We start from the raw sequence: 115343 nt of genomic DNA on the forward strand, positions 1-115343 counted from the left end.
CCATTCAAGCTGCTGCATTTGGCTTAGTAAGTTGCGAGCGTGTCGTGGACTGGTAAACAGCAGCTCGGCCACCATAGGCAATGCAGTTTTGATCTCAACGCCGACTCCCATAGGAACGAGTCGGGTGTAATAGCGGATAAGATTTAAGTCAGACACGGAAACTCTCAACAAACCAAGCAAAGTTGACACTTAGTTTGTTCCTATTTTGGCTGAGTTTCTACACCGGTATGTCTAAATTCGCCAACAATTGACAATAAGAGGAATGGAATGAATTTATTTGGCCAGTTTTTCTGTTCCGTATTAAGCGAGACAATAACTGCAACTAAGGAGGCGAAGATGCAAAAAGAAGTAATGATACGTTACTACCAAGCGCGACTCGCTAACTCTTCAAGTAAGTTGGAGAAATTGGCGCTGTTGAGCCTATTAGAACTACTGACTTAACCGTCACTGGTAGTGAATCAAGCCAAGCGGCATCAAACAAAACTTGCTCCTGACCCCCACGAAACAGTTTATTGATGCCGCTTTTTTGATTAAAGAGGTTTGTATAACGTTATCCACGTCCCTCTATCTAGACCACTGATGTTTACTCCGGTCACGTTACTGGCTTGAGTTACACCTGTTGGTAACCAATTGACGTTGATGGAATCAAACTTATTGGCAACGGATGCTTCAATACCGGTTTCTTCAAGTAAAAAGCCCATATTAGTTGCTTTCCAGTGTGCGGAAGGCGTTGCAGCCCATTTGTCTTTAATACGGTTGGTAATGAGCTGCGCAGCGACTTTCAGCTTAGGACCAGAAATTTTAGCAAACTGGAAATATTCGATCGAATTACCGACAACGGCCACCGCTTTGTCATTAAGCACTCTTAGGTCTTTTACCGCACTGCCTTGAATAGGGAACTGCTCGATGACTTGGTATTTGCTGTTATCCAACAAGTAGAGTGAGCTATCGGTTACCACTGCTGATTGTTTGCCATTAGGGGATGACTTTACAAAATGGATAGCAGCATCCAATTCAAACTTATTTAACTCTGTTGCGAATTGACTCTTCTCTACCCAAGTAACGTTGTTATCTTTAAGGCCAAAAATCAGTTTATCGTTAATCGTGAATGCCGCTGCTTTCGCATTGTTGATACCGATGGTTGATTTCGCTGCTAATGTTGTCGAGTCAATCAATACCGCATCATCGCTGCCGCCAGCACCACTATCGACAATCAAGAGCTCAGACTCATCAAGTGAAGCTACAACAAAATCTTGTGTCGCTGATAGAGTGTAACTTTCAGAGCCCATCACCAGTTTGTCAGCGCTTAACCAGCGCAATTTATCTTTTGCGTAAATGCCATCGTCTAGTTCTGCAATGATCGATTTCTTCTTGTAGAGCGGCATCATCCAGTTGAAATTATCATTGAAGCAGCGCTGTGCAGATAGATCCGCATCAGGGTTTACTGGAGTTGGTTTGGGGATTGGAATGGGTACGCTACCGGAAGCACCACCGTATGCATCAATGGTGACTTTTGATTGTTTGGCAATTTGAGTGGATTTATCGTGCAAGCTGGTCAGGAAAATACCACTGGTTCCTGCTGAGCCACACTGTTCACTGGCTTGAGCGACTAGTTTAGGCTGATAAAGCTTGTAAGACTGAATACTATTCAGTGCAGGCTCAATTTGAACAAGCTTATGTTCGCCCTGCTGCCATCCAAGTAAGTCGTCGATGCTGCCTCCGTGATGGTGATCATCGTCGTCGTCATCATCATCGTCATAGCGATTGATTGTCTTAAGTTGAGCCATTTGTTGTACAGAAGCACTGACCGCATTATTTCTGTTGCCAATATCAATTTGCTTCACATTGTCAGACGCATCTAAGAAGACAATCTTTTGATTGGCAGGATTATACGTAATCGATTTCGCCCCGACGAGCGATGAGTCGACCTGCGAGCCCTGCACGGTAAGTAGGCCATCAAAAGAAACATGTCTACTTGGTTGTGACTTTAGATTAATGCTCGATAAATCAATAGTTTGATTGGCAATCATAAGATCGAGCGCATGGGCAATATTGAGCATGGGATCGAACTGCCCTTGGCTCTGAGCTTGACGTAAAGTTTTTAGTAAAACTTCGGTCTGTTGTTTGGGGCCGTGGGTCGTGTCGACATGTAAAAAATTAACCCCGACTTTATCACCAAGCGCTTTTTGCAGATAGGTGATAGCGCTCTCTTCATCGCCTTTTAATGCTGGGTTAAACAGCATCTCACTATGCACTAAAGTGGTGAATGGTGACACCATCTCTGAGCCTGCATGAGCAGTCAGAATCGCCCCGTTATCATTGATCATTTTTGAATAGGTGCTGGTGTCAGAAATCTCTTGTTCGTAGGTACTACATACTCCATCCAGATCTGTATCCGCACACTCTTTAAGAGAAGAGTATGAGTATGCATCAACACTACTTGTCGATGAGGTCGAGTCATCCGAGCCTCCTCCACAAGCACTGAGAAGTAGTACACCTGAAATAGAAAGTGCCAATTTGCACATTGGATAATTTTTAAGCATAGTCAACCGATAATTTTATTGAATTCCATCTTGTACAGTATTAATCGCTGCTATTTAATCATCTTATAAAATAAAAGATCAAATGATATTGATAATAAATATCATTTAAATTAATATCGCCGCTCAATTTTGTTGTTGGTTTTATAAATCATGGAGTCTGGACGGTGGGACTACTGGTCAAAAAACTTGGGGCTGGCGCGATAACAATTGCGCTTGTTGGCTGTGGCGGAGGAAGCGAATCTGATGCGAAGATTTCCTCGCCAGAAAGTAAGGTATCTGCCAAGAGTTTGTCTGGTGTCGTGATGGATGGCTACTTAAAAAACGCCAATGTCTGCTTGGATAAGAACAGTAATTCTGTTTGTGATAGTGCAGATGGTGCGATAGTTCTGACCGATGAAAGTGGTCATTACGAGCTGCCGTTCGAGGGCGATGTTTCTAGTTACAATCTGCTTGTCGAAGCGCTTTCTGGCGTCACTGAAGATATGGATAATCCAGGTCAAGTTTTACTTAGTGATTTTACTCTAGAGGCGCCAGCGACTCGACCTGAAATCATTAGCCCTTTGACCTCTATGGTATCGAGCATAGCACAAACGACGGGTGTCAGTTTCGACGACGTGGCTAAGAGTTTGGCTAGTGATCTGAATGTTTCAGAACAGACGATTACTTCTGACTATGTCGGCAGTTCGAACAATGAAAGTCAGCAGATTCATATGCTGGCACGTGGGATCACCAAGGTACTTCAGTCCGCTCAAGAAAGCTCAGTTAGCGGCGGTGTCACTGAAGAACACGCAAGAAAAGGCTCAATGCAGCGACTGGCGAATCTTGATGTCGCCGCGTTAAAGCAGCGTACAGACAATCTCTCTCACGGAGCGAAAAATACCGATCAAGCGCTAGCTCAAATTGCGGGTGACTATAAAAACGATTTAAAGATTACCCCTGATGATATCAAGGGAGATAAGGTTTTATCTCGACCAAACGCACCAAAAAATCCAGCAGTCAATGATGCAGCCGATACTTTTGATTGGCATTGGGCTAAACCCTTCAACGCTATCTCAGATTACGAATTCTCATTAGACGGTGGTATGAACTGGCAAAGTGTCACTCAAAAGCCGATCAATGTAGGTTCTGGAGCAATCCCTCAAGGAAACGTGCAAGTCCGTGTTGCTGCCAAGCCTGAAAGGTCGATCGCTACGGGTTCGGTCTTAGTTTCTGATAAAGCCTACACAGATACGCTTGTTGCTCCTGCGCCAACGGCACTAAACCTCAATGATGCGAACAATGAGTTAGATTGGACATGGGCTACTGGTTTTTCATCGTTTCAAGACTATGAATACTCAGTAGATAGTGGCAACCATTGGAAACCAGTAACAGTAAAGCCACAGTACGTAGGTGATATCGCAGTAGCGGCTGGTGAGTTAAAGCTAAGAGTTAAAGCGGATGGTGCCCAAGGACGCCCTGCGGGTCTAATGGCGAAATCGACTCAACCTTTAACGGTGACGCCACCTAAGCCAACCGCTCCGGTAGTGCTTCGAGCTGATGATGCCACCGATATATTAGAAATCACTCTAGTTCAAGGATTCCCTAACCTTAGCGATTATGAAATTAATCTAGGGTCAGGTTGGAACGAGCTGGCAACAAACCCGGTACAGATCGGCAATGTGGATATTGCTTCTAACACGATCCAAGTACGTGTAAAAGCGAATGCTACTAATGGTCGCCCTGCAGGTAGCGCACTTGTGGTTACACAACCATTTACTAGAGCTACCAATAAGCCTTCTAGCCCGACACTTCCTGTTGTCGATAATGCGAATAACCAGTTTGGTTGGACCAATGTGTCTGGGTTCGCAGACGTATCTGACTACGAGCTTTCGACCGATGGTGGTAAGTCGTTTAGCGATGTAAGCAATAACCCTCACGATTTATCTGATAGTAATTTTTCTATTGGTGATGTTTGTGTGCGAGTAAAACAGACGGCCAGCAATGCTACCGGCAGCTTACTGTGTAATGACAAACCTTACTCTGTGACGCCAGTAAAACCGCCAGCACCGAATCATGGTGTGGTTGATGATGCGCTAAATACCTTTGATTGGAATTGGGTTTCTGGCTTTGAAACGATTCAAGATTACGAAGTGAGAATTGAGGCTGGCGAGTGGCAACCGGTTCAAGCCAAACCTGTGCAACTTGAAGATCGTGCCTATGCTATTGGTACGATTGAAGTTCGAGTAAAGCATAATCCAGTCGATGGTCGTGACGCGGGTGAGGTTTTGTCTAACACTGACGAGCTTACCAAGCAACCTGACGCGCCCGTGGCGCCTACATCTCTTGTCGTTGATGACACTGCAAATACCTTAGATTGGGTGAATGTTGCAGGCTTTACCGCTGTTGCTGATTACGAGTGGTCAGCCAATAGTGGCTCAACATGGACACAAGCCGTGGCGAAGCCAATCGTGGTGGGTGATATTGCAAAACGGGCAGGTGAAGTACAAATTCGCGTCCGTGCCAATGGACAAAATGGTCGCCTGGCAGGTGCTGCGGCGCTAACGGCACAAGCGTATACCCAAACGCCGACACTGCCTGCGCCAAGCAATGGTGCAATCAAGGTAGCAAATAACGGCGTAGTGCCAAATATGATCAGTTGGGATTACGTCAATAGTGGCGAGTATTATGACCGAGCTGAGTACTATGAGTTTACCGTAGATAAAGGTACTACTTGGCACGCTGTTACAAACAATCCTCAGTTTGTTGGCCCTAAAGCCTATGACAAAAGCGATGTGGGTATCCGAGTTAAACAGAATGCGATTGCGGGCAAAGAGAATGGTGTGGGTTCGATCCTGTGGGCTTCGGCTTTGACAGGGCAATTTGGTGCGTTTGAATATGTTCCAATGGAAACATGGAATCAGTCATCAGGGTTCAGTTTATACCATGGCTGGAATGGCTACGATACAAAGTGTATTGCCCAATACAATAGCAATGGAGAAGGCGAACCAACATTCTGGGCAGTGACTTCAGTATCAAGGTCTGAGGACGTATTTACGAGAGTCTCTGAGTTAACGACTTGTGGCATTAATCATTGGCAATTACCTAAAGCAGCAGAAGCGCTCACACTAACAACCCGTAGTATAGATACACTGCCGAGTTACGCGAAGTATTACCTAATTTCAAATGACTCAATTGCTTGGTTAGATGAAGCTGGGACAGCGATAGCTTACATAAATGGAGTGAAGACGGACGCACCTTCCTACTCAAATGTTGTCGTGAAATGGCAGCTTGCGAGTGGTACTGAACTTGTTGCGGACATTAATAGCAAACTACCGACGCTAGATAGCTTCTTATATCAGCAGTCTACTGAGTTGACTCAAGCGACATCGTTTTTAACGACGTGGTTAGCAACAAATCAAGCCAAGCAAAAGAGCTACACTGCGTTAAGTAGCGAAGCTAACGTGAAGCTAAGCGCTCTTAATGGGCTAACGGCGAGTTGGGAAGCGCAAAAAGCTCAGCAGCAAGAGCTTGTGAGTAAATTAGCTTTTGAAGCGAAAATTGCTCAGTCTCGTACGGATAGCGAGAGTGCAGCTTTCATTGTTAAAGTGGCAGAGTTTGAGAACAAGTTTGAACAGCTAAGCAAAAACAATGTCGCGCTTGTAGGAGCGATCGAAGCCACCGAATTCGCGGAGAAGCTCGCAAATATTCAATCACACTCTCAGTCAATGACATCTGCGCAAGCGACGTTGCTCGCGGCAAACTCTGGTAGCGCTATCCACCAAGCGACCTTGGCGTTTTACGCGGCATTATTTGATATTGAAAGTGACTATGACACCACTGATGCGCTAAAAGCCGCTCTAAACAATGCATTGAATGGCATCGATAACCAATTCGTAGCGCTGATTTCTGCAATGACAGATTTGGTTACTGAGTTAGATTCAACGATTGCCGTTCATAATGCCGATACATTACATACTACAGCAGAAGATGGATTAAACCGTGCTCACTCTGCGGGGTTTGTAGTAGCGCAATCTGATGCTCTAATTGATGGTCAATTTGCAAAGTTAGACTCATTAGGTCGTTACTTGCCTAAAGCGACATCCTATCAACAGGGCTGGCGTTGTGTGCTCGATACCAATGTTTTGGGGACTAAACGAGTTTGGACACTATTGAGTAGTGGCCTACCTGGCAGCAAAGATGAAGTCGTCTACAATGCAGCGGGGGCTGATTTACCAAGTGTCGTCGGGGCTGGAGGCGTCTTAGAGACAGCGAACAATGACAATCTATGTGGCTTCAATGACTGGAAGATGCCTCATCCAAATCAAATAAAGTCATTGGAAACAGCAACTGTCGCAGGACTTAATAGCGCAAGCAAGACGATTGATGTCAATGTATTCCCGAATCACAAAGGCTTGGTTCCAGAATACGATAAGTCTTACTACAGTGGGGGAACACGTTTCTACTATTGGACGAGTGCCGCTTCGAGTTCTTCAAAGCAATACGCTTATGTGTTTGCTAATACCAGTGAGAGACCTGGCCTACGCGCGTTTGACCTTGATGGCGATAGCTATGACCAGTACGTCACTATGGCACGACTAATGCGCGAAGACTCTGCTGCTTGGGACTATATCGCTAGTGACGGCTCAATCGTCGCGGATCGTGCCTCTGCACAGTGCGCTAAGCATCCAACAACAGGGGAAGTTTGGCAGCTTTTCCACAATGCAACACCAAGTGAGCGTTATAAGACGTTTAACAACATCCAAACGGAGCTCGCTAACTATCAAGGTGGTATGTGTGGCAAGTCAAATTGGGGCTTACCATCTGTGGATGATGTGCGCAGTCTGATCCCTACAGATGCTGCGGTATTCCCATACGCAGCGCCAACAAGTAGCGATTATTCCGACTATGACTACTACGTCACGAATGGTACGACAGGAACAAGTCTTGAATACGTTGAAATAGAACTTGGTGAATCAAACACTCGCTATAACGGCAGCACGAGCCAAAGTAAGTTCCTATATCGCTTCGTCGCTAAATAACCCAAATCTTTAAAAAATAATAATTAATCCAGCCTCCATTGGAGGCTGACTCTCACTTTTTAGGAGTCTATTCATGCTGAATAAGAAAAAACAACGCGGAGCTGCCGCAATTGAATACGCAATTTTGGCCGCAGCGATGTCGGTCGTATTGCTCACCTTAGTCGGCGGCAGTGACGGGCGATTAACGCAAGCGATCACTCAGGCTTATGACACCGTTATCACCTCATTAGAACAGTCTGCAGATTCAGGCGAATAGTTTCGTTAAGTTAAGGAAAAATCATGACAGCGAAACGACTAATGTTGCTTTCTTTGATTTTGTCAGCAGTGGGGATCGCTATCCTATTGCTCAATCCAAGCAAGCCTCAATCCGATCAACCGCAAGCGGCTGCAGAAGTGTTCAAGCGCGTCCTTGTAGCTAAGCAGGGAGTAGTGGTGGGTCAGCCGTATACACTCAATATGTTCCAATGGAAAAGTGTATCGGAGCAAGAACTTAATAACTACCTCGACTTTATCTCGGAGGAAGAGTTTTCTCGTTTAGACCTAAAGCCGGGTATCGCGCATACGGCGATTCAGTCTGGTCAAGTGATGTCTGCGGATGACTTTGAAGCGCCAGCTGGTGGCATCTCGATGGCATTTAAAGTGCAAAGTGGCCATCGCGCAATATCAGTTCCGGTTGATGCGGTAACCGCCAATTCTGGATTTGTTCAGCCCGGCGACAAGGTCGATATCTTGCTGTTGGGTTCTCAAGTCGAAGAACTCAAGAAGTATGACAATCAAGTCGCGGGTCTTTACGTGACGACCATTGCTATTGACGTGAGAGTGTTGGCATTTAATCAATATGTTGACCCACAAGATTTTCAGAAGAATCGCACTGCTTACGGCGCAGATATTCCTGATAACAGCTCGGTCTCTTTGGAAGTTACGCCTGAACAAGCGACCCAAATCGTACTAGCGAATCAAATTGGTAAGCTGACATTGTCACTGCGCGGAGCGGGTGAAATGATTCCTGATGTCGGTGAGAAATACACCGTCACCTCAACACTGCTCAACCCTGATAGTAAGCAGGTCGCGCCAGACTTAGGTTTGATTCAGCTTCGACCAACGAAAGATAAAAACTAGTCGTGATAGGAAAGGACACTATGAATAAAGCATTCCGCTGGTGGAGCTTGTTATTGCTTCCTGGTCTGTTTTTCTCATTTGCTTCATGGGCAGCGCCACTAGAAGTAAATATTAATGAAGCGAAGATGATCAACTTGCCGCAAGATGCGAAATCGATCTTCATCTCTAATACACATATTGCGGACTACCAGCCGATGACCAACACCAAGATTATGGTGTTTGGTATGCAGGCAGGCACCGCGACCATTACCATCTTAAATGCCCAAGAGCGCGTCATTTACAACAACAAGATTCGTGTTGTTCATGATACTAAGGAATTGGATTCGTTGATCGCAGCGCAGTTTCCAGAAGCATCGGTTCACTCTGAGTCGTTAGGCGGAAAATTGTGGTTAAAAGGTAATGTACCAACACCCGTTATGGCGCATAGCATTGTGAGCGTAGCAAAAGGGTATTTGTCGCCGGTGATTGCTCCTCAGCAATCAGAAAACGGTTCGACTTCATCTGACAGTTCAACTCAGAACAATGGCAGTGAAAACGGTGATGAACTCGTCAATCAACTGGTGGTAACCATGCCAACCCAAGTGAACATTCGCGTTCGCATTGCGGAAGTATCCCGTAACGTATCCAACAAATTGGGTATTAAGTGGGGCTCACTTGAAGCGGGTATGGGGAGTTTTTTGTACACCAAAGCTTGGGATGTAAGCAGCTGGGGAAAACCAACATTAGGTGCGCTGGTTGATGCCCTGGCGTCTGACGGCACGATGTCGATTCTTGCTGAGCCAAACTTAACCGCCATGTCAGGTGAAGATGCTAGCTTCTTGGTTGGTGGAGAGATCCCGTTGCCATTGATTAATGGTGATACGGCAACCGTCGAGTACAAGCCGTTTGGCGTTAACTTGAACTTTACACCGGTTGTGCTTGGTCCTGATCGTATTAGCCTGCGAGTTTCACCTGAAGTGAGTAGCGTGTCGGTCGACAATCAAACGACATTGAATGGTAATACTTACCCATCATTCACTTCTCGCCGTGCTACCACCACCATTGAATTGGCAAGCGGACAAAGCTTTGCACTTGGTGGCCTGCTTCAAAGCAGTGAAATTGATCAACTGCAGAAGCTACCAGGCGCTGGTGATATTCCAATCTTAGGTGGCTTATTCCGTTCAAGTGAGTACCAACGTAAAGAAACCGAACTGATCATTATTGCCACTGCTTATCTTGTTGAGCCAGTGCGTAATGACGCGTTACCTCTTCCTACCGATAACTTACTGCCACTTAGCGATCTGGAGCGCTTGCTCGCGATTCCTCGATCCCGCAGTAAGCAGGTGAAAGGCAAAGACACTTACACGGACAATCGAGCGCCACGTTTGCTCGGTGATAACGGTTTCTACTACTAAGGTAATTACGTCATGATCAAATACATTTTACCTGCCTTGGTATTACTTGGCGGATGCAGTTCATCTCCGATTGAGCGATCGCCGGCGCTGGATGTGGTTTCGGTGACCAATAAGCTGACATTAGCCATGCAAAGTTCCTCTTTAACCGCAAAGCAAAGTGAAGCGGTTGAGCAGTTTGTGCAACGTAAAGGCTCCCCATATGGTTTGAACGTCAAGCTGGTGAGTTTAAGCGAAAGCGGTCAACGTGGCTTAAATCAAATTGAAGCGTTACTTATCGAGCAAGGCATTGCGGCTAAAAATATTCATCGTGAGCATCTAACGGAGAAGGGTAAGGGTGACGTTCAGATCCTGATTGAGTCATTTAAAGCCAAAGTGCCTAAGTGCCAAGCGCAGAAGTACAGTAACAACTTCATCAACCGTTACAAAGAGCATCCATCGTTTGGCTGCGCTACATCCGTTGCATTAGCTCAGATGGTCGCGAACCCGAAAGACTTAGTTGTTGGCGAACAGTTAGGCGCAACCAATGGAGCTAAAGCGGTCGCTACGATCGACGGTTACATCGCACCTACAATGGACTCTGGCAGCCAAACCAGTAGCGAAGGAAACACATCGACAGAGTTTGGAGGTAATTGATATGAAAACGCATACCTTGTCTGTGTTGGTGGCCGCATCAGAGCGTCTCGATATTTATAGTCTGACTCAAGCATTCGCTGAAAAGGGCATTAGCAACCTTGTTCAAACAACATTGGAAGAAGAGCAAATCATCAAACAAGTGGTGAAACATGGCCACGAGATTGTGGTGCTGGATGTCTCTCAGTTGTCGATTGAACAAGCGAAAACCATGCTACATACCATCAAGCTGAGAACAGGAGCTCAGGTTGTCACAGTCGGCGACAATCGAGAAATCGCCTTTTATCGCGCGATGGTTTCTGCAGGTGCGAGTGAGTATCTACTCAACCCAGTTGAAATCAGCGCCTTCAACGCGACAGAGTTCCAAGTAAACAAAGCAGACACAACGACAGGTAAAGTGATTGCTGTTGTTGGGGCAAAAGGGGGCGTTGGCGCATCAACCATTGCGGTGAACTTAGCGCGTGAATTGGCGGAGCGAGGAGAAGTACTCACTGTTGCCGATATGGATTTTGCGACTGGTGACTTAGACCTGCAATACGATGTGCAAGGCAACACCGCATTAGTGGAGATGCTGCAGTACCCTGAACGCCTTGAGCCTGTGGTGTATGAGCGAAGTGGTATTAAAGTCTCGGACCGCGTGACCTTGTTTACTGGGTATTTACCACTGGATTCTACGCCGTTTTGGCCAGAGAAAAGCGCCTTAGACCACTTTAGAAAGTTATCGCTTCAGCACTCAGATACCTTGGTACTGGATTTACCTTCGTTTTCGATGCGTGATCAGATCGGATTTAGCTCATTGGCTCAAGCGGATGTCAGGGTTTTAGTGGTAGAACCGACTTTATCGTCGATTCGCAACACAGGGCAGATTCTGGCGCTATTGGATTCAACGGCAAATGGTCAGTCAGATAAGATCAATCTGATTGTGGTTAACCATACTAAATCAGATAAAGCGTCGTTGATCAGCTGTCATGATGTTCAACGTGCGTTAGGTTGTGCGGTCGATGTTGTATTGCCTTATGCGCCTAACCATTTCTTAGCCAAAGAGTCACTGGGTCGTTCATTGTTAAACGGTAACCGTAAAGTGTCGAGAGCGTTTGATCTACTGGCGAGCAAAGCTGTGGGTGGAGAGACGACAACCAAACGCCGCCGTTGGTTAAGAGGTGCCTAATGTTTACCACCTCTAGAAAAACGGTTGAGCCGCGCAGTAACCCCACGACTCCGGTAACGAATGCTCACTCTGATCCGGTTAGGGAGCATTACCAAGTCATTCACGCCAAAGTGATTAAGGCGATTGAACCTAGTGTGGTGGTTAAACTGAGCCCAGCGGAGCTTGAAGGGCGTATCCATCATCTGGTGTCCGATATTGTTTCCGCTGACCAGCTTCCTCTCGGCCACCGTGAGGTGTTCACTGTTGTGAAACAGCTGGTTGATGAGATGTGTGGCTTAGGGCCATTACAACCACTGATCAATGATCCGGTCATCACAGATATCATGGTCAACGGCTATAAAGAAGTCTATGTCGAGAAGCTGGGTAAACTTCAGAAAACGGACGTTGTGTTTCGCAGTGAAGAGCAACTGCTTAACTTAGCGAGACGTATCGTCAGCAAAATTGGCCGACGTATTGATGAAACATCGCCCCTTGTGGATGCGCGTTTAGAAGATGGTAGCCGTGTTAATGTGATGATTCCTCCGCTGGCACTGGACGGAACTTACATTTCGATTCGTAAGTTCACCCAAGATAAGCTCTCTTTGAATCAACTCGCGACCAATGGTTCGATGTCGAGCAATATGGTTCAGTTACTCGATGTCATTGTCCGTTCTAGGCTCAACGTATTAGTGGCTGGTGGAACAGGCGCAGGTAAGACAACACTACTCAATGCTATGTCGTTTAGCATCTCGCCAACTGAGCGCATCGTTACAATTGAAGACGCGGCTGAGCTTAAGCTCCAGCAACCCCATGTGGTTAGAGCTGAAACGCGCCCTGCTAATGCAGAGGGATTACCTGCAATTGGTCAGCGAGAGCTGGTGAAAAACGCACTACGTATGCGCCCTGATCGCATCATTCTTGGTGAGGTTCGTGGTGAAGAAGCGTTTGAAATGATGCAGGCAATGAATACTGGTCACGATGGCTCGCTCTCGACATTGCATGCCAATTCGCCAACGGATGCACTGGTTCGTTTAGAAAACATGTTAATGATGGCTCAGTCTAACTTGCCTTTGTTTGCGCTTAGACGTCAGGTAGCCGATACGATTGATGTGGTGGTTCAGGTCGAGCGCATGCGTGATGGCAAGCGTCGAGTGGTTGCCATCACTGAGATCATCGGCTTGGAGGGCGAGCAGTATGTCACCCAAGACTTATACCGATATGTCATGAGTGGCGAAGATGTGCAAGGGAACCTGCAAGGCACCTATCAGTCGAGCCGAACCTTACCTCTGTTCGTGACCAAGGCGGCTTATTATCAGTTAGAGCCACTGCTTCGCCGCGCGATGGAGCTAGAGATATGATTTACCTCTCAGCTGTTTTGTTTCTGTTGGTGTTGGCTCTTTATGCGCTATGGCGACGCTCACTCAAAACGAGAGTGACGCATCGTTTAAACGGGTTAAATTCACAGGCTCGTCAAGATAGTACGCCTTCTATCTTGCGTAAAGCGACGCCTTCAAGCGGTGTATCACGACTGTTTGTGCGCCTAGATGCGTTGTTTTCTACTAAAGACAAAACGTTACTTATGGCGGCACTTATCGTGCTACCCGTAGTGAACTACATGATGCTCGGCATGATCGACGCTCAGTGGAGAATTGCATTGGGGCTTGCCGCGACCGTTGTGTTGGCTCTGATGCTATTTGTCATGCGTAAGAAACAGCAAATTGAAGAGTTCGAACAGAGCATTGTCCAAGTTTTGGGGCTGATTAGCCGAGCGGTTTCGGCTGGACTATCTGTGCCTCAGGCAATTTCTCAGGTGGCTGAGTCGCAAGGTGGGCTATTGGGCCGTGAGTTTTCTCGTATTGAAGATCAGCTCGCGCTGGGCCACGGGATGCGCTATACCCTAAACGAAGCTTGTATTCGCCTACCTTATAAAGCCTTTCGCTACTTCACTATTGCGCTGGTATTAAACCAAAGCAATGGTGGTCAACTGCGCGAAATTCTACACAGTTTAAGTCGTACTTTGCATGACAATCGCACCATGCAAAAAAAGGTGAAGAGCTTGACCTCTGAGCCTCGCATGGCGGCGCGTTTTCTTTCACTGCTACCACTTGGCCTGTTGGCGGTAGTCGCTTGGATTAACCCTTCTTTATTTGTTCTGCTGATTGAAACCGAAACGGGTCAATCAGTGTTGATCTACTGCGCAGTGAGCATTTTGTTGGGGGCTATCACTCTACAGATGATGACCAAAAATAGGAGGTTCACATGATCCTCTCAATTGGTATCGCATGTCTTGTGTTAGGAGCTGTGGGTGTTATTGCTGGTTTCCTTAATGCTACCCAGTACGACATCGTTAAGTCTCGTCTTGATCGCGTTGCAAGGTTTGGCGCTGTGCAAGCTTCTAGAGGCGGTGTTTTACGTTGGGCGAGAAACCCAAAGCGCACTCAAAAGCTCGCCATGCTTGGATATGTTTCATCCCAGGCTGAATCAATTTTCATGACCGCGCGTGCCAGCGCAATGACTGTTGCTGGAGTGGTTTGGTTTTACTCTCAGCAGCTTTCGATTGATGTTGGTGGCTTTGCTCAAGGCGTCGTGATTGCATTGATCGCAGGTATCGCCATTGATAGAGCTTTAGATTGGCGAGTCAATGTTGTACGCCAAGAGATTGCTAAAAACATCCCAGACGCACTTGATTTGATGGTGGTGTGTGTTTCCTCAGGGCAAAGCCTTGAAGCGACCTTTAGTACGGTCGGCCAAGAGATGAAAAGTATCTCGCCATCGCTTTCAAGAGAGTGGCTGGTGACGGCCACGGAAATGGCGGTGTTGGATTCTCCTCAAGTAGCATTGATCAACTTGGATACTAGATTAGCCCTGCCTGAAGTGAACAACATGATAGTCACTATGTCGCAAGCGCTGAAGTTCGGTACGCCAATGGCGGAAGCGCTCAAACTGATTGCTTCAGATAACCGCCAATACCATATGTTAGAGCTCGAAGAGTGGGTCGGTAAAATTCCAGCGAAAATGTCATTTCCTTTGGTCGTGTTCATCATGCTGCCTGTGGTTGTCATCATTGTTGCGCCAATGGTGCTCAGCCTCTTCCAAACCTTAGGTCAATTATGAAAAAGTCAATTATCGCCCTTGTCTTGGGGCTTACCTTAATGGGTTGTCAAAGTGCGCCACAGCAACAAACCGATGACCTAAAACTGGCTAATACCGCGCTGCTAAACGGTCACGCGGATAATGCGTTACTGATCTACAAGCAAAGGTTGGAGTCGACTCCGGATGATGCAGAACTGCTGTTTCTGGCAGGTTCAGCTTGTAACCAGTCGGGTCGGTATGACGAAGCATTACACTATCTAAAGAAAGGGCAGAAGATTTCTCCTTCGCATCAGTTCGAGCGTGAAATCGGCCGCTCTCACCTTGCTTTAGGTCATTTAGAGCAAGCGAAATCAGCGCTAGTCAAAGCAGTAAATGACGCGCCGTCAGACGATGTGGCCTTAAATAGCTTAGGCGTTACACATTCATTACTTCAGGAATATCAAGACGCGAGAGAGGTGTTTACCCAAGCGATTGCTCTAACACCAGACAGTGTTGAATACCGAAATAACTTAGCGCTCACGTGGATGTTGGATGGAATGCCTCATCAAAGTATCCGCATCTTATATCCTATTTATCAGCGTGGAGAGGCAAGCAGTAAAGTACGGCTTAACTTAGCGTTGTCATATGCGATGAGTGGTGATGTTGAGGCCGCTAAACAAGTTGCGGCTCAAGACTTGTCGCAAGCTGAGCTTGAGCGCAATGGCCAGTATTACTCAAATCTAGCCAATCAGTTTGACGGAGAAGTACGATGAAACGTCAACGAGGTAGCCAATCCTTAGAGTTCGCGATGATCGCGCTGCCTTTTGTATTGCTGCTGTTGGTGATATTCGAACTGACGCGCTTTCTTTGGATCAATATGGTCTTTGATTCAGCCGTCAATCAAGCTATGCGCGTTGCGCGTGTCATGCCGCCAACGTACGCCGCCAATCAAAGCGTCAAAGCCAAGATTGCCTCTTATCCATTGCTGGAAGAGGAAAAGGTCGAGCTTTCTGTTCCCCGCTATGCAGGTTCAGTCAGTGATTTAGCTCACTATCGTATGACGTCTGCCACACAAGCCAAGCTAGGCCAATATACAGTGAATTATCATTTCTCATTCCTGTTGATCCCTAAGTTAAGCGCAGTGTGGAAAGAGTCGATGACGTTGCAGCGCGTGATGGTGGTGGCGTATGACCATTAAAACTGCATCAAAGCAACGCGGTGTGGCTTCGATTGAGTTTCCATTTGTTGTTGTTGGCATCATGGTGATTGTCTTTGGTTTGGTCTCCATTTATCGCCTGATGTATACCCAGACACGACTCGACAGTACGGCATTTATGCTCGCCGATATTGTTGCGCGAACCTTTGATGATAAGGGATCTACTGCGGGGCTGACGCTAGATGAACTGATCGACGAGCAGTTTGTGGGCACAGAGCTACTTACGATTGCTCAACGTATGTTGCCAACGGGAATCACGTCAGAGAACGTTGGTTTGAAATTAGAGATTCGACGCCAAAATCCAGCCTCTGGTGATATCAAGTCCACTCAACGGACTGCCGGAGCAAATTGTACTGCGGCATCTTCTATTGAAAGCCTGTCTGGCTTAGCGCCGAAAAGTGAGCGAGATGAAAGAGCCCTTAAAGGTCGAACAGCAACCTTAGTTCAGGCCACTTTATGCGTTGAAAAACCATTTAGTCTCGATTCGCAGTTTGAATTGACCGGCTTTGTGTTACCGAATCGTTTGACGAGCAAAGCAGTGATGATTGGAGGGCGCTATGCACTTTAATCAATCGATATCAAAGCAAAATGGGTCTGTAGCAATCAGTTATCTAGCCATGCTGATTCCAATGATCATTGCAGCGGCATCAACCATTGTGATTGGTTACCAAGTGCAGCTTTCCAATCGAGCAATGCAAGCAGCAGATGCGGCGAGTTTTGCGTGTGAGTTTAGTGGTGAATATGACCAAACCGTGACCCAAGGTTATCTTGATTACTACCGACCAAAAATTGACAAAGTGAGCGGTCAAATTGGGACTCACAGTGGCTGCAATGTGTCGCTGAGTTACAGCTTATCGACCATATTTACTTCGCTGACTTTGTCGGATGCTTCTTACGTTGCGAGTTCAACGGCAAATGAAAAAGCCTATGTGACTGAAGATGTCGCGAGTGAGCCACTTGAGCTGATCATGGTGCTCGATATTTCAGGTTCAATGGCCGGCGATCTTGATGACTTAAAAGACATTTTAAAGCGCGGCTTAGCTTCACTAAAAGAGCAGCAGAACAACGCCCTTAGTAAAGATCATATCAAGGTATCCATAGTGCCTTTTTCTGATGGTGTTTCAGTCAATAACGCTCCTTGGCTCAATGACACCGGAACCTATTGTGTCGAAGGTATCACTGAATCTGGTGGCAAGTTTTCTGCGGCTCACACGGTGGCAAATTTGGATGTTACCCATGACCAAACCCCAGTTAAAACTTCTCAACCGGATAAGTGGCTGATGGATTGTAGCGCGACGTCGGTCACCTTGCCGCTTACTGCCGATTTAGACCAAGTGACGAATGCCGTTGATTCGCTTAGAACCGAAGGCGGTACGGCTTCTTATCAAGGCTTGATTTGGGGGCTAAGACAGCTCACACCAAATTGGCAAAAGGCTTGGGAGGTTGGGCCTAATCGCAACTTCGACAAGGTTGAACGCAAGTTAGTGCTAATGACCGATGGTGCCGATTACGGTAGCCATTTCGATGAGCTAATCAATGCAGGTTTGTGCGATAGGGCTAAAGACTATGGGGTTGCGTTGAATTTTGTTGGCTTCGGTGTGTACGGCGCTCGACTTGAACAATTTACTCGCTGCGCAGGGGACGCTAACGGCGTTTTCTCGGCCTCCAATACTCAAGAGCTCGACAGCTATTTCTCGCAGCTACTGAGCGTTCAATACGACACCAGATTGAATTTTGGCAATAACTAAGTCTACCCAGACTCACAATTAAAACAAAAACTTAAGGAGAAATAATGTTTAAGAAATGGGTTGTCATTCTCGCTTTATTAACGTCACTACCGTCGTTGGCTTTTAAAGAAGGGGACACGCTGACGGATGCGGCATCTGCAGGGTTATCTCTTGATCCTAATAAATTGACGATTGTGGATTTCTTCGCTGAGTGGTGCGTGTCATGTCGCCATGAACTGCCGGAAGTGAATTCTCTCTATCAAACCCTTGATGGTACGGGTGTCACCGTAGTGGGTGTTGATGAAGAAGTCGAAGTGGGACTGGCGTTTCAAAAAGAGCTTGGTCTGGAGTTTCCAGTGGTTAATGACCCTCAGCAATCGCTGGTCAACGAATTTAAGCCTGTCGGCATGCCTGCGCTCTATTACATCTACCAAGGACAAATACTCAAAGTCCGTTTTGGGGCGATAAACAACATCAGCCAGGTAATTACTGAAGACCTAGCTGAAATGGGAGTGGAGCTATGAAGTTTGTTACTCGTGCGACTTATGTGGCGTTAGCGATGCTGTTTCCTTCTCTGGCACTTAGTGCACCCAAAATAGATTTGAGTGGGCTGGGTAAAGCGAAGCCAACGCAGACCCAAGTCATAGATGATTCGGGCATTTTCGAAGAGGAAGTCATTTCAAGCAAAGTGTACAGCAGCGATGGCGCAAAGCCTTCGGCGAGGCGCAAAGTTGAAATGGTTAAGCCCAGTACCGCTCAATTAAAACTTAACAAGCCGAAAAAAGAGAACAAATCCTCATGGGAATTTGTCGACAAGGCATTGGGCATTAAGCCTGTTAAACCGTGGGAGAAAGGCACTCTGGCAAAAAAAGAGATGAAGCCAGGTGGTCCAGTCCCAGAGTTTGATTTGTTCTCAGAAAAGGTGTTTGCCTACAAGCAAGGATCGGTTGGTGGTAGTGGCGTCGGTGGCGGCGGCTGTGGTTGTAACTAAATAAATAAAAACACAATGAAAAAAATACCCTTAACGCTGCTCGGTGCAGCAGCAGTGGCCAATAATGTAATGGCTGAAGATCATATTTCTGTTCATTACCTAAGTTACCAAGAATATGACGATAAAGTTGAAGCGGGCGATCGCGTCGTTTCATTTGAGAAAAGCATCGGTTTGGATTGGACGATCAATCTAGAAGTCGGCTATGACACGGTATCTGGCGCTTCGCCAGCTTGGGGGGCGACAACACCACCTTCTGGGCCAGACGATGCGATAAACCGTGCGCAGATGACGGAAAAGGCTCAGGCAAAAACAGATCAAGTTATTCGTTCCGGTTACGATCCACATGCAAGCGGCTACGAGATTCAGAAAGTGCCCTTAGAAGATAAGCGTAAATCGTTCAGTGCGAGTGCAACTTATCGAGATGAAGATCGCAATGAATGGACCTTTGGGCATAACTTTTCTGTTGAAGAGGACTACGAAAGTGTTGGCATTAACGGCAAGGGGCTTATCTATGCTGACTCGCAAAAGAACCGCTCATACAGCTTAGGTGTAGCCGCTCTGTTTGATAAAACGTTGGCGTTCCAAAAATATGAGAACTACGGCAACAGCCAAGAGTGGGAGGACATTTTTACTGGCAGTGTTGAAGCCGGGCTTTCTCAAGTATTCACGCCAAACCTATATGCGGTCTTTACGGGGTATGGGGGCTACCGTTCAGGGTATTTGAGCAACCATTATCTAACGGTATTGCGTGAAATAGATATCGATGAAGATGGCCAAATTGGCACTGATGAGGTGTTCTTAGCTCAAGATTCAAGACCGGATACCCGCCTGTCTGGTGGCGTTAACCTGCAAGCCTTTTGGTCGATCACTGACTCTTTGGTCGTTCGTCCAAGATACAAGTGGTTCCAAGATGATTGGGGAGTCATGTCGCACCAAGTCGGAGGTAAGCTCTCTTGGGCGGTGACCGATTGGTTGACGTTAGGTCCTGGGTATTTTTGGTATACCCAAGACGCTGCTGATTTCTACCGTGACCCTTACGGCTCGGATAAGACGTTTGCTTCTACTGGTTATGCGACGTCAGATCTTCGTTTAGGCGACTATACCGCTAATGCCTATGAGCTAGGAGCGAGCGTCAAGGTATACAAAGGTGTGAGCATTAACCTTCTTGGTGCTTATTATGAGCAATCCAATGGTTTTGAAGCGCAATGGTGGGCCGTTGGAGCGACCTATGCATTCTAATAGGCCATTTGTTCATCGCTTTAAAGCAATGACGGTGCCGTGTGAAGTGCAACTTTTTGGCTCGCTTAAGGCGAGCCAAATTGCTGAGATGATTGAACAAAACACTCGTCGACTAGAGCAAAAATATAACTTCTACTCTAAGCAATCTTGGCTGACACGTGAATTAAATCAACGTAGCGGTCAGTCAGTATTGCTTGACGATGAATCCCTCGTCGTTTTTCAAACGCTGAAAAATCTGGTGAAGGGAACGGCTGGAGTCTTTGACCCTACAGTAGGTTCACTCAAGTGGTTGTTAGCCAAGAACGCAAGCCTAAGTCGTGCGCAGGTTTATCAAATGGCTCAACCTATGATGGGTGAAGAGGCCTGGCACCTTGAGGGTAGTCAGCTGTGTATCAGCCATCAAGAAACGCGGTTTGACCTTGGTGGAGTGATCAAAGAGTTTGCTATTGATCAAGCGTTCAATCTTGCTCAAAGCTTGGGCGTAACAGCGGCGCTGATTAACTTTGGTGGCGACATCCGTGTGCTGGGTTCTAAACCAAACCAAGAGGCGTTTAATGTGGCGGTGGTTAACCCTAATGACCCGACACAAGCTTTTTTTTCGTTGCCATTGGCTAATTCAGCTTTGACGACTTCTGCACACTATGAGCGCAAAACGCAATTTTCTGACGAGCAAACCTCTCACATTTTGTCTGACAAAGGGACCCATCCGAAAGTGTTATCGGTGACCGTTGTTGCCCCCAGTGCTTTAGAAGCTGGGGCGATAAGTACCGCGCTCACTATTGACCCATTACTTCCAGTCCCTGACGAAGTGGGCGTCATCTTTATCGATGATCAGCTCAAAATACATCAAGATACGGAGTTTCTAACGCAATGAAACAGTTCATTGTCACCTTAATGGTGTTTCTTTCCTTTGCCACATGGGCTCAAGACGACGATTTTCTGCCTGTAGAGCAAGCATTCCCATATCAGTGGTCTGTGAGTGAGGCGGGCTTGCAAGTGCACTTTGCTGTTCATCCTGATTACTACTTATACAAATCACGCTTTAAATTTAGCTCTGACGAATCAGTCAAGCTTGGGGAAGCCGACTTTTCTTGGGCAGGTAAGTCTAAAACGGACAAGTACTTTGGTCAGGTTGAGGTATTCGATAAACCCGTGACATTGACACTGCCGTACGGCGGCGTAGGGGATATCAAAGTCCGTTATCAAGGCTGTGCCAATAAAGGGCTATGCTACTTACCTCAGACGATCACTTTGTCGGTTCCAGAGCATATCAACTCGACGCCGAATGAGAGCTCTATTTGGCAGGATATTTCAAACTTAGCTGATGATACTGATGGCCTGTCAAAGTTTTTAGGCAGTGCGTCAAAAGCTCAGGCTGTTCTGGTGTTCTTTTTACTTGGGTTAGGGTTATCTCTGACGCCTTGCGTGCTACCAATGGTGCCAATTTTATCGAGCATAATAGGCGGTGACGCTAAGATGACAGGGCGTAAAGGGCTTATTCTATCGAGCTCTTACGTTCTAGGCATGGCAACGAGTTATGCGATGACAGGGATCTTAGTCACGACAATTGCAAAAGGCGTTAACTTGCAAGCTGCGATGCAGCAACCTTGGTTGCTTAGCCTTTTTGCCATTGTATTTGTTGCTTTAGCATTAGCAATGTTCGGTTTTTATGAGTTGCAATTGCCTTCCTCAATCCAAAATAAGCTTAACAGCCGCTCTGACAAACTTGGTGGTGGTCGAGTAGTCAGTGTGTTTGGTATGGGAGCGGTGTCCGCTTTGGTTGTTTCCCCTTGTGTCAGTGCACCTTTAGCTGGCGCTTTACTGTATGTATCGACCACACAAGATTGGGTATTTGGCGGTATTACGCTGTTTATTATGGCGCTGGGGATGGGAATTCCTTTGATTCTTATCGGTGTCAGCGGTGGTAAGTTACTGCCTAAGAGTGGTGCGTGGATGATTGCAGTAAAGCAGCTGTTTGTCGTGTTATTACTTGCGGTCGCGATTGTACTTGTCAGTCGCTTCGTTCCTGCATGGTTGACCATGTTGCTATGGGCAATGCTCACAATAGGTACCGGGGTTCACTTCGGGGCGCTAGAAGGCGCTCAGCCAGGTTGGGCTAGAATGCGTAAATTGGCGGCCTTTATGTCGTTGTTTTATGGTTTGGTCTTGTTTGTCGGGTTTCTTACTGGTGGTGCTGACCCGCTGAATCCATTGCAAGCACAGACTGCGCCTCAGCAGCCTATTTCGAGCTCAGCGTCGTTTACTAAACTTGCCAGCATTGCGGCATTAGAAAGTGCGCTAATGCAGGCGCAAAATGAACAACAGCCTGTGTTGGTCGACCTTTATGCTGATTGGTGTGTCTCATGTAAAGTGATAGAAAAAGAGATCTTCAGTAATGCAACGATCGCAGAAAAACTGGCCGAGTGGAAAACGATTAAGCTAGACGTAACAGAGAGTACACCGGAACAAATGGCTTGGCTTTCTCAGCGTAATGTCTTTGGTCCTCCGGCGATATTTTTCTATTCCCCGAGTGGAGAAGAAATCAAAACCAGTCGGCTTGCTGGGGCAGTAAGCTTAGATAAGTTCCAAGCTCAATTTCCTCAACTGTAGTGACGAATCAAGCAGCGAATATGCTGCTTGATTTAATTCTGTAGCGTAAAAGTCATCAGGGAGAAGATTTTGGCGAGGATAGTAGCTAATATTAACGGAGAATAATTAATGGTTGGCTACTAAAATGGAAAAAGTTGTAGACATTAACAAATGGCACAAGGAACACGTTAAGAGTGAACAAGATCTTCAAAACTTGTTTACTGAGATCAACACTCACTATCACTCTGACCCCTCGTCAACTCTTGAGCAAAGGCTAGATAAGCTCAAGCAGCTAAAGTTGAATTTACTTGACCACCAATCTCAACTCGTCGAAGCGTTGAACTCAGACTATGGCCATCGTAGTGAATTTGACAGCCTCATCTGTGATGTACTGCCAGCCGTTAGTCACATTAATTACACCATTAAGCACCTTAAAAGATGGATGAAACCCAGTAAGCGCCATACGGGGTTGCTGTTAATGCCTTCAAAAGTGAGAGTCGAGTATCAGCCGTTAGGGGTTGTTGGGGTGATTGCTCCTTGGAACTTTCCTATTGTTCTTAGCATCGCACCGATTGTCACTGCCCTTGCGGCGGGAAATCGCGTAATGGTCAAGTTAAGCGAGCATACGCCAGCCACAAACGCCGTACTGAGCCAAATTTGTTCGGTGCTGGATCAAGATGTCTATATCGTCGAAGGGCAAGCAGACATCGCTCAATATTTCTCTTCTCTACCTTTCCATCACCTCATTTTTACTGGCTCTACCAAGGTCGGTAAGCTGGTGGCGAAAGCGGCGGCCAGCAACTTGACTCCGGTAACTCTTGAGCTTGGAGGAAAGTCTCCGGTACTTATTGCTGATGATGCCGATATCAAACGAGCAGTGGATGCGATTATGCTAGGCAAGTCGATCAATGCGGGTCAAATTTGTGTTGCACCTGATTATGTACTGCTTCCACAAGGAAAAGAGCTGCAATTTATAGAGTGTTATTTGGAACGCTTTTTTCAACTCTATGTCGAAGATGGAGAATTGAAAGAGGCGACACATATCGTCAATGAGGCGCAACACAAGCGTTTGCTCTCTTACCTTAAAGACGCCAAAGATCGAGGTGCGACGATTCATACCATTGATTATGTCGACCATGAACAAGGCCAGATGCTGCCCCAACTGATCACTGGGCTCACGGAACAAATGCTAGTGATGAAAGAAGAGATCTTTGGTCCGATTCTTCCGGTTATTGGTTACCGGCATTTGAATGAGGCGCTTACGTTCATTAATTCAAAGCCAAGACCGCTGGCACTTTACTTAATGTCTGATGACAAGTTGCTTCAGCAGCAAGTGATTGAGCAAACCCACAGTGGTGGAGTGGCATTTAACGATACGCTTTTGCATGTTGCCGCAGATGATGCCCCCTTTGGTGGTATCGGAGAATCCGGTATGGGCCATTATCATGGTGAGGAAGGGTTTAGAACGTTTTCAAAAGCGAAGACGGTATTATCTACCCCGGTCTGGATTCCGCGTAGTGGTTTACTGCTTGAATACCGAGCTTGGCTACAAAAGATCATAGGCCTTTTGTTCTTGCGTTAATCGGATTGATTGTTGCAGTGTAGCAACAGTGTTTCAACCTAATTGATATATATCAACAGCGAGAGTTCTTCTAATATACCTCCATCGCAGCAACACAGGCTGCAAACGAATTTCAACAGAGGAAATATTAACATGAAAAAACTAATCGTAATCACAGGTGCTAGTTCAGGTATTGGTGAAGCTATTGCTCGTCGTTTGAGCAATGAAGGTCATCCTCTACTTCTTTTAGCTCGTCGTATTGACCGTCTTGAAGCGCTTAACCTACCAAACTCTTTATCAGTAAAAGTAGACGTAACAGACAAAGCCTCTTTTGAAGCTGCTATTGCTCAGGGCGAAGCAAAATTCGGCCCTGTAGATGCTATCGTAAACAACGCTGGTGCAATGCTTCTTGGTCAAATAGACACTCAAGATGCACAAGAATGGAAAACCATGTTTGATGTTAACGTTCTTGGTCTTCTAAATGGTATGCAAGCGGTCCTTGCGCCAATGATGGAGCGTAACAGCGGTACGATTATCAACATTAGTTCAATTGCGGGTAAGAAAACCTTCCCAAATCATGCGGCATATTGTGGTACTAAATTCGCAGTACACGCTATCTCTGAAAACGTACGTGAAGAAGTGGCAGCATCAAATGTTCGTGTTACAACAATTGCACCAGGTGCCGTTGAAACAGAACTGCTTTCTCATACCACATCACAAGATATCAAAGATGGCTACGATTCATGGAAAGAAGACATGGGTGGTGTTCTAGCGGCTGATGATATTGCTCGCGCAGTAGAGTTTGCTTACAGCCAACCACAGAATGTGTGTATCCGTGAAATTGCTCTAGCGCCAACGAAGCAACAGCCATAATCGAGTGAAAAGCACGATATTAGATAGCCAGCGACGAATGTTGCTGGCTTTTTTGTTTCTTCAAATTGAGAATTTATTTGAGAATAGAGCGGATGCTTGAGAATTAGTCGAGATTAATAGTTGTTTGAAACCATATGCTTAGATTTATTTTTGGTTGTTTGGCATAGGGGTTGCTTTGATATTGAGTGACAGAGAAGTTATTCGCATTTTCGAGAAAACCGAATAATGATGTCGTTATTATCAGATTTATAGTTACAAGTGTTGACTATACTTAGAGTATGACTATCACCGAGAGGAGATGCTTATGGCAGTTGTTCCAAAACATACCGACTCTAGCACTCGTTACGATCCTAGTCAGGAGTTAACGGCAGATCAGCTACATCGATTTGGTCGAGTTGCACAGAAAGCGCAGCAACGTCGTGATGAGAGAATAGAACGAGGAGTTACACCTCAAACAGAGCGTGCAGCAAGAAGAGCCGCGCTGAAAGATGCCGCTTTTAGACCGATCGTTGCACCTAAACGCGACAAACCTAATACTGTCCGCTACGCAGTATGGATGCTTGTTATTATGGTTTTCTCACTTTGGTTAATGTATATGACTCGTTAACCTATTTAATCGAAGTTACATTCGCGAGATTTTTTTCCTGCTCAGAAAGAGCGCGAGGTATTTTGTTGTCGCTGTAGAAGCGGTATTGGTTTTTACCACTATGCTTCGCAGCATACATTGCTTTGTCTGCGCATCGGGTGAGCTCTGAGAGCGTGCTCGCGTCATCCGGATAGAGCGAAACACCCACACTGACTGTTAGTGTATTTATCCGTTCAGACGATTGATAGCTTTCAGTAAACAGGTGGCTTATGCGGTTTAGTATACTCTCCAAATCGTCTATTTTTTTCACATCGTAAAGCAGCAAGACGAACTCATCACCAGCGAAGCGCGCAATCGAGTAGTCGTGTTTATCGGTTTTTCGATCTTTGTTGCGGACATTATTTCTTAAGCGTTTGGCGAAATACTGTAAAACCCGATCACCCACATCGTGTCCATAGGTGTCATTGATTGATTTAAAGTTGTCGATATCAATAAATACCATGGCAGTGATCTTAGGACTGTTTTCTTTCTCCACCAGTTTGCCTGCTGCCCAGTTTTCGAAGCTCCAACGATTAGCAAGCCCGGTGAGCTGATCCAAATAGGCAAGATCTTCGATGCCTTCTAAATACAGCGAGTGGATGTAGTTCATCACTTTGGCGTAGTAATACGCCGATATGTTGCATAGTAGACAGAGCGAGAACAGACTGAGTAAGAAGCGGCTTTTAGAGCCACTTTCAGAAAAATGCACTGCTTGAGGGAATTGAATGGCGATTAAGGTGAGAACGCAAAACCCGACACTCATTAACGCACCGACCTTGAAGTCGTTAACGAAAATGAGTACTGCAATAATAGGGTAAAGCCAAAGAAGCCGATCGTTGATGTGTTCACCATAGAGCAGCAGAACAACACCGTGGAAGAGAAGAACGCCGCTAAGAACTAAGCCACTATGATTGAAAACTTGGTGTTTATAAAGGTAGAGGGTATTGAGCAGCAGTAACAAAGACGAAAAGAAGTTGATGGCACAAAGAAAGTAGTCACTGCTTAGGTAACGAACTACCCCGTAACTCGTTAGGATGACAATTGATATCAACGAGCAGAGCAAAACGATATTCGATTTTCGTGTTGCTCGAATATCCGCCATCTCTTCTATTTGCCTTCCTGCAAGCTGTGGCATATTAAAGAAATTCCTCACGTATAGCCCCTCAAGCTAAGTCTAGGAGAAATATAAATGTCTGAACGAAAACCGAATTATAGTGTTTTTACCAATATGATTATTTAATATGCATCTTGATTTATAGTGTCGTGTGATTTAACCAAGCAACAGAATTTTGACTCATACATAATCCGTTGTATGACGGCTTGATAATAACCGTAGTGGTGAAGTTTTGACGTTTACAGGTTTTCAGAGCTTATATAAGAACCTGATTTTATATGCTGTGCTTATGACTAAATGATCTATCGACTATTCAGGGCCGAGCGCAAATTCACGACGTATCCAGTTCCGAATCAAGAATACATTTTCGTTTTTGAGCTTACTTGGCTGACAAGCGAAATAGAATTTTTGCTTGGAGTTGAGAACCGGTTCACCCACTTCGACTAAGTACCCTTGGTTCACTTCTTCCCTGACAAATATGCGGTGGGTAACAAATACCCCCAAATGACGAGTTGCTGCTTGTACTGCCTGAATAGAAGCGCCAAATTTAAGGTTATTGACCGGATCAGGCATAGAATGCTGGTACTTGTCGCACCAAATCCCCCAGTCATGTTTCCGGCGGTCATTTGTCACTATGATTGCTGGGTGGCTCTCCAGCAGTGTAATTGGGTCTGTTTGCCCATTGGCGAGTTCAGGACTGGCGACCATGACGAGTTCATCATCAGCCAGTTTCTCACAATAGTAGTCTTGCCAATCATCAGTGTGACCATGAATAACGGCAATATCGACGCCTTCATTTTCCATCACAAACTGCCCCACAAGGTTCGATATACGAATATCTAGATTAGGAGCGTATTGATTAAACTTATGAACTCTTGGGATCCACCAGTGCATCGCTAAGGAGTTGACCATGTTCAATGTGAGCCGATGTGAGAGGTTGTTTTCGACTAGCTGCTGAGTGGCGCGAGTGATCTGTTCTAGCGGGGGAGCGACTCGTTTGTAATAACTGCGCCCAAGTGCGTTGAGGGTAATATTTCTGCCAGTTCGGTTGAACAGAGTTTGCCCAAGATAAGATTCTAACGATTTGATTGATTGGCTTATCGCGGAGTGACTGACGTGCAGTTGATCTGCCGCCTTAGTCATGCTTTGCGTTTCCGCAACAGCGACAAAAGCATATAAGGATTTAAGTGGCGCAGAAGTTATTTTTTTCATCTGTAAGTTTTTCTTACCAATACTGTCAATTTAACTCAGTTTTTATTTCTCCCCCTTGTTTCTAAACTAGTCGGTGTAAGGGGGATGTATGTCAATTCAGTTGTACCCGTTTTTATTTATGTTAGCGTCAACGTTCAGTCTGTCATTAACTGGACTGCTTTCCAAATTTTTGAGTCAATATGTTGATCTGGCAACTCTTGGATTTCTAAGGTTTGTTATACCTGCAGCGATCATTTTCGTGATTACTCGACAATCGATGATGATGCCAAGAGGTAGGCTCGCTCGCACGATCTGGCTGAGAGCGATATGTATTGCCGGCTGTCAGCTTTGCTTTATCTATTCACTTTTACACTTAAGCTTAGTGGAAAGTATTGTTCTGTTTGGCACAGGACCACTATTTATCCCTGTGTTAGAAAGGCTTATATATAAAACGCCGCTACAATGGTTATCAATAGCCTCGTTGGTGGCAACGTTTTACGGGGTAACGTTACTTGCAGGTGATGTATCGGATATATCGGTACGCCCTGAGTTACTGGTAGGCTTGGCGTCAGGTTTATTGAATGCGGGATCGCAACTTAGCTTATATAGAATCAGTAAATCGAGCTTATCGGCATTAGAGATTAACTACTGGACATTTCTATTTGCAGGCTTGGTTCTATTGCCGTTTATTGGCCATAGCTATGTCAGTTTAGATAGTCTTGTTGATGCAAGTGTTGTTCGGTGGGAAGGGCTGGTGGCACTGTTAATTATTATCTCAGTGCTGATTATTAACACCCAGGTATTTCGCGCCAAGGCCTATCGTTTAGCGAATTCGGGCACTCAGTTAGCGCCGCTAGTATTTACCAATGTGCTATTTACCGCGTTATGGCAGCAGATATACTTCGATGTAAGTTACAATGTCACGCAGTCGGTGGGGTTGCTATTAATTCTGACCGCTAACATGTTTGTTGTTCTGTTTCCGATTTGCCGCCGTCGTTATAACGCCAAAGCTGCTTAAAAATAGTAAGCCCCACAAGGGTGTAGGGCTTTACTGTCGAATAGCTTATTGAGCGATGAGCCCATAAGGGAGATTGGAGAAGACTTTTGGGTTAGCTTTAATCGTCGGCGCTTCATTTACGCTCTGCCAATCAAGCAGCATTATTGCCAATACATTTCGATGTTCACCATAGGCAACATCAAAGTCACCGGTCACAGATGGGATCATCCCTTTATCTTTGTCGATCGACTTTTGAATCGCTTGGCGTGTCTTTTCTACAACAGGGTCATTTTCAAGCCCTGCCAGTAAAAAGCTAATCCCAACTTCAGCGACAACATCTTCTTTTGCTCTAAGTAAGATGGTGTCAATGTTGCTACGGAAATAGTCATAGATCCATTGGTACTCTTTCTCATCGACACGATGCTGGTAGTACTCAGAGTCAGCAAAGATAATGTGTGTTAGGCCGTAAATCTTATTGCCGTATTGCTGCTTAGAGAGCTTTTTGTCTTGGCTATCAGGATAAGCTTTACGGAAGGCATTGATAAATGGAGTCACTACATCCTGTTCGTTGAGTTGGCGTAACCAAAATACCTGATTAGCAAGTTGCGCTGCCCAAGCTCGAATCATTTCGGGGTCGGTCGCATACTTCTCAAAATCATAACGGCGGATGACCTGGCGCAGCTTCTCATCTTCTTTGTGTTTAAGGCCATACTCGTTGGCTCTGGCCATAGAACCGAGTAGGTCAACACCTAGATAAAGGTATTCAGGCATATGTTTCGTTACGGTATAGCGCCTGACACTGCGCTCGTCGGTATCATCGCTGTAACTAGAAACACGTTTCTCTGAATAGAGTAGGATTTGCTCTGGAGTGTGAACTTCTTCAGCGAATTTATTGAGTCTGCTGGCGACGCGTGCCATATCACTCCAAACGGCCGCTGAATACTTAGGGTCGAGTGTTTGTCGATACATTCTTAGGCCATAGTGACCTTCTTTGAATGCAGGAAGCGTGTAGAGCTGAGATTCGTATGTGTCACGAATAATATCAGCAGAAGCAGTAAAACTCTCAGGTGTAGTTGATGCAAAGGTTGTTTGGCTGATCGCTAAGCCTAAGCATAGTGCGACAAACTTTCCACGCATGGGGTCATCCTCATAGGTCAATTTACCAATCTATCCATTAACACTATCAGAAATTTCTGATTTGATTGTGAGCAATGAGTTAGGACTTACCAATAACTGACAGTTTTAGGTTAGTGGCAAAGGTTGGCTAGCTCTTGTGCAAGTGGCCTAGGTTTAGCAATGCCATAGCCTTGTCCGTAATGAATATTAAGCGACGTTAATATTTCTGCATGCGCTTCGGTTTCAACGAATTCTGCGACGGTTTTCAGTCCCATGCTTTGTGCGATATGGCTGATATTGCTCACGATGGCCTTGTCTGTTTCGTCTGTATCGATATGTGCGACGAAAGAGCCATCGATCTTGAGTATATCAACCGGGATTCGGCGCAGGTAATCAAACGATGCGTAGCCAGTACCGAAGTCATCGAGCGCAATTTTACAACCTTGTGCTTGAAGAGAGGCGATATTGATGGATGCCTGAAGTTCATCGTCAAGGGGTTTGCTTTCAGTAATCTCAAAACAGATCTTGTTGAGAGGAACTCGATAGTAGTTGGCCTTCTCAACAATTTGCCTATCTAAACCTGCGTGGGTAAGGGCTTGAGCGGTCAAATTGATGCAGCAGCTTTCAATGCTATTCCAGTCGTTAACACGCTCACTGAGCGTTTTAAAGGTGTTGCGGATTACCCATTTATCGAGTTCGACTTCTAAACCAAATTCATGGATGAGCGGAAAAAACTCAGCAGGGGCTAGAACATCACCTGATTTGCTCGGGAGGCGGATTAACACCTCAAATGATGCCGCATCATCTAGCGCTTGTAAGTTTCGATATGGCTGGCAGTAGAGCTCAAATGCATCGTTGTCGAATGCGGCTTGGATTTGGCTTAGCTTCGATATATCACTAGACCTTGCATCAGACAGGTTGACTTCAATCACTGCTAGGAAAGGCGGACTATTCTCTGCATGGGAACATAGGTCAGACACAGCGGAACCAACCTCTTGTCCTTGAGGAGTGCTTCCATGAACAATCTTAGGGTTTAAGATCTTAATTGAACGCTCTTGCCACTTAAATGCGAAGTTGACCACCAGTTGATGCAACTGATGAAGTGCGCGGCTATTTGCTTGCGGATGACTGGAAAGATAAATCAAGCTAGTCGTAAAGGGAGCGGTATAAGCGTTTTGGCATAGAGAACTGTGTTGAGATAAGTGCGTTGACAGTTGCTGAACTAGCTCGCCTTTGCCTGCTAATCCTAAGGTCTTTAAACGTCGAGTGATCTCAGAAAGATCGATCAAAATTAAACTTGGTTGGTGAATCGCTTGTACGTCATCACGAAGCTGCGCCATTGAAAATAGCTTGGTATATGGGTCTCTTCGTTCGCTTAAAATCACTTTTTTGAGTGTCAGGTGGTTTTTGATGGCCTGAGCGATCATTAAAAAGATGACACTGGTGATGGTAAATAGGATGGCAATAAGGCTATAGAAGGTCTCAATCGTAATCTGTTGCTGGTCAAAAGCATTTACGGAACTGTAGGTACTAATGAGGCTCAGAAAGAGAGTGAGCAAAGCTGGTTGTAGGTAGCCAAAGGCCCCAAGTCCTAATCCGATTACAGGCACCAAAATGATGCTCAGTGCATTAAGCGTTAACAGATCGTCAGCAATGAATGCAGCTAACAAGACCAATGAACTGATTGCAATCCACGGCTTATAAAGTTCTTGGTGCTCACCACGATCACGCATTTCGTAATCTAATCCAATAAGAATTGAGCGCTGCGCCTTGTCAACACAGCCGAGTAGGACAAGAAACATTGGTGTGAGTAGTACTTGCGTCAGAGCGCTGCTTAATATCGCGTACCCATAGTAATGAATATCGTCCATATAAGGGTAGTTGAATGCGTTAGTGATGATGATTATCGCGATTGTCATGGCAATCGGATATAGCACGACCATGAAGCACAAGTAACAAATCGCCTTAATTGTGAAGTTGTTGCTTGTAACTCTTTGGTTGAGCTCTAAAAACAACCGAGTAAAGAGATAGATCACCCCTGGTAGCAACAGTGAAAATGCAATCGCGACGGCGGGTTCTCTTTGAGAGATAAATAAATAGTGAAGCAGCAAGCCCAAAGAGGCGGCTGGAATCGCTTTAGCTCGCTCTCGAAGAAGGACTGCCGCAATGAAGCTGGCGGTAAAAGAAAGAATATGAACCCGCTCAGTATGGAGCTCGAACAGTAACGATATTTGGAAAGTGGCGAGAATGCCTAATACGATCCCAACGTGAAGCATCGCTTTGGTTAACATTGTTCTAGAAAACGAAGTGATGGTCATTGAGAATAAGGGCACTGTCTAGGTTAAGGTTTGAACGGTGCACTATAAAGCAAAGTAGCAATATTGTACCGTCTTATCAATAAATTTATCCATTATCGGTGAAAAGTACGACAAATTAATGTACGTTTTATATAACTGATAAAAATAACAATCATCGTCATTTTTGCGTAATAGACCAAATAATGGTTTGAATTTGTATTAATAGCGCGACCGTTTCTGGGGGATAAATGACTTATCATCGAGACAGGCATTATCATATTAGTGCTTTGTTTTTGACCATTTTTGTCTTTTCTATAGGACTCATTGAGTTTCTAGATCGCAGTCAGAAATCCTTTCTGAGAGATAGCCTTTTGGCGCGCGCAAAAGAAGAGCTTTCTATCGTTCGCTCTGAGCTTGAAGCCGCGATTGTTGCTGATATTTACGTGTCTAATAGCCTCACGACTTTAGTAGCCGCTAACCCTGAATTTGAGTTCTCTGGTTGGGATCTGATCGCTTCCAGTATTCTACGCAAAAGTAGGCATGTCCAAATAATAGGCCTTGCTCCCGATGATATCGTCCAATTTATCTACCCTTTAGAAGGGAATGAAAAAGTCGTTGGGCTGGACTATCGCACCATTCCAAACCAGTGGCGAAGCATTAAAAAAGCGCAAGAAGTACAAGATATTTTCATCTCTGGCCCTGTTAATCTTGTGCAAGGAGGAAAGGGCTTAATTGCCCGAGTGCCGATTTTTACTGACCCGCCTTACAACACAAGATATTGGGGTGTGTGTAGCGTTGTTATTTCTCTCGATTCACTGTTTTTAGATGTGGGTATTTCATCATTTGAACACAGATATGTACTTGCGATGCGCGGGATGAACAGTACTGGGATCAATGGCGAAGTGTTCTATGGCTTACAACATACTTTCGATAATGCCTTTGCTGTAGAAGTGGTCCATTTTCCTTATGGGAGTTGGGCGATAGCGGCGTCAACGAAAGGGGACTTGTTATCCAACAGCGAATGGTACCGGGTGCATGCGGTTAGACTGTTGGGCTATCCGATGATGGTTATTCTAATCTTCGCGTTTGCGATTACTTTCCGTTTATATTCGCAAGCCACCAATCGATCCTTACATGATGAACTGACACGCTTACCCAATCGACGTTACTTTATGTATACCTTAAGCGAGCATTTTGATGCGGCGGTAAAGAATCCCCATAAGGATAAGTTTGCGATTCTTAATATTGACCTCGATAAGTTCAAACGTATTAATGATACCTACGGGCACGCCGCTGGTGACAAAGTCCTTATCGCAACTGCCGAACGACTTAAGAGCGTACTTAGGGCTTCAGACCTTGTTGCTCGCATTGGCGGAGATGAATTCTTGATCTTGCTACCAAGAATCGATCGTGTGGAAGATGTTGATATCATAAACATTGAATTGCAAAAAGCGGTGTGTCACACCCCTGTTATTTTCGAGCAGAGCCTTATCAACATTCAGGTTAGTGTTGGCTACGCCTTGTACAAACCTGAACTCAAGGATGTCGATGAACTCCTTAAGCTTGCCGATATTCGCATGTATGAAGAGAAGCGGCGCCAAAGTTTAAAAGAACACACAAATTAACGTACTCAAACGGCAAGTTAATCTAACCCGTGCTATAGAAATAGTAGTGATGGTTATAAAAGTGCGTGCGTATGAAAGATCTAACTCAGTGGCTTTGTGAATATGGAGAAAGTCATCAAAACCCCATCAACCAGAAAATCCACAAGGTGGCTGTGCCGGGGATCTTCTTATCTGTTGTGGGATTGATTTGGTCGATTCCTTCGATTGAGTTATTTGGGCTCTCCTTAAACTGGGTTTGGATCGCTGCGCTACCAGTGATGGTGTTTTACTTTCGACTCTCATTAAGTGTTTTTCTGATGATGCTGGGATTTACCCTCGCGTGTATCGCATTAGTTTGGTCTATCGAACTGATGCAGATATCTATCTTTCTCTTCTCTCTCACGCTTTTCGCTATCTTGTGGCTGTTCCAGTTTATTGGCCACAAAATAGAAGGCAAAAAGCCCTCATTTTTTGAAGATCTCCAATTCTTGCTTATTGGACCTATTTGGGTGTTCCGCAAACAGTAAGACTCGATATGTACTCGTTTTATCGTTTGCGTTGAATCCCGTGCTCTAAATCACACTTCCTTATAAGTTTGTTAATTCCTTAGTGGTAGTAAATAACAAATGTGACAATTGTCATAGTAAATTACATGTTGTTACCGGTAACATTGCGCCTAACGTTACCGGTAACATAACAACTACAACCGGTAGGTAACCAAAAGTCATTCCGGCTAGATTGGATAACTGAAACGAATAAAGGAAACCCCTACTATGAAAGCAATGACGAAAACTCTACTTGCTGCTTCAATGATTAGTCTATTCTCGATGTCTGCACTTGCTGCCGACTTCACGCTGAAAATTCAATCGTCTGATCCATCGGGCGATCTTAACTTTAAGGTTCAGCAAAACTGGGCAGAACGTGTAGAAACAATGTCTAACGGTCGTATCGATATCGACCTTCTACCAGTAGGTGCGGTGGTTAAGCACACTGAAACACTGGGTGCGATCAAAATGGGTATTCTTGATGGCCAGGTGACGGCGACAGGTTACTTCTCTGGTAAAGATCCAGCGTTTGGTCTAATCGGTAACATGGTTGGTGCATGGTCAGACACCACTCAACTTCTGCAATACATGAACTACGGCGGTGGTAACGAGCTAATGACTGAACTTTACGCACCTTACGGTGTGAAGTTCGTTGGTGCATAGACGACTGGTGTTGAGTCATTTATTTCTAAAAAGCCAATTGACGGCGTTGATGATCTAAAAGGTCTTAAATTGCGCGCACCAGAAGGTCTAGTTCAGCAAGTCTTCGCTGCGGCAGGTGCTACGCCGGTTAACCTACCAGGTTCAGAAGTGTTTACTGGTCTAAGTAAAGGCGTTATTGATGCCGCGGACTACACAGTATTTTCGACTAACCAAAAAGCGGGCATGAACGACATCGCTACTCACCCAGTTCAACCTGGTTTCCACTCGCTGCCTTTGATTGATATTTCAATCTCTCAGAAGAAGTGGGACAAAATGCCAGCGGATCTACAAACGATTCTGCAAACGTCAGTGCGTGATTTCTCTTACGACATGACAACTCAGCTAAAAATGGCTGACCAAGCCGCAGTAAAAGAAGCGCAAGCTAACCCAGAAATCACAATTCACGACTGGTCTCAAGAAGAGCGTAAGAAATTCCGTGAGATTGCTAAAGGTCAGTGGAAGGTATTTGCGGAGCGCTCTCCTAACGCACAAAAAGTGTATGACTCTGTAACAACATTCCTAGAGACCAATGGTCTTCTTTAAGCTACTCACGTTTGTTTAGCTTCTCTGTGGAGGGCGAAAGCCCTCCTGTTTTTTCCAGGATTGCCCAATTATGACTGATAACACTTCACATACTCCGCCTGAGCAGGAAGAGCAACCACGTAACATTCTTGATAGAGCCATTATTAAAATCAGTAATCTATTAAGTTGGTTGTTTATCGTTACTGTACTCATTTCATTTTACGAAGTTGTCATGCGTTATGCCTTCGATGCACCAACGACGTGGGTACACGAAACGGCCTCTTTTGTTGGTGGTTCTCTCTTTATTGTTGGCGGTATCTACGCCTTTGCGGCGAACAAACATGTTCGAGTTGTTCTTATCTATGATTCGGTTTCTGCTCAAACACGAAAATATCTCAACCTCGTTCATCATATTGTGGGTTTAGCGTTCGCGGGTATGTTGGCGTACGCATCTTATTCAATGGTTCAAGAGTCTTGGTTTACACCTTGGGGTGACCTTCGCCTTGAAACCTCTGGCTCGGTTCTCAATGCACCGTATCCAGCTCTATTGAAAGGCATCATCTTTGTTTGTCTTTGTGTTCTTGTTGTCCAGTTTGTATTGCACCTCATCCAAGAGATTGTAGGTCTAGGGAAGAAAGACGATGTTTGATTTATCTTCTATTGGCATCGCATGGGGCAGTATCCTCATGCTAGTTATGATGATTGGCTTGCTACTCACTGGTATGCAGCTGGCATTCGTAACGGGTTTCGTTGCGATCTTTTTCACGCTGTTCTGGTTTGGTCCAGATGCGCTTCCTCTCATTGCGAGTCGTACTTACAGTTTTGCATCGGGTTACGTTTTCCTTGCCGTTCCAATGTTTGTATTGATGGCTGCTCTGCTTGACCGTTCTGGTATCGCTAAAGACTTGTTTGACGCGATGAAGTCGGTTGGTCGTCGAGTGCGTGGTGGCGTTGCCGTCCAGACATTGCTTGTTGCAGTGCTATTGGCATCCATGTCGGGTGTTATCGGTGGGGAAACGGTCCTTCTTGGTATCTTGGCTCTGCCACAGATGCTGCGTCTTGGTTATGACCGCAAGCTAGCGATTGGTACCACCTGTGCTGGTGGCGCGCTAGGTACTATGCTTCCACCTTCGATCGTTTTGATCATCTACGGCATGACGGCGAGCGTATCCATTGGTGACCTGTTTAAAGCATCATTCCTACCGGCATTTATCCTTGCGGGCTGTTATATCTGTTACGTACTAATTCGTTGTAAGTTGAACCCTTCTCTTGCGCCGCTACCTAGCGATGAAGAAATGGCTGAAGATATGGCTAACCAGCCAAGCTATTTCAAAGCGCTGTTCTTCCCTCTGCTTTCTGTCGCAACCGTTTTAGGCAGTATTTACACGGGTGTTGCTTCAGTAACAGAAGCGTCCGCACTGGGTGTGGTCGGCATCATGATCTCTGCTGCGATTCGTGGTGAACTTAACTTCAATATGCTTAAAGAGAGTGCTGTCGCAACGATGCGTACCTGCGGCATGATCATGTGGATTGGTATCGGCGCAAGTGCTTTGGTTGGTATCTACAACCTGATGGGCGGTATCGACTTTGTAGAAGAAGTGATTCTTGGATTAAGTGGTGGCAGTGCACTGGCAACGCTCTTAATCATGATGGCGATCTTACTGGTTCTCGGCATGTTCCTTGACTGGGTAGGTGTTGCGCTTTTAACAATGCCAATCTTTGTACCAATCATCATTAGTCTTGGCTACGACCCAGTTTGGTTCGGTGTTGTTTTCTGTCTTAACATGCAGGTGTCGTTCTTATCACCTCCATTTGGTCCAGCGGCATTCTACTTGAAGTCGGTTGCACCAAAAGACATTACGCTAGGTGAAATCTTTACATCACTACTGCCATTTATCGGACTTCAAGTTTTGGTTCTCGGCCTTGTGATTGCCTTCCCTGAACTAGCGATGTGGTGGAAATAACCCACCGCTTTAGATAACTCGAAATAACCAAAGAATATAGTGACAGCCTCCAGTGATAGTTGGAGGCTAAGGATAGTATTGTCCAATGAAAGCGAAAAAAATCTTAGTAATGGGCGTATCAGGTTGCGGCAAAAGCTTGATTGGCAGTGAGATTGCGAACGCTCTAAATCTTCCATTCCACGATGGTGATGACTACCACCCACAAACAAACGTGGAAAAAATGGCTCAAGGCATTCCACTGACCGATGAAGATCGTATCGGTTGGCTGGAAACGTTGAATAAAGTGTATGTTGAAAACGACAGCGCCGTGATTGCTTGTTCGGCCCTGAAGCCGACATATCGAGATATTCTAAGACACAACAACGAAGAGCTTGTGATTGTTTATCTCCAAGGTGACTTTGATACGATTTGGAATCGCCACAAAGCGCGTGAGAATCATTACTTCAATGGTTCAGCAATGCTAAAAAGCCAGTTTGAAGCCCTTGTTGAACCCGAGCAAGGTGAAGCACTATTTATCGATATCTCACAAGATGCACAAGCAGTCATTGCAGAGACATTACGCTCAATCCGTCAGCTTGAGGAACAGAAATCATGACTCGCTCTAACATAGCAATGATCGGTCTTGGCGTGATGGGTAAAAGCCTAGCGCTGAACTTACTTGACCAAGGCTTTAATGTGACAGGTTTTGATATCAGTGAAGCGCATCGTGAACGCGCTGAAACTGAAGCGAAACAACTTGCTCAGCAAGTGGGCAAGGGCGGCTTTGTTAAGGCAACGGATTTAAACCAAGTGTTAGATTCATTGGTGAAACCACGAGTGATAGCACTCTCTGTTCCGGCGGGTAACATTGTTGAATCTGTCATTGATGATTTGCTTGAAGCAGGTCTCGAGCAAGATGAAATCGTGATAGATACAGGTAATAGCCTTTGGACAGATACAGAAGATCGCGAGCAAAAATACCAAGGAAAACTGCGTTTCTTCTCTACGGCGGTTTCTGGTGGTGAAGTCGGCGCTCGAACAGGCCCTGCATTAATGGCCAGTGGAGACAGGCAAGCTTGGAATTACGTGCAACCTATGTGGGAAGCGATTGCTGCAAAAGTGGATAGCAAAGGATTACCGGTTGGTCAGTTCGAACAAGGTGAACCGTGCGCAGCCTATTTAGGGCCTGCTGGTGCCGGACATTATGTGAAGATGGTACACAACGGGATTGAGTATGCTGACATGCAGCTCATTTGTGAGGTTTACCACTTTATGTCTGAGGTGCTGGACATGCCAGCCCTAGAGATTGGCCGAGTGTTTGATACATGGAATCAAGGGGTTCTGAATAGCTACTTGATGGAGATCAGCGCCGAAATTTTGCAAACGTCTGATCCAATTACATCCAAGCCGTTTGTTGAAGTGGTTCTCGATAAGGCAGGCCAAAAGGGCACAGGCTTATGGACTGCGGTGAACAGCTTACAACAAGGAGCACCTGCACCAACCATTGCGCAAGCAGTGTTTGCACGAGCGCAAAGCAGCCAGAAAAGCACTCGTGTTTTGGGGGCTTCGCGACTCAAAATGCATGTTCAACCTAGCAGTGGCATGAACAAAGAAGAGGCGCTTGGTGAACTGCATGAAGCACTGTATTGCGCCAAGTTGTCTGTTTATGCGCAAGGTTTTGATTTGATGAAAACCATGTCGGTCAAAGAAGAGTGGGATCTGGATTTTGCGCATATCGCCAAAATTTGGCGCGCTGGTTGTATTATACGCGCCGTCTTCTTGCAAGATATTACGTCGGCTTATCAAGCTGACCCTCAGCTCGAAAACTTGCTGTTTGCTCAACGTTTTGTTGAAGAAGTGCATAATCGCTCATTTGGTTGGCGAGCGACAGTGGCAAACTCGGCGCTTACTGGTGTTCCGATGCCAGCGATCAGCTCTGCCCTGAGTTATTTCGATTCTCTCCGATGTGAGGTGCTACCAGCGAATTTGCTGCAAGCCCAGCGAGATTATTTCGGTGCACATAGCTATTCTCGCATTGATGAGGAAGAGGTCAATAAGTACCACTTAACCTGGAGCGCTGACGAAAGAATTCAAGTCAGCGTATAGAAATAAAGCGTTCACAGTAATGTGAGCGCTTTTTTTGTTATCTATGACAATAAAAAACATTTCATTCATAGGTATCATGTTACCAGTAACATCAGTAAGAAGTTTATAGACTCTGTCATGGCCAATAAGAAAAAAAGACCCACACTACAAGACATCGCTGACCGAGTAGGCGTAACAAAAATGACCGTAAGCCGTTGCTTACGTGACCCCTCTCAAGTCTCTGAATCACTGAAAGATAAAATCAACCAAGCGGTTGAAGATCTGGGTTATATCCCTAACCGAGCACCAGACATACTGTCTAACGCAAAATCCAATGCGATTGGCGTGCTTGTTCCCTCGTTAACCAACCAAGTTTTCGCTGAAGTCATTCGAGGTATTGAGTCAGTGACAACACCCGCAGGCTATCAGACCATGATTGCGCACTATGGCTACAGCGCGGAATTGGAAGAGAAAAGTATTGCTTCACTGCTTTCTTACAATGTTGATGCAATCATCTTGTCGGAAAATGTTCATACCGAGAAAGCTCGCAAAATGCTGCAAACCGCCTCAATTCCTGTCATTGAGATCATGGATACTTTCTCGGACAAAATTGAACAAGCGGTTGGGTTTGATAACGCTAAAGCATCAAAAGCAATGACGGAAGCGCTCCTTGCTAAAGGACGTAATAACATCGCTTATTTTGCCGCTCGTATGGATGAGCGTACTCGTTTGAAGATGGAAGGTTATCAGCAAGCGATGGAGGCCGCCGGCAATCGAGTGGTAAGTTTGCAAACGGAAGACGCTTCCTCTTTTACGTTAGGTGCTCGCCTCTTAGGACAGTTAGTTGAGCAACATCCGGACGTGAATGGAATTGTTTGTACCAATGATGATTTGGCGATAGGAGCAGTATTCGAATGCCAACGTAGGGGAATTCAAGTTCCTGAGCAGATGGCTATTGCGGGTTTTCACGGACACGATATCAGCCAGACCATGATTCCCAAGTTGGCAACAGTCATTACACCACGTGAAGAGATTGGTCGAATTGCTGCTGAGCAACTCATTCAGCGTTTAAGAGGTGAAACCGATTGGCTAGAAACGATCGATCTCGGCTATAAGATCGAAATCGGCGAGAGTATATAATTGCATTTTGCAACTAATGGAATTTGTAAATTGCTGCAATTTGCAAAATGAAAATTTGTTATGCGCATTGTTTTTATGAAATGGATTAAAAAACCACCAAAAATAAAGCCGTTAGCGGGTTTTGAAAGTTGGCACGTATCCTGCTTTATGTAGGTTGACCCTTATTAAGCCGAGGGTCACCTAGCCAACTGACGTTGTTAGTGAACCTAATTTGTTCACACTTATATATAGCCAGTCACCTACTTTGTGATTGGCTTTTTTTCTTTTTGGCGTCTGGAATGTGGTTAGCTGAGAATAATCGGGCTTGTCTCGTCTTCACAACCATTGTAACAACTTGGCTTTCTTGGACACACGGCGCCTCTAGAGCAGATAACTCTCGCGTCTGTCTGAATACCCCGCTCAATCCAGTTAATATTGAGGATCTTTGCGATAGTAGTGAATTCTTTCTGAATATGACGAGGGATCGCAGCGCTGCCTCCATTACCAACACAGAGTGATTTCAGCTCTTCAGCTAGCTCTAACGAATTCCCTCCCTGAGCATCAATGGCTGGATTCAAATCAATACCTGCACATAACACTCGATTATTACCTGCAGGATCGGTCATATTGACGGATTCACAGCAATAGATTCTTGGTTCATCACCTACATTTAGAATGGATATCTGCGCTGAGCTACCTTGCTGAGGCTCTGACAAGCGACGGAACACTGCCCAGTGTTGGCATGGATCGTTAACCTTGCGCATGTTTCCCCACGGAAGCGGGATACCGTTGCCTCGGTACACCGCTTTTAGCTTGTTTTGTCCATAGGCATCAAAGTAATGCCAATGTGGATATGGGGATACCACAGTCATACGACGCATTGCGACGGAAGGGGAAACACCAGCTTTCAGGTGGACATCAATTTCATAGCCACTTCGGTCGAGGAGCTGCCTGAAAGGAACCTTAGGGCATAGTAGTGCACCAGCGAAAAAGCTCGACTCAAAGTCTCGCCATGCTTGCAAAATATCTTGAGAGTTGAGCTCTGAACTTGGTGAGACTTGTCCTTGCTCTTCCCAACTATTGGCATGGCCGACCGAAAGGACGCTCTTTAAGCCTTCTTTGCTGTGCAGGACACAATGGCCAATGTACACCGCAAGGTCGTACTTTAATCGAGTTGGGTACTGCTTGAGGATTTCATTCAAATAGATGCTGCCAGGAGGCTCAAAGAACGACGTCACCACTTGTTTCGCGCTGACGCCAAGCTCATCGACAACGTCTTTTGGCGGGCGAGATATCCAACGAATCGTTAAACCAAGGCTACGAGCGATATCCATCAAATCTTCAGCCGATAGGTTGAGGCGTTTTAGTCCGACTTCTTCAGCAGCGCGTTCAAGATCAGGAAAGTGGTTCTGGTTACTTTCTTGGTGAGCGCGAATTAGAAGATGAGCAAATTGCCTGCCTGTAATCCCAGTTTGAGAGAGCATTTCCGGAATGGCAATTTGTAGAATGTCATTTGAGAACAGGAAACTTGGCTCAAGTGCCATACCACTGATCCCGCCACGGTTGCCTTTGTCTGGCGTGATATCTGCCTGCTCGGGTTCATCGTCTAGGAACCAAGCTGGGTCTTTTTGAAATACTTCGGCGATGACTTCCAGCATATCGATACTTGGAACTCGTTTACCGCGTTCAATCATAGATAGGTAAGAAACCGACGGTGCGTACTCTGGGTTGACTCTAATGCAGCGTGCAGAAAGGTCTTCCATAGTTAAGTGATTGCGCTTCCTAAGGTTTCTAATCTTTGTCCCTAAAAAATGGGATTGTCTAATTAAGCTTTTTGACACTGGCATTTTGTAAAATTCACACTGTAAAATTTTTGTTGTGAAATTGTAGTAAAAAATTCACTAGTATAGAAAGTAAGCAAAGTCACAAAACTTAAAACAACCTAACTCAAGTTTGAAATCTTTGCTCTAGGACATAAAGATGTGCCATTACTTTGAAATAACAGTCCGCGAGGGAAACACTATGAACATGCTTACTATCGATAAAACAGAAATCCAAAAACAAGACAAACCATTTATCGCTGAAGCAGTCTTCGCGGTTGAAAAAACGAACTCGAAGCAATCTTCAGAAAAACAAACTAAAGCGAAGCAGCTACTTGACCGTATGTTCCCGCTAGAGAATGGTTCTCATCAGGAAGTGACTGCATACATGGTAGATTATCGTCACCTTGTTGCTTACTTCAAAGATGGCACGCACAGCGGCTTGAAGAGTAACAAACAATTTGTTGCTTACAGCGGTGAGAAAGAGGAACCTACGTCTATTCTGTTCCGAGATGGTACAGGCAGCCACGTAGAACTAACGTTTGGTCGCAACAAAGGTACTGGTTGTGTTGAGCTGATTGAAATCGACGATATTCAGCTAGAAACATGCACTATGTTTCCTCAAGAGAGCTCTGAGATCTCTGCAATGCGTCACTGGATTAGCGTGGTAAGAGGGGACGAAAAAGGCAAACCAAAAGCGTGTACAGAAACGAAAGCGTACACAGCGAAGAGTGGTGAAGATTACGACTTAGAGTGTTGTTATACAATGAATAAATAGCCACAAAAAACAAAAAGGCCTAGTAGAAATACTAGGCCTTTTACTTTGGAATCTAAGCGGCAGTTATTTAGCCGCTTTTTTCTGTTGCGCTTTACATACCGCAGCAGTGAACACAACGTCTGTTGAGCTGTTTAGTGCTGTTTCTGCAGAGTCTTGAACCACACCAATGATGAAACCTACCGCAACCACCTGCATTGCGATCTCATTTGGAATACCAAACAAGCCACACGCAAGAGGGATCAGCAGTAGTGAACCACCTGCAACGCCAGACGCGCCACAAGCTGATACCGCTGCTACCACACTTAATAGAAGCGCAGTCAGTAGATCGACTTCAATACCCATAGTGTGCACAGCAGCAAGCGTCAGTGTAGTGATAGTGATCGCTGCACCTGCCATGTTGATCGTTGCACCTAGAGGGATAGATACTGAGTAAGTATCTTCATCTAGCTTTAACTTCTCACAAAGAGCCATGTTAACTGGGATATTCGCTGCACTTGAGCGAGTGAAGAAAGCCGTGACACCACTTTCGCGAATACACTGAAGAACCAATGGGTAAGGGTTTTCACCGGTTTTAACGAAAACGATAATTGGGTTAACGACTAGAGCAATAATCGCCATTGCGCTAAGCAGTACTGCTAGAAGCTGAGCGTAGCCCGCAAGTGCCTCGAAGCCTGTCGTCGCTAGCGTCGCAGAAACTAAGCCAAAGATACCAAATGGTGCTAAACGAATAATAAAGCGTACGATCTGAGAGACACCGTGGCTCAAGTCTTCAAAAACGGCTTTCGTTGTACCTGAAGCGTGGTGCAGAGCAAGACCAAGACCGATAGCCCAAGCAAGGATACCGATGTAGTTCGCACTCATAAGAGCGTTAACTGGGTTATCGACAAGCTTAAACAGTAAGGTGTTTAGTACTTCAGCAATGCCTTGAGGAGGTGTTGCGCCTTCTGCACCAGATACCAGTGTCAATGTCGTCGGGAAAAGAAAGCTAAGTACTACCGCGGTCAAAGCAGCGGCGAGCGTACCAAAAAGGTAAAGTACGACGATAGGGCGCATATAGGTATGCTGGTTCTTTTTCTGGTTAGCGATCGATGCAGCTACCAAAATAAAGACGAGAATCGGTGCGACGGCTTTAAGCGCGCCTACAAAGAGGCTTCCAAGTAAACCCACACTTTGAGCGTGTTCTGGTGAGACAATCGCTAGACCAACACCTAATAAGATGCCTGCTAGGATTTGCAAAACCAGATTGCCACGAGCAAAGCGTGCAATAAGTGAGTTGTGTTGCATAGTTATCCCTACAATGAATTGTTTTATAGATTTGTAGTCATTTCAGTTATTGAAAACTGAAGGGGGTATACTATCGCCCTGAAATTATGTGTCTAGAATTATTTGAAATTTAGCATTAAAGGTTGCTGCATAACGCCTATTGTTGTTTTTATGTTGTAATTATGTTTTCTGGTGGTTGTTCTTGATGTAAATAAAAAGGGGCATAACGCCCCTTTTTAATGATGCAGAATATGATTAATATTCTTTGCCCTTCTTATGAGAACGGCTTTCTTCTTGCACTCTTTTGTAAAACTTAGTCAGTTGTTTATAAGAGGCTCGTTGCTCGGCAAGTGTCGCTGTGTTGCGCTGCTGTTCACGTTGCAGCTTAAGGTAGTTGGTCAGGCGGCGTTCTTCGAGTTCGCCCGATTCGATCGCTTCACGTACACGGCACTTCGGCTCATCTTGATGTTGGCAGTCCGAAAAACGGCATTGTGCAGCAAATGCTTCAACATCGGAGAAGGTTTCTGCCACACCATCCGTACAATCAATGAGCTGTAACTCTCTCATTCCAGGAGTGTCAATCAGTACACCACCACTAGGCAAGAAGTGCAGTGAGCGACTTGTCGTAGTATGTCTACCTTTGCTGTCATCTTCACGTATGCCGCCAGTCATTTGAGCATCTTGATCTAACAAGCTATTGACTAAGGTTGATTTACCGACGCCGGATGAGCCCATAAAGGCGACTGTTTTACCGGCGCTACACCATGCTGCGAGTCTTTGACACTCGTTTTGGTCCAATGCGTTTAGACTTTCTACCATTAGCAATGGGTCAAGTGCCTGAACTTGAGCGCGAAGTTCACTTTCATTGTCGGTTAAGTCCGCTTTAGTTAAGACGATAACGGGCTCTACTTCTGCTTCATGTGCGATAGCAAGGTAGCGCTCAATTCGACTTAGGTTAAAGTCATCATTCAACGAACAAACGATAAATAACGTCGTCACATTAGCGGCAATCAGTTGCTCGTGAACTTTGCTGCCAGCGGCTTTGCGATGAAAGAGTGATTGCCTTTCAAGTAGACGGCCAAAGCGTTGATTGGAGTCGAGAATTAGCCAGTCGCCAACGGTCATCGAGGGTAAAGACTTGTGAATATCAAGCTGAATTTCACCTTGCTCACTCATAAGCTTATAAATGCTTCGGTGATGTTCAGTTACTCTCGCGATCGTATGATCGTTTTCTAGGTCGTCTAATGTGAGTTGTTGTTGGAATAGGTTATTCCAGCCAAGTGTCGCTAATGACATAGGCATTTCTGTATTTGTATTCATGGTTGCCCCAAGTTTGCAGTTAACCTGCAGAAATTCTTTTAGGGTCTTTTGACCCCGGTCTAGTTACATCGGGCAAATAGGAAGGAAGGTTAGGAAAGCGATAAGTAATCGTTAGCTCTAACGTTGCTTCACCATGTATGCCGGGTGGGTTTTTAATACAATCATCATATTCTCCTAAGCTATTGGAATTAGTTTGCGTAGCAATAATAGCAAAAGAGGTGAGCGTTTGCCCACCTCCTTGTATTGTTTAGTGATGATGCTTCATTCCGCTCATCACTTTCTTGATTGGTGCGGTAAAGGTCTGCTTCTGACCATTAGCAAAAGTGATTTGTACATCGATTTCTTCGCCTTCAACCAGTGGCTTTTTCAGGTCAAATAGCATGATGTGCAGGCTACCAGGTTTGAGCTCGACGCTACCTTTTGCTGGGATTTCGATACGTTCAACTTGGCGCATTTTCATCACATCGCCTTCTTTAAGCACATCATGCAGCTCGACTTTGCCAGCGGCATCTGTTGATGCAGACACGATGTAACGAGCATTTTCACTGCGGTTCATGATCTCAGCAAAAACAGCGCTCGTTGCTGCATTAGGTGGGGTAGCACGGGCATAGGCATGGTGCGTCATGATATCCATCTTCGCTTGTGCAAGTGGGCTTAATGCTAGCGTGGCTAAAATTAGGGCTTTAAGTTTCATTGTAACTAACCTTTGGAAGTAATAGTTTTAAAGGCTTCAACCAATGGGGCTGGAGTCAAAGTATGTGGCACTTTAGTGATTAACGTGCCATCTGGTTTTAGGAAGTAGAAATACGAACTATGGTCGAGCGTGTATTTTAGTTCCGAGTTTTCTAATTCGGTTTTGCGAAAGATAACTCCGTATTTGTGCGCCAGCGGAGTTGTAACATCCAGCGGTGCAGACAAGCCTTCGATCATAGGGTGAAAGTACTGCGCATATTTATAGGAGTCCGCAGCGGCATCACGCTCAGGATCGAGCGAAATGAAAATAGGGCGAAACTTATCTTTGGTCGGTTGATCGACTTGGTTGAGTGCGCCTGCTAGCATCGCTAAAGAGGTTGGACAAACATCGGGGCAGCGAGTAAAGCCGAAGTAAACAACGCGAATACGTTCGTCACTAGGATCAAACAGCGATACAGCCTGGTTATTTTCACCAAAAAGAGTCACGGAAGAGTCTTCGGTCGTCGAAGTGGTTTCGTCTTGAAGGTCTAGGTAGCTTTTCAGTCCGAACCCTAGAACAAAGGCTGCGATTAAGATAAGAGTCCAGTTTTTACTCATCTTTCCATCCTTATCGATGTTTTAAGTGTCTCTGCACCATCAGTGATTGTGCCGTACCAAGTCATGGCTTCAGTTGTGCATACAGGAAGAATGACCTGTCCAGAGAATTTACCATTGGCGTTTTTATCGAGCTTGAAGACAACTTTACCCATCTCCATTTCGTAACCTTGCAAGGAAATCAACAATTGCTCACTCGAACTTTCAGGCCAGTCGACTTCAACGACGGTAGGAACCAGTGGTTGACTTGTGTCTTTGTCCGCCTGCACTGTCTTATGATCTTGCGTGCAAGATTTCGTGGTAATCAGACAATATTCATCGAGAGAAATCTTGGCGTTTTTGGTACTGAACCAGTGCAGGATATCACTGGCAAAAAAGCCGCCACCGAGCGCGATAACGAGTAAAAGCAGTTTAGCTACAGAAGGCATGTTATTCGTTCCATGATTGTATCCGGCGCAATGCTAGCATAACGCTATGGGAAGCAAGGGGTTAGGGAATAAAAACTGTGCTGGTCATCAACTAGAACGCGTCACTTGTAGGGCTTTTCTTGATGCCATAGATGGCATGGTCGAGAATTCGTTCGCCAATTTTTTCTTGGTTGGTCAGTATGCCTTCTAACGTCATGCCTACTCGCTCAGCCACACGGCGGCTCGGTTGGTTATCTACGGCGGCTGAGAGTTGCACCTTCACCATATCGAGCTCATTAAAGGCTTTATTGATTAAGTGATTGACGATACGGGTAACGATACCTTTACCTTGGTGACGTTGAGAGAGCCAATAGCCGACTTCGGCACTGAGTGTATCGTAGTTAATGGTATTAAAGCTGCAGTTTCCGACAATCTCTCCACGATAGACGATTGCGCAGGTCATTGACTTTCCTTCGGCGTATTCGTGTAGTACGCGCTGAATAAAGTGACGGAAGTCTTGTTCATTTTGACAGTGGGTAGGCCAAGCGAGCCATTGCGACAAATAGTCAACTTGATCGCACACCAGTGAAGCATATTGATGAGCGAATGATTCTTGGACTAACGCGAGCGAAAGTTCGTCGTCTATTTTTTCAGTGAACATATGGCTTCCCCTACAGTTTTAAACACTAAACGTAACAAACTCTAACAGTGATGGCCATAACGTATTGTTGTATAAATGCTTTATTTCTGGCACGAAAAAAATGTCTCACGCTGCATAAGTCACAATTCTGTTAATAACCATTAATAATTTATGGTCTATGGAGGCCTCTTTCGTATACCCTTAAATGCATAATAATTATTTATATAACAACAAAAACGTGAGTATGGAATTTCCCAAGGAAGATGTATGTGTCGATATGCATCGCGTGCTGTTTGAAATCGCTTATGCTCTGGATGCCGTCGGTTACGATGAAATCTATCATGGCCATCGAGTCGCTTACATAGCCTATAGCTGTGCTATGCGAATGGGGTGGAGCGAAGAGAAAGCGCATAAAGCGTTTGCATTAGGTTTAATCCACGATTGCGGCGTATCAGAAAATAGTGAGCTCGATGTTTTACTCACCTCATTTATCCCACAAGAGACTCAGCGCCACTGCATTAAAGGCTATGAACTGCTTCAGGCGTGTGAACCTTTAAATCATTTCGCTATCCCTATTCTTTATCATCATACTGATTGGCGGCAGCTTTCAGAGATTCCAGATATTAGCGATGATGATAAGCAACTCTCAGCGCTGATCTTTTTAGCCGATCGAGTTGATTACCTACAGTGCTCTCGTCCTTATGATTCGTATGGCAATGTGACTTCAGAAAGCAAAAGATATATTGCTGCTGAGTTGTCTGCGAATGCTGGCACTATATTCAATCCGTCCATCGTTGAATCGATGAATGAGCTCCTGACTTGTGATGATTTTTGGTTTTCTATGGAGCTACGGCACATAGAAAATTTATCGTCTCAATTTGTTCATGCGTTCGCTAATCGATCGCAAACTGGGCTGGAGGAATCGATTTGTGTCGCCGAGTTGTTTGCTCAAATCGTTGATGCAAAAAGCTCATTTACTTATCAGCACTCGAATCACGTGGCGCGTTTGGCAGAGTATTTAGCGGGTAAGCTTGGTTATTCTCCTCAAACTTGTCGGATGCTCTATCTCGCTGGACTTATTCACGATATTGGCAAACTAAAGACACCAAGTAGCATTCTACACAAGCCTGATCAGTTAACCGACGACGAGTATTGCTGTATTAAGCGTCATGCCACGGATTCTCGTCATGCGTTAGAGAACATGTTTAAAGATTCTTTAGTGATTGACTGGGCTGCAAATCATCATGAGCGTCTTGATGGTTCGGGTTATCCATTAGGCTTGACGGCAAAGCAGCTTGACGGTCCGAGTCGTTTGGTTGCGGTGACTGACGTGTTCCAAGCATTAACTCAGTCGAGGCCGTATCGAGCAGGGCTATCTCTTGAGAAGACCTTACGTATTCTTGAAGAATTAGTCGACGATGGAAAGTTAGATAGGCAGGTATTTGACTGTATCTCGGCCAATCGAGAAGTTTGCTATCGAATCTCAACTGGCTGCGAGTACTTAGCAGAGCCAGCGTAGCGAATACGCTGGCCCTTTATAGTCATTACTTACTGTTGATATAAGCTTTGAACTTCGCTTGTGTCTCAGCGTCCGCTTTGTCATACCAAAAATGCAGCATTTCTTCAGCTGTCGTGTTTGCTGCTTTGCCATCTGCTGGCAGAGTAGCAGGTAAGGTCACAGGAACAACCGCTGCTGTTGAAACGGCAGCAATACCACCTTTGCGGTTGTATTCTGCAAGCTCAATTTGGTGATTACGTCCAATTTGCATTCCATCTTTGACTAACTTGTCCTGTTTAACGGAGATGGATTGGCCGCTTTTATCCTTCAGATTCCACTCTAAGTTACGAATCTTCTTCGAACCATCGTGCTCATTACGGTAGGTAGGAAGTTCAAATTCCAACTCGCTGTTTGTCGCGGTAAACGTGCCGATGATTGGGTCGCTCTCTAGGATGATGCGATCTTTACCCTGATCAAAGTAAGGGTTGTAGGTGAACAGAATTTGGTTTTTACCATCTGGTAAGGTAAGCGTCTTTGTCGCAGAGAAAAAGCCGCCAGAAAGTTCTGGTTGTGCATCGTTGGCAACTAACACTTCAACAGTGTCAGGGATTTCAATAGTAACAGCAGCAGTCGTAAAGCCACTAAAGCCTAGCGCAGCCATAGCAAGTAGTGTTGTTTTAATTCTCATTTTGAGTTTCCTAATAAACAGGCACTTAACCCAGAGAGAGTGCCTAGCTTGAGGAGTCTTTGCAATATTCAAATGTAAGAAGTTGGAAAAATTCATCAATTTTTCATAACTGCTCTTATTGTTCACGAAGGTGATTTAGTGGATTTAGCAAGGTTTCGCCTAATTCGAAGCAGTGATCAACTAAAGTTAAAGGGAGTCAATCAATAAGGAGATGAGTGATGAAACGTATTCCAGAACCCTTTCGAATCAAAATGGTTGAACCGATTAAAATGACAACTTGGGACGACCGAGTGGAAGCACTCAATCAAGCAGGGCTGAACCCATTTTTACTGCGCAGTGATGATGTCTACATTGACCTTCTTACTGACTCAGGCACGGGGGCCATGAGCGATAATCAGTGGGCGGGCTTGATGATGGGCGATGAGTCCTACGCAGGGAGTCGCAACTACTACAATTTGTGCGCGGCAGTGGAACATTTCTTTGGCTATAAGTTAACTGTGCCGGCTCACCAAGGCCGAGGCGCGGAACAGATCCTTTTCCCTGCGCTTATCGAACGTATGCAAACAGTCCGGGGTGGTAAAGATCCAATATTTATCTCCAATTATCATTTCGATACAACGGCTGGTCATATTGAACTCAATGGCGGTAAGGCAATTAACGTCGTAGATAAGCATGCTTTTGATACGACAACGCCTTATGACTGGAAGGGTAACTTTGACTTAGAGCTGCTAGAATCTACGATTGCCAAGTATGGGGCAGAAAACATCTGCGCGATTATCACTACTGTCACTTGTAACAGCTCAGGAGGCCAGCCTGTCTCAATGGCCAATATGCGCGCTGCGTATGAAATCGCGAGTAAAAACGATATTCCGGTCGTGATTGATTCCGCTCGTTATTGTGAGAATGCTTACTTTATCAAGCAGCGCGAAGCGGGGTATCAAAATAAATCCATTTTGGAGATCATCCGCGAAATGTACCAATATGGTGACATGCTAACTATGTCCGCGAAGAAAGATCCATTGGTTAATATCGGTGGGCTATGTTGTATTCGCGATCACGAGGAGCTGTTTCAAGCGGTACGTATTCGATGCGTACCAATGGAAGGCTTTGTCACCTATGGCGGTATGGCGGGCCGCGATATGGAGGCCTTGGCCCGTGGTCTCTATGAGGGGGCTGATGAAGACTACCTTCATTATCGAATTAGCCAAGTGGCGTATTTGGGTGAACGCTTGCGAGAGGGAGGGGTTCCAATCCAGTACCCAACCGGTGGTCACGCCGTTTTTGTCGATGCAGCGAAAGTTCTGCCTCATATTCCTGCTCAAGAGTTTCCGGGGCAAGTGCTATGTAACGCGCTCTACCTTGAAGCGGGCATTAGAGCAGTAGAAATTGGTTCACTACTGTTAGGTCGTGATCCTGAAACAGGAGAGCAAAAGGAATCAGAGCTTGAATTGATGCGCTTAACCATTCCGCGCCGCGTTTATACCAATGATCATATGGACTATATTGCTGATGCGATTATTGCGCTTAAACAACGTGCTCATGCACTAAAAGGCTTAACTTTTGACTATGAGCCTCCCGTTCTGCGCCACTTTACCGCTCGTTTCAAATCTAAGTAGTGCCGCTAGCAACACTGTTACGGCGGCGGTTGTAACAGTGTTCTATTTTGTTAACTCCATTCCAAATAGCCAGACCATCTGCCTAAGTGACAGATTTATCTAAATTATTCTACCAATGTCAGGATTTATAAATTTTGACTCAACATTCAAGTTGCAATGTAACATTTTGATAACCTCCAACTGTTTTTTGACCTTGCCTCGTAATTAGTTTTTATTTTTTTCATCTAAAAAAAAGTCTCTTAAATACTGAAAGGGATGTTTTCGCGCGTCGAAAGCAGACTTAGCCCCAACGTTAGGGCAAACATTCAAGGAATGAGAGAAATAGGTATGAATCGTATGAATTTATGCGCTGCCAGTATTGCACTTGCAGTATCAAGCGCAGCGATAGCCGCTCCGACAGCACCGAGTGTTGATGTATATGGATCGAACAATCTGCAGTTTTCTAAGATTGAACTCGCCATGGAAACAACCTCTGGTTACAACCAAATGGTTAAGTATCACGAAGAAGCTGATATCACCATCAAGTTCAACCAATGGAGTGGTACGACAGGCGACACTTACAAAATCTACTTTGATGGTACACAAGTGGCAACCGGCCCAATCAGTGGTAGTCAAACGGATGCGACATTCAAGTATGGCAAAGGTGGTCTGTACCAAATGACCATCGAAGCGTGTGATGCGACGGGTTGTAGCACCAGTGCTCCGGTTGAAGTGACAGTAGCGGATACTGACGGGTCACATTTAAAACCACTGACGATGAACATCGACCCGAACAACAAATCTTACAACACAGATCCTAATACCGTTGTAGGTACATATTTCGTTGAGTGGGGTATCTATGGCCGTGAGTACACGGTAGACAACCTACCAGCCGACAACCTAACTCATATTCTATATGGCTTCATTCCAATCTGTGGTCCTAACGAATCGGTTAAGTCTGTTGGTGGCAATAGCTACAACGCATTGATGACAGCCTGTCAGGGCGTGCCAGATTACGAAGTTGTTATCCATGACCCGTGGGCTGCTTACCAGAAGAGCTTCCCTCAAGCTGGGCATGAATATAGCTCTCCAATCAAAGGTAACTACGCGATGCTTATGGCACTTAAGCAGCGTAACCCTGACCTAAAAATTATCCCTTCAATTGGTGGCTGGACACTTTCTGACCCCTTCTTTGATTTCACTACCAAAGCGAACCGAGATACTTTTGTTGCGTCAGTTAAGCGATTCCTAACGACGTGGAAGTTCTACGATGGTGTGGATGTTGACTGGGAATTCCCTGGTGGCGGCGGCGCGGCGGCTAATCTAGGTGATCCGGTAAACGATGGCCCTGCGTACATTGCGCTGATGCAAGAGTTAAGAGCGATGCTTGATGACTTAGAAGCGTCAACAGGTCGTACTTATGAGCTAACGTCTGCAATTGGCGTTGGTCACGATAAGATCGAAGATGTTGATTACGCTGATGCAGTTCAGTACATGGATTACATCTTTGCCATGACATACGATTTTTATGGTGGTTGGAACAATGTAGTGGGTCACCAAACAGCGTTGTACTGTGGCAGCTTTATGCGTCCAGGTCAGTGTGACGGTACTGGTGTAGATGAAAATGGTGAAGCGTACAAAGGACCTGCCTACACATCTGACAACGGTATCCAATTACTGCTAGCACAAGGTGTTCCTGCAAGTAAGCTTGTTCTTGGTGCTGCCATGTATGGCCGTGGTTGGGAAGGCGTGATGCCAGAAACACTATCAGATCCAGCTGATCCTATGACTGGTGTTGGTAACGGTAAGCTGAAAGGTTCTACTGCACAAGGTGTGTGGGAGGACGGTGTTATTGATTACAAAGGCATTAAGTCATTCATGTTGGGTGACAACAGCCAAGGTATCAATGGTTTCCAATACGGCTATGACGCGCAAGCTGAGGCTCCTTGGGTATGGAACCCGACTACAGGTCAGCTAATTACGTTTGATGATGACCGCTCAGTGAAAGCAAAGGGCGCGTATGTACGTAACCTAGGTTTAGCGGGTCTATTCTCATGGGAAATTGATGCTGATAACGGTGACATCCTAAATTCGATGCATGAAGGTCTAGCTGGTGGTCCACCACTAAACCGTGATCCAGTAGCGAATGCGGGTGCTGATGTGACAGTTGTTGGTCCGGCGAGCGTTAGCCTTGATGGTAGTGCTTCAAGTGACGCTGATGGCACAATTGCAAGCTATCAATGGGCGCAAGTTTCTGGAACTCCAGTAACACTAAGTTCAGCAAGCAGCGCTGTGGCAAGCTTTGATGTAGCAGAAGTCGCTCAAGTTGAAACGCTAAGCTTTAAGCTGACTGTAACTGACAACGAAGGCGCGACATCAACTGACACTGTGGTTGTTACGGTTAACCCTAAAGACCTACCACCAGTAAATGAAGCGCCAGTTGCTTCAGTGACTGCACCAGCTAACGTAAATGCAGGTGATGTGGTTGTTGTTGATGCTTCTGCTTCAACTGATGCTGATAACGATGTCCTAACTTACACATGGAACCTTCCTGCAGGTCTTACTGCTACGGTTGATGGTGCAACAGTAAGTTTTGTTGCTGCTGAATATACTCAAGATACTTCGCTAGCCTTCACTGTAACTGTAAGTGATGGACAAGCTGAATCTTCTGCATCGACTACGGTGGTTGTCGCGAAGACATCTACTGGCGGTGAGCTGTGTGACAACTTGTGGCAATCAGGTTCGGTGTATAACGGTGGTGCACAAGTTTCTTGGGCTGGAAAAGTTTGGGAAGCGAAGTGGTGGACACAAGGTGATGATCCAGCGCAATCAGGTGAATGGGGCGTTTGGAAAGAAGTTGGCGTAGCGAACTGCGCGACTAACTAATAACCTTATATTCCTAACTAAATAGAAAAAGCCATTCGAGGTAACTCGAATGGCTTTATTTTTTGAAGTAGGAAATCGCAGATTAGTTTACCGCTCTCACTTTACCTTGTTTAAGGTTGTTGAGAACATCGGCTTTAGGGCCATCTGCAATAACGCAACCTTTCTCCATAACGATGACTCTGTCTACCACATCCAGCATTGATGTTTTGTGGGTAATTAGAATCAAAGTTTCGCTCTGCTTTAGTTGAGCCAGTTGCTGTTTAATGTGCATTTCTGAACGGTTATCCATCGCACTCGTCGGCTCATCCATTAACAGGACAGGTGGGCGGCCTAAAAGAGCACGAGCAATGGTTACTGCTTGACGTTGACCACCAGAAAGCAACATACCGCCTTCACCGACTTGGCGCTCTAAGCCTGCAGGATCTTGCTGGGTAAATACTGTCACACCAGCACGGTTTGCGGCATCAAGTACGTCGCGGTCATCCGTTAGTGGACGCCCGAGAGTGATGTTGTCACGGATGCTGCCATAGAACAGTTGGCTGTCTTGCGGTACACAGCCAATGTTACGGCGAATATCGATATGATGGAGTTGGTCGATGTCAGTATCGTCGATCCTAACATGGCCTTCTGTTGGCTTATAAAGACCCATAATCAGGCGTTCAAGTGTGGTTTTACCCGAACCAATACGACCAATGATAGCGACTTTTTCTCCAGGGTTAATCGTAATGCTTAAATCGCGAACAGATGCAATTGGCGAGTCAGGGTAGTGGAAAGTCACCTTCTCTAACTCAATTTTGCCGTGAATAATTGGTCGGTGAATATAGCGTTTGCCTTCTTCTTGCTCATCAGGCATTTGCATCACTTGCTCAATAATAGTCATCGATGACTTGGCTTGATTGTATCGTGTCGAAAGCAATGAAAGTTGGACCATTGGGCCGATAGCACGGCCGCTAAGCATGGTAGCCGCGATGAGCCCTCCCATGGTGAGGTCACCTTCTGAAATCAAATATACGCCAAGAATAATCATGCCCACATTTGATGCTTGTTGAACAAAGCCTGCAGTATTTTGAATACCGTCGGTGATGCGGCGGCTCTTGATATTCCAGTTTGCCATGTGCGCTACTGCTTCTTCCCAGCGGAATTGGAACTGGCTTTGAGCACCAAACAACTTAACGGTTTCTAGCCCAGAAAGGCTTTCGATTAAGTTAGCGTACTTTTGTGAAGCAAGGCGAGAGCCCTCTTCAATGGTATGACGTAATGGCCCTTGTATTAGCAGTGAGTAGATGATCAGAATCACTACACCTACGATTGGCACGATCACTAGGTTACCGGCCATCAACCAGATCAGGACGAGGAACAGAATCGCAAACGGAAGGTCAATCAATGAGCCAATCGTTGCAGAGGTGAAGAATTCACGAATCGACTCAAATTCCTGAAGGTGGCGAGCGAAAGCACCAACCGATGCAGGTCTAGCCTCCATTCGAATGCCTAGTACCTTACTAAAGAGTTTGGATGATATTAGGATATCGGACTTTTTACCTGCGACATCAATAAAGTAACTGCGCATCAGCTTGAGTGTTAGGTCAAACAAGAAGATCACGAAGATACCACTGGCGAGTACCCAGAGAGTCTCAAACGCTAAGTTTGGTACAACCTTATCGTAAACCAAGCGCGTAAACATCGGCGCTGCGACGGCGAACAAGTTGATAAGAATCGAAGCGATGAGCACATCACGATAAATGCGTTTTGATTGCCAAATAGTGCCCCAAAACCAGTGACCCTCACGAGTTTTGAGCACTTCTGGTGAGCGCTCATCATAACGAAATTGTTTTTTTACGAGAAAGTAGCGTCCGATATAGAGTTGGTTTAACTCTTCAATACTGAGTGAAATCGGAACAAGTCCAGACTCTCCAGTGACGATCTCTGCTTCGGTCTTCTCTTCGTTGATGCTGTTTAGTACACATGCTTCACCGTTTTTCAGGATAAGAACAACGGGTAGTACTAACTGAGAGATCTCTAGTAATGATGAGCGATTTTCTTTTGCCACCAAGCCGGCGCGTTCTGCCGCGCGCGGAAATAGAAACGGGGTTAGCTTGCCATCTGAGAGTGGCAAGCCATTAATAAGCGCTTCTGGTGAATTCGCTAAACCATAGTATCGACTAACGTAGATAAGAGAGTTTAATAGCGGGTCCTGCATGCTATACCTATATAGTTGTTATTTATCTACGATGAAGCCTTGGAAGACGTCAATGAAATGCTCAGACAAGAAATCAAGCTGAGTTTGAGTTTCAACACGAGATGCAATAGTTTTAATCCCTAAGTTATGCGCAGTACGAGAAATAGACGTTAACGTGAATTTCTGTTTCTCATCATCAAGATGGTGAGTGTACAAGTAGTCTAACTTAACATAAGCAGGGCGGAACTCGTTGATGTAGTCAAGAGACTGGAAGTTGCGACCATAGTTATCGACACCAAAATCTGCACCTGCATTTCTTACTGCATTACAGAACAGAGCCGTGTGGTGAGGCGAGTTAATAAAGCAGTTTTCTGGGATCTCGAAATGGAGTAACGAGGCCACAGAACTGTGTTTATTAAGTAGTTGCGTCACCCAACGAATAAAGCTTGGTTGAGAAATACTGCTTTGAGCAATGTTAATCGCAATTGGCTCGTTAAACTCACCTGATTCTAAGCGTTTAACGATTGATCCAATAACGTACTCATCAAATAGGTGGCTGGCATTGAGTTGCTCTAGAGCGAACAGGTATTGGTTTGCACTGTAGCGCTCACCATCTTTTTCAATCGCAGAGAACACTTCGCGGTGGTATGGCTGACCCCAGCTATTATTCGCTGATTGGAAACGGAAACTGAACCAGTCATTACTGATTGCCTCTTCCACCAAGTTTTTCCATTGCTGTTTGCCCATTAGACTATCGCTGCTTTCGCCTGTCACGTAGCCGTATGTCATTTCAGGGTTAGATTTTGCTGTGGCTAGCGCATTATCCAACATGGTTAGCAATGAGGTAGAGTTGGTTGAGGCTTTACTGTAAACCACACCAAGCGCCAAGTTTGATGTCGCCATGCCAGTTGGATCGGCATTGATATCTTGTACATAGGTGACGATGCTTTCTGCAACTAGCTTAAGCTCTGAATCTTCCATGTTAGGCAGAATAAAGCCAAACTCTTCAGTAGAAATACGCGCTAACGTTACATTCGGAGAAGTCAGCGACACTTTCAGGTGATCAGCTAATTCGCGAACCATGCCGTCACCAGCCTCGTAGCCTTTATCATCATACAGCTCTCGGATAAAGCTAGCTTCGAGAATCGCAACGCCACCAATACCACCTTCACCAATCCACGAGTTTAGTTGGCTCATGTAGTAAGCGCGGTTACCAAGTTGAGATACAGGGTCGATGTAGGCGCGCTCACGTAATTGCTGGGCTTCTTTAGCTTGGGCTTTGAAGGACTTTTCTAACTGAGCTGACATACTGTTGATGCCATCAACCACGTAGATAAGGTCTTGAGTTGCCGGGCGAGGTAACGGATCGCCAAATTGGTTACGAGCCACTTGTTCCATCTTATCAACAATGAGCTGTAGTGGACGCAGAGCACGTTTAAGAATGAATGAGATAGAAAACAAACCAATCAGCATGATTAAACAAAACGCAATGACGAGACGTTCAAATGCAAGCCATAACTGGGTGTAGGCATCCCCAGGGTGACTGACGATTTCAACTTCGGCAAGTTGCATCCATCCACTAGTTACAACGCGTCGATCGTGGATTTTTTCGAATAAATTTAGCCGAGTAAACCACTTCGGTACGTTATTAGGCTTGATAGGGTAGGAGCGCAAAATTTCGTCCCCAGTATCTAGGAAAATTAAACGAACAATCGAGTAGCTACTACCATCAAACAGCGCGTTGATTACCGACTCAACGGCGACTTGGTCCTTATTTTCAAGGTAAGGCGCAAGCGCTAAACCAACGGTGTTAATGGTGTTGTTCACTTCAGAGCGTTGCTGTTGAATGAGGTTGCTTCTAGTGGTATTGAACTCAATGATAAACACTGAGATCAATAGCATCAAAATAACCGCAATCATTCCCGCGACAAGTTGTTTATATAGAGTCATATTGCCTACTCATCATAATTAATTTTTGGTTTGTTTAACTTAAGCGATTTCTCGCGGGCACGGAGGTCATTCCATAGACTTAATCTTGATGACTTCCCTGCCAGTTGTCCTTTTTTAGACTTCATCAGCCAGAGGTTTTTACCGTTAAAACTGTATATCGGTAATAAATCTCGTCGAGCTGATGCCTTCTTAATCTGAGGATTAATGTTATCTAATAGTATCGGCTCTGCACTCGGTTTTGAGTAGTAAGCCAGTACCATGTGAAACTGATTGAGTTCGATGGCTTTAACATAGACCAGACGAAGTTTTCGATCTGAGACACCGAGTTCAAGTAGGGAAAAGTATTTGGCAATGGTGAAATCTTCACAGTCACCAGCATTACTGCCTAAAAACTCGAGAGGAGTTGCCCAGTAGTCGTTCTTTCCCCACAGCTTGATGTCGTTAACAAAGTAAAGTTGGTTAAAGAAATTGTTCACTTTGGTTAGCTTGTCTCGCTCGGAAAGTGATTTGTACTGAGACATTTCATTTCGCCAAGTTTGCACGCGTTTGCCCGCACGATCGCCATACGTTCGTTTTACTGCGTCTACCCATCGCTGCTCTTGAGTGTTGAGGGCGAATGACGCAGTAGATGAAAGTAACAGCAGTGAAAGTGCTATTACCGGCGTTAGCCAGTGGCTCCGTCTCACGCGAGCTGTTCCTTGGCTACAAATCGTTGTGACATGGTCATGAACGCTATTCCTTTAATGCATTGTTTTGAGCACTGAGGATTGGTTTAAGTAGGTACTCTAAGATAGTACGTTTACCTGTAATGATATCCACAGATGCTGTCATACCCGGAATAATGGGTAATGAATTGTCTTTGTCTAAACTGGTTTCTTTTGTTCGTATACGGACTAAGTAAAAGCTGTTTCCTTCTTCATCCGTCGTTGTATCCGCGCTGATGTGCTCAAGTGTGCCTTCTAGGCCACCGTATTTAGTGAAGTCATAGGCACTGAATTTGACGACGGTGTGTAAGTCTGGGCGCAGGAATGCAATGTCTTGTGGGGCGATCTTAGCCTCGACTAACAGAGTGTCTTCACTTGGGACGATTTCAACAATATCCATCCCTGGTTGAATAACACCACCAACCGTATTGACGTTAAGTGTCTTAACAGTACCCGTGACAGGAGATGTCACAATGGTACGGTTAACTCGGTCTTCTAATCCTACGGTTGACTCTGTCAGAGAGGATAGTTTGTCTTGCGCTTGGTTGAGTTTTTCTTGCTGCTCAGAACGGAATTTTTGCGCGGTATCGATACGGCTAAGCATGGCTTCGCGTATTGCCGATTCTAGTACCGGCCTTTTTAGCTCACTGGATGTGAGCTCACGGCGGGTATCGTTGACCTGTCGCTGCAATTTAAGCAGTTCGATTCTAGGTACGATTCCCTCTTCAGCAAGAGGGCGAGTGATCTCTAGCTCTTTTCTCGCGAAGTTATAGCCATCTCTTAAGTTACGCACGCGAGCTTTGATCTCAACGAGATCTTGCTGCTTCTGTTTAACTTGTTGGTCAATCAGCGAAATTTGGTTACGTAGTTTGTTCAAATCTTGGCGGTATTCCGCCCGTTGTCGCGCAACCAGGTTTGGTTGCTGTTCATCAAGTACAGGAGGAAAAGCCAGCTTGTTAAAGTTAAGCTTAACGTTGTTCTGCCAGTTGCTTGTATCAAAGTCTTCATTGATTTCTACACTGGTAAGGGAAGCGGATAACTGCAAAACGCTTGCAGTAAGGTTAGCCACTTGCTGCTCGCGCTCACGATAGTCAGAGCGGAAACGCGTATCATCGATCAGAAGTAATTGCTGACCTTTGGTGACGCTCTGGCCTTCACGCACGAGTATTTCTTTGACTAAACCGCCCTCTAGGTTCTGTACGACCTGGATTTGAGAAGAGGGAACGACCTTTCCTTGTCCGACGGTTACCTTGTCGATTTCAGCCCATGACGCCCATACGCCAGCGAGGATGAAAAATAACACCATTACCCATAGCATAATTCGAGCACTATTAGGGGTATTGAGTAGTAATGCGGCAGTTTTGTCATCGACATATTCCAACTCGTTGGGAGTTAGTTTGTCATAACTGCTTTTGCTCATGGGTGTTCCTCGAAAATTGGCTTTATTTTATTGATTTTATTACTCATCTAACAAAATGTTAAGGATTTGCTGTAAGAATAGCAGGGTTAGATGATATATCCTCATATTTTTATCCCTGTCAGTTATTAAATGGCTAGCAAATCTGTAACTGAACTTGAGTTCTTTTGATTAAGAGCGCACAATCTTCAAAAAAATTTCGCCGAGGAGAAATATAAGATGGAGCTTGAAGATATTCGTCGTGAGTACACGAAAAGTGGCTTGCGAAGAAAGGATTTATTGGCTGACCCAATTGCGCAGTTTGACTTGTGGTTAAAACAGGCGATTGAAGCGAAGATGACAGACCCGACGGCAATGACTGTTGCGACAGTAGATGCTACGGGTCAACCATATCAGCGTATCGTTTTACTAAAAGATGTCGATAAGCAGGGCTTTGTCTTTTATACCAATTTAGGCAGCCGTAAAGCGCAGCAGATTGAAGGGAACGCGAAAGTAAGCCTGCATTTCCCTTGGCATCCTCTTGAGCGACAAGTCCATATTACCGGTATCGCAGAGAAGTTATCTGCTGTAGAAAATATGAAGTATTTTTCTTCTCGCCCGAAGGCCAGCCAACTTGCGGCAATTGCCAGTAAGCAAAGTAGCCGAATCTCTGCAAGAGGCGTTCTGGAAGGGAAGTTTTTAGAGCTTAAGCAGAAATTTGAAAAAGGTGAGATTCCAGTACCAAGTTTTTGGGGTGGCTATCGTATCCGACCTGAAAGCATTGAGTTTTGGCAAGGTGGTGAACACCGTCTGCATGACCGCTTCTTATTTTCTAGAGAGCAAGATGAATGGCACATTGACCGTTTAGCTCCATAAAAAAACGCCGCTGAATTCAGCGGCGTTTTTGTTTTTGCAAGGGTAGTGATGGAAACAAGTTCCTTCACGCGCCCTTATTGAATGTCTCTAACCACTCTAAAGCCTAAGTAGTTAGCTGCAGAAGAGCGTGATAGGAAAAGCTGTTTATCTGCCGCTGCCATATCTGGCGAGAAGTTCCATGCACCGCCTTTAGCAATGCCTTGTGGATTGCTCGTCCATTGCCAAACGTTACCTACGCCATCATAAATACCGAGCTGATTAGGTTTAAAGGCGCTGACAGGTGAAGTGCTCGTATTCGACCAAGGTGTTCCACTCCAGCCCGTGTTCGCTTCGCCTGGTGCGAAATCATTACCCCACCAATATTTAGTTAGGCTTCCCGCACGTACAGCAATTTCCCATTCGTCTTCAGTTGGTAGACGGTAAGGTGCGCCTGTTTGCTTGCGTAACCAGTTGGTGTAGGCCTTAGCGTCATTCTGGCTCACACAAACGACAGGGGAGTTCGGGTACTGCTTAAAGCCAGGATCACGCCAGTGACTATTCTCAACAGGAGTTACTTCACCTTTGATTAACGCGGTACAGGTGTTTTTCAGTTCAGCATCGGTTTGGTAATCCGTTTGTTCAACGAAGCTTGCAAACTGACTCACCGTAACCGGTGTAACGCCAAAGCCGAAAGCATGATCAAGGTGAACTTGATTCGATGCATTCTCACCAATGTAGTAAGTGCCATTTAATATCGCGACTAACTGCGGGCCTTTGCCTAGGGCTTTCATGCCGTCGGCAAACTTATCTCCAGCATTGAGAGGGTTTGATTTCTCAACTAGGTTAGCGCGTAATGACGAGTCTGTTTTGACTGTAACGGGCTTGTTGAAGGTTTTGTAGCCTTCTTTTTGTACCATTACGTTATGAATCCCAATAGGAAGCATCACTTCAACGGGTGTGCTGCCGTAGCTAACGCCGTCAATAGTGACACTATCACCGTAGACATTTGAACGAATTGCCAGAGTTACCCATGCGATTTCTTGTTCGAATTGAGGCTCAGTATCGAAAATGCCAGGCTCAAAACAGTGTTGAGTATCGACACCAAGTAGCTCACAGGCCGTTTTTGCACTTGGGCGAGCTTCGAGTTCGACGTCCATGAGTGTGCGGTAACGTTCGCCGTCATAGAAACCGCTGCTTGTTGTGGTGTGTTTGACGATATGAATATTCAGAGAGGCATCGTGAATATTACGTTCAACTACACGTGGCTCTGAAACTCGGTTTACCAATTCGCTACGATATTGCTTAACCGCTTTTTGCAGCGCTAGCGCTTGAGTTTGTTTATCACACTGAGCGAGGGTTAGCGAAGAGTTACAACGGTTAGTAAAGCTGATTGAAAGCTGCTGTGGCTGTTTGAGTTCTTCTCTAAGCTGTTCCACACGAGCATGGGTTTTGTCATTTTGTAAATCAGCGATTGCCTTAGTGATAGCGTCAACTTCTCGCTGTTGAGCATCATAGTTGGCTTGGGATTCTGTATACGACTGCTCTGCTGCAAGACGAGCTTTCTGATTTTGTTTTACACCAGACCACGCTTCCTGATAGCTTTTTTGTGCTTGAATGATATCTGCACTTGGGTCAGTCTCAAGTTTGTTGTAGGTATCTTCAAGGTAGGATTTAGCTTTTGAGAACGTCTTATCTAGAGTTCGAGTCTCTCTTTCTAGAGCGTTAAGCTGGTCAGATTTTTCGTCAACGACGCTTTGTTGTTCTTTTAATGCCTTTTGAGCGTTACGTAGCTCATCGTGCTTAGAGAACAATTGGTCATCGATAGCAGTGATCGACATGGGTGCTTCTTCCGCCATTGCTAAAGGCGAAAGTAAACATGGAGATAATGCTAACAAAAGGGCAGATAAACCTAGGCGCATTGATTTTCTTCTACATCTTCTTACTGATTAATCGGTACATTCTAAACGAAAACGCCACTTTGTCTTAAGTTATCGTTAATTAACTTAGGATAAAGTGGCGTTTTTAGCTCATCTTTGTGAAACCGGTTGATATTTCAACGGTTAGCCACTTGGACGTAGCTTAACCATTACTGTATCGTTTGACGTTACAGTAATGGTGCGGTTGTATGTTTGGTAACCGTTTTTAGATACTGTCACTTGGTGTTTACCGCGTGGTAAAACAACCTCTACTGGTGTGCTACCGTAGTTAATACCGTTGATAACGACGTTATCTTCGTATTGGTCAGAACGAACCGTAACGTTTACCCAGTTTTTATCTTGCTTCTTAGTCGTTGCTGCATCACTGCCTTTTAGACAGTAGCGTGTCGAGACATTAAGCAGCTTACACGCTGCAGACGCTTCAGGGCGAGCTTGAAGCTGAGATTGCATTTGTGTGAAGTAGCTGTTGTTGCCTTCAAAGCCTGAACGAATCACTTGGCTCTCTTGAACGTGAACGTTCAGTTGAACGCCTTTTGCATTTTGCTTAGCAATGTTCGATTCAGTTAAGTTGTCCATTAACTTCGCTTTAAAGGCTTTTACCGCTTTTTGCTTGGTTAAGTACTGACCTTGGCTAGTACATTCACCTAACGTCATTGTCGCTGAACAAGTCGTTTTATAGCTTGTTTCTAGGACATCACTTTCACGTAGCTCTGCTTCTAATCGTTTAACGCGCGCTTCAACTTTTTGCTCTTTAAGATAAGAGTATTCGCTGTTTAGGCGAGTCTGTTTCTGCTTAACTTGCGATAGACGCATTTTGCTTTCTGTCATCGCTTGTTGGTTCTCAAGCATTTCAGACTGATTTTCTTTTACTTCAGACCAAGCGTCTTGATAAGCCTTTTGGAAAGAGACTAAGTCAATGTCTGGATCATCTAAAAGGCGACCATATTGCTTATCCAATGCAGATTTGGTGCGATTACGTTTAGCGTTTAGCTCTTGCTCACTGCGTTTTAGTTTACTGTTTTCGTTTTGAAGCTGCTGCAGACGGTCGGCTTCAGAGTCATACTCTGATGCCATAGTGCTGATTTCTGCTTCTTTATTTTCTAATTTATTTTCGATTTCAGCGACTGGATCTGCTTGAACAGATTCTTCTGCGAAAACCGAAGTAGTAACCCAAACCGGGCTTAGCGCAAGCAAAAGCGCTGGAATGCGACGTGTGATCATAATTCCCTGCAAACTATATGACGTTTAAATTACTTGTAAAAATTTAACTAAGTGCACATATCCATCGTATGCACGTTTAGCAAAGGGAAAAGACAAACTTTTGACACTCCCTGTCTTCAGTGCCTCAAAAGGGTCTATTTTTTCCATTTCTCTCAAATCAATGATGAGAGTTAGTACGGCTAAGACTATCTGATCTAAAGATAAATCTTACATAGCTATACTGATTCTGTTGCCCAATGACGAAATATGCAAGTAAAGAATGGAGATCGAGATTAAGTTAAGTGAATAGAAGTGACATAAGCCGTAATTTATGTGCGCTTGATCATTCTTCCCAGTATCAAAATGATGACTTTTTCAACACTTCGGTTCGAAGTTGCATAAGAGATTTCACGCAAGGTTAGCGGCAAATGGTCGCTGATTTGTTGCTGAATTTCGAGTTACTTCACTTTTGGTATAACATGGCTATATCTACGACTTTATTAATTGTGTTCCGTTATGTCACCTTCGCCAAAATCACTGAATGAGCAAAAAACTGCCAAAGAATTGTCGCCTCGTCCGGCTCAATTAGTGACGTTGCCATCTTATATGGAATGCCATGACCATAATTACACGCAAGTTGTGATTGGTTTAAAGGGGCAGGCTGAGTTTGAAGTCAGTGGCTATGGCAATTTAGTCGGGCCAGGTCAGGGGTGCGTTGTGACTTCAGGCAGTGGTCATGCATTTGGTGGCGTGGTTGGTCAGTCGGATATATTGGTACTTAACATGCCGTTAGCGACGTCTGATGATCCTTTAATGCTCCAGCGTCTTAACGAACTGAATCAGAAAGAAACCTATTTTCAGCTCGATGGCCAGATTCAAAAGCTGATTCAAATGTTAGTGGCTGAAATGCAGTCTAGCCCGGATGACTTACTTCTAAGTCGTGCTTGTAACGATACGGTAGTGGCTTTGCTCCAGCGTCACATGTCTGCTTTTGAGGCGGTGCGCAAGGAGTCGCGTTTCGATCTTGAGGCGATTGACCGTTATATAGAGCAACACTTGAGTCAGAAAATTTCGGTGACTCAGCTCGCGGGTAGCATTTTCTTAGGTGAAAGCCAGTTCCATTCTCTGTTTAAAGATCAAATGGGTATCACTCCTCATCAGTATGTATTAGGTAAGCGTATCGATATGGCTAAGAACCTTATCGAGCAAGGTAATCTCACATTAGGTCAGGTCGCTGAGTTCACTGGGTTCTCAGGACAAAGCGCCTTCACACATACTTTCTCTCGTCTCCAAGGGATGTCGCCCTCACAATATAAGAAACAATTCGGTTAAATTGTATAACGGTAACCATATATTATATTGCCTATTTGAGTGTGACTCTGTTTTTGTTTTGTTAATAATCAGAGTTTTTAGCAAAAAACTCGGAGTTTTTGACAAGTAATCTTCTCGAGCTCAAAATACACTGCAAGCCATTGTAGAAACCTGGAATGATTTCAGGTGTGAGATTGAGGAAAACGCATGTTTACAGCGACTGATGTGTTGAACGCTGAGTTTGTTGAGCAGCCGCTTAATAAACTTTGGTCGTTGATCTCGCCACTTTATATGGTGGACGAATCACAATGGCTTGAGCAACTTCTGCCACTAGCCGTACCTACCGAAGAAGAAAAAGTTCAGATAGCGGATAAAACCACTCGCTTAATCGAAGCCATTCGAGCGGATAAAAAATCAATCCAAATGATTGATGCCTTGCTACTCGAATACAGCTTGGATACCCAAGAAGGTATTTTGCTGATGTGTTTGGCTGAAGCGTTAATGCGCATCCCAGACTCGGCAACTGCAGATGCACTTATTCGTGACAAACTGACGGTAGCCGACTGGAAATCACACCTGAAAAATTCTGACTCTGTGTTTGTGAATGCTTCGACTTGGGGGCTGATGCTAACAGGTAAAGTCGTGGGTTTATCTGAAAATGAATCTCAAAGTCCTGCTAGCGCAGTGAATCGCTTAGTCAACAAAATGTCTGAGCCAGTGATTCGTAAAGCGATGCACCAAGCCATGAAGGTGATGGGTCACCAATTTGTATTGGGTCGTAGCATCGCTGAAGCGCAAAAGAACGGTCGTGCAATGCGTGACAAAGGTTTCACCTATTCATACGACATGTTGGGTGAAGCAGCGCTAACAACAGCGGACGCGAACAAGTACTTCAAAGATTACTTGATGGCCATTGAAGCAGTCGGTCGAGATGATTACGCTCAAGATAAGAGTCCTGCACCTTCGGTTTCTATTAAGTTGTCTGCACTTCATCCTCGTTATGAAGTCGCCAATGAGCAACGCGTACTGACTGAATTATACGATACGTTACAGCAGCTACTGCGCCGTGCGGTAGAGCTGGATGTCGCGATTACCATCGATGCCGAAGAAGCTGACCGTTTAGAGCTCTCTTTGAAGTTGTTTGAGAAGGTATATCGCAGTGAACTTGTCCAAGGTTGGGGTAAGTTTGGCTTAGTAGTTCAAGCCTATTCAAAACGCGCATTACCTGTTCTGGTTTGGCTGAATGGGTTAGCCAAACAGCAGGGCGATATGATCCCTCTACGTCTAGTAAAAGGGGCGTACTGGGATAGTGAAATTAAGTGGTCACAACAAGCTGGCTACAGCGATTATCCCGTTTACACTCGTAAAGAAGCCACCGATGTTGCGTATCTTGCCTGCGCTCGTTTCCTACTGAGTGAAAATGTTCGCGGCAATATCTTCCCTCAGTTTGCGAGCCACAATGCCCAGACAGTGACCTCGATTGCAGTGATGGCTGCCCATAAAGAATTTGAGTTCCAACGCCTACATGGCATGGGTGATTCACTGTACAACCATGCAATGGAAGCGTATCAGCAATCTGTACGTATTTATGCGCCAGTTGGTAGCCATAAAGATCTGTTGCCATACCTTGTGCGTCGCCTTTTGGAAAATGGTGCGAACAGCTCGTTTGTTCACCGTTTGGTCGATGCTCGTTGTCCGGTAGAAACGCTAACTGAACATCCGGTCGATATGCTAAATGCATTCGATACGCTAAATAATGCGCAGATTCCATTACCTCCAGCGGTTTTCCCTGAGCGTAAGAATTCGGTTGGTGTCAACGTAGACATCGAAAGTGAAGCAAAGCCATTTGAACATGAAGTGGAGAGCTTCCTTGATAAAGAATGGACCGCAGGCCCTATCATTAATGGTCAGTTCCACGCCGAAAGCATGATCAAGGCAAACTTGAATGTTGAGCCAGTAACGGCGCCTTATGATCGCCGCATCAATGTCGGTCAGGTGGCTTTTTCAACCCTTGATCATGTTTCCGAGGCGATTGAAGGTGCAGATACCGCTTTTGCTGATTGGAGTAACACGCCATCACAAGTTCGCGCCGAAAAACTTGAGGTTTTAGCTGACCTTCTTGAAGAGCATTTAGCTGAGTTGGTTGCCTTGTGTCACCAAGAAGCGGGTAAGACGATTCATGACAGCATTGATGAAGTACGTGAAGCGGTCGATTTCTGTCGTTACTACGCAAAACAAGTGGACGCACTTGGCCAATTGTCAGTAACAGGCTTTGATGGCCAGCAACGTAATGTGTCCCGTCAGGGCCGCGGTGTGTTTGTGTGTATTAGCCCATGGAACTTCCCACTGGCTATTTTCCTAGGCCAAGTAACAGCGGCGCTCGTTGCCGGTAATACAGTTGTGGCAAAACCTGCTGAACAAACGACGCTGATTGCTGCGCGCGCGGTTGAATTGATGCTAGATGCTGGCTTCCCAGTAGGTAGCATTCAGTTACTTACTGGGCGCGGCGCAGAAATTGGCTCTGCATTGACCTCTCATCCCGCCATTGCGGGTGTGGCCTTCACAGGTTCTACTGCGACAGCTCAACGAATTAATCAAACCTTAGCCGAGCGTGACGCAGCGCCTGTACCGTTTATTGCTGAAACAGGCGGCCAGAATGCGATGATCGTTGATAGTACTGCTTTGCCAGAGCAAGTGGTACGTGACGTCATTCGCTCTGCATTTGCATCTGCAGGTCAGCGTTGTAGTGCACTGCGTGTGCTGTATGTACAAGAAGACATTGCAGATCGCATTGTTGCTTTGATTCAAGGCGCAATGCAGGAGCTGAGCATTGGCAAGCCTTACCTCCATTCAACGGATGTTGGGCCAGTCATTGATGCAACTGCAAAAGCGAAGTTATCAGCGCATATTGAGTCGATGACAAGCAGCGAGAAAAAAGTGGCTCAATTGGTTCTAACAGAAGAGCATGCAAATGGGGATTTTGTTGCCCCAACAGCGTTTGAAATCCGCGATATTTCAAGCCTTAAAGAAGAGCAGTTTGGCCCGATCCTTCATATCGTACGATTTAAGGCAAGTGAGTTGACGCAAATCGTTGAGCAGATAAACCACACAGGTTTTGGCTTAACGATGGGCATTCATAGCCGTAATGAAACGACTTATCGCTGGATCGAAAAGCACGCTCGAGTGGGTAACTGCTATATCAACCGTGACCAAGTTGGAGCGGTGGTCGGTGTACAACCATTTGGTGGGCAAGGACTTTCTGGAACAGGACCGAAAGCAGGTGGTCCTCATTATTTATACCGTTTTACTCAAATGCAGTTTTCTTAATTAGTGAGCAAGGAGAAATAGTATGGTTCATCAAGTAACACGTTTTTCTGATGCTTTCTCAGCGTGGGAAAACTGGAATCTAACCAATTTTGATTCTAAGAGTGAGTGTTTGCTCGCTTTTAAACAGGCCTTACAGCAAGTAGAGCCTGAGTTAGCTTCTGTTGTTTCTTATCATATTGAGCAAGCGTCCGCGCTGCTAGCGGAAACGCATCAATTGATTGGTCCAACTGGGGAGACTAACGAACTATACACCGCAGGACGTGGTGTTGCTCTAGTGATTCAAGACAGCTCTCAAGAACAAGCTACATATGCTGTTATGGCTCAGCTAACGGCTGCGCTTATCTCAGGTAATAGCGTCATCTTGTGCAGTGATGATACAGAGTTTAGCCAAGCATTGGAGTCTGCGTACGTGCAGTCTTCACTTCCTACCAACTTAGTACAGTTTGCTGCTTTAGATGCTTACCATCAGCTTCTCGATTCAGATGTACGCAGTGTGGGTTATGTAGGTAACCCTGAGGTTGAAAGGAGTATCAACCGACAATTGGCAAAACGTTCAGGCGCGATCGTTAACTTAACGTCTGAAACGGATCTTGTGAGCATACCTGTCGCTCACGATCCACATTTAGTGCTTAGGTTCATTACCGAACGTACTAGAACTATAAATATAACAGCAGTGGGCGGTAATGCGACCTTGTTAGAACTTGGCGCTGAAACTCACTAATCTTCAATGACTTGCCCTCGTAAGAGGGCATTCAGGGAAGGCGATCTTTTAAAAGAGGACAAATCAAATGGAAAATAGCTTTGCTATTACAACCACGTTTATTGCGTATCTGATTCTGATGCTTGCAATTGGCGTTATTGCTTATCAACGAACGAAAAGCTCAAGTGACTATTTCTTAGGTGGTCGTTCGTTAGGCCCTTGGCCGGCAGCGCTTTCAGCAGGTGCATCGGATATGAGTGGTTGGTTGTTATTAGGCTTGCCTAGCTATGCTTACGCGGCTGGTATTGAAGCTTTCTGGCTTGCGGGTGGCCTGCTAGTGGGCACTTGGTTGAACTGGTTAATCACAGCGAAACGCCTACGTACGTACAGCATCACAACGGACGCGTTAACTCTACCAGAGTTCTTATCTCGTCGTTTTAACGACAACTCAAAGATGATTCAGGTAATTTCTGCTTTCTTCATTCTTCTCTTCTTCCTTTTCTATACCAGCTCGGGCTTGGTTGCAGGCGGAAAACTATTTGAAACGGTCTTTGGTCTTGATTACACCACCGCGGTAATTATTGGCACAGTTTGTGTTGTTTCTTACACATTGTTTGGTGGTTTCCTAGCGGTATCTTGGACTGACTTGGTTCAAGGTCTACTGATGGCAGCGGCGCTTCTTATTGTCCCTATCACGGCAATGGAAGGCGGTTTGGGCCAACTAAGTAACGATCTTTCGGCTATCAACCCTCAACTTCTGACGTTATGGAATGACTCAAAAGGAGAACCTTTGAGCGCGATTGCAATCATTTCATTGGTTGCATGGGGTCTAGGTTACTTTGGTCAGCCACATATCCTAGCGCGTTTTAAAGCATCACGTTCAAACCGCGATCTAACGACAGCACGTCGCATCGCAGTTATCTGGACAGGTCTGTCTATGGTTGGCGCAATGCTTGTTGGTCTAGTTGGTCTGATCTATGTGAACAATTCAGGTATCAGCGTGGATGATGGTGAAAAAATCTTCATGCTGCTAGTGAATTCATTATTCCATCCAGTGGTTGCAGGTATTCTTCTGGCTGCGATTCTAGCGGCGGTAATGAGTACGGCGGATTCTCAGTTACTTGTTTCTTCTTCTGCATTGGCAGAGGATTTTTATAAGCAAGTGTTTAAGAAAGATGCGACGTCGGAAGAAATTGTAATGGTCGGCCGTATCGCCGTTATTGGTATTTCAATCGTTGCTCTTATTCTAGCGATGACGCCAGATAGCTCAGTACTTGGTCTAGTGTCTTATGCTTGGGCTGGATTTGGTGCGGCATTTGGTCCTGCGCTAGTTCTTAGCTTGTACTGGGAGCGTATGAACCGCAATGGTGCGCTAACAGGTATCCTGGTTGGTGGTATCACAATCGTAGTGTGGAAGCAGCTTTCTGGTGGTTGGTTCGATGTATACGAAATCGTTCCAGGGATCATCTTGTCAACGCTATCAATCGTTGTTGTTAGCTTGATGACAGGTGAGCCAGAATCGACTGTCAAATCTCAGCATGCAACATTCAAAAAGCAGTTAGCTGAACTCGACTAAATCATAATGAGTCGTTATACAAAGCCTCGCCTAGCGGGGCTTTGTTGTATTTACTACTCGGTTCCCTAGCGCACTTTTTTAGAGGGGTGAGGTTATTAATTGAACAGATGTCACAGTTTCTGAACTAAAGTATGAAGGTCGGGAACTCTCCCTTACATAATATGTCAATTATCAGGAACCCTGATTCAGCCGGAGAGAGAAAAATGCCTCAAATGCACTGCCACTGCTGCAATAAAAACACCCCACATAAGATCGTTTTGAAACGTTGTGAGGAGCAGCATGATTCGGTGCTTAAATCGATGGCTTGTTTTTTTTCGACCGTGTTTAAAGGCGACCACTACGTCAAAATGGAAAAGCACGCTTATTGCCGCGCTTGCAATGCTAAATCTGACCTTGTCTCACCGCAGCAAGGTGCATTCTCTGGCGTGAAAATCGCTTAACCTTCACAAAATTCTTGTTAATTTTGGCGCAGATGTAAGTACAGCCGCACTTTTATTTTAATATAGTGTCTTATACTCACATCTACTTATGAGTCGTCAATGGAACTAGACAGAATCGACCGCGAAATTCTCCGTGCCTTAAATCTGAAAGGTCGACTTCCTATTGTTGAGTTAGCAAAACAAGTTAACTTAACCACTTCTCCTTGCTCTGATCGAGTCAAAAGATTAGAAAAAGAAGGCTACATCAAAGGTTATCACGCCGAGTTAAATCCAGAAAAGTTGGGTTTAGATGTGCAAGTGTTTATCCATATTCGTCTCGACCAGACCAGTTTCTCTATTTTCGAAAAATTTGCTGAGGCTGTGGCAGATATGCCTGAGATTGAAGAGTGTTACTCTCTATCTGGCGACTTCGATACGATGATTAAGGTGAGGGTGAAAGATATGAAAGCGTATCAGAATTTCATGTCGACCAAGCTTGGTACCTTACCTGGTGTTATCCAAACACGCAGTGAGGTGGTTATCGAAGAGCATAAAACCAGCTTTGGGGTAAATGCTGATTTGATTGGCAAGTTATAGCAAAAGGGAAGCGATGCGCTTCCCTTTTTAGTTATCGTCATGCTTAAGCGATGAAGGATGACACAATACCGATTAAGCCACCAAACACGCCGCCCCAGACGACTAGCCAACCCAAGTGCTCTTTGATCATCTTCTGCACCATCTCTTTGACTAGACGAGGAGTCAACTCATTCAAGCGTTGGTCAATGATGTTTTCAACGTTCGTTCTTATTTCGTCCATCATCGCTGGTGCTTCAAATTGCTCTTTTAGTGCATCTTTGATTGTATCGCTCTGACTCATATCGACAATTGCGGCCTGCATTTTTTCAACAAACGGCTGCTTGAGAGGCTCTAGTGCTTCGGTGCCACCAAACATCGCTAGCATTCCGCCAAACTGAGAGTTAGCAATAACCTCGACCAAAGAGTCGAAGGTTGGGTTGAAATCGATTTTCTCAATCACAGGCTCTAGATTTAGTGTCTTACCGCCTACCATTTCTTTGCTTAAAAACTTGTCGATGTTTTCTTGGGTAAAAAACTGTTCCATCATTAAGTTCTTTATCGCTGCTTTAAATTCTTCAAATCGCGCAGGGATGACGCCAGAACCATACAGTCCTGGAACCTTTTCAAACAACATGTGAATAGCAAGCCAGTTGGTGATGGCACCAGAAAAGGCAAATAGACCTGCGTAAAAGGCGATTTGGTTACCAGCCTGATAGCCAACTGCTAACAGCGCAAGCGCAATGATATTGGTAATTAAGCTCTTGTTCATTGAGAATTTTGATGAGGTTATTAACTAAGCGGGGAGTATATAACATCTGACTGAAGTTGTGACATAACAAACTCTGTGCGGACGTGTAAGTTCCCCTACAGCCACAGAAATAATCGTTATTCTTACGCGGTTGGTAACGTTACCTCTGATTTATCGTCAAGTGAGGCAACAGGCCTCACGTTTCTTCAGTATTGATAATCGCTTGGCTTATCTGCTCAGGGATTAGCGCTTTAGTATGGTTTTTAAAATCAAACATCACACATGTCGCACTTCCTACTGTTACGACTTTGCCCAGTTTTTGGCTGACGATTTGGTATTCCATGGTAAAGCGGTCATCTTGTAGGTCGCTCACTCGGGAACCAATTAAAAGAGTATCAGGGTAGGTGACTGGCAGCTTATATCGACATTCTGTATGGCCTAAAACGGGTCCAATGTGGCTCTCTTTTAGATTGACTAGCAAGTTGATTTGCTTGAAGTAGTCGAGTCTAGCTGTTTCAAAATACCGGAAGTAGACGGCATTATTTACGTGTTGTAATGCGTCCATTTCTCCCCATGCCACTTCAATTTCCGTCGTGATTGGAAAGTCATTAAGTAACTCGTCCATGATAGTTCTCCTTTGAATCGAGTAAATATACTAATTCAAAGGCGGCGCAGTAGGTGCTAAATGTTAATAACTTGTGATCTGTGTGCATCTAATCTCTTTAGCAAAATATAAACAACGTCGGTGTTAATTGTCATAAGGGACATCATCTAACTGCCACATTTTGAGTGTGTGCTCAACATTAAAGCATTTACCGAGCAAGATTTGATATTTAGGATCGTATGGCTCACCGATATAAGTGGTTCTAATCAGTTCCCCGGTTTTCATATCGACTTGAGTGACGGTTCTGCCCTTAAAGTTTTGTAAAATAATAAACTGATCGCTTTGGAATACGAGCTGCTCTTTGTAAAACCAATACGTGTCGGCGGAGTGTAAAAGCTCACACTTCAAAGGAATAGAACTGGACTGTCCAGAATCAGGGTTGCTCAGTAATAATACGTAAAGTAATAAGGTGCTCATTGCGTCATCCTTGTCCCACCTTAGAAATTAACTTAAGTATAGTTATGGCGATAGGTTTGGGTGTACCTTTTTACTGAGCAATAAAAAAGGGCCCGCAGGCCCTAATTTTCGAGAGTTAAGTTCGATATTGCTTGAGTACATCCGCAAGTGATTGAGATGCTTGGCTCAAGTTCGCTATGCCTTGAGACGACTGTTCGGCAACGCTTCTAATCGTGTTTGATTGGGTTCTTATATCGCTGAGTTCAGAGGCGATGCCATTGGCGACGGAGCTTTGCTCTTCCGCCGAAGTTGAGATCTGAATGCTCATATCCATAAGCGTTTTGGCAGACTCGGAAATCGCTTGAACATCACTGCCAATATTCGCGACTAGCTCACTACTTGTTTTCGCTTGGCTTACGGTTTGTTCGGTGATTGAAGAAATACTACGAGTTTCAGACTGAAGCTTTTCAATCATCGATTGAATTTCGACCGTCGCAGCTTGAGTTCTACCTGCTAGGGTTCGAACTTCATCCGCAACTACCGCAAAGCCACGCCCTTGTTCACCTGCACGAGCTGCTTCTATTGCGGCGTTAAGTGCTAGTAAGTTAGTTTGCTCAGAAATGGCGTTGATGGTGGTGATCACTTCATTAATTTGGGTCGTGTTATCGGTCAAGCTTAAAACCGACTGGGAAGCTTGGCCAATATAGTCGGAAAGCTTGCCAATTTCATTGATGGCAGACTGGACACGATGATGACTATTTTCGATATGATCAGAGTCGTTTTCGGTTTGCTGAGTTGCTTGTTGAGAAATGCTTGATACTTCTTTTGCCGATGCCGTCATTTGCTCCATTGCCGTCGCTACTGAATCAAGAGAGGCATATTGATGGCTGATTTGGGTCTCACTTAGCTTCATCTCTTGCTCAAATGAAGACGATGTATCGCTCAATGTTGCTGCATTGTCTTTGACGGTGACAACTAGATCGGTCAGTGTATCCATTGCTTTGTCGAGCGCGCAGCCAATGGTGCCAAACTCGTCGCGGCCTGGGTGGAAACCAAGGCGTGATGTTAAATCACCTTCACCAATGCGCTGTGTCGTTGTGTAGAGAACCCACAGTGCGCCACCTAAGAAAGTAGCCACCCAGTAACAGAAAATCGCAAATGGAATTGCCCATAGATAGCTTAGAGCGAAAGTGATTAAAGCCTGAGATTCTAGCTCTTCGATATTTGGATTGGTGAAAGCCAGTTGATAGGTTGTCCCACTGGAATGCGTCGCTGATACCACGGCAACGCCTTGTCGATAACTTGGTTCGCTGGGTTGCGACACGGTTGCGATTTGGCTGCTATTTGCAATCGCACTGCTATCGGAGTGAGTCAATATGCCAGCGAGGTATTGCTCTGCAGCGACAATCGTTTGTGCCTCAATATTGTTGATTGCTTGATAGTAACGCCCACCAGCGAGAGCAGTAACAGCAATCAAAAACAGCGAGAAAATGACCCAGATCTTGTCGTTTATCGACATCTTAATAAACAGGCGATCTATAGTACGAAATTCAACTTCTTTCATATTTCAATCCGTTGGTTGAGTGATTTGGTCGTAACTATGTAATTTAGTGATGACAAATGTATCGAAATATAACTCAAATTTACCTGACTTGGTTCTCATATACATGTAACAGTCTGTCGTGTTGGATTAATATATGTGATCTATATTGGTGTTGGTGACGATGTATAGTGGTATTACATTCTCGAACAATGAGCGAATTAGAATTGGCATATTGTTTGCTGTTCCCATTGCAAATAGTGCGGAGGGAAATATGAAGATAATTGAAGATCGCTTGGAAGATTCGGCAGTTCTGGATTTATTGCGTGAACACCTAGAGGATATGAATGCAACATCGCCTGCGGAAAGTGTGCATGCGTTAGACGTGTCAGGTCTCAAAGAGCCCTCAGTCACTTTTTGGAGCAGTTGGCAGGGAGAGCAATTGCTAGGATGTGTGGCGCTAAAAGCGTTAACGAATGATCACGGTGAATTGAAGTCAATGCGCACCACGACGCTAGCAAGGAAAAAGGGAGTTGGCTCGACTATGCTACGTCATGTTTTAGAGCATGCCCGCCAGCAAGGCATGACTAAAATCAGTTTAGAAACGGGCTCAATGACGTACTTTGCGCCTGTTTTAGAGCATGCCCGCCAGCAAGGCATGACTAAAATCAGTTTAGAAACGGGCTCAATGACGTACTTTGCGCCCGCGAGAGCGTTATACGAGAAGCATGGTTTCGAATATTGTGCCCCTTTTGCTGACTATGCTGAGGATCCCAATAGCCAGTTTATGACGTTGGTGCTTTGACCCCCCAATTTAAGGCTGCTCTGCAGCCATCTTACGAGCGAATAGGCGACTTGGAGAAAAGCCCGTCACCATCATGGTGCCTGACAGCACCAATGTGGTGCCAATTATGGTATTCCAACCAATAGGCTCATCAAGAATTAGCCACCCCCAAAGAATACCGAATACAGGTATTAAAAAGGTGACAGACAGTGCTGACGCTGCGCCTTCGTCGGCGACTAAGCGGAAGTAAAGTAAATATGCTGCGCCAGTACAGATCACACCGAGCGCGATAACGGCGAGGATTTCGTGCTGGGTTGGTTCTCCCCGCATCGGGATAAAAGGCAGTAGTGGTAAAATGATCAACACCGCAGCCCACATGTTGCCATGGGCATTATCAAATGACGCAATCTTGGGTGCTGTTTTAGTGTAATTGGTTGCGATGCCATAGCTACAAGCCGCCATGACCCCTGCAAAAATTGGTAGGGCAGCATTGAAACCAATATTAATCGCATCTACGCCGACCAAGGTAATAACGCCCACAACGCCAATGAGCATACCTGCACTCGCTTTTGGTGTGAGGGTCGCCTTATGCCAGAAAATGCCGATTAGCGCGCCCCAAATAGCGGCAGTCGAATTGAGTACCGACAATGTGGACGCATTGAGCGTTTGCGCCGCGTAAGCAAAAAGAAGAAACGGCAGTGCGGTGTTAAAAAGACCTATGATCATAAAGTGTCGAAAGTTTTGCCTAAAAGCGAGACGCTTTCTTAGAAATAGAGAGACAATAAGTAGGCTGATTGCAGCAAAGCCTACACGAAATTCAATAAGATAAGCAGGGCCAAAAGTATTGGCGGCAATACGCATAAATAGGAATGATCCCCCCCATATAGCGGCAAGGCAGATCAATCGTAGAAAACTTGCTGAACTCATAATGCATCCTTCTTTTTGTAACGACAATGTGAATGAAAATAATTCGTTAAGCAAGAGTGAAAAGAGTTAGATATCCGATTCTGGCTAACTTTTTTATTTCGTCTCGTTTTTCATCCAGTGAGAATTTGGCTAGATGGAGATGTCGTCATCTTCTATAGGGATTACTAACCTAGAGGTAAGTTTGTTTTCATTAGTGAGTAGCAATGAACCTCATCGTCAATATTCATAAAGGGGTGCGTAAGCACGGATTCGAATTAGCTACGCGTCAGGCTTGGAAATGTGGAATGAAAGCAAATCTAGTTAAACGTGTTGTTGGTGTTGCTAGAGGGCAGATTGTTTGCGTGATAGAGGGGGTTAGACCTGAACTATCGACTGAGATTAACAATACTCTGCACAATGAAGAGAAACAGGGCAGATATGTCTTTGTTGGAGGCATCGTCTGGCAACCAAATGATCTATTAGCGCCAGGCTTTCCTGATTTTATGTTTATGCATTTACGTAATTTAAGTGCGAAACACAAATACATGACGGATGAAGAACTGTTTTTGAACCTGGCGTAAGAAGGGCGTGATGTTAGCTTTATTTGGTAAATGTCTTTTGGGCTCAGCTGCGGTATTAATGATTGCGTTACTTTCAAAAAGTAAAAGCTTCTATATCGCTGGCTTAGTACCTTTATTTCCTACCTTTGCACTCATTGCTCATTATGTTGTAGGGACGGAGCGTAGTATGGAGGCACTGAGAGAGACTGCACTGTTTGGCCTTTACTCGTTGCTACCTTATGCGGGATATCTGCTCGCAGTTTACTATTTTAGCTATCGATTTAGCTTGGTTAACACGCTATCGATGGCGACCGCGGTTTGGCTTTCATCAGCGATGATTTTGTTGTTAGTCTGGACTAGGATGATGCAAACGGTATAAAAAAGCCTAGGTTTCAAACCTAGGCTTTTTATTAGAATGGATACCAGAACAGCTCAGTGTCTATCCAGCGTTTGGCGATTGCCAGCGCGACAATCACGGCTATCGCAGTTAGGCACAACTTGTCATTACGCCCTAGTGGCTTGGCGCTATACCAAGTGCGGCTGCTATGTCGACCAAACCCACGTAATGTCATCGCATTTGAAATTTCATCTGCTCTATCTAGGCTTGAGAAAATTAGCGGACCAAGGATCTTGGCGACATTTTGCAAGCGTTGCATCAGCGGGGTATTTTTTGAAATGTCGAGTCCGCGAGCTTGCTGAGCGTGCATAATATTGACAAAGTCATTTTTGACTTCAGGTAGATAGCGCAGCGTTAAGCTTACTGCATAGGCAATTTTGTAAGGTACACCAATTCGGTTTAAGCTCGCGGCGAACTCTGTCGGATGAGTCGTAAATACAAACACCAAGGCAATAGGGAACATACTGAAATACTTCAGCGTTACGGTCACTAAGTAGAACAATGTCTCTTGAGTCAGAGAGTAACTGCCGGGTAGTTCGAGCAAGGTAGTGGTACTACCGATATATTCACTGCCTTGCTGAGGGGCAAGCAGGAACATAAACAGCGCATTAAGCAGTAGTACACTACCTGTACCGATCAATAATGGCTTATATACTTTGACCGGAACGCGCGTCATTTTGAGTAACATAAGTCCCGATATTATCAACAGGCCGATAAGGCGCAAATCGAAGGTCGTTAGGACCACTGTCACCCAAGCCATAAACAGCGCGAATTTGGTTATACCGTTTAGGTCATGTAGTGGTGATTGAGTATCAACGTAGCTAATACCAAACTTCATCTTAGAGGCATTCATGCTGCATGGTGCTCCTGTTGAATAAAGTACTGCATAAAGCTATTGATATCCGTTTTACCTAACCTCTTTGCTAAGTCGTACAAACTGGTCGTGGTTAAATTCGCCTGCTCTAATAGCGTTGGCTGACTGAATACTTGGGTCATTGGTGCATCAGCAATGAGTTTACTGTCCGATATCACGATAGAACGGTCGGTATATTCAAGTACTAGGTGCATATCATGAGAGATGATGATTACCGTGATACCGAGCTCTTCATTGAGCTTCTTAATAAAACTCAGCATTGCCGTGTAGTTACGATAATCCTGCCCAGCGGTTGGCTCGTCAAGGATCAGCAGCTTAGGTTCCAACACTAAAATCGAAGCGATAGTGACACGCTTTTTCTGGCCATAGCTGAGCGCTTCAATTGGCCAGTTGCGATATTTACTCAGTCCACATAGTTCTAGTACTTCAGTCACTTTTTGTTGAACTGCAGACTCATCGAAACCTTTATTACGTAAACCAAATGCAACTTCATCAAATATCATATGATGTGAAATCATATGATTCGGGTTTTGCATCACGACACCAATCTGTTGGCTACGTTCAAAAATCGATAACGATGACAGCTCCTGACCGTCGAGAGCAATTGAGCCCTGATCTGGGTTAATGACGCCCATAATCAGCTTGGTAATTGTCGATTTACCCGAGCCATTCTTACCTAAGATTGAAACAAACTCACCTTGCTGAATACCAAACGATACCCCTTCCAATGCATTCTTTTCACCATCGTATGAATAGGTCAGGTTATCAATGGATAAAAGCGTATCGCTATGCTCTGCGTGCGTAGGCTGCTCTGCATGCCAATGATCAAAATGGGTCTGGAATTGCTCAAGCGAGAGTTTATCTAATCCATCACGTTGCGACAGTTCATCTAGTGGGCACTGCGCCGATTTAAGAGCTGAGAGATAGAGAGGTTCGCGGATTCCGTGGTTCTCTAATAACGGTGATGCTAAAAGTTCGTTAGGCGTCATATCGGCCACGATCGAACCTTGGTCCATTAGAATCACGCGATCGACAGAGCGATGAAGTACATCCTCTAAGCGGTGCTCAATGATAATAATGGTTTTACCCGTCTCTTGGTGTAACTGATCGATGATCTCGATCGTCTTGCGACCCGTTTTAGGGTCAAGTGCTGCTAAGGGTTCATCAAACAGAAGTGTATCGACGTCGTCAACCAGAATGCCGGCTAAAGAGACACGTTGCTTTTGTCCACCAGATAAATCGTGTGGAGAGCGCGTTAGTAAATCTTCGAGTTCCACCATCTTAGCCGTGGCTTTGACTAGGGGGTACATATCGATGTTGGACATCAACTGGTTCTCAAGTGCAAATGCGATGTCTTCACCAACACTTAATCCAACAAATTGGCTATCTGTATCTTGTAACACAGTACCAATTTGCTCGGTGTACTGGTGTAGATCGAGTGAGCTTGTGTCTTGACCGCTAAGCAGCAGTCGTCCGGAGCTCTCCCCCTTGATTGCGTGAGGGATAAGACCGTTTAAGCATTGGCCAAGGGTAGACTTCCCGCTACCACTTGGACCGATAATGACGATTTTCTCTCCTTTCTCTATCCTTAGATTGATATGTTTCAGCGTTGGTTTGTCCAGCGAGTCATATCTAAAAGAGAAGTCAGAAAATTCAATTGTCATCGATGATTAAGACTCAGTTAAGTTGCGGCTTTGTTGGTTACGTTTAGCAACCGATTTTAGGATGAAGTAACCTACGACAGCGATTAGCATCGTGTTACCAGCAGCGATAATAGAAAGCTGAGTAAAGACTTTGGTAAAAGGTTCTGCGTAAAGAATGGTATCTAGGAAGGCAGAGCAGCCATAGCCGACGATGTTGCCCACTAAAGCTAATACTACGAACAGAGAGAAATCTTTGTGGCTAAATGCACCTTTCGCTAGGCGGTTCTGAGTCATTTTAGGGAACAAGCCTAGAACTAGGCCGACAATTCCTGAGCCAAGTACCCAAGTTAGCCATACACCCCAGCCCGCGAATAAATCGGTAACCCAGTGACCAATGAACCCCACTAAAAATCCGACCAATGGACCAAATAAAACCGAGAATAGCGCTAATACTGCCATTGCTGGTTTTAGTGTGGTATTGGCGAAGACGGGAATACCAAACATTGGTAATCCGCCAATACCATAAAGTGCCGCGCCAATAGCAATCACAACGACGGTCTTAGCCGAAAGATTCATAGATAACCCTTTGTCAAAATCTTTAAAGAACTTGGTTCACAAACGCTTCTTTTGTTTGAATTTTATTCGTCTGTGAAAATGAGGCGCAGATTATACCTTCTGAGTGTAAGTTTGGAAAGATAACTGTCTAGATGGCTAAAATACGACCGTCAAACTGAAAATACACTACGATTTCGCACAAAAAGTTGAATTTGTACGAAGGGAAGAGATACCAGAACGGGGAGGTTAGTTGCTGTTTAACAGGTATTGTTTGGTGGCGAATGGATAGGTAAAGGCCGCCATTGTGCCTTTACCTATCAATAGAGTGACGTTAGTGATCTAGGTATAAGAAGTTCTGCCAACTCTTCATTCGAATCAGTACCTTACGCATGATCGAAACGTGAGTGAACTTGTCAGAGTAAACCGCAACTTCTACCGCGGTACCTAGCGGGAGGTGATAGTCGGTTAAGTCATCAGTTATCTTCAATTTAACGAATACACGGCCGCTAGTACGAAGTGCATCAGTACCTAATAATGCGCCACGAGCTTGGAATTGACTTTCACCAATCGCTGGTAGTATTTCGACTACTTCGCCTTTAAAGACTTTACCAGGCAGTGCTCTAAACAAAAATTCCGCTTCAAATCCAGGTTGAAGGCGCTGCAGAGAGTTTTGTCTAAATGCCGCAGTGTAAAAGACCTCTTCTGTATGAACAAAGGTCATCACGGGTGCAAGTGGTAGTGGAACCGCCATCACGCCAGGGCGCAGTGCAAGTTGCGTAGCGAACCCGTCAGTAGGTGCTCTAACTACCGTTTGTTCTAAGTCGAACTCTGCTTGGCGTAATTCTTCCAACAGGCGAGCAACGGTGGTGTTTTCACCGCCAATCTCCGAGTCTAAAGCGAGCTCTGCTTGTTCAACCTTAGCGGTAGCGACGTTAACAGAAGACTCTGCCGCTTTGTATGCTTGGCGTCTGGTGTCAAGTTGTTGGGCTGTGAAGGCACCTTTGTTGTAACCACGTTGATAACGGCTAAACTCGCGCATCGCTTTGTCGCGCTCTGCAATGGCTTTGTTTTTTGCTGCAATCGCTTCTTGTAGTGAAGACTCTAACCCAAGCGCGCCTTGACTAGCTTCTTTGATTTGCGCTTTTTTCTTCGCAACTTCAGCTTCATAAGGGATTGGGTCTATTGTGAATAGTACTTCACCTTGGCGTAGAGGTTTGTTTGCTTCGACAGGGACGTCAATGACTCGACCTCTAACTCCAGAGACAACGGGCGTCGTTGAATAAACTTGATTGCCAATCTGGGTAAATGGGTGGTTATAGTTCATCAGCAAGATAAGTGTACCGATCAGAACAACGCCACCAAGTACAGCGGTAGGAACAGTCCACTTATTCAGAGGGATGTTGAAGACTTTAAAAATCGTGATACACAGCGCGGCATACGTCAGAATGAGTAGTAAATCCATTATTGCTCCTCCTCATTACTTTTACTGTACGTCTGCACCGATTGAGTCGGTTGCTGTTGTTTGAGGTCACGTACTTCTTCTTGCAATTTATTGACTTGATCGATCAGGGTATCAACGCGATGATGGATGTCATGCTGCTCTTCTTCGAGTTTCTGGAAGCCCCAACCGCGTTCTTTACGCCATAAAGTGGCCCAAATCCATAGAAACGGCCAAATAGCATGTAAGGTGAATAGGCTTACCCAGCCTGCATAGTGAATAGCATCTTGATGTGGGTGCTCTCGCTCTTTAGCAATTTCGTAGGGAATATCGTGAATGACGATGATGCCGTAAAAAATAACCAATGCGACGAAGACAAGCAGCCCTAGTGCGAAATAATCCAAGAACATATTAACAATCCTTGCTTAATGAGATGGAATTTATAGAGAGTACTGATTATCTGCAACAAAGTATAGCAATAAAAACAACAAATTAGATGGGTGTCGGTAAAACCGAACTCGCAAAAATGGAACAGAGAAATAGGGGAAAAGATGCCTTTTCAGGGAGAAATAGCGGCAGTAGGGGCAGCACTAGTTTGGGCCGTCGCGACTTGGATATATAGTCAGTTCAGCCATCGTTTTAGTGCACTTCAGCTAAATATAGTAAAAGGCGTCGTTGCGTCAGCTTTGATGATGTGTGTGATCCCATTCTCGATGGTAGGTGCTCCTGCTATTTCTGCGGATCACTTTGCGATTCTTGCGGTATCTGGCGTCATTGGCATCGCTATTGGTGACAGTGCCTATTTTGCTTCGCTAAAGCGGATTGGACCTAATAAAACGCTACTTCTAGAATCGCTTGCACCTCCACTTTCTGGTGTATTGGCGTTGTTGGCTTTGGGTAGCGTATTGCCATTACAAGGTTGGTTAGGCGTAATTATCACCACGGTTGCTGTCTCTCTTACCGTGTTCCACTCTGATGGCACACCATTGGATTGGCGCGGAGTCGGGTTTGGCCTCGTGGCTAGCGTCTGTCAGGCCAGTGGTGTGGTGATTTCTCACTACGCGCTGGTGGCTGGTGATTTACCACCATTACTGGGAGCCTTGATTCGCTTATCGATGGGCGTCGTGTTTGTCATGGTGATGATTGGTTGGATAGAAAAGAAACCTTATCAATCGATGAAAGAAAACCTATTGCAACTCGGAAAAGATGGCTTTGCCTGGCTGTTAGCTGCGATCTTCGTCGGCACATTCTTAGCCTTATGGCTTCAACAAGTCGCTTTAAAATACGCGAACCCTGCGGTAGCTCAGAGCTTGATCGCCACTAGCCCACTCTTTATGTTGATTATTTACGCAGCGAAAGGAGAGCCAATTTCTAAACGAGGGATTGTCGGGACGATTGTGGCTGTTGCAGGTATATCACTATTCTTTATGAAGTAGGGGGATTAACCCCTACTACTCAGTGCAGACTTGGTTACGTCCGTTTGCTTTGGCTCGATATAAGGCTTTATCTGCGCGATAGAAGGTACGTTGGGTGTTTTCACCTTCACGATGCAAAGTGATCCCGATACTGACGGTAAGGCCGCGTTCACCAAGAATACTCTGCCACCCAAATTTGAAGATTCGTTCACGATAGTTTTCAGCGTGCATTTCTGCTTGTTCTAAGGTGGCTCGTTCTAAGATCACCAAGAATTCTTCTCCGCCAAATCGGACACATGACGCGCCCCTAAACTTGAAGTAGGCGGCAAGTTCATGAGAGACATTCACAATCGCTTTATCACCCACTAAGTGGCTTAGTTCATCATTGATTGATTTAAAGTGGTCAATATCGACCACCATCAATGAGAACGGCACGTCGTGTAGCAATAAGTCTTTAAGCTTCACATCGAGCCAACGTCGGTTATGCAAGCTGGTGAGCGGATCGGTGAAGACATCTTGTTGAAGTTGAGCCACAGTGTGCTTTTGGCTTTCTGTGGTCTCTTTCAGTTCACGGTTTTCTTGCTCTGATAAGATCAATTTTAGCTGCAGTTCGAAACGAGATAAGCGCCTTAATTGGCTTGCACCAAGCTCACCGATTGGGATCTTTTTCATCAGGTCGCTTTCTATTCGAAAAGCGCGTTTTTGATGTTCGAGTGCACTTTGGTAGTCACCTTTTTGCTCACTAATATTGGCGAGTGAGTTGGCGAGTTTTAAAGACAAAATAGGAGAAGCGTATTCTTTGATGCGCTTGTGCGTAGACTCAAGGATCCAGTTGGCTAGGTGTGGTTTGTTTTGTTCACTTAAACACGCTGCTAGCTCAATACGAATTGAGTTCGACAGCCAAGCTGAGTGGACGTTACCATGTGAGTATTGCACATTACCAAGACATTGCATGGCAAGGTCTGTCTGCCCACTTTGTAGATAAAGCTTCGCTTGGTAAAGAAGAATTTGGCCAGACAGCACCTTGTCACTGACTAAAATGCTGAGCTCTTCACACTCTTTAATAAGGTCTGTCGCAGCTGTCGTTCTGTTGAGCTCAATATAGCAAGCGAGCATATACAGCTTGTAACGGAGTCTAAGCGAGCGGCTACCGATCGCATGATCAATACTGTCGATTTTTTGGTAGTATCGAAGCGCGCGGTTGTGGTCACCATAGGCATCACATAAGTTACCCATCCCCAATACCGCCAAAACATATTCGTCGATAAAACCATTGTCGACCGCGATGGTTGAGGCGCTGATGTATTCGTTTAGCGCACCGTGGTAATCGCCGTTTTCAATCAGCTTGTCGGCTAATCCGTTGCGCACTTCTAACACAAGCTCAGCATCTTCGGGCAAAGACAAATGGGAAAGCGCTTCTTTTAGTTCATCAATACTGGCTTGATACTGTTTAAGCTCAAAACGAAACTCTGCGCTGATGATTAAACACTGCGCTTTTTCTTGGCCTGTGGAGGCGATGTGTTGACGGACGTGATTCCAAAAAATCAGTGCTTCTTCGCCACTAACAGAAGAAGCGTCTAAGCCGGAATCAGAAATCTTATTGAGTATCGTTTCCATGCTGCTCTTCCTGTTTCTGGCTTTCTTCAAGTTGTTCTAATGTAAATGGGAAAGACAGAATGTCTTGGTAGATGACTTTTGGTAACGAGCATTCTAACCCTTTACGTTGCCAAGGATAAATCTCAATCATCTTGGCCAATACCTGAAATACACTAAGAGCCGCCTCTCCTTTGTCTGCGAGCAACAAGCCTAATCGGTCACTGCTGATGCGTGACAGCATATCTTGTTTGTTACAGATGGAGTGGGTGAGCTCGGCGCAGACATCGAGGTACTGTGAGTCAGGGTGCTGAATGATGATGACTGAATGGTTTGAACGTTTGAGCTCCGTCTTAAATAAGATCAGTTGCTCCCACCAATAGGTTTCAGACACCATTTGGGTCATCTGTTTTTCTGGGTCGAACTCGTGTTGGCCACGAATTCGATTAATCAATTTTCTGGCTCGTTGCTCTAACTGTCTTTTAGAGGCTCTTGCTTTATCGTTACTCACTCTAGCGGTTTGTTCACGAAGCATGGTGGTAGAGTGCTTTCTGTATTTTTGGAAAGCTTCAAGGGCAAGTTTAAAATTACCGGATTCTTCTGCTACTCGCGATTGTTGAAAACAAATTTGCGAGAGTAGCTCACCATTGTCAAAGGCCACCGCAGATTGCTCTGCTTGAATCAGAAGTTTAGCAGCAGCGTTGGGGCGCTTTCTCAGTAGTTCGACCCGAGCGCGACTGATAAATGAGTGTGTTTTCATCCACACTAAGTTGTGTTGGATCGCAAGCTCGTGCGCTTTATTGGTTGCTTCTTCTGCGTCTTCAATACGTTCAAGGCCAAGCAGCGCTAGCCCGCGGAAGTCCCAGACTTCAGCCAACCAGGTATTATCGTTATGGTGTCTGAGTGCTTCGGTTGCGCCATCTAACACGGACAGCATCTCGACGAAGTTATTGAGTAGGTACAGGTCCCAAGCCAGCAAAATTCGCGCTTTGCCTTCTAGCCATTGAATGCGGGCGTTGTTGGCGACTTTAACTGCTAGCTCATGAGTGGATTTTGCAAGCTGGTATTCGTGAGTAATTCTCCATACGTTACCAAGGCCAATTAATGCCTCAAGTTGCACTTCAACTTCGTCAACTAATGCAGATTGTTCTAGAGCGTTAATCCAGTATTGCTGAGCGGAGTAGTACTTGGCTTGACCCCAGTAATGGAGCGCATGGATATGGAGAATTTCAGGAAGTAGATCGTCGGTATCTAAGGCACTGAGTTTACTGTGCGCTTCTTTGATGAATTTAAGGCCTTTGCGGTAGTCCATACTACACCATGCGCAGCGAGACATGATGATCAAAGACTGAATCTCACCTTCAGGGTATAGGATTTGCGCTGAGCGCGCAGCGCACTGTTCAGCTATCGCCCAGACCTTTTCGGGCTCGGATTCTATCTTATCCTTAAGCTGTTCAATCTCGACTTCTAAAAGTCGCTGGCTTTTATCCAATGAATCAATCCTTTACCGCGTATAGTTCATCTTACATTATGGCATTATATGAATAGAGTGCAGACGAACACTATAAAAAGTAATAAAACGGCGACCGTTTAAAGGTATCCGTCACATTACTAACTGTTATGACAGTAACTCACGCAAGGTTAAAGGTGATTGAGTCAACTCTAAGGCTTGGGCCGCTGTCTTGCCATTCTTATCTTGATAGCACAAATTGTGCCAAGCTCTAAAGATATCTAGCATTGGGAGCAAGCCACCTGGACGAAGTTTACGTCTAGGCTCGTTGATGAAGCTTTCAAATAGGGTCTGAAAACGGTTTTGATAAAACTCTGTACGACGGATTGAAGCGTTACGCAGCCAGTGTTTCGGTTGGTTTCTATCGCCCGCTAGATAACAGATACCCTTAGAACCATTAATGCCAGAGGAGATGGCCCAACGATCGCGCCACCAGCCCATGTGAACGATATCGATTTTGTCGATATTGAACTCTGAACTCCAACCATTATCTTCTTCTACATACATTAGGTCGATATTTTGACGCTGAATGCGAGGCAGGCAAATACTTAGTGCTGCAGAGCGTAAGACCGGATCTTGCGGTAAATAGATAGAAACTCGGCGCTCTTCTTGGCATAGGTCAAGGACATGCAGGAAGTGCGCGTATGAGGTGTACGGTGGTCGAATCAAAGCCCCTTTGGTTGGGTAGTTGAAGACAGTTAGGTTGCCCATTGGGTCTTCAACATTCCCACGAGCGAGGATGGTTTGATACTGTTGATCAATGCGCTCACGAAGTACAGGAGACGGTGTCGGTGCAGGCATGTTCGCTTCAGAGGAATGCTCTCGTGACACAAATCTTGCCGGGTATTTGTATGGGTCATGATCAACTTCACCCATAGGTTCTTCATTGGATGAGTAGTTGACGTGTTGACACAAAATATAGCCACTGTGTGCTTCACCGGTAGCAATCCAAAGAACACCATTGTTACTTTTCGGTTGCAAGGAAACGTAGTGTGAGGCGAGCTCATAGCTTGCGGCATGATTGACCCAGCGAGCATCAAACATGGCCAGTTTTCGTCGGCATCGGCTAGCGATGTGGTCGACATGATCGTAAAACGTCTTTGGGTTGATTTCTAGTTTTCGGCAAATTTCTCGGACAGAATAGCCCATAAAAAGCAAACCAAGGAGGTTTTCTTGAAATTGAAGTTTCTTATTGGCTCCTGACCATTTGTCTACGAAGGTAGATTGGCAGCATTTACAGCGATAACGTTGACGATCGCCGCTATAGCCAAAAGCATGATAGAGATGTTTATGGGTATGAACAGATAGACCAAAATTACTGCAGTCGTCATTACGACAGGCAGGTAGGCCATCGCTATGCAGGTGTCTCAATCGATGAAGTTCATTGAGAACTTCTTGATTGTTAAGTAAGGGGGGGAAAGCACCACACTCCCGACATACCATCGCAGGTCGTTTAGGGTTCGCATGCTGCACAACGTAACGATGTGCATCACTCAATCCAAAGTTGTCACACGCCAATGTTTTACAAAAGTTGAGCTGTAAACCGTCTGCTTCCTGTGGCAGTTTGCCAGTTGTCACTATCTCCCCCTCGGGATTATTCGGGCCACCAAGCTAAGCCTGGTGGCGAAATGAATAAATTAAATGTTAATTGCAGTTTCTAGAGCAACTTTCATCATGTCGTTGAATGACTTCTGACGCTCTTCTGAACTTAGCTTCTCACCACGGATGATGTGGTCAGATACTGTTAGAATCGTTAGTGCTTTAGCACCTAGGTCTGCAGCTACGCCGTAGATACCAGCCGCTTCCATATCTACACCTAGGATGCCTAGTTTTTCCATCTTCTCGAAGATGTCTGCTTCAGGAGTGTAGAAAAGATCTGCAGAGAATACGTTACCCACTTTTACTGGAACTTCTTGAGCACGAGCTTGGTTTACCGCTTCTTCTAGTAGACCGTAATCAGCGATTGCTGCAAAGTCGTGGTTATTGAAACGGATGCGGTTAACTTTAGAGTCAGTTGAAGCGCCCATACCGATAACAACGTCCATTAGTTTAACGTCGTCACGTACTGCACCACAGCTACCTACACGGATTACGTTCTTCACACCGTACTCAGCGATTAACTCGTGTACGTAGATACAACATGATGGAATACCCATACCGTGGCCCATTACAGACACTTTTTTACCTTTGTAAGTACCTGTGTAGCCGAACATGTTGCGAACGTCACATACCTGCTTTACATCTTCAAGGAAAGTTTCCGCGATGTATTTAGCACGTAGTGGGTCACCTGGCATTAGAACTGTTTCAGCGAAATCACCTGGTTGTGCATTAATGTGTGGGGTTGCCATAGTTTTTACTCCGGTTTATTAGTCAATCAATGCTGATTACTAAATATGTTGATTCTCAAAATCTGTTGAGGCAATACTAGCTTTATATGACGGTGCTCCATGAGAAGTATGTCACAAAAGAGCAGTATTGGAAGCGGTTGTTGCTAGTTAATAACTAAATGTGTTGAAAGTAAAAGAGCAATCGATTTGCAAAAACGTTTGCTATTTGAAGTGAACCAAAACTGGTCGAGCTACGTATATAAACAGCGAATAAATTAAAGAATTTTGTCCGAATAAGCGGCAAATTTTAGAGCTTTTGAACGGTATGCGAAGAGCATTTAAGGTTGTGATATGCAAAAAGTGATTAAAGTGGGCATCAGTGCTTGCGTATTGGGTGAGAAAGTCAGATTCGATGCGGGACATAAAGTCAGTAAGTTTGTCACCAAAGAGCTCGCCCCATATTTTGAGTTTTTACCTGTTTGCCCTGAAGTGGGAGCAGGAATGCCAGTTCCTAGACCAACCATTCGTCTCATTTCTAACGAGGAGAGGATCTCATTGGTTGAAACAAAAGATCCATCTCAAGATCATACTCATCAGATGGAGAGCTACTGTGAAAATAAAGTGGCACAGCTAGAGCGTGAACATCTCCGAGGTTACATCGTCTGTGCTAAATCGCCTACTTGCGGGATGGAACGGGTTAAGGTGTACAAGAAACAAGGTGCGGAAAACGATGGTGTAGGACTTTTCACTAAGCAATTGATGAAATCGATGCCATGGCTGCCCGTTGAAGAGGATGGACGACTAAACGATCCAGTACTGAAAGAAAACTTTATTACCCGTGTTTATACCCTTGACGATTTTTATAACTCGATGGGTGAAGAAGTAACCCGAGGCAAGATTGTCGCTTTTCATTCAAGATACAAGCTGACTTTGATGGCCCATCACCCAGCTTCCTATAAGCAGTTGGGAAACTTAGTCGCAAATATTAAAGATTATGATGTTAATGAGTTTTTCCAACTTTACAGAGAGGGATTAATGACAGCGATGGCCAATCGTGCCAGTCGTAAAAATAACACCAACGTGCTGATGCATCTTCAAGGCTACTTTAAACGCAATCTCAACAAGCCTCAGAAACAGGAATTACGTCAGGTTATTGATGAATATCGAGTTGGGTTGCTGCCGTTGCTCGCCCCTTTAACGCTAATTAAGCATTATTTGTCTGCTCACCCGGATGAATATCTCCTGCAGCAAGCCTATTTGGAACCTTACCCACAAGAGATGCGATTAAGGTATAGCTTGTGAAAATAGTTTGGTTACGTCGAGACCTACGAGTTGATGACAACACTGCATTGGTAGAAGCGAGCTTATCTGGGGAAAGTGTCGCTGCTGTCTATACTGCGACACCGAAAACATGGCAACGCCACGGAATGGCGCCAATACAAGCCGACCTTATCTTTAGACGCTTAACGGCTTTACAAAATGAGCTATCAGAGAAAAATATCCCTCTTTATTACCTAGAGGTAGATACCTATCATCAAGCTGCTAAGGCAATGGCTGATCTGGCATTAGAAAGTAAGGCTTCTGCTATCTACTTCAACAAGCAGTATGAGCTCGATGAGATTGAGCGAGACAAGCTTCTCTGTGAATACTTGCAGCAAATGGAAATAGATTGCGTCGGGTTTGATGATAAGTGCTTGCTGCCTCCGGGTACTATTGTCAACAAGCAAGGTGACTACTACAAAGTTTTTACCCCGTTTAAGCGAGCTTATGTGGCGCGCCTTTTTCAAGCACCACCTATCGTAAGAAAAGTGCCCAAGGTAGAAGCTCGCGCTCAGCTGTCGAGCAAAACGGTAACATTCTTTGATGCTCAATGTGATTTCAGCTATCCAAGAACAGACAGCTCTCATTATCTAGCTGAAACTCAGACAATTATTCAAAAGTTACGTGATTTTGAAGCGAACAATGTTGATGGTTATGATCGGCAACGTGACTTTCCTGCCATTGAAGGTACGAGTGAGCTTTCTCCTTATTTATCCATTGGCGCTTTGTCGATAAGGCAATGTTTGGCGAGATTGCTGTATAACCGTACTTTGCCTATCGCTGGTGGAAGAGAGGTGTGGTTAAGTGAGCTCGTCTGGAGAGAGTTTTACCAGCATTTGCTTCACTTTGAACCTAAACTCTCCAAAGGGCATAGCTTTACCCAGTGGGGTGACAAGCTCCATTGGCACGATGTCAGCGCGTTTATTGAGGCGTGGAAAAGCGGTCAAACAGGATACCCAATCATCGACGCTGCGATGCGGCAACTAAATCATACTGGTTGGATGCATAACCGTTTAAGAATGATCGTAGCAAGCTTCCTCATTAAAGATTTGCATATCGACTGGAGGATAGGTGAGCGCTACTTTATCTCTAAGCTGGTGGACGGGGATTACGCGGCAAACAATGGTGGCTGGCAGTGGTGTGCATCGACCGGGTGCGATGGTCAGCCGTACTTTAGGATATTTAATCCAACTACTCAGAGTGAAAAGTTTGACTCAGATGCGCGCTTTATTCGCCGCTGGGTTCCTGAGCTTGAAGCTGTTCCACAGCAGTATATACATCGGCCTTGGTGTTGGCCGAACGCTAAATCATTGTCATATCCATCGCCAATAGTTGATCATAGGGCCGAAAGAGAGATAACCTTAGCACTTTACAAAGATGCTAAGGAAAATATGGATGGTGCGTAAATTAGTCGCGCTTCTCGCCTGCTTAAGTTCGTCAGCGTTTGCTGCCACTTATGAATTGCCAACTGAAGGAAGCAGTATTGTTGGCCGAACTCAATATCACCAAGTGCAAGAAGGCGATACCTTGGCGAACATTGCTAAGAAGTATGATGTCGGATTCTTGTCATTAATGGCGGCGAATAAAGGCGTCGACCCATTTTTGCCTCAAGTTGACTATGTCCTTACCATCCCGACTCAGATCATTCTGCCTAAGGTTGAACGCGAGGGGATTGTGATCAACCTAGCGGAACTGAGACTTTATTACTTCGAGCCAGACATCAATAAGGTACATATTTTTCCAGTAGGTATCGGTCGTGTTGGTCGTGATACGCCTGAGATGAAGACGACTATCAGTCAAAAGCGACCTAATCCGACGTGGACGCCACCTGCCTCTATTCGTAAAGAGTATTTAGCTAAGGGGATTGAGTTACCAGCGGTTGTTCCTGCTGGACCAGAGAACCCACTTGGTGAGTACGCATTGCGACTCTCTTACGGAGCTGGTGACTACTTAATCCATGGAACGAACAAGGACTTCGGTATTGGTCTTCGTGTGAGTTCTGGTTGTATTCGAATGGATCCTAAAGATATTGAATGGTTGTTTCCTCAGGTAAAACTAGGGGAAAAGGTTCGAGTGATTAATGAACCTATAAAAGTCGCGCTAGAACCGGACCGCAGTGTATTTTTAGAAGCTCATGAACCATTGACGCGCAGTGATGGTATCAAGCAGCAACTTGTAGTGCCTCAAGAGTTGACTTGGTGGTTGGAAGAGTTTGATCATTCTGATGTTAAAGTTCGAGCTGCGATTCTGGCTCAAAATGGTGTTCCAATTGAAGTAGTTGCACCAAGCTTTATTAACTAACAGCTAAATAGTATGAAATAAAAAAAGGGGCCGATTGGCCCCTTTTTTTAAGAAACTTAACGCTATTACTTAGTGTAAGACTGAGCAATGTTGTCAATACGCTCGTTTGCACGTGCAGCTTCTTCTTGAGCAGCCATTGCCGCATCACCAGACTTGCTTACTTCAGCTTGTAGAGCTTCTACGTTTTGGCTTAGTTGGCTTACTTGGTTGTTTAGCTCATCCAGTTGTGCTGTTGTAGCTTCGTCTGGACCAGACGCACAACCTGCTAGTAGAAGAACAGAAGATGCAGCTGCTGCGATCAACATTTTGTTCATAAAGAACTCCTTGCATGTATAGTATCAATAAAACGCCCTATACGTTTTATATCGTATAGTGACGCTGAATAGTGTAGCTCCAATTGTGCCTTACCAAAAGCAGAGAAAAGTCAAAAAAACCCAAGTTTTTAGGTAATTATCAAATAAGTTGACCAAAGTCTCATTGGTGAGAGTAATGAATGTATATGCATTAACCAAGCGTACTTTGGGTATTGACTCGTAGCGATAATATTTTCTGTGATCTCTATCCTCAGAATACGAATCCAGTTATCATAGCCTGTTTTTGAATTTATTTTGTTGCGAGTGGCTAAAATGTGCTCACTGACAACACTCAGCCATTGAATGGAGAATACTTTGTATTTTAAAGATTTAGGTTTAGACAATCGCTTATTAAAGAACTTGAAGCATTTTGACTTTAAGAAAGCGACAGAGATCCAGCAAAAAGCGATTCCAGTCGCGATCGCTGGTAAAGATCTGTTGGCTTCTTCAAAGACGGGTTCTGGCAAAACGTTGGCCTTTGTTCTTCCTATGCTTCACAAGTCTCTAAAAAATAAAGCCTTCTCTGCGAAAGATCCTAGAGCTGTAGTGCTTGCTCCAACGCGTGAGCTCGCTAAGCAGGTATACGGTGAATTGCGTTCTATGTTAGGTGGTTTGTCTTACGATGCTACCTTGATCGTTGGTGGTGAGAACTTTAATGACCAAGTTAAAGCTTTACGTAAATACCCAAAGTTTATTGTCGCTACTCCAGGACGTTTAGCTGACCATTTAGAGCATCGCTCTCTATTTTTAGATGGTCTAGAGACATTAGTTCTTGATGAAGCTGACCGTATGTTGGATCTAGGCTTTGCTCCAGAGTTACGTCGCATTCACAATGCTGCGAAACACCGTCGTCGCCAGACGCTGATGTTCTCTGCGACGCTTGATCACGCTGAAGTCAATGATATTGCTTTTGAAATGTTAGATGCCCCTAAGCGTATTGCTGTTGGTGCGTCAACGGAAGAGCACAAAGATATCACTCAGAAATTCTACCTCTGTGATCACCTAGATCATAAAGAGGCGATTTTAGAGCGTATTTTAGAAGAAGCTCAGTACAAGCAGTTGATTATCTTCACTGCGACACGTGTCGATACTGAACGTCTAACGCAAAAACTAAACGAGAAGAAGTTAAAAGCTGTCGCGTTGAGCGGAGGCCTAAACCAAACTCAACGTAATACCATCATGAGTCAGTTTGAGCGTGCAGTGTTCAAGATTCTTGTAACAACTGACGTTGCTTCTCGTGGCCTAGATATCGCGAATGTGACTCACGTGGTTAACTTTGATATGCCTAAGCACACTGAAGAGTATGTACACCGTGTGGGTCGTACTGGTCGTGCAGGTAATAAAGGTGATGCTGTGTCATTGGTTGGACCTAAAGACTGGGACAGCTTTAAACGTGTTGAAGCTTACCTACAGCAAGACCTTTCTTTCTCTGAGCTAGAAGGTCTAAAAGGTAAGTTCAAAGGACTACGTCCACGCAAACCTGATTACCGTAATAAAGGTAAAGCGGCAGATAAAGCGAAGCCTCAAGCGAAGAAAACTGCCAAGAAGCCAGTTAAGCGCGATAAGAGCTTCCACCAGAATGTTGCGGTGGGGGATTCCGTGTTTATTCCTAAGAAGAAAGTCGCGCCTAAGGTCGACGACGAGTAATCTAAAAGTAGAATCAAAAAAGGGTTGCCAGTTGGCAACCCTTTTTATTAGCAGTGAGGTAGAGTTAGACTTTAAAGAAGCCTAATTGCTGTTTCTGGTTTTCTGCGAGGCTAGACAGTTCTTGGCTTGCTGCGGCAGATTGTGTAATACCCGTAACGTTTTGGCTAACTAACTCATAGATGTTGCCAAGGTTCTTGTTAATGTCAGACGTTACTTGGCCTTGCTCTTCTGATGCAACGGCTACTTGAGCGTTTAGCGACGTAAGCTCTGATATCGAACTACTAATATTGTTTAGTGACGCGCTTACTTGTGCTGCTTGTTTTTGATTCTGCTCTAACATCTCTAAGCTAGTGGTCATGCTGTTGTTTGCGCTGCCAGACTGACGTTGCAGCTCTTCGATGATGGTTTGAATCTCTTTGGTTGATTCTTGTGTACGTGCGGCAAGCATACGAACTTCATCGGCAACCACAGCAAAACCGCGACCGCTTTCACCTGCTCGTGCCGCTTCTATCGCTGCATTAAGTGCCAGTAAGTTGGTTTGCTCAGAGATGCTTTCAATCACTTCAATTACTTTACCAATCTGTTCAGACTGATCTTGCAAACTATTTACGACGTTGGCTGCTTCCGCTAACTGATCCGCCATTTTGGCGCTGGTCTGCGTGTTCTGCTCAAAAATCGCTAGGCTTTCTCGCGCGAGTTTATCGGCATTTGTTGACGCTGCATCAGCTAGGTTTGCGTTTTGCGTCACTTCAGAGGCGGTGCTTTCCATTTGGTTGATTGCCGACGCCACCTGCTCTACTTCGTTTTTCTCTTGATCAGAGTTTGCGCTAGATTGCGTCATTACTGCAGCGAGCTCTGTTGAAGCAGAAGCAACATCGACACTAATACGAACTAAAGAGTCGACGGTTTCTTTGAGCTGCGCGGTCGTTGAGTTGAAATCACGAGATAGGGCGGTAATTTCATTGTTGCCTTCTTCTTCTACGCGTACTTTCAAGTCACCTTGCGCCAAGCTTTGCATGGCTAACTGCAGCTTTTTAATTGGGGTGACAATGATGCCAGCAAGGACCCAACTGATCACAAATGCAAGCAGCAGTACTAGTGATAGGCCGAGAATTGAGTTGGTCATTACTGATGAGTGGATTTCACTATTTCTCTCGACACCGGCAATCGCGATCGTGTTCAGCTTGCTAGACAGAGCTTCGATTCCTTCAACCATCGCTTTGCCCTTATCACGATAAAGCGCGGACGCTTGTTCATACTGGCGTTGGAACTCGTTGGAAACATTTGATTGACTGTGCTTGGTTTTGAGCAGAGGAATCATGGTGTCGATTGAATAGCTTACGTAGTTTTCAATCGCTACTTCCATCTGATCGATTTCATTCTTAAGACCCGGAACTTGTCTTAGCGAGTCTAATAAGCGTCTATTTTCATTCTGTTTTGCGCGAAGTGTCGATTGCAACTGCGCTACATCATCGGCTCGAAACAAACTATAGATAGCTTTAATACGCATCCCGTAGGTGTTATCGATAATTTTAGTCAGTTGATCTTTGTGGTTAATGACTTCTTCGGTGGAATCCGTCACCTGCTGAAAGGCGTTCTTTAGGCTTGTTGTACTGTAGCTAATGCCAACAAGAAGGAGTATCAAAGTAAATAGTACAGGAACTACCACCTGTAGTTTGATAGATAAGCCGCTTAATAACTGGCGCATTAAAAGTCCTCTATGATTAATTAAGTCATTTGTTATTATTTTTATGGCGAATGATTCTAATTTCTTTAATAGATAATTCAACGCAGAAACTAAGTGGAGTTGTGAAACTTTGAAGGGACGCTATGCAACAGTTTTTCCCTTTGCATTCATGCGGTTATTTTCGTGCTACGTAGGGCTAGGTGGAGGTAGGTGCATTGTACGATATGTGTGCAATTTGATTGTTTCCGCTAGGTTCCGGTCCAAAACAAAAAAATGTGTTTGTCACACAGGCTTCAATTAACTGAAACACAACTGTCATATTGGAATTCTAAAGTGAGCACCGTTCAAGTGAAACGCAACGGCAATAAAGCCACTTAAGGAAATTGTGATGAAAAAGACAGTAATCGGTGCAATCGCACTACTAGGCGCTATGGCAGTGACTCCAGCTTCTGCTAAAGAAACTATCTCTGCAGTGGGTTCTAGCAGCGTAACTCCACTGATGGAAGTTTTCTCTGAAACATACATGAAGACAAACTCGAACGTGTTTATTGAAGTTCAAGGCCCTGGTTCTTCTGCTGGTGTAAAAGCAGCGAAAAACGGCAGTGCTGACCTAGGCATGTCTTCTCGTAACTTAAAAGATTCTGAAAAAGAGCCAGCGCTTAAAGAACTAACGGTTGCTCTAGACGGTATCGCAGTTGTTGTTAACCCTAAGAATGACCTAAACGGTCTAACAGCAGAGCAAGTGACGGCAATCTATAAAGGCGACATCACTAACTGGAAAGATGTTGGTGGCGCAGACAAGCCTATCGTAGCAATCACTCGTGATACGGCTTCTGGTACTCGTGGTGCTTTTGAAGACATCATGAAACTGAAGAAGAAAATCTCTGGTAAGAAAGTATCTGCTATCTCTCAACGTGCACAAGTTGCAAATGGTAACGGTGCTTTGAAGACTATGGTTGCTTCAAACCCATACGCTATTGGTTACATCTCTCTAGGTACAGTGGATACTTCAGTAAACGCTCTAGCAATTAATGGTACAGATGCTTCGGTTGATAACGTGAAGAACGGTTCATACAAAGTAGCGCGTCCATTCCTTGTACTTTACAAAGAAGGTAAGCCTTCAGCTGAAACACAGAAGTTCCTAGATTGGATGGTGTCTGATTCAGCGCAATCTCTTGTTGATAGCAAGGGTTACATCTCAGTTAACTAAATTTTAAGTTACGCCAATTATTTGCTCAGCCCACACTTCGGGCTGAGCGTTTTCAATCCAATTCGAATCTTTAACAGAATCGAACTGTGAGATTTCTAAATGACCATCGCAAATAGTGAAAAGCTTATGAATATTGAAGCGACTCAATTGAATAAGTCAGGCCTACGCACCAAGAAACGCGTAGACTGGAGAGAGCGTATCTTCCACGGCCTGTTTCTTACCAGTGCAGTAATCGGCATTGTTTCTCTAGCCGTTATTGCTTACTTCATTGTCAAAGAAAGTATCCCAGCATTCCAAGAAGTAGGTGTTTCTGGCATCGTTCTCGGCCAAGATTGGCTTCCACCGGCACTTTATGGTGTTGCAACCATGATTGTCGCGTCTGTTGTCTCGACGTTAGGGGCTGTAGTTGTTGGTGTTCCTGTTGGCATTCTAACAGCTATCTATATTGCTGAAATTGCGCCAAAACGTGTTGCAGATATCATTCGACCAGCCGTAGAGCTTTTAGCCGGCATCCCTTCCGTGGTTTATGGTTTCTTCGGCCTAGTGATTATCGTTCCCTTGATTCAGGACATTTTCAATGTACCTGCGGGTAACACTATCCTGGCCGGTATTATTGTTCTTGGTGTGATGATCTTACCAACGGTTATTACTGTCTCTGAAACGTCGATTCGCGCGGTGCCACGTACTTACAAAGAAGGTTCACTTGCGCTAGGTGCATCTAAGATATTCACCATCTTCAAATTGCTAGTGCCAGCAGCACGCAGCGGTATCATGACGGGCGTTATCTTAGGTATCGGTCGTGCGCTAGGTGAAACCATGGCGATTATTATGGTGATGGGCAACGCACCTGCAATGCCTGAAGGCATACTTGACTCTGCGCGTACACTGACGGCTAACATTGCGATTGAAATGTCTTATGCAAGTGGCGTTCACGCTAACGCTCTATACGCGACAGGTGTTGTTCTTCTTGTATTCATCATGTCGTTGAACGCGGTTCTGCTTTACTTAAACCGTGAGAAGGCGAGGTAATAACGATGTCTTTAGTAAATAACTCTAATACGATGACCATGGATAAAGCGAAGCTTAAAAAAGCACGTCAGACAAAAGATAACATTCTCACTGCTTTTGTCTGGGCAGCGGCAGCCGTCACGGTTGGCTTTCTGTTCTGGATTATTTGGTACATTCTATCGAACGGATTACAACACGTAGATTGGAATTTCATTACAGACAACTACACTCGTACTGGCGAAGAGCATGGTATCTTCCCTATGATTGTGGCGACCATCTACATGGTGATTGCATCCATCGCAGTAGCTGCGCCACTAGGGATCATGACGGCTATCTACCTAACAGAGTATGCCAAGGTTGGTAGTAAGCTCGTCAAAGTGATTCGCTTCTGTACTGAGTCTTTAGCGGGTATTCCATCGATTATCTTTGGTCTATTCGGTATGACTTTCTTCGTCGCGATACTGGGTTTAGGTTTCTCGATTCTTTCGGGTGCACTAACTCTGAGTATTCTGATTCTTCCGGTGATCATTCGTACCACGGAAGAGGCTTTGATGGCGGTACCACAAACTTACCGCGAGGGCTCATACGGCCTTGGCGCTTCAAAAATCTACACAATCTGGCGTTTGATTCTTCCAAGTGCAATGCCAGGTATCTTAACTTCGGTCATTCTAAGTATTGGTCGCGTTATTGGTGAGTCCGCACCTGTATTCCTTACTGCAGGTATGGTTGCACGTATTCCAGATTCTCTGTTTGATTCAGGCCGTACGTTAACGGTTCACCTTTACAAGCTGACTACCGAGCTGTTTACCATTGAAGAATGGAACCAAGCCTACGGGACAGCAACAGTACTTATCGTCGTCGTGCTACTGATTAATACAGTGACAAAACTGATTGCACGACGCTTCAATACAGCAACTTACTAATACTTGCTGAGCATTAAAATACTGATAACAGAATTGACGAATTTAGAGATAACACAATGAACAAGTTTAATATTGAAAACCTAGATCTATTTTACGGTGAAAACCAAGCGCTGAAATCGATTAACCTTCCAGTTCCTGAGCGCCAAGTGACAGCGTTAATTGGCCCGTCTGGTTGTGGTAAGTCGACGCTGCTTCGTTGTCTTAACCGCATGAACGATTTGATTGAAGGGGTGAAAATCACTGGCCGCTTAGAGATGGATGGTGATGATATCTACGGTAACATTGATGTTGCAGACCTGCGTATTAAAGTCGGCATGGTGTTCCAAAAGCCAAACCCATTCCCAATGAGCATCTATGAAAACGTAGCTTATGGTTTGCGAGCACAAGGCGTCAAAGACAAAAAATATATTGATCAAGTCGTTGAGCGCTCTCTACGCGGTGCGGCGCTGTGGGATGAAGTAAAGGATCGTTTAAAGTCGCATGCATTTGGTCTATCTGGTGGTCAGCAGCAACGTTTGTGTATTGCTCGCACGATTGCAATGGAGCCGGATGTTATTTTGATGGATGAGCCAACTTCAGCACTTGACCCGATTGCAACTCATAAGATTGAAGAGTTGATGGAAGAGCTGAAAAAGAACTACACCATTGTTATCGTGACTCACTCAATGCAGCAAGCGCGTCGTATTTCAGACCGTACGGCTTTCTTCCTAATGGGAGAGCTGGTGGAGCATAATGATACGCAAGTTATCTTTAGTGAACCACAAGACGATCGTACACGCGGTTATGTAAACGGTGACTTTGGTTAATCAGGTTTTGGTATAACAAATAATAACTATAAGCGATGGTACTTTGCCCCTCTATTTAGAGGGGCTTTTTTGTTTCTGAGTACTAGTGACTAACTTGCGAGCTGGCAATTGGGTTTAAGAACAAGTGTATGTTTGCCTGTATCGGTAGAAAGGGTGAGAGTGATGTTATCAGTAGGGTGCTTTAACGAGAGGGCATAACGTGAGTTGGAGGAAAGTCTGTAGTTTAAACGGCTAGTAGTTTGAATAGATAGCTTAGCCTTATCAGGAGTTGTTTCATCAGACTCAATGGTTAGCTGCAATGTATCGCCACTCAGTTTGCACGTGATACTGGTGAACTCAGAGATTGCATACTCGGAAAGAGGTTGTGCACTTGACGATAGGGAAGGCAATAACGCAAAAGCGGTGCTAAGAAGCACCGCTTTATTAACAATCAAAAACTTCATCGAAGATTAGTTTTGAGTGATGTAAACAGAGCTTAGCTGTGAATTAGTCATAGTCACTGAAGCGTAGTCATTGGTTGTTTGAGTAATATCAACCATGTTGTCTGCAGAACCTGCTTGAATCGATACGTCAGCGAATGAATCACGACCATTTTGGTCAACGTAAACAAAGTTACGTTCACTTGCACCAGAGATATCGATATCTGCATAGTTCTCATGAGAACGTTGGTCTACATCGACTAGGTTGTCGTTACTTCCACCTGAAATAGTAACTTCTGCGATGTTGTTGTCACGACGCTGTGCAACAGAAACGAAGTTATCGTTACTAGCATCAGTGATATCAACGTCTATTAGGTTATTTTCAGAGTTTCCTGAAGCACTTTTAACGGTTGTTTGTACAAAGTTGTTATCACTGTCAACTACATCAATATCTACAGTGTTGTTATCTGCATTGTAACCAGTGAAGTAGCTGTACGTAGCGTTACCATTACCAGTCACATCTACATAGACATTGTTGTCGTCAGCACCTTTAAATTGAACGTAAGAGTGGTTGTCATCACCATCTTGGTTGATAGCAACATAGTTGTCGTCCGTTGGGAAAACTCCAGGGATCGCACCATCTACTTCAACAGAGTTACGATTGCCTTCTTGGTCAATGTACACTTCGTTGTTCGAGCTGTATTTGAAATTAACTACAGCGTCGTTACCGTCAGCCCAAGCAATACCAGGAGAGCTCTGATCAATCTCAACATAGTCGTTGGTTGAGTCTTCAAGAGTCGTTGTTGCTGTATTACCTGCGTAAACTGTACCTGATGCTAGAATAGCTGTGATTGCGATTGCTAACTTTTTCATGAATAGATCCTTTATATTGTCCGTTTATTTGTGTTTTATCCTTTACGTCCATTACTGCCTAACGTAAATACCTCGATTCATATTGCTAAATATGACGATGGAGTCTCCACCGTCTTGTTCAATGCCGTAGCTAGAGTTGCCTTTATCAACAACGATGGCCAAATTGTGGTTATTTTCTTGCACGATACTGATATCACTTCCGTAATCTGAATATGAGCAATTAAAACCTTGGCACTGTCTTAAGTAAGCGATGTTATGACTACCATTTTGGCTGATATAGCTATTGTGGTTGTAACCCGCTTGGATAATTTCTGCGTAATTATCTTGTCCTTCAGATTGTTCAATCACAGCAAGGTTCTCTGAACCTGATTGAGAAACGACGGCCGTATTTCCAGTCGTATTTCTTTGTACAACTTTGGCTTTATTAGCCCCTAAACCAGCATTTACCTGAGAGATGTGAACCTCAGAGTCAAAGGTGTTTTCGAGTACGACTTCTGCGTAGTTGCTGTATGAGACAGACTTGTCATACAGCTCTGAATATACAGGAGAGTCATCATAAAACTCACCAAACTCAGTCGCCATATCACTGGAGTAATTTATGTCTGTACCTTCCGCATACGCTGAAGTTGCCACTAATAAAGAAAAGACAACAAAACCTAATGTACGCTGTGTATGATTTTGCACCTTAACCTCCGCAGAGTTGGAGTAATTCCGAACTCGCACTTATTATGATTTCGATGCTGGTAAACTCAATGAACTAATAATTGGAAAATAAATAATTGATTTGTTTATTTAGTGGGGGGTGGATATCAAAAATGACACAATATAGTTTATGCTCTAGTTGCATATTTATAGTCCTTTAGTTTATGTTTTGTTTTTAAGTTATTGTTTTTAAGTTATTGTTTTTATTGTTGTATTTTTGGTTTTTTAACTGATGTTTTCATTTCTTTTAAGTGTGTATTTGATGAGATTTTACGTGTTCCATAAATGAGAATAATTAATTTATTAATTAAGTTCTATTTTAAGTTTGTCGATTATTAGATAAGTTTTGTCATGCTTATTTTATGACAAAATAAATTTAATTGGCTGGAAGCTAATATGGGTCGTTGTAGTGTAAAAGGATGGATTGTTTCTCTTTCTATCTCTGTTGTTATTGGTTATTCAATACCAATATTTGCAGCAATAGAAACAGATGAAAAAATCGAAGAAAAGAAAGACTCACATTTACTTGAAAATGAAGTAGATGGATTACTTATCGATAGGACAATGACTCGATTGGGGGATGATTTTTATTTTTTCTTCACTCAGTTAATGAATGAACGACATGGCTCTTTAAAAGAGAACCTAACGGTCAAAGAACGCCCAACGGCTTTATCAGGAAGTATTATTAGTATCTTTCATCGAGAGAAACTTATATATCGCACGGCTCTATCTCCTGGTAGGCAGCATGCTGAAGATAAAGCAAAGGAAGCGTTAACCGCCGTTACTTCTCACCTTCTAAGATGGAAAACGCAACTGAGTTATCAAGATACATTTGATGTAGCTCAGGATGAGTTTTAAAGGACTAATTATGAAACCAAACAAAGCCCTAAGTGGTATCTTGTGCGTGTGTCTATGGGCTCCGAGCACGTTTGCGACAGAGCTGATCTATACCCCTGTTAATCCGAGTTTTGGCGGTAATGCTTTAAACAGCTCACACTTATTTGGTGTTGCTAATGCGATTAACGATTATCAAGCACCAAAAGATGAATTTGGCTTCGATGAAGAGTCTTCACTTGATCGTTTAGCTAACAGTCTTGAGTCTCGCTTGATTAGCCAACTACTTGCTGATGTCGGTAACGGCAACACTGGTCAATTAGAAACGGACGATTTTTATCTCAATATTGTTGATGACAACGGTTCTTTGATTGTGCAAATCGTCGATAAAGTCTCAGGTGAGTCAACTGAAATTAAAGTTGCTGGCCTAAACCCAGACCAGTAGAGCAGGTTAACTATGAAACTTTTATATACTCTTTTTGTTGTTCTGCTGGTCACTGGTTGCTCGAACTCCATGACGATCCCCGATGCGGACGAAGCCCCAACTTTGATGCCTCGCGGTGCCACATACCAAGATTTAGTTAAACTTCCGGAGCCTAAAGGTCGCATACTCGTCTCAGTGTATGATTTCCGCGATCAAACAGGTCAATATAAGCCACAGCCAAACAGTAACTTCTCGACCGCTGTTCCTCAAGGTGGTACAGCTTTGCTAACCGCGTCGCTACTTGACTCGCGATGGTTCATTCCGTTGGAAAGGGAAGGGCTACAAAACTTATTGACGGAACGTAAGATAATTCGAGCAGCGCAGAAAAAAGGCCAAGCGGCTTCTAACCACGGAGATGATCTATCGGCATTAAGCTCTGCTAATGTGGTTATTGAAGGTGGGATTGTTGCCTATGACTCTAACATCAAGACTGGCGGATTAGGTGCGAGATATTTAGGTATCGGTTCTTCAGGCAAATATCGCACAGATCAAGTCACCGTTAACCTGCGCGCCGTGAATGTCCGTACTGGCCAGATATTATTGAGTGTCACGACCAGCAAAACGATCTTCTCTCATGAGCTGACCGCTGGTGCATTTAGATTCATCGACTATAAAGATTTGTTAGAAGTTGAAATGGGTTATACCAACAACGAACCCGTTAACGTGGCGGTCATGTCTGCGATAGATGCAGCGGTTATCCATTTAATTGTCAAAGGTATTGGTAGAGGTTTATGGAAGCCTGAAAACGAAGCGGATCTACAAGATGAAACGATCCAGAGATACGCTAAGCAAACACATCAAATACTTTAACCAATAACCTGCCTACTGTTCTGCTTCTCAAGGTACATATTACTATCTGCCATGAGGAGCAGTTCATTGACTTTACTTGAGTCTGTTGGAAAAGAAGCGTAACCGATACTGGTCGCAATCGTCACTTCGTTATATCCGCTAACCTGAATAGGCAGTTGCATCTCTTGCTCAATGATAGTTGCCAAGTGTTTTAGCTCATTTTCTGACGTAGCATTGGTTATCAATGCGAATTCATCCCCGCCAATACGATAGCTAGTCGCTGAGGCTTTCTTCAGTCGAGTGCTAAATGCTTGAAGTACTTTATCTCCGGCTTGATGTCCATATTTGTCATTGACCTGCTTAAACCCATTGAGATCGAGCAGAAAGATAGTGAATGGCTGTTCAAGGTGAGTAGCGCTATGCAGATCTTGAAACAGAGCAAGGCGATTTGATATGCCAGTTAAAGAGTCAGTTAAAGATTGTTCTTTATGATATTCGGATTCTTTTTGCAAAATAAACATTACCAGGATAATACATACGACCAGCAAAACAAGAGAAATCAGCTGAGTTTGGTGGAGCTCTCGAGCGTCCTGCATTTGTCTTTCGTATAGAGGGCTCTTGATTCGAAAGTTAGTGTTTATATAACGAATCATCGACATGTATAGTGAGTTAAATTCGCGTCCTAACTTGTCGGCATCCGCTTTTGATTTGAGGTTAAAGACTTGCGAGTCGAGTAGTTTGAATTGATTGAACAGTGTCTGAAAGTACATTCTCGCACCGGGCAGAGTAATAAAGGTGTCTGCCTCACGGCTTGTTAGAAGAAGATCAAATCGCGACCACGTAAGCTCATACTTGAGCTCCATACGATCTCTAAGTTTCGTGGAGTCATGGGCAAAAGGAGCCATTGTATTGAGTTCTGCGAACTCTTTGGTCAACTGAAATAGAAACCAAGTCGCCTGGTTTTGTTGGTCACTGTACGACTGCGCATGATGGCGGGTGGCATTTAAGAAATATAGGTTTGCAGCAACCACTACTACGCTAAGCAAAAGAAGCAGGTTCTTCGCTTTTCTTAATGAAGAGGTGGGCGTTTTATAGTTAGTTTGTTTCCACATCTTGTTTTCTATGTATCATTATCTCATCGATTTGCCATACCATCTGCGAATGGAACACTGCATTATTGGTTTCAGGGTATTTGTCAATATTAAATAGCATCCAATACGGCCCCTTATCTCGCACTCTCATTTTTTGTCCATCGACTTGGTAAGCAATGATTGGCTCGTATTTGTTGATATCGGCGATTGTGGAGCTTGCTGCGTAGTCATTTAAGGCGATAAAAGAAACGGAAAAAGCATCGTCAATCTGAAGTTGATTCAGTAAGTCGGAAACTTTAAAACCAGTGAATTCTTTCTCATCTGAGTACCACGGTAAGCTCGTAGTGAAGCTATTTGGTTCTAATTGAGCAACGATCTCTTCGTGCGTTATGGTAACTGGTGGCTCTTCCCCTACCCGGATGACTAACTGAGCGCCAAAGGCTTGGATACTGATAAGCATTGGCAATAATGCCCAAATCATTTTCATAAGCACTTCCTTGCGACTTATATTTATAAATTTGTTTATAACGTCATTATATGTTCAGATTGTGGCTATTTAAATCCCTTTCTGTATATCTTCTCGCCTTCTGAGGTGTTGGGGTTAAATCGCTGTATGAAACATAGATATAAAAAAGCCCCAAATCTGGGGCTTTTAAAATTAAACAGTTAGAAGATGAGGTGGGCAACGCCTGCGATTACGGGCAGTGTAATGAGCGTTCGCAAGATGAAGATGGCGAATAACTCAAAGATGTTGACCGGAATGCGGCTACCTAACAGTAGCGCGCCGACTTCTGACATATAAATTAGCTGAGTAACTGACATTGCAGCGATGACAAATCGAGTCATCTCGTTATCGATTGAAGCGGCTAAAATGGCAGGAATAAACATATCTGCAAAACCAACCACGATTGTTTCAGATGCGGCGGCTGCTTCAGGGACACCCAGTAGCTCTAAGAAAGGAATAAATGGTTGGCCTAGGATACTAAATACAGATGTGTATTCAGCAATGATCAGCGCAATCGTACCTAATCCCATCACAACAGGTAAAACGCCAAACACCATATCTACTGCGTTTCGGACACCTTCTCCGAATACACCTTTTACAGACTTAACTTGAGCTGACTTTTTAAGTGCAAGCTCTAGCCCCCATGAGAACGTCGTATGTCCTTCTGGGATCGCGTCAGCGTCTTTATGTGGCTTACTACCATCAATAAATTCATTTTTCTTACGGCTTAAAGGTGGCAAACGAGGGATGATGATAGCGGCAACTAGACCGGCTAAACAAATTGCACCGTAGAAGGGTAGGAATAAGTGTTCAAGTTCAACCTGAGCAATAACAACAAGGCTAAATGTGATTGATACAGCAGAGAAAGTGGTACCAACAACTGCAGCTTCACGCTGAGTGTAGAATTTGTTCTCGTATTGCTTGCTTGTTAGAAGAATACCGACAGAGCCGTCACCTAACCAAGATGCCATACAATCGATAGCACTGCGTCCAGGCAGGTTAAACACTGGTCGCATAATCTTGCTAAGAAGCGTACCAAACAGCTCAAGCAGACCGAAGTTAAGTAGAAGAGGGAGTAACAGACCTGCAAAAATGAATACAGAAAACAGAGTCGGCAGTAAACCTTCTAGTACTAGACCACCTGTATTTTCTTCCCATACGGCTTCTGGGCCGACTTGGAAAAACGTCATCGCAACTGCTAAGCCACCGATCACACGAACCAATAACCACAACGGACTTGGATTAAACAAGCCGTTTAGGAACTCGCTGTTGGCGATAAATGCGGGTGTTTTTATGCGACATAGAACAGACGCTACTGCCATAAACGCGATGATACTTGTCACAATAGTGACGAGGTTTTCACCAAAAATCGCTTGAATTGATTTCGCTAGGACAGCGACAGGAATTGTAATATCCCCTTCATAACTGACTGGAGCCATAAATAGGAATAGGCCAATCAATGAAGGAATAAAGAATATCCAAAAGTTACCTTTACTTTCCGTCTGTTCTGGTGCTTGAGCGTTGTTTTGCATATGTTTCTCGAGGTACAACTAGTCAAATATTAACAGCCAATCCGAATGGCATATATATTCACTAAACGTCCATATTTATCAGAATGGCCGCAAGAGTAATGGCTTTTTGCTGTTCTTGCAATACTATTCAATAAATAGGGCTAACTATTCATGATAAAAAGTCGTCCATTAATAGATGTTTAGATAAATGTTTTGTTAATGTTAATTTGTTTGCTTGTTTGTATCAAGAATTGATGCGGATTATTTGTGAATCTGCCGTGTTGAGATAAAGCCCCAATAGGTGACTGCAAGTAGAGCAGATAGCATCACTGGGCCGAGCAAGGCAGCAATTTGATAGTGAGAATACAGTTTTGCACCTATGATGCCGCCGGATAAAAAACCAACGAATATAAACAGAAACAGTTTGGCTTTCCGGTAATCAAACTTTTCTCCGCGCAGTTTCGCACCGATCATCAGCCCAAGATCGGTGATGATGCCTGTCATGTGTGTGGTACGAACAACCGCTCCACTAAAGGTGGTCAGCATCGCATTTTGTAAGCCACATGCGGCAGAAGCAAGGTACTGTCCTGATTGGAAGTCGTTTTTTAGTAGCCAGTAAGCCAGCAACAACAACAGACTCTCAATACATAGTGCAACCCCATAACGGCGGCCTAACTTTAATGCAGTGCTTTCAATAAACACGCCGCTTAATGTTGCGCCGAGTAAGAAGCTCATCAAAATGAAAAACAGATGGCCTGTTTGCTGGTTGAAGGCTTCAAGTGAGGTACCAAGCAGTGTTACGGTTCCTGATATGTGTGACACTGCTTGATGAGAAAACCCGAGTAAGCCTACTGCATTAACGGTTCCGGCAAGTAAGGCAAGTAGAAAAGCTCCTGATTCTACCCAACGTGGAAGTTTGGAAATCAAAATACGCTCCTTAGAATTAGAGCGAAATTATAGTGCTACTGATTGAGGAGCGGTAGGCAAAGTTTGAGTTAATTGTTGATCCCTGACAATTAAAGGTAATGTTCCATCTGGCAATCAAATTTAACCCAGCCCGTTTTTCTTTCTTCATAGATAGAAAAGCTTGGAGTGGGTAAGTCTTGCTCATTAAAAACTCCGACAGGAATAACAATATAATCAGTGGCCGCATGGAGTTTAAGTAACATAGTGGTGCTGCACCGTGGACAGAATGAGTATGTCACCTCACTTCCTGAATCACTAAGACGGGTGTATTCAACCATGTCACCACTAAATGAAACCTGTTCTTTATGAAAGCGTGCTTGCACACCGAACACGCTTCCGGTGCGTTTTTGACATTCGAAACAGTGGCAAATTGCAGTACGCGTTGGTTCTCCTCGACAGACGAGGCTCACTTGACCGCAGCTACAGTCGGCTATTCGGATTTTATGTGATTGCTCCATTTTGTCTCCTTTCAATTGCCTGTTACCATGACGCTTCAATTATCTTGAAACTTAATGAATTATTCCTCGCCTCATGAAGAAACGTCTTTTACCTATACCTCTTATTCTTTTGATTCCTATCGTATTACTAATCATAGTCGCTGTGGCAGGAATTTATCGTTTTAGCTTGTCTGATGAAGAGATATTGGCCAAGTTTCCAAGCCAAGTCTCTAGCCAAGATGCCATTATGCAGTCTGTATTTGGTATTCGAACGCCAAACCCATGGACGGTGAAAATCCCAGACAGTAGTGCATTTACATTTATAGACGATGTGGTGCAAGGAAACCTATTAAAAGGGAGTTACGAAGATGGCGCCGAACGTGGCGTGGTAACGATTGATAGTCAGCAGATAGTGAGCTTGGACAGCAATACTCATATTTCTGTTTTAGCGTTGAGCAATCAAGGCAGCGGTCAATTCTACTATTTAATGCTTTCGCAATATGACGAGTTTCGCAACCGATTGATTACCCAAGACTCTGTGCTGCTCGGTGATCGTATTGATGTCCTGAGCTTAGAAGAGGGAGAGAAACAAAGTGTCGTGATTACTTTCCTTGAACATGAGAAGAGCCAAGCAATGGCAGAGACTCCTTCGAAGCAGGTGAAGCGCGCATTTATCGTGTCAGATAAAGGGGAGTTAATCAGTCAATAAAAGCTGTTGTTTGATTCGACATTGAGAATGTGCGACATATTGCTTATGATTTGTACTGTTAAGTAGTGAGATGGAATCATTTGTCGTTAAGGGAGTAAACATGATCAATAAACGTTTTTTTAAAACAAAAGACGAAGTGGAAGTGACATTCGAGGTGGCGGAAAGCGAAGTCGATCAATCGATAGCTATCGTAGCGGACTTTTTGGATTGGAAACCGACTGCGATGAAAAAGGTCGCAAAGTCGAAGTCTTATAAGTTTCGTGTCCGGTTACCAAAAGATAGTCAGTTTGAGTTCCGTTATCTGGTTGATAATGAGAAGTGGATTAACGACGTCAATGCGGATCACTACCAACCAAATGGTTTCGGTGAAGACAACAGTTTGGTCTCTACTTATCAGTAGTCGATATGTAATCGAATGAAATTGTTAAATTTTGCGAATAAAAGGGCGTTTTACACGCCCTTTTTCTGTGAAAATTCACAATCCAAAGGTGACAATCAATAGACAAATTTGTACCCTTAAGCCCTCTGTTTATTTCTATCTATAGGTCACACTGTGCAATCTAGAAGTTTGAAGTCCCGCTTCCAAGCGCTATCTATGCCGAAAAGGATGATGGCGTTGACTGTTCCAGTTATTGCGGCGATTGCAGTTTCAACAACTTCGGACCATAGCGGCACCCAGCGAACTATCGAGTTATCACTTCCAGAATCGAAGATTGTGAACAACATCTTGATGGAACAAGACTTGATCGAAGATCGCCCAAATTATGAGTATGTCATCCAGGCCGGTGACAACCTAAGCAGCATTTTTGAACAGCTTGGTTTTGGTTACAGCGAGCTAATGAAGATCATGGAAACGGATCTTAACTTCCTCGCACTTGATACACTTAAGCCTGGCAACAAGCTACGTTTTTGGCGCGATGAGGAAACTGGTGCACTAAACAAGATGGAACTTGAGTTTACCCTTGTTGAGAGAGCGGTATATAGCCGTTTAGATGATGGGAGCTATGAGTTTAAGGATATTAAAATTCCTGGTGTGTGGAAGTCCTTCCCACTGGTAGGCGAGATTAACGGCAGTTTCTCAACGTCCGTTAATGCACTAGGTCTAGGAAAAAGTGAGATCGAACAAGTGGTCGCCTTGTTGAAAGACAAAGTGAACTTTGCTCGCGATCTTCGTGCTGGAGATCGCTTTGAGGTCGTTCAATCGCGTCAGTTTGTTGATGACAAACTAACGGGTAACCGTGAAATCCAAGCGGTTAAGATTTTCAACCAAGGTCGAGAGTTTTCTGCTTATCTTCACTCAGATGGTCAATACTATGACCAAAATGGTGACAGTCTCCAGCGTGCGTTCCAGCGTAGACCCGTAAATGGGGGCTATCGCTTGAGCTCTAACTTTAACCCATACCGTAAGCATCCAGTGACTGGAAGAGTTTCTCCTCACAACGGAACGGACTGGGCCGTACCAACGGGTACACCTATTGTTTCAACAGGTGATGGTGTCGTGGTGATGACTCGTAAACACCCTTATGCGGGTAATTACGTGGTTGTTCAGCATGGCAGCCGCTACAAAACGCGTTACTTACACCTAAGTAAGATTCTGGTTCGTAAAGGTCAGAAAGTCTCTCGTGGTCAGAGAATTGGTTTATCTGGCGCGACAGGGCGTGTTACTGGGCCTCATATTCACTATGAATTGATTGACCGCGGTCGACCAGTGAACGCAATGAAGGCGAATATTCCAATGGCGAATTCAGTGCCTAAGAGTCAAATGGCAGCATTTGAAGCTCGTCGTCACGAGATGGATACCATGCTAAGACAAAAAGAGTTAGAACTCGCTAAGTCTTCAAGTAGCAATACAGCAAGTTAGTAAAAAGCTCCTTCGGGAGCTTTTTTATTACGTGATGAACATAAAAGTTGCACTACATAGTTGTAAAGAATGTTACAAATTTTAGTGATCGTGTAGATAAAAAACACAATGCATAACCAATAATTTTCACAAATTGATTTCCCTCAATTTTGTAAGGTTTTTATGTGCTACTTTGCGGCGCAAATAACAATGATTCCTTCAATCAATTAAAACAAAACCCTACAAAAGGAAATCACAATGAAAAAAACACTCTTAAGCCTGACTGTGTTAGCTACTCTTGCCTCTGCAAACGCTTTTGCTCATAAAGAGGGCGACTTTATTGTACGTGGTGGGCTAGCAGCTGTAGTGCCAAATGATAGCAGTGGTGACGTGCTTAATAACCCGGGCAGTAAATTCTCAGTAGATTCAAACATTCAACTTGGTCTTACTGTTGGCTACATGTTTACTGACAATATCAGTTTTGAAGTGCTAGCCGCAACGCCGTTTTCTCACAAAATTTCAACTAACCACGGTGGGTTAGGTGAAATTGCAGAAACTAAGCATCTACCACCAACCTTTATGATTCAATACTACTTCGGTGAAGCAGAAAGTGACCTTCGCCCTTACGTAGGTGCTGGTATCAACTACACAGTTTTCTTTGATGAAGAATTAAATAGCACAGGGACAGGGGCTGGTTTAAGTAATCTGTCACTTGATGATTCATGGGGTCTAGCGGCTAATGCAGGTGTGGATTATATGCTTAATGATGATTGGTTCCTCAATGCGTCAGTTTGGTATGCAGATATTGAAACCACTGCAAAATACACTGCTGGTGCGCAAGAGTTTTCGACTGATGTAACCATTGACCCATGGGTATTTATGATTGGCGGCGGTTACAAGTTCTAATCATACAGCGAATTAAAAAAGGCTTCCTACTGGAAGCCTTTTTACTGTTATCAATTCAAGGTGTTATTGACTTACTTTGCCCAGCTTGAGCCAAGTGTCGATAACCGTATCAGGGTTTAGTGATACAGAGCTGATACCTTGATCCATTAGCCACTCGGCAAGATCATCATGATCGGATGGGCCTTGGCCACAAATACCGACATATTTACCCGCTTTCGTTGCTGCATCAATAGCCATCTTCAACATTGCTTTCACGGCAGGGTTACGCTCATCAAACAAGTGAGCCACGTCGCCAGAGTCGCGGTCTAGGCCAAGCGTTAGCTGAGTCATGTCGTTCGAACCGATTGAGAATCCGTCAAAGTACTTCAAGAACTCTTCGGCTAGCACTGCGTTGGAAGGCAGTTCGCACATCATGATGACTTTTAGGCCCTGATCGCCACGTCGCAGGTCAAATTTAGCCAGTAAGTCGATAACCGATGCAGCTTCGCTTGGCGTACGAACAAACGGGATCATAATCTCAACGTTCTTAAGGCCCATTTCATTGCGAACACGTTTAATCGCTTGTGTTTCTAGCTCAAAACAGTCTTCAAATACCGGAGAAATGTAACGAGAAGCACCACGGAAACCAAGCATTGGGTTTTCTTCGTGCGGTTCAAAGCCTTTGCCGCCGACAAGGTTGCTGTACTCGTTCGATTTAAAATCCGACATACGCACAATCACGCGCTTAGGCCAGAAAGCAGAAGCGATCGTTGCAATACCTTCCGTTAGCTTACTTACATAGAAATCAATTGGATCTTTGTAGCCACGGATGCGCTGATTGATCTCAGTTTTTAGCTCATCACTTTGTTCATCGAAGTTAAGCAAGGCTTTAGGGTGGATACCGATCATCTTGTTGATGATGAACTCTAGTCGAGCTAGGCCAACCCCTTCGTTAGGGATTTGAGCAAAGTCGAATGCACGATCTGGGTTACCCACATTCATCATTACTTTGGTCGGCAGCATTGGCAATTCGTCAACCGCAGAACGTTTGATTTCGAACTCTAGCTCACCTTGGTAAACATAACCTGTTTCGCCTTCAGCACAAGAGACAGTTACCGTTGAACCATCAGTCAGGTCGCTGGTTGCGTTACCACAGCCAACAATCGCCGGAATACCTAGTTCACGAGCAATGATAGCTGCGTGACAAGTACGGCCGCCGCGGTTTGTAACAATCGCAGAGGCTTTCTTCATTACCGGTTCCCAATCAGGGTCGGTCATGTCTGTTACTAGAACGTCACCTTCTTGAACCAGAGACATTTGGTCAAGAGAGTCAACCAAACGAACAGGGCCAGAGCCAATGCGCTGACCGATCGCTCGACCTTCGATAAGTACATCAGCTTTATTA

Annotated in this window: 104 protein-coding genes and 1 pseudogene (2 of these 105 running past the window's edge); 60 read left to right on the plus strand and 45 right to left on the minus strand. The window is 44.7% G+C overall.

The window, feature by feature from the left end:
* A protein-coding gene (locus ELS82_RS02165) for an SgrR family transcriptional regulator (protein ID WP_134834020.1) crosses the window boundary here: on the minus strand, window positions 1-156 show its beginning. It extends 1596 nt beyond the left edge of the window; only the first 156 of its 1752 coding nucleotides appear in the window; it begins with the start codon at window positions 154-156; its stop codon lies beyond the left edge, outside the window.
* 374 nt (window positions 157-530) lie between these two features.
* Window positions 531-2543, minus strand: a complete 2013-nt coding sequence (locus tag ELS82_RS02170) for a hypothetical protein (RefSeq protein WP_244230742.1) — start codon at window positions 2541-2543, stop codon at window positions 531-533.
* A 164-nt stretch (window positions 2544-2707) separates the two neighbouring features.
* Between ELS82_RS02170 and ELS82_RS02175 the strand changes: the two genes are divergently transcribed.
* From ELS82_RS02175 to ELS82_RS02275, 21 genes are all read left to right on the plus strand, one after another.
* Window positions 2708-7561 (plus strand): DUF1566 domain-containing protein, encoded by a 4854-nt coding sequence (locus tag ELS82_RS02175; RefSeq protein ID WP_134834021.1) that lies wholly within the window; start codon window positions 2708-2710, stop codon window positions 7559-7561.
* Window positions 7562-7634: 73 nt separating this feature from the next.
* Entirely contained in the window at window positions 7635-7817 is a 183-nt protein-coding gene (locus ELS82_RS02180; RefSeq protein WP_004412378.1) for a Flp family type IVb pilin, read from the plus strand.
* A gap of 23 nt (window positions 7818-7840) precedes the next feature.
* Window positions 7841-8680, plus strand: coding sequence for a Flp pilus assembly protein CpaB (gene cpaB, locus ELS82_RS02185; RefSeq protein WP_134834022.1), 840 nt, complete (start codon window positions 7841-7843; stop codon window positions 8678-8680).
* A gap of 20 nt (window positions 8681-8700) precedes the next feature.
* Window positions 8701-10074, plus strand: coding sequence for a type II and III secretion system protein family protein (locus tag ELS82_RS02190; RefSeq protein WP_134834023.1), 1374 nt, complete (start codon window positions 8701-8703; stop codon window positions 10072-10074).
* Window positions 10075-10086: 12 nt separating this feature from the next.
* On the plus strand, window positions 10087-10707 hold the full coding sequence (locus ELS82_RS02195; RefSeq protein ID WP_134834024.1) for a CpaD family pilus assembly lipoprotein: 621 nt from the start codon (window positions 10087-10089) through the stop codon (window positions 10705-10707).
* A gap of 1 nt (window position 10708) precedes the next feature.
* Window positions 10709-11872: a CpaE/TadZ family protein gene (locus ELS82_RS02200; protein WP_134834025.1), complete on the plus strand. Its 1164-nt coding sequence runs from the start codon at window positions 10709-10711 to the stop codon at window positions 11870-11872.
* The gene (locus ELS82_RS02205) at window positions 11872-13209 is read left to right on the plus strand and encodes a TadA family conjugal transfer-associated ATPase (protein ID WP_134834026.1); all 1338 of its coding nucleotides are present in this window, start codon (window positions 11872-11874) and stop codon (window positions 13207-13209) included. Before ELS82_RS02200 ends, ELS82_RS02205 begins: the two co-directional genes overlap by 1 nt.
* Entirely contained in the window at window positions 13206-14114 is a 909-nt protein-coding gene (locus ELS82_RS02210) for a type II secretion system F family protein (protein WP_134834027.1), read from the plus strand. The genes ELS82_RS02205 and ELS82_RS02210 overlap by 4 nt, the downstream gene beginning before the upstream one ends.
* Window positions 14111-14965, plus strand: a complete 855-nt coding sequence (locus tag ELS82_RS02215) for a type II secretion system F family protein (protein WP_134834028.1) — start codon at window positions 14111-14113, stop codon at window positions 14963-14965. Before ELS82_RS02210 ends, ELS82_RS02215 begins: the two co-directional genes overlap by 4 nt.
* Window positions 14962-15696, plus strand: a complete 735-nt coding sequence (locus ELS82_RS02220; protein ID WP_134834029.1) for a tetratricopeptide repeat protein — start codon at window positions 14962-14964, stop codon at window positions 15694-15696. The genes ELS82_RS02215 and ELS82_RS02220 overlap by 4 nt, the downstream gene beginning before the upstream one ends.
* Window positions 15693-16121, plus strand: a complete 429-nt coding sequence (locus ELS82_RS02225) for a TadE/TadG family type IV pilus assembly protein (protein WP_134834030.1) — start codon at window positions 15693-15695, stop codon at window positions 16119-16121. The genes ELS82_RS02220 and ELS82_RS02225 overlap by 4 nt, the downstream gene beginning before the upstream one ends.
* The gene (tadF, locus tag ELS82_RS02230; protein ID WP_134834031.1) at window positions 16111-16707 is read left to right on the plus strand and encodes a tight adherence pilus pseudopilin TadF; all 597 of its coding nucleotides are present in this window, start codon (window positions 16111-16113) and stop codon (window positions 16705-16707) included. Before ELS82_RS02225 ends, tadF begins: the two co-directional genes overlap by 11 nt.
* Window positions 16697-17887: a vWA domain-containing protein gene (locus ELS82_RS02235; protein ID WP_134834032.1), complete on the plus strand. Its 1191-nt coding sequence runs from the start codon at window positions 16697-16699 to the stop codon at window positions 17885-17887. The genes tadF and ELS82_RS02235 overlap by 11 nt, the downstream gene beginning before the upstream one ends.
* A gap of 44 nt (window positions 17888-17931) precedes the next feature.
* Window positions 17932-18390, plus strand: coding sequence for a TlpA family protein disulfide reductase (locus ELS82_RS02240; RefSeq protein WP_134834033.1), 459 nt, complete (start codon window positions 17932-17934; stop codon window positions 18388-18390).
* Window positions 18387-18857 carry a DUF4266 domain-containing protein gene (locus ELS82_RS02245; protein WP_134834034.1) on the plus strand — a complete coding sequence of 157 codons (471 nt, stop codon included), beginning with the start codon at window positions 18387-18389 and terminating at the stop codon, window positions 18855-18857. Before ELS82_RS02240 ends, ELS82_RS02245 begins: the two co-directional genes overlap by 4 nt.
* Window positions 18858-18872: 15 nt before the next feature.
* Window positions 18873-20096 (plus strand): DUF3570 domain-containing protein, encoded by a 1224-nt coding sequence (locus tag ELS82_RS02250; protein ID WP_134834035.1) that lies wholly within the window; start codon window positions 18873-18875, stop codon window positions 20094-20096.
* The gene (locus tag ELS82_RS02255; RefSeq protein ID WP_134834036.1) at window positions 20086-20970 is read left to right on the plus strand and encodes an FAD:protein FMN transferase; all 885 of its coding nucleotides are present in this window, start codon (window positions 20086-20088) and stop codon (window positions 20968-20970) included. The genes ELS82_RS02250 and ELS82_RS02255 overlap by 11 nt, the downstream gene beginning before the upstream one ends.
* Complete coding sequence (dsbD, locus tag ELS82_RS02260) at window positions 20967-22706, plus strand: protein-disulfide reductase DsbD (RefSeq protein WP_134834037.1); 1740 nt, start codon at window positions 20967-20969, stop codon at window positions 22704-22706. Before ELS82_RS02255 ends, dsbD begins: the two co-directional genes overlap by 4 nt.
* A gap of 124 nt (window positions 22707-22830) precedes the next feature.
* Complete coding sequence (locus tag ELS82_RS02265) at window positions 22831-24267, plus strand: coniferyl aldehyde dehydrogenase (RefSeq protein WP_134834038.1); 1437 nt, start codon at window positions 22831-22833, stop codon at window positions 24265-24267.
* A gap of 132 nt (window positions 24268-24399) precedes the next feature.
* On the plus strand, window positions 24400-25119 hold the full coding sequence (locus ELS82_RS02270; protein WP_134834039.1) for an SDR family oxidoreductase: 720 nt from the start codon (window positions 24400-24402) through the stop codon (window positions 25117-25119).
* 304 nt (window positions 25120-25423) lie between these two features.
* Window positions 25424-25726 (plus strand): hypothetical protein, encoded by a 303-nt coding sequence (locus ELS82_RS02275; protein WP_134834040.1) that lies wholly within the window; start codon window positions 25424-25426, stop codon window positions 25724-25726.
* A 1-nt stretch (window position 25727) separates the two neighbouring features.
* Here ELS82_RS02275 and ELS82_RS02280 read toward each other — a convergent pair whose 3' ends face one another.
* Window positions 25728-26879, minus strand: a complete 1152-nt coding sequence (locus tag ELS82_RS02280; RefSeq protein ID WP_134834041.1) for a GGDEF domain-containing protein — start codon at window positions 26877-26879, stop codon at window positions 25728-25730.
* Window positions 26880-27167: 288 nt separating this feature from the next.
* Entirely contained in the window at window positions 27168-28070 is a 903-nt protein-coding gene (locus ELS82_RS02285) for a LysR substrate-binding domain-containing protein (RefSeq protein WP_134834042.1), read from the minus strand.
* A gap of 88 nt (window positions 28071-28158) precedes the next feature.
* Here ELS82_RS02285 and ELS82_RS02290 point away from each other — a divergent pair, with 88 nt between their 5' ends.
* Window positions 28159-29067 carry a DMT family transporter gene (locus tag ELS82_RS02290; RefSeq protein WP_134834043.1) on the plus strand — a complete coding sequence of 303 codons (909 nt, stop codon included), beginning with the start codon at window positions 28159-28161 and terminating at the stop codon, window positions 29065-29067.
* 45 nt (window positions 29068-29112) lie between these two features.
* Here the strand turns inward: ELS82_RS02290 and ELS82_RS02295 are convergent, their stop codons facing one another.
* Both ELS82_RS02295 and ELS82_RS02300 read right to left on the minus strand, forming a co-directional pair.
* A complete protein-coding gene (locus tag ELS82_RS02295; RefSeq protein ID WP_134834044.1) occupies window positions 29113-30183 on the minus strand; it encodes a DUF3541 domain-containing protein in 1071 nt (356 codons plus the stop codon).
* 110 nt (window positions 30184-30293) lie between these two features.
* A complete protein-coding gene (locus tag ELS82_RS02300; protein WP_167489203.1) occupies window positions 30294-32453 on the minus strand; it encodes an EAL domain-containing protein in 2160 nt (719 codons plus the stop codon).
* A 254-nt stretch (window positions 32454-32707) separates the two neighbouring features.
* Between ELS82_RS02300 and ELS82_RS02305 the strand changes: the two genes are divergently transcribed.
* The 8 genes and pseudogenes from ELS82_RS02305 (at window position 32708) to gntR (ending at window position 41000) form a co-directional block, all read left to right on the plus strand.
* Window positions 32708-34084: a diguanylate cyclase gene (locus tag ELS82_RS02305; RefSeq protein WP_134834046.1), complete on the plus strand. Its 1377-nt coding sequence runs from the start codon at window positions 32708-32710 to the stop codon at window positions 34082-34084.
* Window positions 34085-34155: 71 nt separating this feature from the next.
* A complete protein-coding gene (locus ELS82_RS02310; RefSeq protein ID WP_134834047.1) occupies window positions 34156-34590 on the plus strand; it encodes an Mpo1 family 2-hydroxy fatty acid dioxygenase in 435 nt (144 codons plus the stop codon).
* Window positions 34591-34836: 246 nt separating this feature from the next.
* Window positions 34837-35853 (plus strand): annotated as a pseudogene (locus ELS82_RS02315) (TRAP transporter substrate-binding protein).
* Between the two features lie 70 nt (window positions 35854-35923).
* The gene (locus ELS82_RS02320; protein ID WP_134834048.1) at window positions 35924-36481 is read left to right on the plus strand and encodes a TRAP transporter small permease subunit; all 558 of its coding nucleotides are present in this window, start codon (window positions 35924-35926) and stop codon (window positions 36479-36481) included.
* Window positions 36474-37796, plus strand: coding sequence for a TRAP transporter large permease (locus tag ELS82_RS02325; RefSeq protein ID WP_134834049.1), 1323 nt, complete (start codon window positions 36474-36476; stop codon window positions 37794-37796). The genes ELS82_RS02320 and ELS82_RS02325 overlap by 8 nt, the downstream gene beginning before the upstream one ends.
* Window positions 37797-37881: 85 nt before the next feature.
* Window positions 37882-38391: a gluconokinase gene (locus tag ELS82_RS02330; RefSeq protein ID WP_134834050.1), complete on the plus strand. Its 510-nt coding sequence runs from the start codon at window positions 37882-37884 to the stop codon at window positions 38389-38391.
* A complete protein-coding gene (gene gnd, locus ELS82_RS02335; protein WP_134834051.1) occupies window positions 38388-39881 on the plus strand; it encodes an NADP-dependent phosphogluconate dehydrogenase in 1494 nt (497 codons plus the stop codon). Before ELS82_RS02330 ends, gnd begins: the two co-directional genes overlap by 4 nt.
* A gap of 117 nt (window positions 39882-39998) precedes the next feature.
* Window positions 39999-41000 carry a gluconate operon transcriptional repressor GntR gene (gntR, locus tag ELS82_RS02340; protein WP_134834052.1) on the plus strand — a complete coding sequence of 334 codons (1002 nt, stop codon included), beginning with the start codon at window positions 39999-40001 and terminating at the stop codon, window positions 40998-41000.
* Window positions 41001-41284: 284 nt separating this feature from the next.
* Here the strand turns inward: gntR and ELS82_RS02345 are convergent, their stop codons facing one another.
* Entirely contained in the window at window positions 41285-42826 is a 1542-nt protein-coding gene (locus ELS82_RS02345) for a DUF3612 domain-containing protein (protein WP_134834053.1), read from the minus strand.
* 175 nt (window positions 42827-43001) lie between these two features.
* Here ELS82_RS02345 and ELS82_RS02350 point away from each other — a divergent pair, with 175 nt between their 5' ends.
* Window positions 43002-43577, plus strand: a complete 576-nt coding sequence (locus ELS82_RS02350; protein ID WP_134834054.1) for an aldolase/citrate lyase/malate synthase family protein — start codon at window positions 43002-43004, stop codon at window positions 43575-43577.
* A gap of 63 nt (window positions 43578-43640) precedes the next feature.
* On the opposite strand, the gene sstT is transcribed toward ELS82_RS02350, so the two are convergent.
* From sstT to ELS82_RS02380, 6 genes are all read right to left on the minus strand, one after another.
* Entirely contained in the window at window positions 43641-44861 is a 1221-nt protein-coding gene (gene sstT, locus ELS82_RS02355) for a serine/threonine transporter SstT (RefSeq protein ID WP_134834055.1), read from the minus strand.
* Window positions 44862-45095: 234 nt separating this feature from the next.
* A complete protein-coding gene (gene rsgA, locus ELS82_RS02360) occupies window positions 45096-46160 on the minus strand; it encodes a ribosome small subunit-dependent GTPase A (RefSeq protein WP_134834056.1) in 1065 nt (354 codons plus the stop codon).
* A 247-nt stretch (window positions 46161-46407) separates the two neighbouring features.
* Window positions 46408-46854: a copper chaperone PCu(A)C gene (locus ELS82_RS02365; RefSeq protein ID WP_134834057.1), complete on the minus strand. Its 447-nt coding sequence runs from the start codon at window positions 46852-46854 to the stop codon at window positions 46408-46410.
* A 5-nt stretch (window positions 46855-46859) separates the two neighbouring features.
* Window positions 46860-47450: an SCO family protein gene (locus tag ELS82_RS02370; RefSeq protein ID WP_134834058.1), complete on the minus strand. Its 591-nt coding sequence runs from the start codon at window positions 47448-47450 to the stop codon at window positions 46860-46862.
* Window positions 47447-47875, minus strand: coding sequence for a hypothetical protein (locus ELS82_RS02375; protein WP_134834059.1), 429 nt, complete (start codon window positions 47873-47875; stop codon window positions 47447-47449). The genes ELS82_RS02370 and ELS82_RS02375 overlap by 4 nt, the downstream gene beginning before the upstream one ends.
* Window positions 47876-47966: 91 nt before the next feature.
* A complete protein-coding gene (locus tag ELS82_RS02380) occupies window positions 47967-48515 on the minus strand; it encodes a GNAT family N-acetyltransferase (RefSeq protein WP_134834060.1) in 549 nt (182 codons plus the stop codon).
* Between the two features lie 223 nt (window positions 48516-48738).
* On the opposite strand from ELS82_RS02380, the gene ELS82_RS02385 reads away from it, so the two are divergent.
* Entirely contained in the window at window positions 48739-50013 is a 1275-nt protein-coding gene (locus tag ELS82_RS02385; protein ID WP_134834061.1) for an HD-GYP domain-containing protein, read from the plus strand.
* Between the two features lie 25 nt (window positions 50014-50038).
* Here ELS82_RS02385 and ELS82_RS02390 read toward each other — a convergent pair whose 3' ends face one another.
* Window positions 50039-50680 (minus strand): DUF2057 family protein, encoded by a 642-nt coding sequence (locus tag ELS82_RS02390; RefSeq protein WP_134834062.1) that lies wholly within the window; start codon window positions 50678-50680, stop codon window positions 50039-50041.
* Between the two features lie 218 nt (window positions 50681-50898).
* On the opposite strand from ELS82_RS02390, the gene ELS82_RS02395 reads away from it, so the two are divergent.
* Entirely contained in the window at window positions 50899-52296 is a 1398-nt protein-coding gene (locus ELS82_RS02395) for a tryptophanase (RefSeq protein WP_134834063.1), read from the plus strand.
* 327 nt (window positions 52297-52623) lie between these two features.
* Window positions 52624-55161 (plus strand): glycosyl hydrolase family 18 protein, encoded by a 2538-nt coding sequence (locus ELS82_RS02400; protein ID WP_134834064.1) that lies wholly within the window; start codon window positions 52624-52626, stop codon window positions 55159-55161.
* Between the two features lie 82 nt (window positions 55162-55243).
* Here ELS82_RS02400 and ELS82_RS02405 read toward each other — a convergent pair whose 3' ends face one another.
* The 4 genes from ELS82_RS02405 to ELS82_RS02420 are packed head-to-tail and all read right to left on the minus strand — an operon-like array spanning window position 55244 to window position 61411.
* Window positions 55244-57358: a type I secretion system permease/ATPase gene (locus ELS82_RS02405; RefSeq protein ID WP_134834065.1), complete on the minus strand. Its 2115-nt coding sequence runs from the start codon at window positions 57356-57358 to the stop codon at window positions 55244-55246.
* An 18-nt stretch (window positions 57359-57376) separates the two neighbouring features.
* Window positions 57377-59287 carry a bifunctional diguanylate cyclase/phosphodiesterase gene (locus ELS82_RS02410; protein WP_134834066.1) on the minus strand — a complete coding sequence of 637 codons (1911 nt, stop codon included), beginning with the start codon at window positions 59285-59287 and terminating at the stop codon, window positions 57377-57379.
* A 5-nt stretch (window positions 59288-59292) separates the two neighbouring features.
* Window positions 59293-59973 (minus strand): transglutaminase-like cysteine peptidase, encoded by a 681-nt coding sequence (locus ELS82_RS02415; protein WP_134834067.1) that lies wholly within the window; start codon window positions 59971-59973, stop codon window positions 59293-59295.
* A 46-nt stretch (window positions 59974-60019) separates the two neighbouring features.
* Complete coding sequence (locus tag ELS82_RS02420; RefSeq protein WP_134834068.1) at window positions 60020-61411, minus strand: HlyD family type I secretion periplasmic adaptor subunit; 1392 nt, start codon at window positions 61409-61411, stop codon at window positions 60020-60022.
* 216 nt (window positions 61412-61627) lie between these two features.
* On the opposite strand from ELS82_RS02420, the gene pdxH reads away from it, so the two are divergent.
* Window positions 61628-62263, plus strand: a complete 636-nt coding sequence (gene pdxH / locus ELS82_RS02425; protein ID WP_134834069.1) for a pyridoxamine 5'-phosphate oxidase — start codon at window positions 61628-61630, stop codon at window positions 62261-62263.
* 74 nt (window positions 62264-62337) lie between these two features.
* On the opposite strand, the gene ELS82_RS02430 is transcribed toward pdxH, so the two are convergent.
* Window positions 62338-64161 carry an SUMF1/EgtB/PvdO family nonheme iron enzyme gene (locus ELS82_RS02430; RefSeq protein WP_134834070.1) on the minus strand — a complete coding sequence of 608 codons (1824 nt, stop codon included), beginning with the start codon at window positions 64159-64161 and terminating at the stop codon, window positions 62338-62340.
* 141 nt (window positions 64162-64302) lie between these two features.
* Entirely contained in the window at window positions 64303-65400 is a 1098-nt protein-coding gene (locus ELS82_RS02435) for a PEGA domain-containing protein (RefSeq protein WP_134834071.1), read from the minus strand.
* Between the two features lie 495 nt (window positions 65401-65895).
* Here ELS82_RS02435 and ELS82_RS02440 point away from each other — a divergent pair, with 495 nt between their 5' ends.
* The 6 genes from ELS82_RS02440 to ELS82_RS02465 all read left to right on the plus strand — a co-directional run bounded on the left by ELS82_RS02440 (window position 65896) and on the right by ELS82_RS02465 (window position 73309).
* Window positions 65896-66711, plus strand: a complete 816-nt coding sequence (locus tag ELS82_RS02440; protein WP_134834072.1) for an AraC family transcriptional regulator — start codon at window positions 65896-65898, stop codon at window positions 66709-66711.
* Window positions 66712-66897: 186 nt separating this feature from the next.
* Window positions 66898-70017 carry a bifunctional proline dehydrogenase/L-glutamate gamma-semialdehyde dehydrogenase PutA gene (putA, locus tag ELS82_RS02445; RefSeq protein ID WP_134834073.1) on the plus strand — a complete coding sequence of 1040 codons (3120 nt, stop codon included), beginning with the start codon at window positions 66898-66900 and terminating at the stop codon, window positions 70015-70017.
* A 22-nt stretch (window positions 70018-70039) separates the two neighbouring features.
* Window positions 70040-70738 (plus strand): 1-pyrroline-5-carboxylate dehydrogenase, encoded by a 699-nt coding sequence (locus ELS82_RS02450; RefSeq protein ID WP_134834074.1) that lies wholly within the window; start codon window positions 70040-70042, stop codon window positions 70736-70738.
* Between the two features lie 67 nt (window positions 70739-70805).
* Complete coding sequence (gene putP / locus ELS82_RS02455; RefSeq protein ID WP_134834075.1) at window positions 70806-72293, plus strand: sodium/proline symporter PutP; 1488 nt, start codon at window positions 70806-70808, stop codon at window positions 72291-72293.
* Window positions 72294-72550: 257 nt separating this feature from the next.
* The gene (locus tag ELS82_RS02460) at window positions 72551-72733 is read left to right on the plus strand and encodes a hypothetical protein (RefSeq protein WP_341867162.1); all 183 of its coding nucleotides are present in this window, start codon (window positions 72551-72553) and stop codon (window positions 72731-72733) included.
* Between the two features lie 99 nt (window positions 72734-72832).
* Window positions 72833-73309, plus strand: coding sequence for an Lrp/AsnC family transcriptional regulator (locus ELS82_RS02465; RefSeq protein WP_053439692.1), 477 nt, complete (start codon window positions 72833-72835; stop codon window positions 73307-73309).
* Between the two features lie 43 nt (window positions 73310-73352).
* Here the strand turns inward: ELS82_RS02465 and ELS82_RS02470 are convergent, their stop codons facing one another.
* The 4 genes from ELS82_RS02470 to ELS82_RS02485 form a co-directional block, all read right to left on the minus strand.
* Complete coding sequence (locus ELS82_RS02470; RefSeq protein ID WP_134834077.1) at window positions 73353-74057, minus strand: DUF445 domain-containing protein; 705 nt, start codon at window positions 74055-74057, stop codon at window positions 73353-73355.
* Window positions 74058-74232: 175 nt separating this feature from the next.
* The gene (locus tag ELS82_RS02475) at window positions 74233-74661 is read right to left on the minus strand and encodes an acyl-CoA thioesterase (protein WP_134834078.1); all 429 of its coding nucleotides are present in this window, start codon (window positions 74659-74661) and stop codon (window positions 74233-74235) included.
* Between the two features lie 123 nt (window positions 74662-74784).
* On the minus strand, window positions 74785-75117 hold the full coding sequence (locus ELS82_RS02480; RefSeq protein ID WP_134834079.1) for a hypothetical protein: 333 nt from the start codon (window positions 75115-75117) through the stop codon (window positions 74785-74787).
* Window positions 75118-75232: 115 nt separating this feature from the next.
* The gene (locus ELS82_RS02485; protein ID WP_134834080.1) at window positions 75233-76660 is read right to left on the minus strand and encodes a methyl-accepting chemotaxis protein; all 1428 of its coding nucleotides are present in this window, start codon (window positions 76658-76660) and stop codon (window positions 75233-75235) included.
* Window positions 76661-76910: 250 nt separating this feature from the next.
* Here ELS82_RS02485 and ELS82_RS02490 point away from each other — a divergent pair, with 250 nt between their 5' ends.
* The gene (locus ELS82_RS02490) at window positions 76911-77441 is read left to right on the plus strand and encodes a GNAT family N-acetyltransferase (RefSeq protein WP_134834081.1); all 531 of its coding nucleotides are present in this window, start codon (window positions 76911-76913) and stop codon (window positions 77439-77441) included.
* A 9-nt stretch (window positions 77442-77450) separates the two neighbouring features.
* On the opposite strand, the gene ELS82_RS02495 is transcribed toward ELS82_RS02490, so the two are convergent.
* Complete coding sequence (locus ELS82_RS02495; RefSeq protein WP_134834082.1) at window positions 77451-78347, minus strand: DMT family transporter; 897 nt, start codon at window positions 78345-78347, stop codon at window positions 77451-77453.
* Between the two features lie 203 nt (window positions 78348-78550).
* Here ELS82_RS02495 and ELS82_RS02500 point away from each other — a divergent pair, with 203 nt between their 5' ends.
* Both ELS82_RS02500 and ELS82_RS02505 read left to right on the plus strand, forming a co-directional pair.
* A complete protein-coding gene (locus ELS82_RS02500; RefSeq protein ID WP_134834083.1) occupies window positions 78551-78907 on the plus strand; it encodes an acyl-CoA synthetase in 357 nt (118 codons plus the stop codon).
* A gap of 10 nt (window positions 78908-78917) precedes the next feature.
* Window positions 78918-79265, plus strand: a complete 348-nt coding sequence (locus ELS82_RS02505; protein ID WP_134834084.1) for a GlpM family protein — start codon at window positions 78918-78920, stop codon at window positions 79263-79265.
* 31 nt (window positions 79266-79296) lie between these two features.
* On the opposite strand, the gene ELS82_RS02510 is transcribed toward ELS82_RS02505, so the two are convergent.
* The 5 genes from ELS82_RS02510 to ELS82_RS02530 all read right to left on the minus strand — a co-directional run bounded on the left by ELS82_RS02510 (window position 79297) and on the right by ELS82_RS02530 (window position 84203).
* On the minus strand, window positions 79297-80136 hold the full coding sequence (locus ELS82_RS02510; protein ID WP_134834085.1) for an energy-coupling factor transporter transmembrane component T family protein: 840 nt from the start codon (window positions 80134-80136) through the stop codon (window positions 79297-79299).
* The gene (locus ELS82_RS02515; RefSeq protein ID WP_134834086.1) at window positions 80133-81821 is read right to left on the minus strand and encodes an ABC transporter ATP-binding protein; all 1689 of its coding nucleotides are present in this window, start codon (window positions 81819-81821) and stop codon (window positions 80133-80135) included. Before ELS82_RS02515 ends, ELS82_RS02510 begins: the two co-directional genes overlap by 4 nt.
* Before the next feature lie 6 nt (window positions 81822-81827).
* Window positions 81828-82376, minus strand: coding sequence for an ECF-type riboflavin transporter substrate-binding protein (locus tag ELS82_RS02520; protein ID WP_134834087.1), 549 nt, complete (start codon window positions 82374-82376; stop codon window positions 81828-81830).
* 310 nt (window positions 82377-82686) lie between these two features.
* Window positions 82687-83817 (minus strand): HlyD family secretion protein, encoded by a 1131-nt coding sequence (locus tag ELS82_RS02525; RefSeq protein WP_134834088.1) that lies wholly within the window; start codon window positions 83815-83817, stop codon window positions 82687-82689.
* On the minus strand, window positions 83817-84203 hold the full coding sequence (locus tag ELS82_RS02530; RefSeq protein WP_004412285.1) for a DUF3302 domain-containing protein: 387 nt from the start codon (window positions 84201-84203) through the stop codon (window positions 83817-83819). The genes ELS82_RS02525 and ELS82_RS02530 overlap by 1 nt, the downstream gene beginning before the upstream one ends.
* Window positions 84204-84344: 141 nt before the next feature.
* Between ELS82_RS02530 and ELS82_RS02535 the strand changes: the two genes are divergently transcribed.
* Window positions 84345-85229 (plus strand): DMT family transporter, encoded by an 885-nt coding sequence (locus ELS82_RS02535; RefSeq protein ID WP_134834089.1) that lies wholly within the window; start codon window positions 84345-84347, stop codon window positions 85227-85229.
* Between the two features lie 15 nt (window positions 85230-85244).
* On the opposite strand, the gene ELS82_RS02540 is transcribed toward ELS82_RS02535, so the two are convergent.
* The 4 genes from ELS82_RS02540 to deoD form a co-directional block, all read right to left on the minus strand.
* Window positions 85245-86825, minus strand: coding sequence for a diguanylate cyclase (locus ELS82_RS02540; protein ID WP_134834090.1), 1581 nt, complete (start codon window positions 86823-86825; stop codon window positions 85245-85247).
* A complete protein-coding gene (locus tag ELS82_RS02545) occupies window positions 86806-88293 on the minus strand; it encodes a tetratricopeptide repeat protein (RefSeq protein WP_134834091.1) in 1488 nt (495 codons plus the stop codon). Before ELS82_RS02545 ends, ELS82_RS02540 begins: the two co-directional genes overlap by 20 nt.
* Window positions 88294-88419: 126 nt before the next feature.
* A complete protein-coding gene (locus tag ELS82_RS02550) occupies window positions 88420-89889 on the minus strand; it encodes an IS1 family transposase (RefSeq protein ID WP_134834092.1) in 1470 nt (489 codons plus the stop codon).
* Between the two features lie 59 nt (window positions 89890-89948).
* Window positions 89949-90659 (minus strand): purine-nucleoside phosphorylase, encoded by a 711-nt coding sequence (deoD, locus tag ELS82_RS02555; protein ID WP_134834093.1) that lies wholly within the window; start codon window positions 90657-90659, stop codon window positions 89949-89951.
* 330 nt (window positions 90660-90989) lie between these two features.
* Between deoD and ELS82_RS02560 the strand changes: the two genes are divergently transcribed.
* From ELS82_RS02560 to ELS82_RS02570, 3 genes are read left to right on the plus strand one after another with little or no spacing between them, the layout of a single operon-like run.
* The gene (locus tag ELS82_RS02560; protein WP_134834094.1) at window positions 90990-91940 is read left to right on the plus strand and encodes a YbgA family protein; all 951 of its coding nucleotides are present in this window, start codon (window positions 90990-90992) and stop codon (window positions 91938-91940) included.
* On the plus strand, window positions 91937-93364 hold the full coding sequence (gene phrB / locus ELS82_RS02565) for a deoxyribodipyrimidine photo-lyase (RefSeq protein WP_134834095.1): 1428 nt from the start codon (window positions 91937-91939) through the stop codon (window positions 93362-93364). The genes ELS82_RS02560 and phrB overlap by 4 nt, the downstream gene beginning before the upstream one ends.
* On the plus strand, window positions 93354-94259 hold the full coding sequence (locus ELS82_RS02570; protein WP_134834096.1) for a L,D-transpeptidase family protein: 906 nt from the start codon (window positions 93354-93356) through the stop codon (window positions 94257-94259). The genes phrB and ELS82_RS02570 overlap by 11 nt, the downstream gene beginning before the upstream one ends.
* 65 nt (window positions 94260-94324) lie before the next feature.
* On the opposite strand, the gene ELS82_RS02575 is transcribed toward ELS82_RS02570, so the two are convergent.
* The gene (locus ELS82_RS02575) at window positions 94325-94573 is read right to left on the minus strand and encodes an Lpp/OprI family alanine-zipper lipoprotein (RefSeq protein ID WP_004412218.1); all 249 of its coding nucleotides are present in this window, start codon (window positions 94571-94573) and stop codon (window positions 94325-94327) included.
* 342 nt (window positions 94574-94915) lie between these two features.
* Between ELS82_RS02575 and ELS82_RS02580 the strand changes: the two genes are divergently transcribed.
* The gene (locus ELS82_RS02580; RefSeq protein ID WP_053439715.1) at window positions 94916-96259 is read left to right on the plus strand and encodes a DEAD/DEAH box helicase; all 1344 of its coding nucleotides are present in this window, start codon (window positions 94916-94918) and stop codon (window positions 96257-96259) included.
* Window positions 96260-96323: 64 nt separating this feature from the next.
* On the opposite strand, the gene ELS82_RS02585 is transcribed toward ELS82_RS02580, so the two are convergent.
* Window positions 96324-97967: a methyl-accepting chemotaxis protein gene (locus tag ELS82_RS02585; protein ID WP_134834097.1), complete on the minus strand. Its 1644-nt coding sequence runs from the start codon at window positions 97965-97967 to the stop codon at window positions 96324-96326.
* A gap of 367 nt (window positions 97968-98334) precedes the next feature.
* Here ELS82_RS02585 and ELS82_RS02590 point away from each other — a divergent pair, with 367 nt between their 5' ends.
* The 4 genes from ELS82_RS02590 (at window position 98335) to pstB (ending at window position 101893) form a co-directional block, all read left to right on the plus strand.
* A complete protein-coding gene (locus ELS82_RS02590; RefSeq protein ID WP_134834098.1) occupies window positions 98335-99156 on the plus strand; it encodes a phosphate ABC transporter substrate-binding protein in 822 nt (273 codons plus the stop codon).
* Between the two features lie 99 nt (window positions 99157-99255).
* On the plus strand, window positions 99256-100185 hold the full coding sequence (pstC, locus tag ELS82_RS02595; protein ID WP_134834099.1) for a phosphate ABC transporter permease subunit PstC: 930 nt from the start codon (window positions 99256-99258) through the stop codon (window positions 100183-100185).
* 38 nt (window positions 100186-100223) lie between these two features.
* Window positions 100224-101087, plus strand: coding sequence for a phosphate ABC transporter permease PstA (pstA, locus tag ELS82_RS02600; protein ID WP_134834150.1), 864 nt, complete (start codon window positions 100224-100226; stop codon window positions 101085-101087).
* Window positions 101088-101143: 56 nt separating this feature from the next.
* The gene (gene pstB, locus ELS82_RS02605) at window positions 101144-101893 is read left to right on the plus strand and encodes a phosphate ABC transporter ATP-binding protein PstB (protein WP_134834100.1); all 750 of its coding nucleotides are present in this window, start codon (window positions 101144-101146) and stop codon (window positions 101891-101893) included.
* An 89-nt stretch (window positions 101894-101982) separates the two neighbouring features.
* Here pstB and ELS82_RS02610 read toward each other — a convergent pair whose 3' ends face one another.
* From ELS82_RS02610 to ELS82_RS02620, 3 genes are read right to left on the minus strand one after another with little or no spacing between them, the layout of a single operon-like run.
* Complete coding sequence (locus ELS82_RS02610; RefSeq protein WP_134834101.1) at window positions 101983-102336, minus strand: hypothetical protein; 354 nt, start codon at window positions 102334-102336, stop codon at window positions 101983-101985.
* A 6-nt stretch (window positions 102337-102342) separates the two neighbouring features.
* Window positions 102343-103185 (minus strand): hypothetical protein, encoded by an 843-nt coding sequence (locus ELS82_RS02615; RefSeq protein ID WP_134834102.1) that lies wholly within the window; start codon window positions 103183-103185, stop codon window positions 102343-102345.
* 51 nt (window positions 103186-103236) lie between these two features.
* The gene (locus ELS82_RS02620; RefSeq protein ID WP_134834103.1) at window positions 103237-103869 is read right to left on the minus strand and encodes a curlin subunit CsgB; all 633 of its coding nucleotides are present in this window, start codon (window positions 103867-103869) and stop codon (window positions 103237-103239) included.
* A 414-nt stretch (window positions 103870-104283) separates the two neighbouring features.
* On the opposite strand from ELS82_RS02620, the gene ELS82_RS02625 reads away from it, so the two are divergent.
* Genes ELS82_RS02625 through ELS82_RS02635 form a run of 3 tightly spaced genes read left to right on the plus strand, consistent with a single transcriptional unit; the run spans window position 104284 to window position 106015 of the window.
* The gene (locus ELS82_RS02625) at window positions 104284-104745 is read left to right on the plus strand and encodes a curli production assembly/transport protein CsgE (protein WP_134834104.1); all 462 of its coding nucleotides are present in this window, start codon (window positions 104284-104286) and stop codon (window positions 104743-104745) included.
* Window positions 104746-104755: 10 nt separating this feature from the next.
* Window positions 104756-105166 (plus strand): curli assembly protein CsgF, encoded by a 411-nt coding sequence (locus ELS82_RS02630; RefSeq protein WP_134834105.1) that lies wholly within the window; start codon window positions 104756-104758, stop codon window positions 105164-105166.
* Window positions 105167-105178: 12 nt separating this feature from the next.
* Entirely contained in the window at window positions 105179-106015 is an 837-nt protein-coding gene (locus tag ELS82_RS02635) for a CsgG/HfaB family protein (protein ID WP_134834106.1), read from the plus strand.
* On the opposite strand, the gene ELS82_RS02640 is transcribed toward ELS82_RS02635, so the two are convergent.
* From ELS82_RS02640 to ELS82_RS02660, 5 genes are all read right to left on the minus strand, one after another.
* Window positions 106012-107106, minus strand: a complete 1095-nt coding sequence (locus ELS82_RS02640) for a GGDEF domain-containing protein (protein ID WP_134834107.1) — start codon at window positions 107104-107106, stop codon at window positions 106012-106014. The genes ELS82_RS02635 and ELS82_RS02640 overlap by 4 nt on opposite strands.
* Entirely contained in the window at window positions 107090-107572 is a 483-nt protein-coding gene (locus tag ELS82_RS02645; RefSeq protein ID WP_134834108.1) for a putative pterin-binding protein, read from the minus strand. Before ELS82_RS02645 ends, ELS82_RS02640 begins: the two co-directional genes overlap by 17 nt.
* Before the next feature lie 179 nt (window positions 107573-107751).
* Complete coding sequence (locus ELS82_RS02650) at window positions 107752-109122, minus strand: YjiH family protein (protein WP_134834109.1); 1371 nt, start codon at window positions 109120-109122, stop codon at window positions 107752-107754.
* Between the two features lie 240 nt (window positions 109123-109362).
* Window positions 109363-110028 (minus strand): YoaK family protein, encoded by a 666-nt coding sequence (locus ELS82_RS02655; protein ID WP_134834110.1) that lies wholly within the window; start codon window positions 110026-110028, stop codon window positions 109363-109365.
* 89 nt (window positions 110029-110117) lie between these two features.
* Window positions 110118-110525 carry a GFA family protein gene (locus ELS82_RS02660; RefSeq protein WP_134834111.1) on the minus strand — a complete coding sequence of 136 codons (408 nt, stop codon included), beginning with the start codon at window positions 110523-110525 and terminating at the stop codon, window positions 110118-110120.
* Window positions 110526-110598: 73 nt separating this feature from the next.
* On the opposite strand from ELS82_RS02660, the gene ELS82_RS02665 reads away from it, so the two are divergent.
* The 4 genes from ELS82_RS02665 to ompW all read left to right on the plus strand — a co-directional run bounded on the left by ELS82_RS02665 (window position 110599) and on the right by ompW (window position 113959).
* Window positions 110599-111213: a hypothetical protein gene (locus ELS82_RS02665; RefSeq protein WP_134834112.1), complete on the plus strand. Its 615-nt coding sequence runs from the start codon at window positions 110599-110601 to the stop codon at window positions 111211-111213.
* A 100-nt stretch (window positions 111214-111313) separates the two neighbouring features.
* Window positions 111314-111613, plus strand: coding sequence for an isoamylase early set domain-containing protein (locus tag ELS82_RS02670; RefSeq protein ID WP_134834113.1), 300 nt, complete (start codon window positions 111314-111316; stop codon window positions 111611-111613).
* 168 nt (window positions 111614-111781) lie between these two features.
* Window positions 111782-113074, plus strand: a complete 1293-nt coding sequence (gene shyA, locus ELS82_RS02675) for a peptidoglycan DD-endopeptidase ShyA (protein ID WP_502266702.1) — start codon at window positions 111782-111784, stop codon at window positions 113072-113074.
* Window positions 113075-113311: 237 nt separating this feature from the next.
* The gene (ompW, locus tag ELS82_RS02680) at window positions 113312-113959 is read left to right on the plus strand and encodes an outer membrane protein OmpW (protein ID WP_134834114.1); all 648 of its coding nucleotides are present in this window, start codon (window positions 113312-113314) and stop codon (window positions 113957-113959) included.
* Window positions 113960-114022: 63 nt separating this feature from the next.
* Here ompW and ppsA read toward each other — a convergent pair whose 3' ends face one another.
* A protein-coding gene (gene ppsA, locus ELS82_RS02685; protein ID WP_134834115.1) for a phosphoenolpyruvate synthase crosses the window boundary here: on the minus strand, window positions 114023-115343 show its 3' portion. 1049 nt of this gene lie beyond the right edge of the window; the window shows 1321 of its 2370 coding nt (coding positions 1050-2370); its start codon lies off the right edge, out of view; its stop codon occupies window positions 114023-114025.

The organism is Vibrio ouci, assembly GCF_004551525.1.
In the GTDB taxonomy this organism is placed as follows: domain Bacteria; phylum Pseudomonadota; class Gammaproteobacteria; order Enterobacterales; family Vibrionaceae; genus Vibrio; species Vibrio ouci.

Excerpts from the sequence above, each read along its gene's own strand:
- ELS82_RS02170 (WP_244230742.1), bottom strand. The coding sequence starts at position 2,543 with ATGCTTAAAAATTATCCAATGTGCAAATTGGCACTTTCTATTTCAGGT.
- ELS82_RS02180 (WP_004412378.1), top strand. The coding sequence starts at position 7,635 with ATGCTGAATAAGAAAAAACAACGCGGAGCTGCCGCAATTGAATACGCA.
- cpaB (WP_134834022.1), top strand. The coding sequence starts at position 7,841 with ATGACAGCGAAACGACTAATGTTGCTTTCTTTGATTTTGTCAGCAGTG.
- ELS82_RS02190 (WP_134834023.1), top strand. The coding sequence starts at position 8,701 with ATGAATAAAGCATTCCGCTGGTGGAGCTTGTTATTGCTTCCTGGTCTG.
- ELS82_RS02195 (WP_134834024.1), top strand. The coding sequence starts at position 10,087 with ATGATCAAATACATTTTACCTGCCTTGGTATTACTTGGCGGATGCAGT.
- ELS82_RS02200 (WP_134834025.1), top strand. The coding sequence starts at position 10,709 with ATGAAAACGCATACCTTGTCTGTGTTGGTGGCCGCATCAGAGCGTCTC.
- ELS82_RS02205 (WP_134834026.1), top strand. The coding sequence starts at position 11,872 with ATGTTTACCACCTCTAGAAAAACGGTTGAGCCGCGCAGTAACCCCACG.
- ELS82_RS02210 (WP_134834027.1), top strand. The coding sequence starts at position 13,206 with ATGATTTACCTCTCAGCTGTTTTGTTTCTGTTGGTGTTGGCTCTTTAT.
- ELS82_RS02215 (WP_134834028.1), top strand. The coding sequence starts at position 14,111 with ATGATCCTCTCAATTGGTATCGCATGTCTTGTGTTAGGAGCTGTGGGT.
- ELS82_RS02220 (WP_134834029.1), top strand. The coding sequence starts at position 14,962 with ATGAAAAAGTCAATTATCGCCCTTGTCTTGGGGCTTACCTTAATGGGT.
- ELS82_RS02225 (WP_134834030.1), top strand. The coding sequence starts at position 15,693 with ATGAAACGTCAACGAGGTAGCCAATCCTTAGAGTTCGCGATGATCGCG.
- tadF (WP_134834031.1), top strand. The coding sequence starts at position 16,111 with ATGACCATTAAAACTGCATCAAAGCAACGCGGTGTGGCTTCGATTGAG.
- ELS82_RS02235 (WP_134834032.1), top strand. The coding sequence starts at position 16,697 with ATGCACTTTAATCAATCGATATCAAAGCAAAATGGGTCTGTAGCAATC.
- ELS82_RS02240 (WP_134834033.1), top strand. The coding sequence starts at position 17,932 with ATGTTTAAGAAATGGGTTGTCATTCTCGCTTTATTAACGTCACTACCG.
- ELS82_RS02245 (WP_134834034.1), top strand. The coding sequence starts at position 18,387 with ATGAAGTTTGTTACTCGTGCGACTTATGTGGCGTTAGCGATGCTGTTT.
- ELS82_RS02250 (WP_134834035.1), top strand. The coding sequence starts at position 18,873 with ATGAAAAAAATACCCTTAACGCTGCTCGGTGCAGCAGCAGTGGCCAAT.
- ELS82_RS02255 (WP_134834036.1), top strand. The coding sequence starts at position 20,086 with ATGCATTCTAATAGGCCATTTGTTCATCGCTTTAAAGCAATGACGGTG.
- dsbD (WP_134834037.1), top strand. The coding sequence starts at position 20,967 with ATGAAACAGTTCATTGTCACCTTAATGGTGTTTCTTTCCTTTGCCACA.
- ELS82_RS02265 (WP_134834038.1), top strand. The coding sequence starts at position 22,831 with ATGGAAAAAGTTGTAGACATTAACAAATGGCACAAGGAACACGTTAAG.
- ELS82_RS02270 (WP_134834039.1), top strand. The coding sequence starts at position 24,400 with ATGAAAAAACTAATCGTAATCACAGGTGCTAGTTCAGGTATTGGTGAA.
- ELS82_RS02275 (WP_134834040.1), top strand. The coding sequence starts at position 25,424 with ATGGCAGTTGTTCCAAAACATACCGACTCTAGCACTCGTTACGATCCT.
- ELS82_RS02280 (WP_134834041.1), bottom strand. The coding sequence starts at position 26,879 with ATGCCACAGCTTGCAGGAAGGCAAATAGAAGAGATGGCGGATATTCGA.
- ELS82_RS02285 (WP_134834042.1), bottom strand. The coding sequence starts at position 28,070 with ATGAAAAAAATAACTTCTGCGCCACTTAAATCCTTATATGCTTTTGTC.
- ELS82_RS02290 (WP_134834043.1), top strand. The coding sequence starts at position 28,159 with ATGTCAATTCAGTTGTACCCGTTTTTATTTATGTTAGCGTCAACGTTC.
- ELS82_RS02295 (WP_134834044.1), bottom strand. The coding sequence starts at position 30,183 with ATGCGTGGAAAGTTTGTCGCACTATGCTTAGGCTTAGCGATCAGCCAA.
- ELS82_RS02300 (WP_167489203.1), bottom strand. The coding sequence starts at position 32,453 with ATGTTAACCAAAGCGATGCTTCACGTTGGGATCGTATTAGGCATTCTC.
- ELS82_RS02305 (WP_134834046.1), top strand. The coding sequence starts at position 32,708 with ATGACTTATCATCGAGACAGGCATTATCATATTAGTGCTTTGTTTTTG.
- ELS82_RS02310 (WP_134834047.1), top strand. The coding sequence starts at position 34,156 with ATGAAAGATCTAACTCAGTGGCTTTGTGAATATGGAGAAAGTCATCAA.
- ELS82_RS02320 (WP_134834048.1), top strand. The coding sequence starts at position 35,924 with ATGACTGATAACACTTCACATACTCCGCCTGAGCAGGAAGAGCAACCA.
- ELS82_RS02325 (WP_134834049.1), top strand. The coding sequence starts at position 36,474 with ATGTTTGATTTATCTTCTATTGGCATCGCATGGGGCAGTATCCTCATG.
- ELS82_RS02330 (WP_134834050.1), top strand. The coding sequence starts at position 37,882 with ATGAAAGCGAAAAAAATCTTAGTAATGGGCGTATCAGGTTGCGGCAAA.
- gnd (WP_134834051.1), top strand. The coding sequence starts at position 38,388 with ATGACTCGCTCTAACATAGCAATGATCGGTCTTGGCGTGATGGGTAAA.
- gntR (WP_134834052.1), top strand. The coding sequence starts at position 39,999 with ATGGCCAATAAGAAAAAAAGACCCACACTACAAGACATCGCTGACCGA.
- ELS82_RS02345 (WP_134834053.1), bottom strand. The coding sequence starts at position 42,826 with ATGCCAGTGTCAAAAAGCTTAATTAGACAATCCCATTTTTTAGGGACA.
- ELS82_RS02350 (WP_134834054.1), top strand. The coding sequence starts at position 43,002 with ATGAACATGCTTACTATCGATAAAACAGAAATCCAAAAACAAGACAAA.
- sstT (WP_134834055.1), bottom strand. The coding sequence starts at position 44,861 with ATGCAACACAACTCACTTATTGCACGCTTTGCTCGTGGCAATCTGGTT.
- rsgA (WP_134834056.1), bottom strand. The coding sequence starts at position 46,160 with ATGAATACAAATACAGAAATGCCTATGTCATTAGCGACACTTGGCTGG.
- ELS82_RS02365 (WP_134834057.1), bottom strand. The coding sequence starts at position 46,854 with ATGAAACTTAAAGCCCTAATTTTAGCCACGCTAGCATTAAGCCCACTT.
- ELS82_RS02370 (WP_134834058.1), bottom strand. The coding sequence starts at position 47,450 with ATGAGTAAAAACTGGACTCTTATCTTAATCGCAGCCTTTGTTCTAGGG.
- ELS82_RS02375 (WP_134834059.1), bottom strand. The coding sequence starts at position 47,875 with ATGCCTTCTGTAGCTAAACTGCTTTTACTCGTTATCGCGCTCGGTGGC.
- ELS82_RS02380 (WP_134834060.1), bottom strand. The coding sequence starts at position 48,515 with ATGTTCACTGAAAAAATAGACGACGAACTTTCGCTCGCGTTAGTCCAA.
- ELS82_RS02385 (WP_134834061.1), top strand. The coding sequence starts at position 48,739 with ATGGAATTTCCCAAGGAAGATGTATGTGTCGATATGCATCGCGTGCTG.
- ELS82_RS02390 (WP_134834062.1), bottom strand. The coding sequence starts at position 50,680 with ATGAGAATTAAAACAACACTACTTGCTATGGCTGCGCTAGGCTTTAGT.
- ELS82_RS02395 (WP_134834063.1), top strand. The coding sequence starts at position 50,899 with ATGAAACGTATTCCAGAACCCTTTCGAATCAAAATGGTTGAACCGATT.
- ELS82_RS02400 (WP_134834064.1), top strand. The coding sequence starts at position 52,624 with ATGAATCGTATGAATTTATGCGCTGCCAGTATTGCACTTGCAGTATCA.
- ELS82_RS02405 (WP_134834065.1), bottom strand. The coding sequence starts at position 57,358 with ATGCAGGACCCGCTATTAAACTCTCTTATCTACGTTAGTCGATACTAT.
- ELS82_RS02410 (WP_134834066.1), bottom strand. The coding sequence starts at position 59,287 with ATGACTCTATATAAACAACTTGTCGCGGGAATGATTGCGGTTATTTTG.
- ELS82_RS02420 (WP_134834068.1), bottom strand. The coding sequence starts at position 61,411 with ATGAGCAAAAGCAGTTATGACAAACTAACTCCCAACGAGTTGGAATAT.
- pdxH (WP_134834069.1), top strand. The coding sequence starts at position 61,628 with ATGGAGCTTGAAGATATTCGTCGTGAGTACACGAAAAGTGGCTTGCGA.
- ELS82_RS02430 (WP_134834070.1), bottom strand. The coding sequence starts at position 64,161 with ATGCGCCTAGGTTTATCTGCCCTTTTGTTAGCATTATCTCCATGTTTA.
- ELS82_RS02435 (WP_134834071.1), bottom strand. The coding sequence starts at position 65,400 with ATGATCACACGTCGCATTCCAGCGCTTTTGCTTGCGCTAAGCCCGGTT.
- ELS82_RS02440 (WP_134834072.1), top strand. The coding sequence starts at position 65,896 with ATGTCACCTTCGCCAAAATCACTGAATGAGCAAAAAACTGCCAAAGAA.
- putA (WP_134834073.1), top strand. The coding sequence starts at position 66,898 with ATGTTTACAGCGACTGATGTGTTGAACGCTGAGTTTGTTGAGCAGCCG.
- ELS82_RS02450 (WP_134834074.1), top strand. The coding sequence starts at position 70,040 with ATGGTTCATCAAGTAACACGTTTTTCTGATGCTTTCTCAGCGTGGGAA.
- putP (WP_134834075.1), top strand. The coding sequence starts at position 70,806 with ATGGAAAATAGCTTTGCTATTACAACCACGTTTATTGCGTATCTGATT.
- ELS82_RS02465 (WP_053439692.1), top strand. The coding sequence starts at position 72,833 with ATGGAACTAGACAGAATCGACCGCGAAATTCTCCGTGCCTTAAATCTG.
- ELS82_RS02470 (WP_134834077.1), bottom strand. The coding sequence starts at position 74,057 with ATGAACAAGAGCTTAATTACCAATATCATTGCGCTTGCGCTGTTAGCA.
- ELS82_RS02475 (WP_134834078.1), bottom strand. The coding sequence starts at position 74,661 with ATGGACGAGTTACTTAATGACTTTCCAATCACGACGGAAATTGAAGTG.
- ELS82_RS02480 (WP_134834079.1), bottom strand. The coding sequence starts at position 75,117 with ATGAGCACCTTATTACTTTACGTATTATTACTGAGCAACCCTGATTCT.
- ELS82_RS02485 (WP_134834080.1), bottom strand. The coding sequence starts at position 76,660 with ATGAAAGAAGTTGAATTTCGTACTATAGATCGCCTGTTTATTAAGATG.
- ELS82_RS02490 (WP_134834081.1), top strand. The coding sequence starts at position 76,911 with ATGAAGATAATTGAAGATCGCTTGGAAGATTCGGCAGTTCTGGATTTA.
- ELS82_RS02495 (WP_134834082.1), bottom strand. The coding sequence starts at position 78,347 with ATGAGTTCAGCAAGTTTTCTACGATTGATCTGCCTTGCCGCTATATGG.
- ELS82_RS02500 (WP_134834083.1), top strand. The coding sequence starts at position 78,551 with ATGAACCTCATCGTCAATATTCATAAAGGGGTGCGTAAGCACGGATTC.
- ELS82_RS02505 (WP_134834084.1), top strand. The coding sequence starts at position 78,918 with ATGTTAGCTTTATTTGGTAAATGTCTTTTGGGCTCAGCTGCGGTATTA.
- ELS82_RS02510 (WP_134834085.1), bottom strand. The coding sequence starts at position 80,136 with ATGAATGCCTCTAAGATGAAGTTTGGTATTAGCTACGTTGATACTCAA.
- ELS82_RS02515 (WP_134834086.1), bottom strand. The coding sequence starts at position 81,821 with ATGACAATTGAATTTTCTGACTTCTCTTTTAGATATGACTCGCTGGAC.
- ELS82_RS02520 (WP_134834087.1), bottom strand. The coding sequence starts at position 82,376 with ATGAATCTTTCGGCTAAGACCGTCGTTGTGATTGCTATTGGCGCGGCA.
- ELS82_RS02525 (WP_134834088.1), bottom strand. The coding sequence starts at position 83,817 with ATGGATTTACTACTCATTCTGACGTATGCCGCGCTGTGTATCACGATT.
- ELS82_RS02530 (WP_004412285.1), bottom strand. The coding sequence starts at position 84,203 with ATGTTCTTGGATTATTTCGCACTAGGGCTGCTTGTCTTCGTCGCATTG.
- ELS82_RS02535 (WP_134834089.1), top strand. The coding sequence starts at position 84,345 with ATGCCTTTTCAGGGAGAAATAGCGGCAGTAGGGGCAGCACTAGTTTGG.
- ELS82_RS02540 (WP_134834090.1), bottom strand. The coding sequence starts at position 86,825 with ATGGAAACGATACTCAATAAGATTTCTGATTCCGGCTTAGACGCTTCT.
- deoD (WP_134834093.1), bottom strand. The coding sequence starts at position 90,659 with ATGGCAACCCCACACATTAATGCACAACCAGGTGATTTCGCTGAAACA.
- ELS82_RS02560 (WP_134834094.1), top strand. The coding sequence starts at position 90,990 with ATGCAAAAAGTGATTAAAGTGGGCATCAGTGCTTGCGTATTGGGTGAG.
- ELS82_RS02570 (WP_134834096.1), top strand. The coding sequence starts at position 93,354 with ATGGTGCGTAAATTAGTCGCGCTTCTCGCCTGCTTAAGTTCGTCAGCG.
- ELS82_RS02575 (WP_004412218.1), bottom strand. The coding sequence starts at position 94,573 with ATGAACAAAATGTTGATCGCAGCAGCTGCATCTTCTGTTCTTCTACTA.
- ELS82_RS02580 (WP_053439715.1), top strand. The coding sequence starts at position 94,916 with ATGGAGAATACTTTGTATTTTAAAGATTTAGGTTTAGACAATCGCTTA.
- ELS82_RS02585 (WP_134834097.1), bottom strand. The coding sequence starts at position 97,967 with ATGCGCCAGTTATTAAGCGGCTTATCTATCAAACTACAGGTGGTAGTT.
- ELS82_RS02590 (WP_134834098.1), top strand. The coding sequence starts at position 98,335 with ATGAAAAAGACAGTAATCGGTGCAATCGCACTACTAGGCGCTATGGCA.
- pstC (WP_134834099.1), top strand. The coding sequence starts at position 99,256 with ATGACCATCGCAAATAGTGAAAAGCTTATGAATATTGAAGCGACTCAA.
- pstA (WP_134834150.1), top strand. The coding sequence starts at position 100,224 with ATGGATAAAGCGAAGCTTAAAAAAGCACGTCAGACAAAAGATAACATT.
- pstB (WP_134834100.1), top strand. The coding sequence starts at position 101,144 with ATGAACAAGTTTAATATTGAAAACCTAGATCTATTTTACGGTGAAAAC.
- ELS82_RS02610 (WP_134834101.1), bottom strand. The coding sequence starts at position 102,336 with ATGAAGTTTTTGATTGTTAATAAAGCGGTGCTTCTTAGCACCGCTTTT.
- ELS82_RS02615 (WP_134834102.1), bottom strand. The coding sequence starts at position 103,185 with ATGAAAAAGTTAGCAATCGCAATCACAGCTATTCTAGCATCAGGTACA.
- ELS82_RS02625 (WP_134834104.1), top strand. The coding sequence starts at position 104,284 with ATGGGTCGTTGTAGTGTAAAAGGATGGATTGTTTCTCTTTCTATCTCT.
- ELS82_RS02630 (WP_134834105.1), top strand. The coding sequence starts at position 104,756 with ATGAAACCAAACAAAGCCCTAAGTGGTATCTTGTGCGTGTGTCTATGG.
- ELS82_RS02635 (WP_134834106.1), top strand. The coding sequence starts at position 105,179 with ATGAAACTTTTATATACTCTTTTTGTTGTTCTGCTGGTCACTGGTTGC.
- ELS82_RS02640 (WP_134834107.1), bottom strand. The coding sequence starts at position 107,106 with ATGTGGAAACAAACTAACTATAAAACGCCCACCTCTTCATTAAGAAAA.
- ELS82_RS02645 (WP_134834108.1), bottom strand. The coding sequence starts at position 107,572 with ATGAAAATGATTTGGGCATTATTGCCAATGCTTATCAGTATCCAAGCC.
- ELS82_RS02650 (WP_134834109.1), bottom strand. The coding sequence starts at position 109,122 with ATGCAAAACAACGCTCAAGCACCAGAACAGACGGAAAGTAAAGGTAAC.
- ELS82_RS02660 (WP_134834111.1), bottom strand. The coding sequence starts at position 110,525 with ATGGAGCAATCACATAAAATCCGAATAGCCGACTGTAGCTGCGGTCAA.
- ELS82_RS02665 (WP_134834112.1), top strand. The coding sequence starts at position 110,599 with ATGAAGAAACGTCTTTTACCTATACCTCTTATTCTTTTGATTCCTATC.
- ELS82_RS02670 (WP_134834113.1), top strand. The coding sequence starts at position 111,314 with ATGATCAATAAACGTTTTTTTAAAACAAAAGACGAAGTGGAAGTGACA.
- ompW (WP_134834114.1), top strand. The coding sequence starts at position 113,312 with ATGAAAAAAACACTCTTAAGCCTGACTGTGTTAGCTACTCTTGCCTCT.